Origin of the sequence: Spirosoma endbachense (assembly GCF_010233585.1) — a bacterium.
Classification (GTDB): domain Bacteria; phylum Bacteroidota; class Bacteroidia; order Cytophagales; family Spirosomataceae; genus Spirosoma; species Spirosoma endbachense.
This window is the reverse complement of the sequence record NZ_CP045997.1, coordinates 7,110,585-7,225,927: the sequence shown is the minus strand read 5'-3', so window position 1 is coordinate 7,225,927 and position 115,343 is coordinate 7,110,585. Positions and strand designations below refer to the sequence as shown.

The following is a 115,343-nucleotide window of genomic DNA, read 5'->3' as shown; positions in this document are numbered from 1 at the left end:
ACGTTAGCCGATCACGGGTAACTTTGCCCTTGTCGGGAGCGTATAACAATCCGATGATGGCACCCGCTGAAATTCCGGTTAGCAAAAAGGTTAAATCACGGCCAATTCTGCTCATTTCTAGAAAAGTTTGTGGTTTGTTGTTTGAGGTTTAAAGTTAAGGTTCAACCGAACACTCAAACTACAAACCACAAACAATAAACTCAATTATTTATTGTCCAGCAACCCACGTCCACTCTTACGAAGACGCCCTGAAGCTTGCAGCTTTTCGGAAAGGTTGTCCAGAATTCCGTTGACAAATTTACCGCTTTTAGGCGTACTGTATGCTTTTGCCAGTTCGATATATTCATTAATCGTAACTTTGACCGGAATGTTTGGAAAGTTAAGTAATTCGCAAACAGCCAGTTTCAGAATAATTTTATCCAGCATGGCAACACGCTCTACATCCCAATTTTGTAGCTGATCAGCTAATAATTGCTCATAATCGGCATCATTTTCCAGCGACTTTTGAAACAGGGTGTTCAAAAAGAGCTCATCTTCTTCCCAATCATCGGTCAGGGGTTCGAGTTGTAAACCTGCCGGACTTTGCACTGATTTGAGCGTTCTGATGGCTAAACCGCGAACAACTTCACTATTCTCAGCCCAACTCAGGTCAATTTCGGCCAATTGGTCGCGAATGCCTTCGTGCTTGAATATAAGTGTTCGTAGCACGTATTGTGCCAATGCCTGATCTTCGTCGGCCGTATGCGTTTTCTGTTCACAATAAGCACGATAGGTTTCATCGGTTTTTAGAACTTCCCGCAGCGCTTTACGGACGAAACCCAGTTCTTCTGACCATGAAACAGCTTGCCTGAGCGCTTCGTTCTGGAGGGCTTTATGTGCCGCCAGTGCCTGAACAACCGTATTATCGTTCAGATCAGACTCGAATGGGAAAGGTGTTTCATCGACATTACGATACTGGCGCTCACGGTCAGTGCGGGCCGCATGACCAAGCTCAACAAGCAGTAACAGCACCCGCAAATAATCTTCATAAATGCCATTTACCTGCTTGAGCATCATCTGAGCGAAATGCTGGCGGTCTTTTTTTGTGCGACTTTGGTAGAACACTAAACCGTCGTTGGCTGCTTTCAATACTTTTTGAGGAGCGTCGTCATCCTGAGCAGGCAGATTATTTTTGATGGCTTCATCAAAGAGAAGACCAGCAAGTTGTCGGTAGCCTTCCAACTGCCGTTTGTCCTGTGTCTGCATCGAGTTCAGGTCGGGCTGAAAGAGGTCTGCGATGCCGTCGAGGGCTAATTGTTGATTTGAGAATTCGGCCTGCCGAAGGGCGTAAAGCGCCTGCATGACCTTTATTCGGAGTAGTCGCCTGTTGAGCATCCCGGATAAAACTAGTGTATCTACCGATAAAAAAAAGAACTGCCTGTATGGATTGCAAAAATACGCCTTTATTCGTAGTTTTCCCAATTGAAACCGTATGACTTAACCTATACTCACTTCTACATGTCCTCTTTTTGCCAGCGATCAGTCAGCCCTGGGGCTTTCATCGCGATCTGCATCTTGACCCTGCTATCGAGTTGTGGCCCAACTCATCCCGCCTATTTTCAGTCGCAGCGCAATGCGATTCAACGAACAAACCTGACTACGTTTCCTGTCACGACAGCGACTGATACAGTGCCGATCCACCAGGAGGTTAGCGGTTCTTCGAGCGAAACGATGGTAGCCACATTACCGACTGCAACCACATCGCCAACTGGTTCGCTGATGAAGGCGGCAGCTTCGGAACATACACCGGCTGTGGTCAATGTATCCCGTCATCGCAATCCCGATAGTTACCATAATCAGCGTTTTAGTCGGTGGTTTCATTCGCTTCCAATAGCCCATGTAGCACCACGTACACATGCGATAGACCGAAACAGTACGAGCCGAAAAACCTATAAGCTGGCTCTTGTTGCCTTAGGATTGGCTGTTTTGTCTTTTAGTTCGCTATTTGTGGCAGGCGGAACGCTGATGTGGGTACTGGGCGTAACGCTTCCATTGACGGCCACGCTTTTGGGGGTAGCCAGTCTGACAACGATCAGGCGTAATCGGGATCGTTATCGGGGAAAAGGCTGGGCTATGGCGGCTATTATGCTCGGAACGGGTGTGTTGGGATTAGCTCTTGTGGCCCTGGCTGCGCTGTCGGTATCGGAGACGATAAATCGTTAGTACCCGAGTGGGATAGCAGCCTCTGACCGACTGGAACACAACGTACCGCTTAGCAAAACGTGCAACTTTTCCCGGTTTCGGAGGGTTACGAAAATAAAGCTGTTGGGTCGCACTGTGAAAGCACTTTCCTATCTGAATAAATATCTCCTCAAGTATAAATGGTATTTGATTTGGGGAACAGTATTCACCATTATATCGAACCTTTTTGGCATTTTTCCTGCCCAGTTAGTTCGCTACGCACTGGATCTGGTGCGCGAAACACTCGATATTTATTACCTCTACGATAAGTCGCCATTACAATCATCGCTGTATGATGTATTCGCCTTTAGTCTACTGCTGTTCGGTGTCCTTACGCTTGTGATGGCCTTGCTCAAGGGGTTTTTCCTGTTCCTGGTTCGGCAAACGCTCATTGTCATGTCGCGGCATGTCGAGTATGATCTGAAGAACGAGATCTATGATCATTACCAGACACTGCCAATTAGTTTCTATCGGCAGCACAGTACCGGCGATTTAATGGCCCGGATTTCGGAAGATGTCAGCAAAGTGCGGATGTATGTTGGGCCAAGCATTATGTATGGACTGAACCTGATTGTCCTGTTTATTCTGGTCATTACCTACATGGTTAGCATCAACGCCCGATTGTCGCTTTATGTATTGCTGCCGTTACCGGTTTTGTCGATTGCCATTTATCTGGTCAATAACATTATCATCCGGCGGTCGGAAGAGATTCAGCGGAGCTTATCGCGACTTTCGACCTATGTGCAGGAAGCTTTTTCGGGAATTCGTGTTCTGAAGGCGTTTGTTCAGGAAAATAATTCGGCAGCCCGGTTTGAACTGGAGAGCGACGAATACCGGAATAAGTCGCTTAGCCTGACCCGGGTTGATTCACTATTCTTTCCTATTGTAGCCATTCTGGTTGGACTGAGTAATGTGCTGGTTGTGTATGTTGGCGGACAGGAGATTCTGGCCGGACGGCTGACACCGGGCAATATTACCGAATTCATTCTGTACGTAAATATGCTGACCTGGCCGGTCATGGCCCTCGGCTGGACTACAAGTCAGACGCAACGGGCGGCCGCATCGCAGGAACGTATCAATGAGTTCCTGAAAATCAAAACCGATATTGTTTCGCAAAAAAATATCCGCCGATCAATCAATGGCGAGATTGAGTTCAAAAATGTTCGTTTTGTCTATCCGGATTCGGGCATTGTAGCCATTAAAAACTTCTCGATGCACGTTCGGGCGGGCGAAACGGTGGCTATTCTGGGTACAACGGGTTCGGGGAAAACAACACTCGCCAACCTGCTGACGCGGATGTATGACGTGTCTGCTGGAGAGATTCGGATAGACGATATGCCCCTTAAGGATTATAACTTAACGTCGGTACGGGAACAGATGGGTTACGTTCCGCAGGATGTGTTTCTGTTTTCCGAAACGATCAGTAATAATGTCCGTTTTGGCAAACCCGATCTGTCACAAGAACGTGTCGATCAGGCTGTTCGGGATGCAGACCTGTACCAGAATGTAATTGATTTTCCGGAGCAGTTCGAGACGCGGGTTGGCGAACGGGGTGTTACGCTTTCGGGTGGTCAGAAGCAACGGCTAAGCATTGCCCGTGCTATTGTTCGCGATCCTAAAATCCTGATTCTGGACGACTGTCTGTCAGCCGTGGATACGAACACCGAAAACATTATTCTCAACAATTTGAAGCGTATCATGGCCGACCGTACGTCGGTTATTATTTCGCACCGGGTTTCTTCGGCAAAGCTGGCCGATAGTATCATCATGCTCGACGATGGTGAGATCGTTGAACAGGGTACGCACGAAGATTTGCTGGCTAAAAACGGTGCCTATCGGGAACTGTATGAGAAACAGTTACAAACCGAGGAGGTATAAGATAATAAAAACGAAAACAGCCCGGAAGTTCAGAACTTCCGGGCTGTTTTCGTTTTAGCCAACAATCAACTTCTGCCCTGGCCGCAACGAGCTGCTTCGCATATGATTTAGCTTTTTAAGCTGATCGATCGTCAGTCCATCGTAACGTTGGGCGATATTCCAGAGGGTATCTCCTTCCTGAACGCGGTGGTATTTAGGCTTATACCGTTTCGTTTTAGCAACCGCTTCGGCCTTTTTGCGGCCTTTCGCCGTTCCCTGATCGGCTAGTCTCTCGGAGCGTGTTTCGGCTACCTCCTTCAGAATAACCAGTTTTTGGCCTCGCTGGATTCGGGTCGACCGTAAATGATTCCAGCGTTTAAGGTCATATAGTTCGATATTAAACCGGTCGGCAATGTCGCCAAGATTATCACCCCGTTTCACGACGTATGTGTGCTTTTTAGGCTTCCGTAAAACAACCGTTTCCATATCCTCTTCCGGCTCATCGGCCGATTCGGCTGTTGCCAGCTGGATGGCCAGTTTCGCCGGTTTTACACCTGTTTTCCCCGATGGCGTAGTATCGATGGCAGGTGTTTCGTCCAGTGTAATCCGGGCCAGAGGATTGCTTCCCACAGTTGACCAGATTCCCATTGAGTCGGTTCCATACCGAACGTCTTCTGCACTGGCTAATAAAACGTGAGCCATTGCCGCAGGTATCTGACTTGACGAATCCATGATGGCCTGCCGACGAGACGCAAAATAGTCATACTGCTGGCGCGGAACCCGAAGCGGATATCGTTTGGTGGTTTCGGGCAAAATACTCGTTGTAATGGCCGGATTCATTTTTTGTAAATCGGCTAACGGCATCATGCTCTGCCTGGCAAACGTTTCGAGGTTGAAATAACCCGTCACCTGAATCGTATCGTGCGGGATAGGGTATTCGTAGTTCTCAGCGAAAATGCCGTGATCGTTGGCGTAGTGCATCAGGTAGGTAAACGCCACAAATTGCGGAACGTAGCCCCGTGTCTCTTTCGGTAAGGCATCAAAAATGGTGTAAAAAGAATCACCACCCGACCGGCGCATAGCCCGTTTAACGGCACCTGGCCCACAGTTATAAGCCGCCATTGCCAGTTCCCAATCGCCAAAAATATTATGGAGGTCCCGGAGGTATTTACAGGCAGCTTCGGTTGCTTTAACGGGGTCCATACGCTCGTCTACGTAGTCGTCCTGGGAGAGTCGGAGGTCGCGGCCAGTTCCAGGCATAATCTGCCAGAGGCCACCGGCGCCGGCTCGTGAAATAGCCCTTGGGTTCAGCGCAGACTCAACGATAGACAGAAATTTTAATTCATCAGGAAGCTCATAATCAGCGAGCATGCGCTCATAGAGCGGGAAGAAAAGCGGCATCCGTTCGAGCATTAATTTGGTAGCGCTCGCTTTCCGGAAGGTAAAGTAATCGACATAAGCCTGAACCGACTTATGGTAATTCAAGGGAATTATTTTTTGAAGTTTAGTCAGGCGTTCACGGAGTAAACTGTCGGGCACCGTCGGAACAACAGCGACAGTGTCTTTTTTGACAATTGTACTATCGGATGATTGTTGACCAGACACGCCTTGCCCGGATTGAATCGTAGTCTCGGCACGGGCAATTGTCATCACGCCCAGCACCGCACTCAACAGCCCCATTCGTAACAGGCTACGGTTCAAGTGGTTCATGCAGTTTTATCGGTTAGGTAATCGTTACGCTTTTACTGAGATGTATGCATATAGGATGCATCGATGAGATTTCTACTGCATCACACATCCACAATCATCCATCAACGACACATTTCTCTGGCCAAGGCAACCATGGCGCCTTCTGCAAAAGGCGGAGCCATCAATTGTATGCCAATTGGCAGACCGGCATCTGTACCATTCGGAATTGAAATGGCCGGGTAACCCACTACGTTAGCCTGGACCGTAAAAATATCGGCAAGGTACATCTGTAGCGGATCTCCGGTTTTTTCGCCCAATTTGAACGCTGGTGTTGGTGTGGTGGGCGATAACAAAAAATCATATTGCTCAAAAACACGTTCGGTTTCTTGTCGGATCAACCGTCTAACCTGCTGTGCTTTTGTATAATAAGCATCGTAATAGCTGGCACTTAACGCAAACGTGCCAAGTAATATCCGACGACGAACCTCTGCGCCAAAGCCTTCTGTGCGACTTTTTTTGTACAACGACAAAAGATCCATTGTTGATGTATCCGATGCCGAATTGTCGGACTTGCTTCGATAGCCATAGCGGACTCCATCGAAGCGGGACAAATTTGAGGATGCTTCGGCGGTAGTAAGAATATAGTAGGTTGGTAGTAAGTATTTCAGCAGCGATAAATCGACGGGCTCGACCGTATGGCCTGCTTCCCGAAGGGCGTCCAGTTTGCGTTGGGTGGCGTCCCGGATACTGGCGTCGATACCTGTACTTTCAACGCCATCGCGTAGATAAGCAATGCGTAAAGGGCGATTTGGGAGCTGAGCCTGTGAATAAGCCTGAACGGGCTGACTTGATACGGTGCTGTCGAAATCGTCGGGACCCGCCATGATTTCGAGTAAAAGGGCAGCGTCTTCTACTGTATTCGCAATCGGGCCGATGCAATCGAACGAGGATGCATAAGCAATTAAGCCCCAGCGACTGACACGTCCGTAGGTTGGTTTCAGGCCGACCACACCGCAGAAAGCAGCTGGCTGACGTACGGAACCACCCGTGTCGGAACCAATACTAGCCAAACATAGTCCAGCCTGAACAGCTACCGCCGAACCGCCACTTGATCCGCCCGGCACCCGGTCAGTGTCGGCCGCATTGCGAACGGGACCGAAAGCTGAGTTCTCATTGGAGGAACCCATCGCAAATTCGTCGCAGTTTTGCCGCCCGATAATAATCACATCTTCATCGAGCAGGCGCTGAACGGCAGTTGCGGTAAATTGTGCGGTGAAGTTGTCCAGGATTCGACTGCCCGCCCGAACGTTATGCCCGGTATAACTTAGAACATCTTTAATGCCAATGACCATTCCAGCCAACCGCCCGGCTGTATCCGATGCTAATTTCTGGTCAATTTTATCGGCTTGCGCTAAAGATTCATCGGCATACACTTCCGTGAAAGCGTTGAGATGGCGATTCTCTTCAATGCGAACGAGGTATTGCTCCACTAACTGGCGGCAGGTAACAGCACCAGATTGAAGATCGGATTGAACGGTAGTAAAGTTGCGGTAGTGAGCCAAAAGACAAAAAATTAGGGCATCGAATTCAGGACAACAGGTATGTATTCACAGACATCTATTGTTCTGAATTCGATGTTAAGAGCCTCTGATATGGAAACAGAGAATCAGACGGCTCCAGATCGGGACCGCCTGATTCTCTGTGTATGATAAAATCAATTACTTCTCCGACTCTTTCAGACCTTCTTCGATATTATCGCGAACGTCTTTCGTGGCGTCTTTGAACTCCTTGATACCTTTTCCAAGGCCGCGTGCGAGTTCGGGAATTTTCTTAGCGCCGAACAACAGGAGCAGTGCTAAGAAAATGAACACCATTTCCTGACCGCCCAAACCCATAAATGCCAAAACACTTGCCAAAATCATGATTCCTGGGATTTGAATGTATGCAAAATTAAAAAAACTCTCTCGTACAATCTATTAAAACAGCATGAAACTTATTTGTTTCCAGACAAAAGTGAAAGGAACAGGGCAAAAGATTCTAACGTATTCCGTTTAACCTTTGTTATTCTATCTACCTGTTCGCTGATCTGGTCACTAACCAATTTTGATCGTCGCGGTTCTACGCGGAGCATCGTCGCCAGTGGTTGAGGCCGAAATTTCCCATTGCCTGAATTTCTCAATATCGTCTTTAATGCCGCTAAATAGCCATAACATCAATGCAATATCATCGGTCAGTCCCACAATTGGCAGAAAATCGGGTAGTATATCAATCGGTGAAACAAAGTAGATCAGGACCGCAATCATCCGGATCAGTGTTTTCCAGGGCAATTGGCGATAATCGCCAGATGCGTATGCTTTTAACAGCCGGGTAACAACACCCAATTGTTCACGGAAAGCCGCAATGTTAGCACCAGAAAGCCCACCGCTCTTATCCAGCGCTTCACGAATCAGCGTGTATAAACTGCGCGTGTTACGGGCATAGCGGACAGCACCAATATTAGCCCTCTTGAAGAAGATAGAGCTTAAAATGCGTGATAAGAGACTCTTATTTGCCATTCGTTTAATTAGGTGGAATGTTAGACGTTAGATAGTTACTACTCAACAACTGGATATTGGATAGCCCGACAACCGATTGGTTTAAATTCTGGAATCCAGGCACAGGTGTTATTCATATAACGTCAGATTATTTAACAAAAAAAATCTCTAAATAGTCCATAAACTGAGCAACAGGCCCCGAAGTTTATTCTAAACGCGTTGGTTTGTCAGGAGTCGGGTCCGTACTTTTGCGTCGCTTGTTAACCCTTTAATTCCGCATACTGTATGAAAGTTACCGTAGTAGGTGCCGGGGCCGTTGGGGCCACCTGCGCTGACAACATTGCCCGCCGGGAACTCGCCCACGAAGTCGTGCTTTTAGACATCAAAGAAGGCATTAGCGAAGGAAAATCCCTCGATATGCTCCAGGCATCCACATTACTCGACTGTGACGTGAAGCTGACGGGCTCTACTAATGATTACGAAAAAACAGCCGGTTCGGATGTTGTCGTGATCACATCTGGTTTACCTCGCAAGCCAGGTATGACCCGTGAAGACCTTATCGGTATCAATGCGGGCATTGTGAAAGGGGTAACCGAAAATATCCTGAAGTACTCGCCAGATACGATTTTTATCATTATCTCGAACCCAATGGATACCATGACGTACCTCGCACTGAAGTCGTCGGGGTTACCCAAAAATCGGGTCATTGGTTTGGGCGGTGCTCTGGATTCAGCTCGTTTTAAAACCTATCTGTCTCTGGCTATGAACTGTTCACCGAACGATTTACAGGCTTCGGTGATCGGTGGGCATGGCGATACAACCATGATTCCGCTGACTCGTCTGGCAACCAAAGCCGGTGTTCCGGTAAGCCAGTTTCTGGATGACGAAACGCTGAAGAAAGTGGCTGCCGATACCATGGTGGGCGGTGCTACGCTGACGGGTTTGATCGGGACATCGGCCTGGTATGCGCCGGGTGCTGCGGGGGCCTATATGGTTGAGAGTATCCTGCGCGACCAGAAGCGGGTAATTCCATCCTGCGTATTGCTGGAAGGCGAGTATGGTCAGTCAGACATTTGCCTCGGCGTTCCGGTCGTTCTGGGTCGGAATGGTTGGGAAGAAATCATTGACTATAAATTGAATGACGATGAACAGGCCGCTTTCAATAAATCGGCTGATGCTGTCCGGAACATGAACAATGTACTCAGCACCCTCAATATTGGTGTGTAGAAGGTGTCAGTATACCTGTACTAAAAAAGGCTTCGTTAGTGGAGCCTTTTTTAGTACCGTTTCCTAAGCAATCTGTAAACTGAAAGCTCATCATACGTTAATTTCGGCTCTATAAACCTATATGTACCACTTGATTGATTTTACGATGAAGAAACTTTCTCTGCTTCTATTGCTTTGCCTAATTGTAATGGTGTCCGCTTTTCGGAGCGATAGAAAAAGTATGGATCGGGTCGATGATTTTGCTACGGTATATGTGTACCGGGGTGGGCAGTTTTTTGGTTCTACATTGAATTACAGTATTTATGTCAATGGAACAAAAATCTGCAAACTGAGCAACAACAAATACATTGAATACAAAGCAAAGCCAGGGAAACTGTCTATAACGGCCCAGCGCGGAGGGATCGAGGTATTCAAACGGGAAACCGAACTGGAGCTGGACGCTGAAGCTGGCAAAAAATACTACGTTAAAGGCGATGTGAAATCGAGCATAACCCGAACACGTCTGGAAATGTCAGAAGTGACCGAAAACACGGCCAAGCGTGATATGAAAGATATGACGGTTGATAATTGCCAGGAAGCGTTAAATAAGTGAAGAAAGGCTTTCGTTATCAGTTTTCAGCTTATCAGGGCTTTCACTCAGCAGCGTGCCACGGTTCAAAACCGTGGCACGCTGCTGAGTGAAAGCCCTGATGTAGTTTCTCAAGATCTATTATGAAAAAGACCCGCCAGTATTTGGGCGGGCCTTTTTCATAGGGTAAGTAGTGGCTCCCGTTAGTATTTATTCAGGATCGAATCCGGTAAAAATTTCACGTCTAAGCCACTCGCTTTCATGAGGTTCGCGCGGTTATTCTGACCATCTACATAAGCTGGATTGACGACCATAGACCGATTGTAGTAATAAGAGGCCAGCTCCAGTTTCTGCCGGTTGTTTTGCGCAAAGCCTTCACCCTGATAAATTACGCCCAGATTGTTATAGGCCGGTGCATAGGCGTTGGCTGCCCGAATGGTCTGCTTGTAATAATATTTGGCCGAATCGACGTTAGGCGTGATTTTCTGGAATACATAAGCCATCGAAAAATACGCTTCGCCGAAATTCGGGTAAATTCGGGTTGACTCCTGCAAGTGATCCAGCGCCCAGCGGCCGTGTTTATTGGCGTGAGCAATATTCGTATCAATTAAGGTCTGCGCTTTTTTGATTTGATCGGGCGACGGTTTGGGCTTAATCGCGTTTGTCGCATTGGCAACAGAATCAGCCTTGTTACGGTCTTTAAGCCCTTTTTCAATCCATTCATTGGCAACGTGGCGCTGTACCTGACAACTGTTGGGCGCGTAGGGAAGAGCTGAGTTAAAAAGAATGAAGTTATTCTCCCAATCGCGGTTTCGTTCTACAGTCTTGAACGAATAAAGCCCGGCTACTACGGCCATTAAGCCCAGCAAGGGAGCATAGCGGGCATAAACGGGTTTAGGTGCCAGCTCATCGCTGCCCGTTGCTGGCGTTTTGACCAACAGTTTTTGTAAGCCCCAGATCAGAATAAATCCAAATCCCATCACGGCTGCATAGGCAAAACGTTCGGCAAAAATACCGCCCCGAAGCCAGATGAAGCCGAGTCCGGGGGCCATCGTAACGAAAAACCAGAATAGACCGAAGCCCCATAGTGTCCGCTTGATAAATCCTTTCCAGGTTAGCCAGATCATACCCACAAAGGCAATAAAGCCTGCCCATGTTAGCAAATCTCCTTTGCCACCCGACGGGATCACGTTATACGAATAATCGTAAACAAGCGGATGAGGCAGAACCAGCAAGCGGAGATAGTAGATCAGAAACTTGAAAGTGGTTGATTTCTGGGTTTTTTCAATAGCGTATGGATAGTTGGCCCAGTCGACTGGTGGCGTACCGCTCAGGGTTCCAATCATTTTTTGTTTCTGATAGAAGAACAGCGCTGCTACGATCAGGAACGGCCACAGGCTGATCAATGATTGCCATACGTTCCGGCGGGCGAACCAATATTGCATCGCTGGAATAAGTCCCAAGCTGACAATTGACGATTCTTTGGATAGAAATGCCAGGTAAAGTGACACACAAGCCCCTATAATCCAGCCCCATTGCTTTGTTTCCAGATACCGCCAGTACGAGAGCAGCATGAGCGAAATAAACAGAAAGCTCAGAATCTCGTCACGGCCTTTGATGTTGGCAACGATCTCAGTATGAATCGGGTGCGCAATAAAGACGAGACCGATCAGGAAAGAAGTAATGGTTTGACCAGGCAACCACTTCTGCAATAAAGCGCCAATCACAAGGCCAGTGAGCGCATACAGCCCTGCATTGATCATGTGGCTGATAGTTGGATCATCTTTGAAATATTCCTGCTCGATGGCAAATGTAATCAGCGATAAGGGTCGGTAGTAGCCAAGCGAAATATTGCTGAAATGCCAGAATTCTGTTCGCAGCAGGTCCGGAATACCAGCGAGGCCTTTCTTAACGAACAAATTCTGACCTACGGCCGCAATGTCATCGAGTGCGTATTGATGCCCAAATGTGTTCACATAGAGTAAAAAACCAAGCAAGGCCAGAACGGCAAGCGGCCACCAAACGATCTGGCGTGCTTCAATCGGTAAATCAGGCGTTGATGGTGGGTCTACAGATTTAGATGCGGTCGGGCGGATTGGCGGACGCATGGTAGCCTCGGCCGACCGGCCAGGAATGGGGCGATTATTGGCAGGAGTAAGAGCAGGTTTGGGTGCCACCGGGCGATTTGGCCGATCTGGGCCGGGTCGATCCGGGCCTGGTCCTGAAGGTTGTTTTTTTTTAGCCATGACAGCAGATAACTCGTCTATTTTATGGGCAAATTGTAGTTACTTCGTTAACTATGGAGACTAAGTAGTTTTCAAGTTACTTTTTCTCAGTGGTAAAGTTCCATAAGAATGACAGTAAAATCAATTCAAGTGTACGATCAACTCAAAAGTATTCTTATTGGGCTCAGCCTGATTACGCTACTCAACGGTTGCCTGCCAACCGCAACGCCGAAATCTACCGGTCAGGGTTCGACTGAACCAACTCGCGATGACAACCTGGCGTTAGGTAATCCAAGTGAAGCGTCGATTAGCGACCCCAATAATTACTTACTCGTAAAATCGGCTTACGTGCTCTCCTACAGCCGCAGCCGAGGTATTGCAAACTGGGTTAGCTGGCACCTCAGCTCAGCCTGGAAAGGTGATAGCCGTCGAACAAACGATTTTCGACCCGATCCAACGCTTCCAACGGATTGGTTTACGGTCCGCACATCGGATTATACCAATACCGGTTTCGACCGAGGGCACCTGTGCCCTTCCGACGATCGGGATAGTTCGCCTGAAGATAACGCAGCCACGTTTCTCCTATCCAACATCGTGCCACAAGCTCCACGACATAACCGTGAGGTCTGGAAAAGTTTGGAAGACTATGAACGTCAACTCACGACCACGGGCAATGAAGTCTATGTTGTTGCCGGAACCTATGGCGCTGGAGGCACTGGTCAGAACGGCTATGCGACCAAGCTTGCTAACGGGAATCTGACCGTTCCGGCAACACTCTGGAAAATAATCATCGTGCTGCCAACGGGGTCTAATGATGCCGAACGAGTCTCTACCGATACCCGTATTATAGCCGTCAACATTCCAAATAACCAGACCGCTGCGGATAAACCCTGGCGAGCCTACATGACCAGTATTGACGCGCTGGAAGATCTAACGGGTTATAATTTCCTGTCGAACGTGCCAACTGGAATTCAGCGTATCATTGAAGCCAGAATCGATGGCGGAAACAGCTAATAAGGAAACGGTTTTAAAAACGAAAAAGCGGACAAACGTCCGCTTTTTCGTTAGGCTACAGATACTTCAAGCGGCATCGTCGCCTGAATGCGCTGCGTCCGTCGACGCAATAAGGCAATTGCTTCGTCTTCATCGGCAAAAGCACCGTTCACATTGACCATATGGCGGGCCAATACATCATATCGTTTACGCATCAGCAAGAAGAAGACTTGCAAGAAATCCAATCCATCAAAAATAATAGCCTGATTTTGAGCGTATTTGTCAATAGTTTTCTGGAAAAAGCCTGGATGTTCGGTCCAGTGCATACCCGGACGGATGTGATGGCTTATGTGGTAGCCATCGTTCCAACATTTTTTATTGTACTTCACATTGATGCAGGTAATACTATTTTTATAAGCATTCCCTGGATCATCAAAATCCACAAACGCGTGTTGAGTCCAGTTGCCCATCATCGCAATCATGCGGTAAATAAATAGTGGCAGCAGGAATACGAGTACAGTTGCTGGCCAGTTTACAAAGCATAACAGGGTACAAAGTACACCGAACACGATTTCGCCAGTCATGGCCCGGCTCGCTAATTTGTTTCGGTTTTTTCGGCGGAGGTATCCTAGTAAATTATGGACGCCTAAGACAAAAAATTGGCCAAAGTAACTTAGGAAGCTACGAAGACTATCGCGCTGGAACTCCATTGTGCTACTGTCGTCATCTTCCAGATTGTTCTCTGGATGGTGCATACCAATATGATGGCTATAGTAGGTTTCGGGTGTATGCCCGAAAAAAGGAGCCAGTATCCACGGCAAATAATTATTCAATCGAGGGTATTCGGCCTTGAAAAATGGGCGATGACTCGTGCAGTGAAGCATGAGCCCGAATGGACCTTTAAAAATGAAATTGCTAACGTAAAAATGAATAGCAGCTACGGTCCACCACAACCAGCCGGTTATAAACGGCATAAATAACAAAGCCGCCAGCGGAATCAGAATAAAACTTATGCGGATTGTAAGGTATACGAACGGTAGGTCACGTTCGTCTTTAATGTAGGGGAGGAAAAGTTGGTCAAGCCGATTATAAGTCCGGCCCGTAAATGTAGGGTCGTGTATGGTGCCAAGCACTTTCATAGACGGATACGGTGGTTAAAGGGTTAAGACAATAAAAAACAGGCAGTTTCGATTGTTGTATGTACGACAATCGAAACTGCCTGGACTATACTTATAACGAAAAAAAAGAATTCAAATTGAATAATCCAGCATTAGAAACACTATTGATTTTATAGACAAAAGAACTAAGAAGAAACGATAAAGACAACTGCTTGATAAATAAAGCCTTATCTTTTTTCTTGGTTTCGTCTATTTATTTCACTTTTTTTCAACAGCATGACCCCCAAACTCATTACGAAGAGCCGCTACCACTTTACCTGTAAAGGTGTCGTCCTGTAACGAACGATAGCGCATAATGAGCGAAAGCGCCATGACGGGTGTTGGAACACCCAGGTCAAGAGCCGTTTCAAGGGTCCACTTCCCTTCACCCGATGAAAACATTTTTCCCTTGATCGCATCGAGTCTTGCATCTTTTTGGAAGGCATTTTCGGTCAGTTCCATCAGCCAGCCGCGGATCACCGAACCATTGCTCCACATGCGTGCAACGGCTTCAAAATCAAATGGAAACGGGCTCTTTTCCAATACTTCAAAACCTTCGGCAATGGATTGCATCATGCCATATTCAATGCCATTATGCACCATTTTTGTGAAGTGACCGCTACCCGCCGGGCCTGTGTAGAGGTAGCCGTTCTCGACAGAAATATCACTAAATATACCATGTAATGGCTCAATTACATCCGGATCGCCACCAACCATCGTGCAGGCACCATTCAGTGCGCCACTGATTCCGCCACTGGTTCCACAATCGAGGAAACCGATGCCTTTTTCTAGCAGATAAGCGTGCCTGCGGATAGAATCCTGATAACGCGAGTTACCACCATCAATAACCACATCACCCGGTTGCATAAAGGCAAGTAGTTGGTCAATAACCTTATCGACGAGCGGACCCGCTGGAATCATCAGCCACAAAACGCGTTTTTCGGGTAACGCGTTATACAAGTCCTGAAGCGTTGTAACCCCCTGTGCACCTTCTGCTTTAACGGCTTCAACCAGCGTTTCATTGATGTCATAACCGACAACCGTATGGCCATGACGGACCAGGTTAGCAACGAGGTTGAACCCCATCTTACCTAAGCCAATAAATCCAATGTGCATAATGATCGATGATTTGAGTAGTCAAATTGGTAAATTTTTCTGAGACGCCACTTGCTTAACGGCTAGAATTTAAAAACGATGATTGGGGTATAGTCTCGACCAGATAAGGGCCAGACCTACACCAACAATTGTTCCGGCAAAGTCGGCAGCCAGGTCGGCCCAGTCTGCACTGCGATTAATGGGCAACAGATATTGAAGAGCTTCTATTAAACCTCCTAAAATCAGTCCAGACAGGATGACAACAGTTAGCCGGGTACCAGCCTCCATCCAGAGCAATCCAAAGAGCGCAAATATGGCAATGTGCAGCAGTTTATCACTCCATGTTATCAAAACACCGGGTACCTGATCATGTGGCGTCAGACAGCCAATAAGCATGATAATTGTCCAGCCAATAGCCAGCCAACGGGTTATGGTTAAATAATTCATTCTACTGTGTTCAATTCTATACGGTTGTTTTCAGCCTATTTACTGTTATCAGCAAAAAGAAGGCCATTAAACTTATCAGATAAACGACATTACGCGAGTCTATTAAGCCACGCCCCAGGGCTCGGTATTGCTCATCTAATGCAAAATAGGCCAAATAGTATGATAAACTGCCAAGTATTGACAATCCGGCCAGTGCGCTCAAACCACTATAAAGCAGAAAAGAAAAAAAAACGCCCAGAACAAAAGCGACTACCTGATTCTCATTGAGCGACGACGCCCAAAGGCCAATGGCAACAAAAACACCCGCCAATAAAACAAGGCCAATGTATGATCCGAATACACCGGCTGAGTCGATATTCCCAATCGGTGAACCGAGTTGATATAAGGAGATATAATACAGAAGAGTTGGCAGCAACGTCACGAAAACCAGTAACCAGCTCGCCAGAAATTTTCCACCTACTACTCCCCACCGACTGACCGGCTTGGTCAGCAGCCATTCAAGCGTGCCGGAACGCACTTCGTCGGCAATGGAGCGCATGGTAATGGCCGGTACAAGAAACAGCATGACATAGGGAGTCAGGTTGAAAAAAGTACCCATATCTGCATAACCATTTTCGAGCAGGCTGGTGTCAGGAAATACCCATAGCAATAATCCTGTCACCGTCAGGAACACAGCCATGATGATATAGGCGATAGGCGACGAGAAAAACTGATTGACTTCTTTGCGGAAAATGGCAAGCACAGGGTTTTTAATTATGTAAACAGTGATTAGGTAATTATACAGTATATACGAAAAGACTATACTTGAATTACCAAGTTACCTAATTACCTGTTTATTCAAACGGATTGGTTTTATTCCGGCGTATAAAAGCGGCAATAATTAATGACAAAAGAGCCCCGAAGATGAGCGTACCAAAAACACCGGCAATGAAGGTAAAGCCCGGTGATTGAAATTTTTGTGAAAATTCGAGGGCCTGATCAATCTGCTCATCGGATAATTTTCCCTGCTCTTCCAGCTTTTCGCGTGCCTGTTCAAAAGCCCGTTGCTGAATAGTAGGATCAATAACGACGTTGTAGAAGGTAATGAACGCAGCCGATAATAATCCTCCGACGGCCGATAAGAGTGCGCCAATACCGAATCCTTCGCCATAGCTCATGTAGCCACCCGTACTTGTCCTGTAATCTCGCATGGCTAGAATTAAAAAAGCAACCATGACAACAAGAGTCAATAGATTAAACCAGCCATTACCTGCCTGATCGGTGAGGTACATCACCAGCGTGATGGCGATCAAGGCTAAACCGAGAAAGAGCCCCCATTTCAACGCAATGCGGGTGGAGGACGGTTGTTCGTTCATATTTGTATCGGGCTAGGCTAACAGAACAGTGTGAGAATGTTTTTTGTGGTCAGAACTACTGTAAAACGTTGTAATCCTGCTTACGAAAAATAAGCGAAATAATAAGGACTGGCAGTACTGCCAGTGCCGTTTTTTTCGTCAGCTCATCAGGAAGCAGTACACCGGGTGTCATATTGGAAACCTTTGACCACTGGTCGTTGAATGTATCGGGCCCAAACTGATCAACCAATTGTTTCTTGCCTTCGAGTAATAATTTTTTAGAATTAACGACATACTCAGCAAAGACATCCGGATTGACCTGGGTCACAAAGAAATAGATAAGCCAGGCGGTCACCAGTGCTGCAATAGTGTTCAGCACGTAGCAAATCGTTATGCCTTCCCAAAGATGCAGCATGCCGTGGCCGATGTATTTTCGATAATACCAAACGGCGGCTATCATCATGATGATGTGAATGCCAAAATCCAATACCCGAATATTGCCGAGTGGCGCTATCCCCAGTGCGTAAAGCGCCAGAAAATAGAGAAAACATAAAACACCCGTAGCCAGTCCGCTAAGAAGCGGAATCTTTAACAACGGATGATTGAAATAAGCGAGGATAGCTTTCATGCATTATGGTTAAATTGACCCTGATGCACAGTCCCGATAACACGTCCGGTAAGCGTCTGACCTAAAAAGGGCGAATTTTTTGATTTAGAGAATGTTTGGTCATAAACCCAGGTTCCGGCTGGATCAAAAAGCGTAAGGCTGGCGGGTTGACCTTCCGCAATCGTCACGGACGGTAATCGCAGAATATGCCGCGGACGAATCGTCAGCTTGTCGATTAACTGAGACAGCGAAAGATTTCGATTGTGCGTTGCTGCGAGCGCGAAAACAGTTTCCAGGCCGATGATCCCGAACTCCGCCTGATCAAACTCCAGATTTTTGCTTTCCGCATCCTGCGGAGTATGATCCGATACGATAGCATCGATTGTTCCATCGGCCAGGCCCGCCCAAAGTGCGTCTACATCCTTTACTGACCGGAAGGGTGGATTTACTTTGAGATTGGTGTCAAATCCGGCCAGCGCTGAATCATCGAATACAAGCTGATGAGCTGCAACATCGCAACTGACGGGCGTACCGTTGGCCTTTGCCTGACGAATCAGTTCCACCGAACGAGCCGATGAAATGGTCGAGAAATGAAGAACAGGGCGGACATAAGTATGATCCGCTCCCAGCACATAATCCAGTAGTCGTAAATCCCGCTCAACCATTAATTCTTCGGCTAGAGCAGGGATTCCCTTCAGGCCAAGCAACGTACTCTGGATGCCTTCGTGCATTTGCCCGAAAAGCGTTAGTAACGTTTCTTCAGGCCGATTCATCAACAAGCCATCAATGGGTTGCAGATACTGTAATGTCTTGAGTAACAGGTCTGGATTTTGAAGCGTATGAGTTCCGTCAGTAAATGCTACGGCCCCGGCGTGGTGGAGGTCGAGCATTTCGGTGAAGTCTTCTCCGGCGGCTTTCTTTGTTACGGCCGCCGTAACATGAACGCTTACAGGCTGCCCTTCGGCCATACGCCGGACATAGCCCAGTGGCCCTTTCGAATCAATGACAGGCAGCGTGTTGGGCAAAACCACAATATCCGTAAAACCACCGGCTTTTGCGGCCTGACATACGCTTGTAATGTCTTCTTTATGCTCGAAACCAGGGTCCTGCGCCGATACGCGCATGTCTACCCAGCCTGGGGACACATGTAAATGGTCGACTTCTACAATACGAACGCCCTCATCGACCTGTAGGTTGGTGCCGATTTGCCGGATCAGGCCGTTTATAATGAACAGATCAACTAGCTGTCCGTCGAACAACGAAGCGGGGTCTACAATACGGGCAGAACGGAGTAAGAGTTGCATAACCTTCACCCTTCTTTATTTTCATGAAGAGGGGGATATGGGGTAAAATATAGTTATAAAAAAGGCTCCACGGGCGGTCAGCCTGTCGGAGCCTTCTCATGTTTTGTGAAAGAGTGAATCAGGCACCAACCAATTCCTGATAGGCATCCGCCTTTAGCAATCCGTCATTCTGATTGATGTCGACTGGTTTCACACGAATGATCCAGCCTTCGCCATAAGGGTCGCTGTTCAGTAATTCGGGTGAATTTTCGATCGCTGGGTTTAGCTCCAATACTTCACCTTCAATTGGCAAAAAGAGGTCAGATACGGTTTTAACCGCTTCAACCGAACCGAAAACGTCACCTTTAGCGAGCGATTGCCCAACGGTAGTAACGTCTACATAGACGATATCGCCCAGTTCATGCTGTGCGAAGTCCGTAATGCCGATTAAGGCTGTGCCATCAGCTTCTATCCGAATCCACTCGTGATCCTCCGTATAACTCAGTTCTGCAGGAAAATTCATTGCGGGGTGATTGATTTATACGCACAAAATACGGTAGACTAGCTCGGATTTGCAAATAGCAATGCAGGGGGTTCACCCCAATGTATCAGCCTTTCTTCACTTGACCATCGTCGACTGGGTAGGCGAAAAACTAGCTGGAGCCAGCCTGTCGCGGCCCTGACGCTCAATCATCCATTGAGGATATGGCTTGGGCCGGGCACTAACTTCATCGAGTTGTTCCAGTTGCTCGGTGGTCAGACTGAGATCAGCCGCTTTAATATTGTCGATTAATTGAGCCGTATTTTTAGCACCAATAATCACACTGGTTACGCCCGGTTTAGCCAGAACCCAGGCCAGGGCAATACGCGCTACCGATACACCATGATCTTCGCCAATGCGTTGCATGACTTCGATAATATCGTACGCTTTTTCCTGATCGATGGGCGGGAAATCGAAGCTCAGGCGACGCGACCCATCGGTGGGTTTGTTATCGCGCGTGTATTTGCCTGATAGAAAACCACCGGCCAATGGACTCCAGGGCAAGATGGCCATCTGTTGATCCTGTACCAGCGGCACGATTTCGTTTTCGAGATCGCGACCGGCAATGGAGTAATAATTCTGGGTTGAAACAAATTTACTCCAGCCATACTTATCGGCAATACCATTCGCTTTCATGATTTGCCAGGCTGCCAGATTTGAACAGCCAATGTAGCGAACTTTACCACTACGCACCACATCCTCCAGCCCACGCATGGTCTCTTCCAATGGTGTTGAGGAATCGAAACCATGAATCTGGTACAAATCGACATAGTCTGTCTGTAACCGCTTCAGGCTGTCGTCCAGTTGCTGGATGATTTGTAAACGGCCCAGCCCAACCTGGTTTTTGCCCTCGCCCATTCGCCCCCGAACTTTGGTTGCAATAACAAGTTCACTCCGCGATAATCCCAGGCTTTTGATAGACTCGCCTAAAAGCGACTCTGACTTTCCGAATGAATAAACGTTGGCGGTATCGATGAAATTAATGCCTTCATCGACAGCGGTTTTAATAAGCTCATTGACACTATCCTGCTGGAGTTCACCAATTGCCTGCCAATGACCATCACCACCAAAGGTCATGGTACCCAGACAGATTTCGGACACCTGGACTCCGGTGTTACCGAGAAAATTGTAGTTCATGGTCTCTTTTGTTAATGTACAATAAAGTCAACCAGCAAACGGTCAACTTTGTTGACTGAATTAGGAAGCAAATTTTCGGTAGGGAGATGTGTTTACCAGGAGGGTTGGCAGTATGTCAATTACTGCCAACGCCCATGTTGATTCGCAAAAAATAGTGTATCGATTCTGCTCTGTACAAGCGATGATCTGTAACCGTTGAGCATACATACTCATCCGCCAGATACTTTGCCGTCTGTTGTCGCTTCATAAGCAGGATTGGCTATTTATAGAGCCCGGAACGATAAGTGCCCGACTCTACAAATAGCCAATCCTGCTTATGAAGCTTATTCGGCCAGATTGAACTTCACCTGAATGCCCCCCGCCGTTGTTGCTCGCCGGAACGAGTTCGACACCAGCGGATCATTAAACGTCCGGTCGAAATAGAAATTGAAATTTAACCGGCGATTAACGATGTAACTGATTTGCGGACGTAACTGGAAGTTTACATTTCCAGCTGTAATAATCTGCTCGGCGTCCAGCTTCCGCTGGATGGAGCGCGTATCCCGGAACGTTACATTGCAGGAAAAAGTCAGATCGTTTTTGAGCCGTTTGTAGGCACCATTGATGCGGAACGGAATTCGCACATTCTGACGAGTAAAGCCAATTGATGCCGTCAGGTCTTTATTGCTCAATTCGGCTACCTGCGAGTTCGACAGACTCAGCGCAATATCACGACTTTGGTTGTATTCCAGCCGGCCAGTAACGCGGCTTTTCGTCTGGAATTGAACGCCCAGCATTGGCGCAAACTTCTCCGACATGGTGATCGTACTCATGGCCACCACAGGCACATACTGATTCAACTGGTTTACGATAGCCGCCGGTGAAAAGTTCTGGACAGCCAGGTTTACGTAAGCAGCTCCATATTCGAGATTGGATATGAAATTACCGACGCTGTAGTTCGATGAATAGCTGTGGGTAATCGTAAACGCGCTGAATTTCTTGCGAATAAAATCGAGCCCTGAAAGGCCATTATAATCGATTCGCCAGTTGGGCAGCGGGAAACTATAGAAAGGCGACAGTTGTGCTTTCTCTTTCGGTTGTCCGCTATAGGCAGCAAAGAAAGCCGGGATCAAAACATCCTGCGAGGTTTTGGTATACTGGCCAACCCCTTCTTTATTGAGGTTCGTCAGGCGGTCGAGAAAATATTGGCGATATTCTTCAAAACGATCGAAAATCGGCGACGTATTATCTTTCCGCAGACCGATAAAAGCGGTTCGGAATGACCAGAACGACATACTGAACTGACCGTTCCGAACGGGTGACTGCGTCTCAAATGGCCCACCCTGCGTGGCTGGCCGGTAATATTCCTGATAGGCATCGGAGCGCGTTAGCCGCCATTCGACCTGCATCCTGAAATCTTTAAACGGTTCCAGGGTGGTTCGGGCGCTGAAATTTTTGGCAATCGTCTGCTGGAAAGCCGTATTCTGCACCGTACTCGGCGATAGCCAGCCTTTCTGAGCCGCTTTGTAAGCAATGTTGTAATCCTGACCACCCAATACGAACCCGAGGCCAGGGGCATTTTCCCGACTTAAACCAAAGAACCTGGGCGTAGGCAGGAAGCCCGGCAGAATCGTAGACTCCTGAATGGTATAGGAGAAATTGATGCCCCGCACGGTTAAAAGTGCCCGTGTGAAGTTTTTCAGGATCTTGCTTTCACTTCGCTCAATATCTTCAATATCGCCGGGGTTACGGGCGAAGTTTTTGCGGATAGGGGAGGGCGTATTGGCAAAACGCAGATAACGGATTTTGTTGTAAAGCCGAATCAAGTCGACACGGCCCGTAACACCCCGTTCGCGGTTGTTACGCAGGATATTGCCAAACGGCACGCCCGACGAGTCGGCAACACCAAATGAGTTAGCCTGAAACTGGTAACCAACCCCATAAATTGCATCGGCAGACATCCAGTCGAGTAGCGGAATCTTGTCGAGCGGTAAACGATAGGTAGCCCGGATGTCCTGCACAAAGTTCTTCATCCGGCCCAGATGTTTGATGCTATTAATAATCGAATCGCGTTTGGCCTGCGTGTTTATGTCGCCCGCCGGTTCGTCAATAATAGCATTGGCCTGCGCTTTATACGTTAATACCAGGCTCCGTGTCAGGTTCCAGGTCAGGTCATAATACCGATTGAACAGGAAATATTTTTCGTATTGTGGTGCTATGCCGTTGGTTGTCAGGTCCGAAGAGCGAAGTTGTGTTTTAATGAAACTCCGATCCATGTCCGTGCGAATGGACACGAGCGTTGGCAGTGGGGTCAGGTTAAAATCTTTCAGCCAGCGCAGGTAAGGCGCGTCGAAAGAGGCTTTATTCCGGAATGGCTCGAACGTTTTAGGCTGACCACTGTATGTATACGCAATACCACCACGCGTCTGCTGTTGCAGATACTCCTGCGTCAGGATGTTGGTCCGCTTCATGTCGTTATAAGCATAGGTAAAAGCCAGGTTCTCGAAATCGTAGAAATGTGATTTCGCATTTGGACTGGTCTTTACCTTTCGGACGTTTGAGAAGTTATAGCCCCGGCGTGTGGTATTATCCTGCACCAACTGCCGATAACTAGTACGCTCGGCTCCTTCGGCTTTTGTCGACAGCGACGTTTCCAGGGGCGTATCAGGGTCAAGCGGATCAAAATGAGGATCTACATTCCGGTGATCGTAATTGACATACAACGGAATCCGGAATCCCCAGTTTTGCGGCAGGAATTTGTCCAGTGAGATCGCCGATGAAACACCAAATTCGGATGTTGTTTCGCGGGCACGATCACCGATACGGGTCTGGACACCACCAAAGCCAAAGGTTGTTATTCGGCCGGAAGCCGTTACGGTTGCCACATCGGCCAGTTTCATGTTTACAAACCCAATGGCAGCCATCCCGGCATGCTGGTCGTAGCCATAGGCTCGTAGCTCATCGACCCAAATGGTAAATGACTTCGGACGTTCGCCATCGCCAAGTATTTTTGGGTTTCGCATCCCGATCATAACTGACTGTACTGCGCTCAAATCCGGATTTCCAACTACGGTGAGTCTATAATGCCCGTCGGCCGACATCAGACTATAGGGCAGTGATGTTCGGCGGGTAAGCTCGCGGTTGCGACTCGCTTTCAAATTGATCAGTTCTTCCAGCGCCAGATCCAGGTTGTTGGCTTCGGGCCAGACCTGTAAGCGTAACGCTTCATCATTGGCCGCATCACCCGTGAGGTTAGGCGGAGTATGGATGAGATTCGGAATTTCGATTTCGTAATAGTTGTCCGTATAATCGGTTCCTAACCGAACGAAAGCGGATACCTGGCCATCTTCTTTATCGGGATTGTGCATGTGAAGGAACATCTTGATCCGTTCGCGGAACAACAAGTCCATGTTCGTATTGCGGAAGGCACCGCGTGAATCGCCATCGCGCAGGTTGGTTACACTCATACGCATCGACTGCTCATTGAGTTCGACCGTACTGACCTGCGTATAATCGCGGTCACGAACGTAACCCGGCGGAACGGTGTAGATGTATTTTTCTCCTCCCTGCTGAGCTGCCTGGGTGCTGCTGTTTTCCTCGATGTTAACCGTCGAAACAGTAAACTGGGCATCGTAGGGTTCAGGAACTTCCTGTAAACCACGCTGATTCAGGTCTCCAGTATACTTACGGTATTGGTTGGCTTCCATTTGTAATTCGGCAAACCGCATCACAACCGGCTCTTCGAAATCCGTCATGTACATCCGGATGAATCGCATGGATTTAAAGCCATTGATACCTCCTACTTTACGTGTTGGCTCCCGAATCGGAATCCGGAACTGATACCAGGTAACAACCCCTCCCGGCGCTCCTTCTGACGGCACGGTTACCTGGTCAACAATATATTTATTCTGGCCAACGGCCAGTTTGCCCGGACGCAGATCAAGTTCATATTCATAATAAGCCTCGGTATCGTTGATCGTATTGTCGATGTTGAGGTCTTCAATGTCGGGTAACGTCGACGACGCGGGGGTTAAAAACTGATTCGTGGATGTGTTTTCGGGCGAGTTGTTTTCCATGCCCATGTAATTTTTATACCGGGCTACGATGTATTTCTGCTGGTCGGCCTCTTCGCCCAGATAGAACTTGAAGTCATCACCAGCCGGATCCTGTTCAATGGCAGAAAGCGCCATTGGATTAGAAACCCTGGTTCGGATCGTATTTAAATAACTCTGGAAGCGCGTTTTTTCGGCTGTATTCCCTAAACCGTCCAGACCGATATCCTGCCTTTCGCGACCTCCACTCTGGAAGGCGTTTGTGACAAACTGTTGATTCGGTGCGCGGCCCCAGGCAGTTTGCTCCGTTCCTGGGTTGCGTGAATTAACCGTCGAATCGATTGGGAAACCGTTCTCAAACTCATACCGACTGTCTTTAATGACATCTTCCGAAACGTCGCCGATGTTGAAGAAGAGTTTGCCCCCCTTGGTGTTACTCGTATTCTGAACGGTAGGGTCGCTACTACCCCGAACTACCCCGGCAGTGCCCTGAACAAACGGGTCCATGAGCCAGAACGTTAGGTTTTCAATGTTGGCGTTATCGAAGTCGATATCCGATGCAATAGCTCGTGTAACGGCCCCAAAATTTTGCCTTGGATTGGGTAATCGGCCGTTCGGGTCAAGGTTGGGGTTGTAATTGTACATACCCCGTTCTGCCGGAAAAAACGATACATCCAGAATACTTTCGGGTAACTGGACGGGACGAACCGATCGGCCGGGGAATAAATCCTGCGGCAGGAAATACCGTTCATAGACGTTTTTCTTGACCTCATCCGGATCGACATTCGATACGACACCCTGCGAGCCGGGCGTATAGAGAGTCGGGTCGACGGAGTAGACCGACATCCGGGCCCGGTTATAGGCTGATTCCAGCGGAGTCTGGAATGAACCTTGAGGAAACTGTTGGGGAGTTGCCCCCAGCCGCCAGCGTGTTGGCTGACGTGTCAAATCAAAAATGGTCCGGGCAGCCTCAAAATCGTCCAGATAACTTTCGTTTCGGGCGCGGGGGTTGGTGCCGGGCAGCAGCTGAGCGACTTCTCCGCTGACCTGAATGGTCGACAATTCTTTCGTTTGCACCATCGGTAGCTTATCCAGCAGCCGGGTTAAACCCGGTACATCTTTCCGAATATTGGCACTTAGTCCAAGAATGGTGTTGTTGACGGGTTCATTACCAAGCGCGACCCGAGTCAGATAACCTGCGGGGGTTTCTTTCATGTGCATGGCCGTAAAGCCAAGGCTTATGTCACGGTTGATGGTATAGTCCAGGTGAGTACCGATCAACGACCGGATCTGATTCTGGAACAGGTCAGGTTGTTCGTAGCTGATCCGGATTTCGCGACCCGAATTGCTGACACTTTCGTTGACGATACGCAAGCGGCCGGTCTGGGCCTCGAAAACGTAGTCGGCACCCGGTGAGAGTGGTACACCACCGGCCGTTACGGTGATCGACTGTTCATTGACACCGTACGGTAATTGAACTTCGGCACCGCTGCCTGACTGGAAAGATCCCTTCAGGAAAAATTTATTCCGATCGGCCTGTTGTTGCGCGTCGGCCAGGGTTGTTTTGTAGAGTTGATTGAAAACGTACTTCGCTTTTAGTGCATCCTCATCAGCCCCAAACTGTCGTTCCAGGTAGGAGCCGAAGGGTTCCAGCACAGGAAAGATAACCTTCCCGTATCGACTATCGACCGTAATGTTTTCGACAAAATCAAAGTTGCCGTCGGGTTGTGCGTCTAGTTGCTGGTTTAGTCGGTCCATACCGAATACCTGCACCAGCGGTCGGTTCTGCGTCAGGCGACCTTCCTGAAGATTGGGGTTATCGATACCGGTCAGATCATCTTTGTAAATAATCCGTAACTGAAATCCCTGCCGAACAATCTGTGCCGTATTGAGCGAGTAAATGTTCTTCATCATCAGGTTCCACATGGGCAACTGGAGGTTGTTGCGTATGGTCGATGATTTCAACAATTTCAGCACCAACACTTCATCATCCTTACGGGACTGATAGTCTTCGGTCAGTTCACCAACTTTGTAGCGACGGCCCTGATAGGTGTATTCGTAAGCAACCGCCAGAATTTCGTCGTTGCGCAACGGGGTCACCAGCGAAATATAACCCAGATCGGCCTGAAGCTTGTATTCACGGTCAGTCAGGCGCTTCGAGCCTCTCAGGAAATCATAATCCGTTCCTTTGGCCAAACCATACGAAGTGGTCAGCTGGTCGGACGTTTGGTCGACCTGTCTGAACGGTGCATTTGCATTTCCCGTCAGTTTGGTAAATAATCCGTTGGCTGCATTATCGGCAGGAGTTCGGGCATTGCGTGAAAATGGCTGGAGATTGGCGTTCGTTTGATTGTATGGATTACCTTCCCCTAAATCCTGGAACCCAACAATATTGCGCAGCGATTCGGTTGTGTTGGTACGGTTAGTGACGTAGACTTCAATCCGGGTAACGTTTACACCAGACGTTACCTGTGGTAATGACTTGAGTGATTGCTCATAAATATTCCGGAAAAACTGCGACAGGAAGAAGTGTCGGTTTTCATCATATTGGTCCGCCCGAATTTCAAAGGGCCGGTTCGAAGTACCACCCCTCAACACGATTTCGGCCTTGCGTGATCGTTGCTGGGATAACACCACCGTTGCGTTCAGTTTGCCGAAACGCAGTTGCGATTTAACCCCAAATAGGTTCTGCACCCCCGGAATCAGCTGACTGTTAACGGCCCAGCTAATATTACCAACTTCCAGCCCCTGCAAAATGCTTTCGTTCTGGGGCGTAAAACCGGGTAAACTTCCATTCGCTCCCGGAACGCCCGGCAGGTTGGGCGTAGTTGGTAAATTGGGTAGATTAGGTAGCCCCTGACCTGTACCGAAGGCTGGTAATCCACCGCCAGGTTTATAGTTTACTTTTAACGCGTTTTCAAAATTGAAACTCGCTTTTGTGTCGAAATTGGCTAATACGCCCAGTTTTTCGCCGATTTTACCGTTGAAATTGATACTGATCTGCTCATTAAAGAGAAAATTGCCGTTCCGTCGCTGGCGTATGGGTAGTACCGGGTTATCGATAAATTGATAGAGGTAGCCAAAATCGAGGGTAACGAAACCATTGGGTTTAAAATCGATATTGCTGCCACCAAATAATCGATCAATAACAGGCGGGAGTTCTAATTTTGGAATTAACCCCCGGCCAGTTACCGCGCTTTGCCCTTCGCTGCGGGCGCTATACTCACGCAACACGTTTTGCCCGACGCGCTGGTTCTGAAGCTGGTTATAGGTCGATAGGGGAACTGACTCAGAGGGTCGGTATGGCATGCCAAACTGCGACGGCGGGAGTGCCAGGCCCGGTACAGGAATACCGGGTGAAATAGTGCCTGGTGTCGTAGTACCCGGTGCGGCTGCATCCGGAGATACAGCCGTCGAACTGCCCGGTGTAGCGATATTCGTTCGTCCCTGTACGCTGTTTGGGGTAGGAGGGCCCGACAGTGATACGCCCGAACGAACACGTTCTGCAATATTGACTTTGCCCTCGGGGTCAAAATGAAAGTCGGTCGAAACACCCTTTGGATCACGCAGGATAAACGGTGATCGGGATGGTCGTTCTGAAAAACGCGTGGCACGCCGGTCTGGCCAGTTGACGGTTGGCCGTCGATTGGCACTACGAACAGCCCTGATGCTATCCGTTCGGTCTTTTATGGCCTGTTTGATCGAGTCGGCCCGCATCGTGGCACGTCGCCGGGCTTCGGCACGGGCAGAATCCTGAGCGGCCTGTTGACGACGGCCAGCTGCCCCCCGCCGAGTAGGGGTAGCTGGCTGGTTTTGAGCTATAGCCAGACTAGTACCCAGTACAATCCATAGTATGGGTATTAGCGTCCTGTTTCGTGTAAACACAATTCTCCCTACGGCTGGGAAACAGGTATTCATTAAGTATTTGTGAACAAGGTAAGGGTTCACCATTGACGATACTTTCAGGTTCGGTAGTGGTAGTGCGTTCAGACGCCTTACCTTAAACGGCCAAAATCGAGCCAATCGTCTAATCGATTGATAGATTTTTTAAAAGAAGAGCAAACAATCGTTCATGAGTTGTTGTTTCCGTTCGACCGATCGTAAAATTAGGCGAATTTCATCGGATTTTAATTCAGATGTTTCCTTAGTTTCGATATAGTGTTTACTAAAGAGCCTGTGAAAGGTGTAACCACTTCGATAGTAAGGGTCATAATTAAGCCCAAAAAGTCAGTTAAATTGCTGGCTGGCAAGGAGAAGATACAGCCTGACCTATTGCGGTAAGCCAGCAAAAGTCTACCGCAATGCTCGCCGGATAACATCCTCTACGCTCAGATTTGGGTCGGCTTTCAGGGCATCGTCTACACTCTTCTCGGCTGTTGGTTTCGGAAAGCCCAGTGCGACCAAGGCCGCCAGGGCTTCCTCGCGAACAGGGTTGCCTGCTGGTTGCTGACGATATGTCGGACCGTCGGGAACAACGCCCGATTTTTTCATTTTATCGCGTAGCTCGAGAATGATGCGCTGGGCCGTTTTGGCACCAATACCTTTGATGGCCTGTACCGCCCGAACGTTCTCTCCCAGAATGGCCAGCCGCAGGTCGGCTGGTTGCATCGCCGATAGCATACCCAGCGCTGTGTTCGGACCAACGCCCGAAACGCCAATCAGATCCAGAAACAGTGCTTTTTCGTCGGCGATGGCAAATCCGTATAGTATCTGGGCGTCTTCGCGGAAAAGGTGGTGCGTAAATAATTTAACGCGTTCGCCACCGCCGGGCAGTGTCGAATAAGTTTGGAGGGAGATATGGACTGCGTATCCTACACCATGTACATCGATAATGACGTACGTCGTTTCTTTGTAGGTCAGCACTCCGTCTAAGTAAGCAATCATTCAGACGTTAAAAAGGCTTGTAATCGAAGCTAATACAATTGAGTAAATATACGAAAAAAGTGCGACTTTTGATAGGAATGGATCGGAGAAAAGCTGGGTGTGGGTTACCGAAACCGGCCTGATATATTAGCTCTTACTGTTTTATCGAAATATGGCTACTGAAAATCCTCGCGTTTGGTTCAAGAGTATCTCACTGGAAAATGTTCGTTCATTTGGCACGAAGCAGAAGATCAACTTTACCGATAAAGCCGGTAATGTCGCCCGCTGGAATGTGATTTTGGGTGATAATGGAACGGGAAAGACGACGGTGTTGAAGGGATTGGTAATACTGGCTCAAAACCAGCAAACTGTCCTTGAAACGGGCGTTGATTTTACGGAATTGTGGCGTTTTAATGAAGAATCTATAGGGGTAAAAATAGACGGAGTACTTTCTAAAAAGAACGAAGATATCCAAACCGGATTCATCGTCAACAGTGGTATGAAGTGGGGGAATGGCGTAAAATATGATACAGGATCTACTTTTAGATTTACGCGCAAGTATGAGATAGAAATGGATATTTTCGCTTATAACGCTGCTCGTAGAATAAGTTCGTCGGCTATAACCGAGAAGAAACCGAATTATATAACGAATTTTTTTTCTGAGAATAACGATCTCATCAATGCGGAAGAATGGCTAGTTCAGGCAGACTATATTTCTCTTAAAGAACCTAAATTTAAACATCGTTTTGACACTGTACTTAATGTTTTAAAGGAGTTGTTTAGTCAGGAGGCTTCGGATATTTATATAAGCACCGAAACCGGTACGCCCAAGGTCTTCTTTAAAACTAACTACGGAGATGTCCGCCTTCATGAGCTAAGTCTAGGTTATAAAACCCTCATTGCCTGGATGGTTGATTTTGCCAAAGGCTTGCTTGACCGGTATCCGGATAGTGAAAATCCACTTGCCGAACCGGCTGTTTGTTTAGTGGATGAAATCGATCTGCACCTGCACCCGAAGTTTCAGCGAAACATCATCAAGTTTTTGACCGAGACGTTTCCCAATACGCAGTTTATCGTTACGGCCCATAGCCCCTTGATTGTCGTAGCTGCTGAAGAACAGCCACAAGACACGAATATCATTCTGCTCAAACGCGAAGGCGATCAAACAGTAGTTGTCAACGATTCTGTGGATGTCAGTAAATGGAGTGTTGACCAGATTTTGAATAGTGATCTGTTTGGTCATGTATCAAGTCGGTCGGAACCACTAACTGAGCTGCGAACGGAGCGCGACACACTGCTGTCGAAACAGGCACTGACGGCAACACAAAAAGCCCGGTTAGACGAATTAGACACAAGAATTGGCTTTGTTCCGGTTGGGCGTGATCAGGCTGAAATACAGGCAGAAACAATTATTCAGCAATTAGCCGACATCTTGCGTAGTAAGCAGCAGAGCCAATGATTCAAGTCGCTAAATCCGATACTATTCCGGCTGTACTGATCGATAAAGGTATTCCAGAAAAAACAGAGAACTGCCGATTATACGATGCTAGCCCAAACGATTACAACAGCGGAGCGTCTACGTTTACGATTTTATCGTCTATTTATGGTCATGAGTCTGTAAAGCAAAAACTCATTGACGATCAGCATGGAAAATGCTGCTTTTGTGAAGCTGATTTTACGGCTAATGGTTACGGCGATGTTGAGCATTTTCGACCAAAGGCAGGCTTTACAAAAACACGCAGTGGCAAGCTTATTCGTCCGGGTTATTATTGGCTGGCTTATGAGTGGACTAATCTGTTCTTTTCATGTCAGATTTGCAACCAGCGGTTTAAGAAAAACTATTTTCCACTCGAAGACGAAGCGAATCGAGCTCAAAACCACACGTTCGATTATAAGAGCGAATCCTCAACACTTCTACACCCTTCGGTAGATAACCCCGAAAATCACATAACATTCAATCGTCATGTTCCCGTAGGGCAAAGCAATCGCGGAAAATTATCCATCGCAGGATTTGGGATAGATCGCAGTGAATTGAATAGAATACGGGAAGCTTATTTGCAAAACGTAAGAAATAATATCTTTTTGGCTGGGTTTGACCCGGTAGTAATGACCGCAAACGAGCGTTTACTATTATCACAGCAAAGTGGACAGCCCTGGGAAGTTATAGAAAGCCTTATCCAGATCGCCAAACTATTTAAGGCTAAAGCTGCTAAGGACACCCAGCCATTTGCCGCTATGGTGCGAGCCAATTTTCCCGATCTCATTTGATTAACCTGAGCCAGTAACAAATCGGGTTCTGTTTCGAGTTTCATCACGGATAGCGAAACAAAACCCAATCGGTTTACTTTCGGTAGATGGTTGTAGCTGCGGCCTGTGCACCAGCCAGAATGGTCATGTCGGCAATGGTAACGTTGGCGGGTGCCGTTACAGCATAGACAATAGCGTCGGCAATATCGTCGGGCGTGAGGGGAGCAAAGCCTTCGTAAACCTTGGATGCCCGTTCGCTATCGCCTTTGAAGCGGACGACTGAAAACTCGGTTTCTACAGCGCCGGGGGCAATATTAGTAACCTTGATTCCATGCTGAATCAAGTCTAATCGCATACCGGTACTGATGGCTTCAACAGCAGCTTTACTGGCACAATAAACAGCTCCGTTCGCATACGTTTCTTTGCCCGCAACCGAGCTGATATTGACAATATGGCCCCGTTTCCGTTCGACCATACCCGGCATTACGGCTTTCGAGACATAGAGCAGTCCCTGCACATTGCCGTCGATCATCTGGTCCCAGTCGGCAGGGTCGCCGTCCTGAATCGGTGACATACCGTGTGCATTGCCAGCACTATTAATCAAAATGTCGATGGCTTTCCACTCGTCGGGTAAGGTGCGGATAGCGTGCTCAACTTCGTCCCAGGTGCGTACATCGAAATTCAGGGTCACGACAGCCGTTTGTGCGCCGAGGTATTCCTGCAATTCGTCCAGACGTTCCTGACGACGTCCACACAGAATAAGGCGATAGTCGAGATCCGCAAAAGCTTCGGCAGTGGCGCGGCCAATACCCGAGGTAGCGCCGGTGATGAGTGCAATCATAGAAATCAGGTTGTGTAGGTATCTTACAAAACTAATAGAATCCTTGCTGATCAGTTACTCCGTAAACCTATAGACGATAAAATAAGGGTTATTGTTATGAATAAACGGAATTGTAAGCGTACATCGGCGCGGAATTTGCTACAAGCTAAATAAGCTGACGTTTGTGTTCTGTTTGTAGAGGAAATGTCACTGAATATTGAATTTGAGGCACCTATTATAACCGCTTAATCAGTTCGGCGAAATAGGGCAAACGTCTTTATCCGTATATTCGTTATGCGCTGAAAACCAGCTATTCACATTTATTTAGTTACACAATTCGTGCTAGTGTAAGCGGGTCGAAATCATGTAACCAAATAACATAAATAACCTTAACTATGATACCCGACTTTTCGGTAGTGATACCAACGTATCAGCAACCGGCTCTGCTTCTAAAATGCCTCGATGCACTGGGTAAGCAACGGCTTTCCCGCGATCAGTATGAGATCATTGTTGTCGACGATGGAAACTCGCCCGAAACGGCAGCAGCTGTCGCTCTTTTTACGAAGCAGATCGCCAAGTCGGGTGGGTCACTTGAGGTTCGTTATTTGGGGCAACCCCAGTCGCGGGGTCCCGCAGCCGCCCGAAATCGGGGATGGCGAGCCGCGCGAGGGCGTGTTGTTGCCTTCACTGATGAGGATTGTCTACCCAGTGCTGAATGGCTTTCTTCAGCACTGACGGGTTTTCAGCGGGGGGCACAGGTCATGACGGGCCAGTTACGGTTGACGTTGCCGGATACGACTACACAGTATAATCCCAGAACGCCCTATCTGGAAATGAGTGAGTTTATTTCAGCCAACTGTTTTTGTCGAAAATCGGCGCTTGAGCGCGTAGGCGGCTTTGAAGAAGCATTTGATTTTGCCTGGCGTGAAGACAATGACCTCCAGTTTAAGTTCATTCAGTCGGGCATACCGATCAGCAAATGCCCGGAAGCGGTTGTTATTCACCCCATGCGCGAAACGCCCTGGTATGCTTCGTTAACGAATGAGCGAAAGAATCGGTACGATGCACTATTATATAAACGACATCCGGAGTTGTTCCGGCAGCGTATTGAAACTGACCGGAGCCTGATTCTTGAGTATTATGCGTCTGTATTGGGGATGACCGTTGGTGTTATTGGCGCTTTGTCGGGTAGTGTGATTACGTCAACCGTTGGCTTTGGGGTTTGGGGTATATTATCGGCTAGTATGATCTGGCGCGATTTGCCTGATGACGTAACTGGGGCTAACCTGAAACAAACGGTATTAACAACACTGGCTACGCCGTTCCTGTCGGTCTATTGGCGACTGTATGGAGCTGTAAAATATAAAGTCATGTACTGGTAATCGACGCGTTTTAACAACGCACAAACGGGTATTGCGCAGAGGTCAGGTTTATTGGCGTGAGGTCAGGTTGAAGAACCTGACCTCTGCGGTTTCTCAAAACCACATTTGGCATGAACGACGAGGTTTTGAGAATCAAAACTGCAAACTGGCCTCCCAAGTCGGTTTTAAGAAGCCGACACCACATCACAAGAAATCGATACCACGTCACCACATCGACTTATTTCCGGCAGTCTCTCCAGGAAGTCAGTCGAATCTGGATCAAACTACTTGCGGAACAGGTAACCTTTTTTCAGGCCATAAAGCCTCCTCGAAAAGGCGAACCGACTAAGTAAGGCTGGTTGAAACACGGCAACGATAGTAAAATCTAACTATCCTACGGATTACCTCTAAGCTGGAATTTATAGCTGAGAGCCGTTTAATAAACGGTTTCGGAAACACCATGGGCAACTGCCAACTGAGTTTCGAAGACAATTGAACGAGAGGTAATGGACTTTTTTGAGCAATACTGTTGTTTATTGGGTAATTTTGAGTTTTTCCAGACAGGGTGAATTTATAATGAGATGAGCCATTTGCAGCAGTCCTTCACGGTTCGATTCGCGTACAACGTTTTCTTTACCGAAAAACTTTTCAGCACAACCAATTCATTACTTGCCGATTTTCTTACTCAACAGGCCAACGAAACGCGAAAAAAGATTCTGTTCGTGATTGATTCGGGTGTTACGGCTACACATCCTAACCTGTTATCCGACATTAAAACGTATTTTAAACAGCATACCGACGTTGTTGAACCTGTAACTGATCTGCTCGTAATTCCGGGTGGTGAAGTAGCGAAAAACGACCCCGCTCTGGTTGAACAGATCGTCGATGCTGTCGATCGTTACGGTATTGACCGGCATTCGTATGTGGTGGCCATTGGGGGCGGATCGGTTCTCGATATGGTAGGCTATGCCGCGGCCATATCGCACCGGGGTATTCGCCATATTCGCATTCCGACAACGGTTCTGTCGCAGAACGATTCAGGAGTTGGTGTAAAAAACAGCGTCAATTATCGGGGTAAAAAAAATTTCCTCGGCACGTTTGTACCGCCCGTAGCCGTTTTCAACGATAGCCAATTTCTGACGACACTCGACGATCGCGACTGGCGTGCGGGTATCTCCGAAGCAATTAAAGTAGCCCTCATTAAAGACACTTCGTTTTTTGACTGGATTGAAGCCAATGCCGAAGCCCTTGCCGCACGGGAAATGGCACCGATGGACTATTTAATCCATCGATGTGCCGAGATGCACCTGCAGCATATTGCCGGTGGTGATCCATTCGAGATGGGGTCATCGCGGCCGCTGGACTTTGGTCACTGGAGCGCGCACAAACTGGAGCAATTGACTAATTTTGAGTTACGACATGGCGAAGCGGTGGCCATTGGCATTGCGCTCGATAGCCTTTACTCGCAGCAGCTCGGCTGGCTCACAGATGCGGACACCGCCCGAATTCTGAAAACGTTGCGGACACTGGGCTTTTCGCTCTACCAGCCAATGCTCGACGCCGACAACAGTGCCGGTGTCCTGAAAGGGCTTGCCGAATTCCGGGAGCATCTTGGTGGTCGACTTACCATCATGTTGTTGCAGAGAATCGGAAAAGGTGTTGAAGTCCACGAGATTGACGCCGAAAGAGTTCGCCAGTCCATCGCTATCCTGAAAGAGCAGGAGCAATATGTTCAGCTAGCATGAAAACACCGCTTGGGCACCTCGGTTACTGCACAAACATCCATCCGGGTGAAACGTGGACCGACCACTTTGCCGCTCTACAGCAGGCGATTCCAGAACTGAAAAAACGATTGTCGCCCGATGCACCCTTTGGTATTGGTCTGCGCCTATCCAATATAGCCAGTGAAGAACTGGAGATTCCTGAAAATCTAGTGGCGTTTCAACACTGGCTGGCCAGCAACGACTGCTACGTTTTTACGATGAACGGGTTTCCGTTCGGCGGTTTTCATGATACAGTCGTTAAAGACCAGGTCCATGCGCCCGACTGGACTACCGAAGCGCGGGTTGAGTATACCAAACGACTATTCCGGATTCTGTCGGTACTATTGCCCATCGATGAACTGGGCAATGCCATTCAGGGTGGCGTTTCGACATCGCCTCTGTCGTATCGGCACTGGTTTGAATGGGAGCAACCAGCCGCCCGTGATTATATTTTCTCGCAAACGACCCAGAACGTACTCGAAGTTGTCGCGGAATTAATTCAACTACGAAAGCAAACGGATCGGTTAATGCATCTTGATCTGGAGCCTGAACCCGATGGCGTTATTGAAACCGCTGACGAGTTTATCGCCTGGTTCACCGATTATTTGCTGCCAATGGGGATTGAACAACTGACCGGGCAGTTTGGCCTGACCGACGACGAAGCCGAAGCCCGCATTTGCGAACACGTACGTCTGTGCTATGACGTTTGCCACTTTGCCGTTGGCTACGAACGTCCGGCCGATGTACTGGATAAATTAAAAGAATACGGCCTTCGTGTTGGCAAAATCCAGATCAGTGCAGCGTTAAAAGCGGAATTCCCCGAAGCGCCTGAAGCTCGCGAGGCTGTGCGAAAGGCATTCGAGGAATTTAACGAACCAACCTATCTGCATCAGGTTGTGGCCCGAAGCGGATTCGGACATTCCAGTTCGGGAGCGTTACTACGATTCCGGGATTTGCCGGATGCCCTGGCAGCCCTCAGCGATGATCATGCTGAGTGGCGGGCGCACTTTCATGTACCGCTTTTTGTCAATAATTATGGCGTTCTGCAATCGACGCAGGATGACATTCTGGAGGTATTGAAACTACAGGCCGAACGGCGATTTACGAATCAGCTTGAGGTCGAAACCTATACGTGGGGTGTATTGCCCGATGAGCTGAAAAAAGAGCTGGTTGACTCGATCGAGCGAGAGATTCAGTGGGTTGTTGAGAATACGAAATGAAGTTCGGTTAACGGATGTCTCTGATCTAAAACAAACCTGAAAACAGGACTTTCGCAAAAAGCCGTGCCACGGTTACCTATCGGGGTAAATCAAACCGTGGCACGGCTTTTTGCGAAAGTCCTGGTACAAAAAAACTCAGCCAACTGGTCGGCTGAGTTTTTTTGTAAGGCTATGTGGCAATAAAATCAGAACAGATTCGGATAATCGGAAATGATCCCATCTACGCCGAGCTTGGCAAGGCTCTCGATCTCGGCTTTTGTATTCACCGTCCAGGGAATAATCACCATTTTCTGCTCATGACAGGCTTTGACGGTTTCACCCGTTACCGTTTTGTAATACGGGCTATAAGCGTATGGAATGAAGCCTAATACAGCCATATTATCCGCCAGTGATTTTGTGTTTGCCGTCAGATAAGACAGGTTAATCGCTGGATATTGCTTGTGAATCAGCTGCAAAGGCCGAACATCAAAAGACTGTATGGTTAACCGTTTGCCTAGGTTCCAGCTTTTGCAGACGCCGAGAACAAGATCGACAAACTCCTGCGGGGCAGGATGGTACACACCATCGGTGGCTGGCATTGATTTAATCTCGATGTTGAACATGGGCAGGGGCAATCCCTTTGCTTTCGCATACGCATCGACCGAGTCGATCAACACAGAAAGCAGCGGTTTATAAACCGCCAGCTTCTGTTGCTGACTAAATTCAGGATGCGGTTTACTGCCAACATCAAATTTCTTGATCTCAGCATAGGTTAGCTGGTATAAATTAATCGTCTTCTCTTCAGCAGCGGTAACCGGCGTTCCATCTGGTTTTAGCGCAATATGCGAAGACATGTAGGTGTCGTGCGATACCACGACCTGCTTGTCTTTTGAGATGACAGCATCCAGTTCCAGCGTCTGAACGCCCAGGTCAAGCGCTTTTTTCATCGCTGGAATTGTGTTCTCCGGCATCAACCCCCGGCATCCCCGATGGCCCTGCCGATCAAAGTTGCCCTGAGCTACCAGAATCTGGGAGCACAGGAGCAGACTGAAGAGCCCAATCGCTTTGATAACCACTATTTTTGCCATTAGAAGCTGTAGCGTAAGCCAATCTGAAGTTGGAATGGATCACCCGATGGCGTAGGAACACCCGCTGTGTTGACCCGATAGACAAACTGTTTGTTGACGCTGTCAAATCCGGCAACAGCGGGTGTTGTAGAGGTTGCCGGAATACCTAATGCATAGAGGGCCTGGCTTCCCAACGACTGGTTTACACCCCAGGCTTTCTTGAGCAGGTTGGTGAAATTGAAGATATCGACCGACAAATCGAAGCTGTGGGTTTTGTATAACCGGAACCGTTTACTAGCCCTGACGTCAAATATGCCATAGAAGCTATTGATACCACCGTTTCGTTGCGCTATTTTTCCGGAATACTGATTGATATAATCTTTTATGCTCTGACTTGCATTCGGATTGTCCATAAGAGCCTGTAATCCGGTCTTTATGTTCGTTGGAACACTCTCGTTATTCTTGTCGAAAATAAAGGCGAGATCGTTGTTACCGGCAACGAAGTCGGCATTGCTGTTGGCTCCTGACAGGAGTGAGTATCGGGTTCCACCAATACCCGAATACCGAACGCCGACCGTGATGCCATAGAACGAAGGAAACGTTCCGTAAACGACTACTTTATGCCGGAATTGGTTGTCGGAATACGTGATCTGGCTCAGGTTCCGCGGATCATCCTTCACCGGCAACGACAGGGTAGCCGTATTGGCTACGTTCCCGTTAAACGACGTATTGTCTTTGGTGTCGTTCCAGGTATAGCTGGCCGAAATTTCACCATCCTTGAGGTACTGATAAGTGGCATCGACAACAACGGCAAACTGATTGACCTTTCCCTGGCTGTTCAACTCCAGTACACGGCCTAATTTCTGACTGACGCGGCCCTGTAACCAGTCACCGGCGCCGTTGGCAGGCATACTACTGAGTGGTACATAGACCCCACGATTATCTTCGTTGGCTAACCGGAAATAGGGATCAGTTGCCATGTTCCGATCGACGTACATGTAGTTATGACGACCCAGGGTTGCAAAACCAGCAATACCAACTTTTAACTTATCGGTTAAGTAGCGGCTATAAGACAGGTTTGCCTTGTAGAGGACCGGCACCCGTGCATCCGGGCCATTCATATTGATAGTTGGCAATTGAAAAGCCGCCAGACTGGGGATGCTGCTGTAATTCTGGCGGTAGGCCAGAAAATCGGGTGTTGGAAGATTCGGGCCCCGCACATCGACCGTGGCCAGGTGTTTCCCGTCAAACGTGAGGTTATTAATCAACACATAGTTGTTGATGTCTGACGCAAAAACACCGGCACCAAAGCGCACAAAGTCGGTATGCTGCTCATTCACATCCCAGGTTAGTTGCAAGCGGGGCTGTACCACAAATGACTTGATTCTGTTATCGGTGCGTAGTTTAAGTTCATCATAAACCAGCTGATTCAGCGGAGAGGTTGGGTAATGAGAGTAGTCAACGCGCAGGCCAGCAGTCATTTCCAGGCCCATCGCTAATTTGGTACTCATTTGACCGTAAATTCCCGCGTTCAGAATATTGCCAACTACGGTCGGGTCATCGACCAGCGGCACTTCCCGGTAATAGCGATAAGGTTGCAGCTTTTCAAATTTATCCAGTGCCGTCAGGCCAGCCGCAGCATCGACTGTATAATGGAAACGCCCATTTACTTCGCTACCATAAAGCGATTTGGCGTGGGTATACATCAGGTCGAGGCCAAACGTGTACTGAACCTTATCGGTGTTGTAGTACAAATTATCGACCAGTTGTAACACATTATTTGTAAAACCCTCCTGAGCAAACCGGTGGCCGCCCATTTGGATATTGGTCGATTTTGTGGAGCCGTCAATGGTCGACGTCACGTTTTCTACAATAGCCCTTGGAATATTGGCCGCCGGTAACTGATCGCCAGGGCTACTTTTCTGGTAGGTATACAGGTGTTGAACCTTTAACTCATTGGTGAGCCGGGGACTGATGGATGTACGCAAACTGGCGAGTAAGCTATTGTCCATGTTGTAATCATTTCCGTACGACTCATAGATATTGATCGCTGTATTGTCCTGCAGGCCCAGCTTATTGCGATCGCTGGTGAAGTTATTCCGAACCGTCAGCAGATTTCGGTCATTGATCTGCCAGTCGATACGGGCAAATGCAGCATCAGAACCCCGTTTCTTGTCGAACGTGCCATACTGAGGAGTGTTGGCAACACCATATTTACTGCGGGCTATATCAACGAATTTATCAAGAGTAGCTTTCGTAATATTAAACCGGCTTTCGTCGGCAGGCGATTGTACATCCGCAATAATCAGCGGTCGTGAATCCTGCTGGTGATCCCATACAACGAAAAAGTGCAGTTTGTCTTTGATGATCGGGCCACCCAGCGAAAATCCGTACTGATTTGTGGCAAATTTATTGACCCGATTATTACCCCGGATGTCATAAGGACTCGCTAACCAGTCGGCACGCGTGTAATTAAAGGCGCTACCACTTAGTTTGTTGGTACCAGCCTTGGTTACCGCACTCACAGTTCCACCCCCGCTACGGCCGTAGGTGACGTCATACTGGTTGGTTACGACTTTAAACTCACGAACAGCTTCGATAGAAATCGAATAAGGAGCCCCGCTTCGGCTGGTCGTCGAACCCGCCGAGGTTGGGTTTTTGGCATTCATACCGTCGATCGTATAGTTGGTCGATGAACCGAGCTGGCCTGAAATATTTCCCCCTCTGCTTAAAGGTGAGAGATCCATCAAGTTCGTGAAATTACGGCCATTGACCGGAAGAGCGGCAATCGACTTGGCCGAAATAGCCGTAGCGGCTCCCAGGTTTTCTGTTTTGTTCTTAAGCCCCGAAGCAACAACCTGTACCACCTCAAGCGTTTGGTTGTCTTCCTGCATGGCCAGGTTTACCCGAACGGCATCACCCTGGTTAAGTGCATAGCCGGTTCGCTTTTGCTGACCGTAGCCGACAAACGTAGCGAGTATGGTATAGGGCCCGCCCAAAGGAAGCTCTTTAAACGAGTATTCCCCCTTGGCATTGGTTACCGTTCCCGTCGTAAAGCCGGTCGATTCGTTGCGAACCTGTACGGTAGCGCCGGGAAGCGCCGAGTTCTGCTTTTCGGAGATAATACCCGAAATAGACGCCTGAGTAGTTTGTGCTAGTGTTTTGCCGATGAGGAAACAACTCAAAAGTAGGAGTAAAGCACTAGAAAGTAGGTATTTTTTCATTTAACAACAGAAGTATTTTCTGTTGCAAAGTGAGTGCAACTCTTTTAATTTAATTTTAATATCCTTTTACTTAATTGTTACTATTTCATAAGCCTCATCGTCATTTTTTTAACATTGACCCTGCCATATTGTTACCAATGGAGTAGAATATACGTTCTGTATTGTTATGCAGAAACAGTGATAAATCTGCCTTTAAAATCGACTGGAATCCTCGATTTAACGAAAGAACCGATAATTTTACAGTTGATTCTTCACTTTTCAGTAAGCCATGCAAAAGACCGTAGTACTCGACGTTGTGGGTTTGTCTTATTCGCTGATTGGCGAACACACACCCTTTCTGAAACAGTGGTTTGCCAGCAAGCATCAGGCAACAATTGATCCCATGCTCCCGGCGCTGACAACGTCGGTGCAGTCTACGTACGTAACGGGCAAATGGCCAAGTGAAACGGGTATTGTTGGCAACGGTTGGTACGACCGGACCGATTCGGAGGTGAAATTCTGGAAGCAGTCGAATAAACTGGTTGCGGGTGAAAAAATCTGGGAACGGGCGCGAAAAGTTGACCCGACCTTTACCGTTTCGAAAATGTTCTGGTGGTACAACATGTATTCTACCGCCGATTTTTCGGCTACGCCCCGCCCACAATATCCATCCGACGGTCTGAAAATACCCGATTGCTACACGCATCCCGGCGACCTTCGTGATAAACTACAGAAAGAATTAGGTACGTTTCCGTTGTTTCAGTTTTGGGGCCCGGCAACAACCATTAAATGTACGCGCTGGATTGCCGATGCATCCATGCTTGTCGATCAGTGGCACAACCCGACGCTTACCCTGATTTATTTGCCGCATCTGGATTATTGTCTGCAGAAATTTGGGCAGGATTTTGCGAAAATTGCCAATGATCTTCGCGAAATCGATGACGTTTGCCGTGACCTGATTCACTATTATGAGAAGCAGAACGCTGAGGTGATTGTGCTTTCGGAATATGGAATTACCAATGTCAGTAAGCCGATTCACATCAATCGAATTCTACGCGAAGCAGGCATGATTCGTTATCGGGAAGAGCGGGGTCTGGAGATGTTCGATGCCGGAGCGTCGCCCGCCTTTGCTACACCTGATCACCAGATTGCTCATGTCTATATCAATGACCCATCGGTAGTTGGCAAAGTCCGGTCATTGCTGGAAAACACGCCGGGTATCCAGCTGGTATTGGATAAAGAACAGCAAAAGGAATACCATATTGATCACGAACGCTCCGGCGACCTTGTGGTTATGGCTGATGCGGATAGCTGGTTTACCTATTATTACTGGCTCGACGATGCCCGAGCACCCGATTATGCCCGATTGGTAGCCATTCACCAGAAACCGGGTTATGACCCGGTTGAGATGTTTATGGACCAGACAAACCCATTGATAAAACTTAAAGCGGGCTATAAACTGGGCCGTAAATTACTCGGCTTCCGATACCTGATGAACGTTATTTCACTCGATGCGACGCTTATCAAAGGGTCGCATGGACGAGTAGGGACAGCGCGTGAACACCATCCCGTATATGTGAGCAGCCGGAACGTTGGAAATTCATTGGTGGCAACGGATGTATACGATCAGATATGGAATACGATCTCAGCAGGAGTGCTTGAAAAACAGACGAATTAACTTCTTGGTTATTCAGACGAAAGGACGTAATTTAACATCTATGAAAGCCCTCGTCGCTCTTGCCCTGCTCGTCTCCGCCTGTACGTCGAACCGACTGCCGAAGGTGAATGCCCCGGCCGACGGTGCCGAATATTATTTGCCGAGCCAGCCGACTTATGCGCTCCAGTCGCGTATTTTGCCTGACCCTCACGGTGGGCTTGGGCATTCGCAGGACCCGGATATTAAGGTGACGGATATTCGGCTGACGGCAACTTATACGGTCCTGTATCTTACGTATGGTAAGGATAAGAATGACCGTAATTTCAGTTATGTGGGGTCAAGTAGCATTTCATTTAATCCCAAGGCCGTTCTGGCGTCATCAGACGGCAAACGAACGTATGCACTTCTAAAAACTGAAGGCATTCCAACGTCACCACAAACGGCAGAGATAAAGAATGACGAAAAATTGCAATTTATTCTCTATTTCGAGCGATTAGATAAGGGCGTTGAGTCTTTTGATCTGTTTGAATGCAAAAGTGATAATGAAAATTCCTGCTTCAATGTAGCCGGAATGACGATTCAGAACCCAGTCGAATCTGGGGCGCAACTGCCTAAATAATCACTCTTTTAATAGCCCATAGCATACTGACCTTTCGTGATCAGACGTTAGAAGTATATTGCTGTAGTATAGTTAAATGAGTAATATGTCGTTTTTTGCCTCTTTTCAACGTCGTTTACGCGTACCATTTCTTTCCACTTTTTTTGTTGCCTGCTTATTCCTGATAAGCTTAGTGGCACTTGCCCAGGTTACCTTAAAATACCGAATGCTGAATGGGTATTTTCTGAGTAATGATGCACCCGTCAACAAAGGCAAACCTACACTGTTTGTGTTCGAACAGGCCGAAACATTTGAGAAAGTGTTTAAACCGGCAACAACGATGAGCAAGCGCCCTGATGTGCCGAATTTTAACAAAGAAATGGTTGTCGGTATTGCATTACCTGCTACAAATAAACCTCCCAAATTATCGATCAGCCGAGTATTTGTCCAGGATTCGGTAATGACTATTCGGTATATACGAATGGCAGATACTACGCTTAACAAGACTCCGCTATCGTTTACCACCCAACCCATGTTGCTCGTTGCCTTACCAACACAGTCAGTATTGAGTACCCGGCTTATTGAGAATGGAAAAGTGGTTTTGACGCTTAAAAAACAGGATGATTAGCCCCCTCCTGGCTAACGGGCGCTTCTATAAGCGAGGCACGATCGACTGGAAGCGCTTACCCTTCGTTTAAAACTTTATCATTTTCAGCTTGTTATACACTTGTTGAACCTAAACTGTTATATAAGATTCCCGACAACCAGCCCCCTTTATGGGAGTTGGTTGTTTTGTTAACCGGCCTGCTCCAAAGTCGTATTTATTAGTGTTTAATGGAAGCGACGGGATAGTTTTTGGCCTATTGTTCAGAGCTATACTACGGTTACTCCGTCAATTTAATGACCGGGGCGCGGCTCTGAACAATAGGCCAAATTTGTAACTTTTATTTTATAGGAAATAACTGAAGGCTACTGATTAAGTATGGCTAGCTGCTGTCAGCCTGATAAAGCGTTGAGTAATTGGTATTAATCTAAATTAATCGGCCAGTTTGTCGAGAGGTTACTCAACAAAACAGAGATAATGCCCAGAACGCGATTCATTGGCGTATGTTAATTAATGGAGGTATTTGATAAATAGTGAAACAGTTTTTCAATTGCCAGGAGATATAGTACAATTGTCCAAATTGTAGCGGGTGCTATTTACCCCTGTTGGCTTCCGCATTAATATAGGCGTATTGATAGCAACAGCCCGTGTATAATTAAAGCAGTGTTATTGTGCGTGTTATTTTTCGCGGTTTTCTGGTCTTGATCTTGAATTCCCGAACCTCAGCCTCCAGACCATTCGATACTTTAAGCGTGTAATCACCCTCAATCAATTCCATCAGGTTCAGACTAAGCCGGACGGTTGTATCGACTGGAGCCATTGTTTTTTCAAATAACACATTGCCTCTCAGATCAAGAAGGTGAACATAAACCTGGCCGCCCAGCTCCTTATTGACGTTAACCCGCAACTTGGTGCTATCGGCCGATATATACGATGCCATCTGATAGCGGGCCAGTTTAGTAGGGCGGGGACTTTGCGCTGTTGTTTTTTGGATAGGGGCAGCGACCAGGACAAGGCTCATATTGAAAGCGAATACCATGGAACTCATGAATGATTTCATAGTAGTAGAGTGAGAAAAGAGGTTGGGAGCTTGCTTTCTTATAGTGATGCCTTAAAGACGAATCAGCAATACAATAGCTTGGTTTATTGGTTTGAGTGGTTTCTTTTGTCCATGAATGGTAATGACCTGTAGACGATGACCCTCATGGGCAGTAAAAAAAAGAGCGGTCAGCCTAAAACAGCTGACCGCCTTCAATAGATGATTATTAACCAGGTATTGGGCGTACTTCTAGATGGCCGCCCGGAATGGATTACTTAATTTAAGCGAAGGCTGCTACAGGATCATTTTGATGGTGCCGGGTATAGTCGATCTTCGTAGTCGTGCAAAAGCCGCGCAACCCGATCCATGTGTATTATTTCTTCCTGGGTCAATTCGGCGTAGGGCCGTTCAAGGAGCTCAGTTAGCACATCCCATAACTCCAGATAAACTAATTTTTCATTCTTTCTACGAGCCTCTTCTGCTTTTACTAGCAGGGTTTGGTTTACTAGTGCATTTGTGTTCATAGTTTGAAAGCATAGCTTTTGGTTTTGTCTTATACTAATATCAAAAACAATGCTATATTCTTCAGATAGACAAAAAAGACTTATTATTTCTTTGATAATTGTACCAATAGAGGGATGTACGCTTACTTGTTCGGTAATTGGTTACTTTTTTCATGTCAACAGGGGTTTCGCTTGGTATGTATAACTAGCTCTGACCGGCCTTGCTTTCTGACCAGCCGATTGGATACGATTCCGCTGAATCACAGTTGTTTACGAGAGTTTCTGAATTGCCGTTGCCGAAGACAAAAGCTCCCTTTTATCTCTGGCTTTTGATGGTGAACAGTGTCTGTTATTTTCTTGATGACTTGCCGCCTGGCGAAAGGTTGAGATTGTTAAATGAAGATTGGTAGTTTCTCAAATTTTCTGCTTTTAAGTAAACCAGGCTTCTCATGTCAACCGCTCACTAAGCAGTGATGATGGTTACCAAAAAAGGCCGGGCGAATACGATAATACAGTCTATAAAACCTGGCGATAGCCGCCTGAAACCCTCAACTTGCATGCATAGTTTCAACATCAATCGTCGCCGTTTTCTTCAGGGGACTACGGCTTCACTTGCCCTTAGTACGTTTGGAGCCAGAGGTTTGGATCTGATTAATCCCGCAAAAACGCTCCGTGTGGGTTTAATCGGAACAGGGTGGTATGGTAAAAGTGATTTATTTCGACTGATTCAGGTAGCGCCCGTTGAGGTTCTGGCGCTCTGTGATGTCGATAAAAACATGATGGCTGGGGCGGCAAAGCTCGTAAGCCAGCGCCAGAAGTCAGGCAAGACCCCTCGCCTTTATGGTGATTATCGGAAAATGCTGGCCGAAAATGAATTTGATATTGTGCTGATTGGTACGCCTGATCACTGGCATGCACTACAAACGATCGATACCATAAAAGCAGGAGCAAATGTTTATGTACAAAAGCCAATTAGTGTAGACGTCATGGAAGGCGAAGCGATGGTAGCGGCTGCCCGTAAATACAATAAGGTAGTGCAGGTCGGTACTCAACGCAAGAGCACTCCTCACCTGATTGAAGCGAAAAAGAATATCGTAGACGCTGGATTATTGGGTAAAATTTCGCACGTAGAGATGTGCTGTTATATCCACATGCGTAACAATTCTAATCCTCCTTTACAGCAGGTCCCCGATTTTCTGGATTACGAGATGTGGACTGGCCCTGCTCCTTTGCGCCCATATGATGGCCTGCCGCACGTACGCTGGTGGCGTACCTTTATGGAGTATGGCAATGGGATCACGGGCGATATGTGCGTCCATATGTTCGATACCGTACGCTGGATGCTAAAGCTGGGATGGCCCAAACGTATCAGCTCTACGGGTGGTATTTATGTGCAGAAAGAAGGGAAATCAAATATTTCTGACACACAGTCGGCCTTATTTGAATACGATGGCCTGAACTGTGTCTGGCAGCATCGGACATGGGGAACGCCCAATAATCCGAATTATCCCTGGTCGTTTACGCTTTATGGCGATAAAGGAACGTTATGGGCCAGCACAATGGCCTACGATTTTATTCCTGAAGGAAAAGATGGGGAAAAGATTCATAAAGACGTTGTCTATGAAAAAGAGAAATATCCGGAGGATGTGACTGAGCCTACCGAGCCTAAAATTGAATTGAATGCAGCTCCTGCTACACGCCTGCACATGCTCAATTTCCTGGATGCGATCGACAAAGGCACCCGCCCGGTAGCAGACATTGAAGAAGGGCATATATCGACTGCCAGTTGTATTCTGGCCAATCTGTCCATGAAAACCGGACGGCCAATTGTCTATGATCCTCAGAAGCGCGAAATCGTTGGCGATCGCGAAGCGAACAGTCTTCTTGTTCGGCCTTACCGTCAGCCCTGGGTACATCCAGACCCTACCAAAGTGTAATCGATAGTAATTGGGGTAACTGAATACTAGTGTCAGTTACCCCAATTACTATTTTTACCCGTTGCCATTCGACAAATTCAAGTCTCATTTATGCTGTTGAAGTAACCAGTCGTAAATGGATTTGTCTTCGTAGAGATACTGAATACCGTGGCCTTCATTTTCTAATCGGGTAAATTTCACGCGCCCACCACACTGCTCCAGCCGCTTAACCAACTGCTCTGTTTCGTTGATTGGAATCACGTTGTCGGCTGTTCCGTGAAACGTCCAGATCGGGACGTGTTTAATGGTACAAACCTGAGTTGAATCGTCGCAACCACCGCACAACGGCACAATGGCCGCAAATTTATCCGGATAAGCTACCGCAGTTTGCCAGGTTCCGTAACCACCGATACTTATGCCTGTTAAATAAATTCGTTTGGGATCAACTCTATATTTTGTTGTCAGTTCATCATAGAGTGGTTCAAACCAATTGTCTGTCGACCAGAATTTACCATCCGGACATTGGGGCGATGCAATGATAAACTGAAAATCCTTGCCTTTATCGACTTGCTGGGGTAGGCCGTATGTCTTGAGTTTCGTTAAGTCATTGCCCCGTTGAGATCCACCGTGAAGATAAATTATCAGCGGATAACTGGCTTTGGTTGCTGAATAGTCTTTGGGCAAATAAAGCAGGTAGTTGTATTTCTCTTTAGGCTTGGCTTTCGACGCTGGCTGTGAATAACCAGCATAGCTGAGGAAAAGAAGTATAAAACAGCAAATAGGCAGGAGTGTGCGTGAAGACATGATTGCAGCGATCAGGCTGCAAAGATTAGCAATTTCTTCAACCAGTTTTTTGCCCTGATCCAGAATTGACCAGTAAAATTTGAACGATAAACATACTTAAGGCTTTCGCGGAGAAGCGTGCCACGGTTTCTGATGATGCTCTTAATAACCGTGGCACGCTTCTCCGCGAAAGTCTTACTACCATTTGATCGGTCAATTAGCCGTCAGTTGATTACTGATACGGACAAACTCGGCCGGAAAGACTAATCGGAATGTTGTTCCCTGGCTTAGTTCACTATCGACCTCAATTGTTGCGCCCAATTTTTCGGTAAGTGCTTTAACGATGGATAAGCCTAAACCCGACGAACCTTCATTATTGGTAGGCTGAGCCGATAGGCGTTGAAAACGCTTGAATAATTTCATACGATCGTCGGGCGAGAGACCCGGCCCTTCATCTTTCACTGCAATCGTTAGCTGGTTATCTCGTAAGGCGAGCTGAATATAGATGCTACGCCCGAATGGCGAGAATTTTACGGCATTGCTGATGAGGTTGTCAAGAATACGAACCAGCGATTCGGGGTCAGAGTGCAGTAATACCGACTGGTCTGTGTGTTCGGTATGTAGTGTAATTTCTTTTTGATAAGCCTGTGCCGAGAATCCGGATACGATGACATCGATCAGGTCATTAAGCTCGATATCTTCCATTTGCACGGGCAGATTCGAAGTGATGAGCTTGTTGAAATAAACGATACTATCGATGAGGTTGAGGCCACGCTTAATGGTTTTTTGGCCATATTCGATGTTTTCGTTCTGTTCTTCGTTCAGTGGCCCATTCATGGGCAGGAAATTAAAAATAAAGCTAAGTGTGGCCAGTGGCGATTTTAGATCATGTGCAATGACGCTAATCAGGTTTTCGATTTCGCGATTGGCGTCTGAGAGTTGCTGGTTTTTATGGTATAATTCGGTTACGTCATTGAATAACCAGATTCGTCCTTTGAAATAGGGGGAGAAAATGGGCCTGGTCAGAACCGACAGAATCCGATCAGAAAATATCCAGAGCCATTCTTTGATGCTAAAGTTCGGATTATGAATAAACTCGGCAGCCGTATGGTTAATGGCATCCAGATTAAGGGCCTGGTTGCGGAGTTTCAGCATCCCCAGCGACAGGTTGGCTGGCGGTGGGCGAAGGTCACCCTGTTCCAGGTCAAGCAGTTCGATAGCGGCCTGATTAACCCAGCTTGTTTCGTCTTCTTCGTTAACAAGCACAACCGCCTGCGGAACAATGCCGAACAAAAACCGATACTGTTGTTCTAAGGCAATCCGCTGGAGCGATAAGCTACTAATCAACACTTTATCGCCAAACCGATAGAGGATATCCTCAGCCTCGTCGGGTTGAATATCCGTTGACATTTTCCAGCCGACTAGTATCCAGCCTTTAAACGTATAATTGCTTAGTCGAAGGCCTGCTACCTGCCGATAGGAGCCGAGTAATCCTTTCAGGGCTCGCCTTGGCGTAAAGTCAGGATCGAAAAAAAAAGAGTGTTCCTGCGTAAGATCGTTTAACTGTGCTGGATTGAGCGGTAATGAAGCTGATTTTGCTAAACTGGAAAATTGTATAGTGGCTGTCCACTCATCACGTTCCTGCAAAACGTAACAGCCATCCGCATTCAGGAACGAAAGAACTTCGGCTATATAAGCTTCCTGTAGTTTCGGACCGATTTCGGTGGCTTCAATAGTGCGGAAACGTTTTTCCAGTGTTTTAAAATCAATCATAATTGATGGGCTGCCAATCGAGTCTACTAGTAAGTTCGGTGTAGACGTAATATGAAATCGGTAACGTATCGAGTGGTCTGAAAATGATTAATTTACAAAAGGCCTGATTGCCTGTATAACCTCCTGGGCACCACTTATATGCGGCAAATGGCCTTCTGTATTGATAAAAGTCAGTATCGCATTTGGCATATGTTTCTCCATATAATAGCTTACATCAACCGGAACGGCAATGTCTACTTTGCCCTGAACCAATAACGTTTGGTGCGGTAAACGGGTAATATCGCTTCGGTGATCGGAGTAAAAAATAACTTTTGCAATTGCCAGTGCTACATCGGGGCGCATTGCTGACAGGGTTTTGGCAAACGCTGAGGCAAACTGAGGGCGGTCTGGATTAGCCATGACCATTGGGGCAAAACCGCTGGCCCAGGCGTGAAAATTGCTTTCCATCTGGGCGAAAAGATCGTCAAGTGACTCTGTACTAAAACCACCTGTATAATTCTCTTCGTTGACGTAACAGGGCGAAGCATTTAATAAAACGAGCCGTGAAAACCAGGTTGGCTCCTGAAGAGCAGCCAGCGTTCCACTCATACCACCAGCCGAGTGACCAACAAAGATGACATCTTTTAAGTCAAGCTCTTCAAATATGTCCAGAATATCGTCAGCGTATGAGTATAGCTGCCTGTATTTTTTTGGGTTAAAGAATGGGACAGTTTTTTCGTTGGCACCTACATAATCGAATAAAACAACCCGGCAATCGTCAAAAAAAGCAGGGGCCACTTCACTCCAGGCCGTTTGATCTGTGCCAAACCCATGAGCAAATACTAATGTTTTGTCAGCTTGCTGATTGCCAAGCAGTCGTACATTATTTCTGGTGAGTATAGACATGATCAGATTATGAAATTTGTTACTAAAATTATATTTTAATTATTTTGTAGTTTACGTTATTGGGTTTATAGTCGAAATTTATGAAAAACAACCTAATTCTACACCACAATATTCGTTAAGCTTACATGAAAAGTTTTTTACCGATACTTAAATTGACTGGAAGGTAGGTTGGTGTTAAAACAAAAAAGCAAAATGTAGCTACATTTTGCTGAAACGATCAGTAGTTAGGGTAGCAGAAACGCTATGAGGCCGTAACAAGCTCGGTTAGAACATCTGGATTTACCTGATGACCGCCATTAAAGGGGGTTATTTTCAGCCCTGGAGCATCGATCTGGAGCTGGTATAAATACTGGTCAACATTGTCTAATTGAGCAATGTATTGATCTTGTCGGCCATAAACGTAGTGTGCATCAACGTTTGCGAGTTTAGCGGGGTCAATCAACTCGCGCAAGCCATTAGGAAAATACCCAGCCCAGAGAATTAACCGATTGGCCTGGATGTGGCCATCATTTAGCCACCGGCAGGCAGTGGCTGCGCCCTGTGAAAAACCAAGCAGCGTGACGTGCAGATCGTCATCGGAATGGCCGTCTAGAATAAGGTCATACAACGAATTCAGATAGGCCAAAAAGTCACTGATCTCACATTCCCGATCCTCACGAGTTAGCCATGAAGCCCCAATGCGTTGATAATCATTGTCTAAGTACAATCGGGATAGCCCCTCAGGTACAATTATAAACGTCTGGTCGTCTGGCAGGCCCGTAAACTTTCGGCCAAAATACTGGGCTAATTGCCCGAATCCGTGAAGGCAGAACCAGACATTTTTTGTGCGGTCGGTTAATGCGCCAATCGTGTAATAGCGGGCCGTACGCTTGACACTGAGGTGATGCTCGATCATGAGTAGAGGTGCTGAACGTCGTGTTGACAGGAGTCTGAAGCTGGTTATTTCCAGGGAAATAGCATACAGGTTGTGGTGGCGTGTGCGTAAAGTTTGCCATGCTCATCCACAATTTTACCTTCGGCAGTGGCTATCGTCCGACCTGCGTGTATAAGCGTACCGATTGCCAGCACTTTGCCGGTATTAACCGTTAATGGCCGAACCAGATTAACCTTCAATTCGAGTGTCGTATAACCCATACCGGCCGGTAAGGTCGAATGAATCGCACAGGCTAAAGCCGAGTCGAGCATAGTACAGAAAACACCACCATGAACCGCTCCGATTGGGTTATAATGAAACTCCTGCGGCACGATTGAGAAGATGACTTTGCCCTCTTCGACCGATTCAATACCCATATCGAGCGTATGGGCAATGGCGGGGGCTGGGTATTTTCCCGCCATCATGCCCAGCAGATAATCCATTCCCGATAATGTAGCACCTACTTTCGCGCCAATCGATTGGTCTTCCCATGAATAGGTACGAGTGCGTTCTGTCTGCTCAAGTTCATTCGGTACCATAAATGCCGTTGTTATAATTGATGAGTTAAGCTTAATGAGGTTGTACAGGTACTCGACCGCCTATCAAAGGACAAATTCTTTCCCTTTTTTCATTGCCTGCACGATTTGTCCGATGTGGTGTGAATTATGATGCATTAGCCTGACTAAACCCTGTTGACGGGTTAGTTCACCAAATGGCGACTGGAGAACTTCATCCCATTGCTCATCGGTTAATCCTGAAAAACCATTAGTCAGGGTAGCCATTGCCCGCTGCATCAGGTTGTTTATCTGGTTTAGTTCAATATCGTGGCCTTCGTCGGTCATGCGTAGGGTCAATGGTCTGAAATCTACCAGCGACTTGAACAGGAAGCCCGAAAAAAATAGCATTGTTTCGGCCATATGCAGGGCGATAAATCCTACAGAGGCCGTTTCAGCGATGAGTCGATTTTTACGATTTTCGTCGTTTAGCTTGCTAAGTGCAGCCTGAATAATCTGCTGGTGCTGGCTCCAGAGTTGGGTAAGCAGTTCGGTTTTCATGGCTTTGAGTGTACGAGTCAGCCTATGGCCTGACGATGGTTCTTATGATTTAGCAATTAATTTTTCGGAAAGTATCGTCAGACCGCCTATCGCGTCCTGGCCAAGCTCATCGCGAACCGCCTGATTCATAACCTTCCAGATTTTGTGGCATTGTTTGGCTAGTGTGGTTCCTTCGCTAGTCAGGTAAAGGCCATTCCGTAGATTGTCAGTCAGCCAGCCGTTTTTTTGCAGTAGTTGCACATCCCGGTTCATCGCCGACTTTTCGATCTGCAACAATTTTCCCAGTTCGGCCTGCTTTACACCCGGTCGGGCGAAGATATTCATCAATAAACCCGCCTGCGCGAATGTTACGCCGAGTGGTGCAAAAGCTTCGTTATACCGACTCGTTACGATTCGGGCCAGCATTCTGAGCCGCCCGGCTATGCAATAATTGTCAGCATCCATCGGGTAAAGATTATAAAGAAAAGTTGTATATGCAACTTGTGGTTTATCAAAAATAGCAATTCACTGGTGCTGTAATCCTAGACTTTGCTTTCGGGGTAGACTTTCTTGTGCTGAGCGACCAATATAGCGTATTGGTCTGGTGTCAGTATGGTCTTATACTGGTGTACTTTTTCGGTTTCTACCGCAACGGCCAGCACTCTCAGTTTTTGATTATTGAGTCCCGACTTTTTTAATTGTTTTACGCCCTCATTATACTTTACAGTAGCATCGGTAATAATCTGTTTGGCTTTGGGCAGTTGCTGGTCGGTAAGCTTAAGTCGTTGTTTATCGGCTTTTAGAACCGATTTAACAATCATTCCGATCGTAGCGCCATTATTCAGGAAAACGAATTTTTCGTTTTCAACGGATTTAGTCTGAGCGGATGTAAGGGTTGATAGGCCCAATAGAAACGCAAATAGTATAGTGATAATTTTCATTGTAGTAGCCTGGAAGAGTGCCCAATTTCAAGTGTTATAGCCTTGCTAATATAGAGGTTTTTAAAACGAAGGAATATAAAATTTATCCTGGGTTTTTGCCCCGCAATTGCCTGTATTGTCGTGTTCTGAGCGTCGGAGTGGGCCCTGCCACGGTTTATTAATCGTCACCAGGAATCGTGGCAGGGCCCACCCCGACATTCAGAACACGATAATTGAGTTCGGAAAAGATAGAGATTACCCGACTCATCAAAACCGGATGCAATAATGCCTTGACAAGTCAACTGCAAACCTATTAAGCGTCCTGAGCTTTCATCGACTGGGGAGATGTATTGTCAAGCGCTATTTCTTTCGGTGGATGCTGACTCCAGTATGTGGCTAGTAGCGAGCCGGTTGTGTTCATGATTGGACCGAACAGAGCAGGAGCCAGTCCTACGGTAGCAACCTTACCCATCTGCACCGCAATGCCAGATGCCAGCCCGCCGTTTTGTAACCCCACTTCAATAGCAACCGTACGGCAACTTTGCTCATCCATGCCGAAGAGTCGGGCAGCCCAATAGCCCAGTGTGAAGCCCGTCAGGTTATGAATCAGTACGCAGAGAGCCAGCGTCCAGCCAACAGTAAGCAGGCTGTCGCGCCCGGCTGCTGTGATAATCGCAACGATAAGAACGATGCCCGCCATCGAAAGCAGGGGCATAACGCGGTTAATCATGACGGCTGACTTATGGAAAATACGGTTCAGAATCAGTCCCACTACCACCGGCACAATCACAATCTGCGTAATATGGATCATCATATCCCAAAGCGAAATTTCGATAAACTGACCGGCCAGCAATTTCATCAGGGCAGGCATCAGGAAGGGAGCCAGCAAGGTTGCCAGTGTGGTTATTGTGATCGAAAGCGGCACATTGGCTTTCGCTATAAAGCACATTACATTCGAGGCCAGCCCGCTCGGCGAGCAACCGATCAGTACAACACCCGCAGCAATTTCTGGCGGGAAACTAAATACATTGGCTAATGTAAAACCCAGCAGCGGCATAATGAGGAAGTGGCAGGACACACCAATAAATACGGCTCGTGGTTGCTGAATGACGCCTTCGAAGTCTTTGATTGACATGGTCGTACCCATGCCCAGCATAATGATCTGCAGCAACGGGACAATCAGTTTTTTTAGCGAAAAACCATTGATCTCTGTAAATGGCCCCGGAAACGTGAGCGCCACGACTACAGCCACAATGATTAATGCAGTATAAATCAAATTACGATACGACGAGCGTTCATTGGTTTCGGCTTTCATTTTATAAAATGACTGATGGAGAATGTATAATGAACGATAGAATAATGGATGACGACGTTAAAAGCTTTAGTTGCTCAAAACTTACCTGTTATACGCTGTAAAGCAGTATACATTTCCCATTAACCATCTTTCATTTACTGTTAGGTAATTAACTCCGTCAAGTTGCTTAGCTGGCTTCCCTCTTCGCTGTGTCGGTTTCTCAAAACCGACACAGCATCTTTACGAACCCGACACCACCTAACACCATCGACTTCTTTGCTGATATCAATAATGAAGCGATGCTAAAACGCCTTCTTTCAATGAATAGGTAGACGTTTGGATTTGCGAAATACCATAGGTTTTTAGTACATAATCAATCAGGCAAACCGCCACAACGATCATATCGACTCGTAGTTCGATCATGCCAGGAATCTGCATACGATCGGCATGATTGCGGGTAACGAGTAATTCATAGGCACGGTAAAACTCGGCAACTGGCAATGTAAACGTGCTTTGTTCTGGATCGGGTAAGTGACCGTGTTCGTGCATAAACCACATATCGATCAGCGTATCGAACGAACCCGATGAGCCAACTAATACCGCCGGATGATACTGGTGAACGGCATTTGCCAGCGGTAGTAATTGTTCCTGGAAATAGTCGTGTAGTCGGCGGATGCTACCGGCTGCAATGGGGTCGCTCGTCATAAACCGTTCCCGTAAACGTTGCCCCCCAATCTCAAAACTCTGTTTCCAGAAAACCCGGCTCTGGTTGCTCAGAATAAACTCGACACTACCACCGCCGATGTCCATCACCAGTGCTGTTGAATCGGTTAGCGCTCCGGCAAATCGTACACCTTTGTAGATGTATTCAGCCTCCGACTCACCCGAGATAACCTGAATCGAAATGCCGGTTGCCTCTTGGACACGGTCAATAAACTCACGCTGATTACGGGCGACGCGAATGGCGCTTGTCCCCATTGCTACGACCTGCTCTGGCACTACACTATACTGATCGAGCACTTGCCGGAAATACGTCAACACATCCAGCGCACGACCGATACCTTCTTCGGTGATAATGCCCTGATTAATTCCTGCCTGCCCGATTTTAGCCGGGCGGCTTTCGCGGAACAGGAGCTTATACCCTGAGTCGGATTTTTCGACGATAAGCAGGTGAAATGTATTGGTTCCTAAGTCAATAATAGCTTGTTTCATAGTAGCAAATCTATTATCTTTGCCGTCCGGTTTTAGCTAAAATACAATATTTAAAACATGCTTATCATTAACGTAAAAGACAACGAGTCGATTGACAAGGCCCTCAAACGCTTCAAAAAGAAGTTCGAGAAAACGGGCGTGTTGCGGCAGTTGCGGTCGCGGACGGCTTTCCAAAAACCGTCGGTAAAGCGTCGCACAGAGATCATCAAGGCTGCGTACAAAGAAAGAATGTACGGCAACCATACCGAGCAATAGGGCAATTTAGCCTTCTGATTTGCCGGTGATGCACAGTTGGACATAGTTCGTTGATTGCGCAGTCAGCAAATTCATGCGCCAACCAGGACTCAGGAGCAGCAAGCAGGGATGTTTGCTGCTTTTTTGTTTGTCCTTTTTAGTCATTCCCACAAAGAACCGATTAGATTTGGTAGTGCAAAGCCAGAGAAGTTATACAAATCGGCTATTTTCTGTCGTTCAGGGTAGTTCAGACGTCATCGTAATCAATAAAATCAAATGAATCCTGGTCCAGAAAACTTCCTCCAGTATATCCGCTACGAAAAACGGCTGAGCCATCATACATTGACGGCTTATGCGAATGATCTGGAGCAGTTCAGTAAGTTTCTGGTTGCAGAGTGTAATATCGACCAGCCCGAACAGGCTGATTTTCGGCACATTCGGTCATGGATTGTGAGCCTGGTCGAAGCTGGGCTGGATAAAACGTCGGTAAACCGTAAAATCGCGACACTTCGGTGTTATTACGGTTTTTTACTGCGTCGGAAAGTCATTACGATTGACCCGATGACGAAAGTACAGGCGCTGAAAACCAGCAAAAAACTGCCGATGTATGTAGAGGAGAAGCCGATGGAAATGCTATTAAACGACATCGATTTCCCGGATACGTTTGAGGGTATTCGCGACAAATTAGTGCTTGAATTGCTCTATGGCACAGGCATCCGGCTGAGTGAGCTGACGGGCCTGAAAACGGTCGACGTAAACCTGTACGAAAAAACCATCATGGTGCTCGGCAAGCGGAATAAACACCGGATTATACCGCTTACTCAGCCACTATATGAGCTTATTCTCCAGTATAATCATGTGAAAAATGAAGCCTTTTCCGGGCAGGCCGATGCTGTTTATTTGGTGGTCAGTGATAAGGGTGTTCCGGCTTATCCGGTTCTCATCCAGCGGATTGTAAAGCGGCATCTGAATCTGGTCACTACGCTTGAAAAGAAAAGTCCACACATACTTCGGCATTCATTTGCCACGCACCTGCTCAATCGTGGGGCTGATCTGAACGCCATTAAAGATTTGCTGGGGCACAGTAGTTTAGCGGCTACTCAGATTTATACACATACGAGCCTGGAGCAACTGAAAAAGACGTATGATCAGGCGCATCCGAAGGCGAAAAAATAACGCGGGCTTCCCGTTCGCTTTTACATTCAGGCGGATTAGACGTCCGCGTTACAAGGCAGTATGAATATCCTCCAGATGAGTCAGACGCTGTTCTATTTGATCGAGCAGCAACCTAATTCCGAACAGGCAGTCAGTTATCTGCGGCAACAGGCCGATTCGTTCCAGAGTAACCCGCAGGTTCCGATTTTTTATCGTGTCTTCACCGCTTTGCCCCGCTTTGTGGGCAAACAACCGGTTGATGTACCTGCTGACATTACGTTTGCGCTGGAGCGGGTACGTCCCGGTTTTGCCGTTCTGGGCTGGACACTTGATCGATTAGCGAGGGTATGGTGGCTATTGCAGTTTCCTGTCGACGACGAATCGGTATACGTCAAAACAATCGGACAGCTCTTCAAAGCCGGTGAGTTGAATGAACTGGTTGCGTTATATAGTGCGTTGCCCGTACTGGCTTTCCCGGAGGCATGGCGGTTTCAGGCAACGGAAGGAATTCGAAACAACATTGCCGATGTGCAGTCAGCCATAATGCTTCACAATCCCTATCCGGCTGATTATTTTGACGAAGCAGCCTGGAATCAGATGATTCTGAAAGCGTTTTTTACCGACAAAGACGTTACGCAGATCATTAAACTCTATGAGCGAAAAAACGCCCGGCTCGCTCACACGCTGGCAGACTATGTTGCCGAACGCCGGGCTGCCGGGCGTAGTTTGCCACCTGCTATTGAAACGCTTCTGTAAAAAAACAGTATACGGGTAGATGGGGTTAACCCACCGTAAACCGTATGCTAATACCAGCGATACGAAATTCCTAGCGATAGCATTAGTGATGGACTACTGTTTTTCAACTGGTCGTAATTGAAGAACACATTTTGATACTGAGCCTGAATTTCGGCCCCCAGACCCTGTTCGCGTTTGCCGTAATATTTCAGCCCGATAGCGGGGGCAATGGCTCCTTTAAAGCCCGATTTCTGATCGGCCAGCGTACCGAAATAGTTCGTATAATCCACAAAAGCGCCACCTCCGGCAAACTGAACATACGGCCTGATCGCAGCGGTGTTATCGGCAAAGTAATAAGAAAGCGAAGCCATTGCCGGAATGATCGATAAGGTTCGGGTTTGAACCGCCGAGATATCCTGCCCACTATTGTCGGACGAATAACTGATAACCTGGCGACCCAGTCGTTGCTGCGTGTACTGATAGCCGGTTTTTATACCCAGCGAAAACCGCTGAGGGAACAGCCATTCGCCCTCAAGGGCAAAATTGGTGGGAGACGTCCGGTCGATATACCCTTTTTGCCCGCCCATCGGAAGCGAGACACCGTAACGTGCCGAAATATTGAACGTTACATACTCCTGAAAAGGCGACGGAAATGCGTTTGCGTATTCATCGCGATTATCCTGTGCCCAGGCGGCTGTAGTCAGCGCCATGAGGGCAATTAATGCTAGGATCGGTTTCATGATTTCTTAGTTGGCTGCCTGTAAATAAGGCGATTGGTTAAAAATGGCCTTGGTGGCCGTATCGACGGCTTGCTGATCCGGAATGTCGGCCCCACGTACGGTCGCGTCATAAATAACGGTCAGTTGGGGTTCGGTGCCGGGGCTGGTTGCTGGCCGGTTTTTGAGGTCAACAATCTGAATTTCCCAGTATTGATCGGCTACCTGATACGTATAATAGCTAGGGTAATACGGATAGTAACCACCAAACCCACCCAGACCGCCAAATCCACTTCCCCAATAGCCGCCATAATAGCCATAAGGATCAACGCCAACACCCGTGTAGAGGTTATTGACCCGAATAACAGCTACCCCCAGATCGGCACTTTCGCCCTTCGTGACCCGCTGAAATCCCTTGCCTGTTAGGGCATTGGCTACATTCGATACAAAGCGGCTTTCAAGCGGCCCCAGAGAAGGCTGATAGCCTGAATTTGATTCAATGACTACCGAGTCGGGCAGGCTGAACGTTTTGTATTGACTAAAATTAACCGAGCGATCGTAGTTTGTGATGTAAACCGGGCTGTCGGCCGGACTTAAATCATTCACCGCATTTTCTTTGCAGGCAGTCAGGCCACCGGCAATGGTCAGGAGCAGAACGGTGTAAATGCCCCATTTCCCTTTTCTTAGCTGTTGAAGCGTTACCATAATTGTATTTGTTGATTAGGCCGATTTTCGAACGAATCAGGATTCATGGATGATCGAGATTTGTGCGAGAATTCGGTAACTCTCTATAAAACGAATGGACTAATTAAGGGTTTGCAAAAAAAGGATTAAAATGTGGATAAAAATTCGTGCGTGATCAAGCCGGATTTTTACGGAACTTTGCCCGTCAATCAGGGTTTTACTAAAATACCCTTACTACCGATTTACTCATGAGTTTTATGGATTCCATTCGTGGCATGTCATTCTTCGATATGCACGTTCACATGACCTCCCGTACCACCGATGATTATCAGGCTATGGCCGATGCAGGTGTGGTAGCAATGATTGAGCCTGCTTTCTGGCTGGGTCAGCCCCGTACGGGTGTCGACTCGTTCCGGGATTATTTCGCGAGTCTGGTTGGGTGGGAGCGTTTTCGGGCATCGCAGTTCGGAATTCGCCATTATTGCACGATCGGCCTGAATTCGAAAGAAGCCAATCAGGAAGAATTGGCTGAACAGGTTATGGAAATTCTGCCATTATTCATCTATAAGGAAGGCGTAGTGGGTGTGGGCGAAATCGGCTTTGATGATCAGACCGCTGCGGAGGATAAATACTATCGTGCGCAACTGGATCTGGCGAAAGAAGCAGGGTTGCCTGTTCAGATTCACACCCCGCATCGCGACAAAAAACAGGGAACCAGCCGAAGCATGGATATTGCCATCGAACATGGCCTGGAACCTGGAATGGTGATTGTGGACCATAACAATGAAGAAACCGTTCGTGAAGTACTGGACCGGGGGTTCTGGGCGGGATTCACCATTTACCCATTCACCAAAATGGGGAATGAGCGCATGGTCGAAATTGTGAAGCAATATGGTCCGGAACGAATTATGATTAACTCGGCTGCTGATTGGGGTATCAGCGATCCATTGGCAGTACCCAAAACGGCCGCTTTGATGAAACAAAGTGGTATTTCGGACGAGGCAATCAAGCTTGTGACGTTTACGAATGCTGTGACCGCCTTCGCACAAAGTGGCCAGCTTAGCCTCGATGAACTGATGCAACCGAAGGGTATCGACCAGAGCCAGCGTTATAACGGCAGTTCGGTGCTGCGTGGCGGTCAGGCACCGCGAGTAGATAAAGAATCAACGATCATTAAATAGTGAATGAACGAATGGGTGAATGAGCGAATAAGATCGTTAAAATTCACTCTTTCGCTCGTTCATTCTTTCACTATGTTAAAAGCACTACTATCCCTCACTCGTCCTGCCAATCTCGTTACGGCCATTGCCGACGTGCTGGCTGGTATGGCCATTGCGGGTTATTTTCTCGTTCAGAATCCGGCTCCGGCTCCAGTCGGCTGGCTCGCTTTAGCCACCGTTTGTTTGTATGGCGGTGGGGTTGTTTTTAACGATGTGTTCGACGCCGAATTAGATGCTATCGAGCGACCCGAGCGCGCAATTCCGAGTGGGGTAGTCAGCAAGAGTACCGCTACTTTATTAGGTGCAGTTCTGTTGATAGTCGGGATCGCTGCCTCATTTTTAGTGAATCAAACGGCCGGATTACTGGCCATTGGCATTGCCGTTGCCTCGCTTGTTTATGACCGGTTCGGTAAGCATCATGATTGGCTGGGGCCGGTCAATATGGGCCTTTGTCGGGGAATGAATCTACTTTTGGGTGTGAGCATTATTCCTGAGCAGGTTTTGCCTTGGGCCTGGATTGGTTTAGTGCCGATTGCTTATATAGCCGCTATTACCATGATTAGTCGGGGCGAGGTTCATGGCGGTAGTGTAACAACGCTGCGGGTAGCAGGTCTGCTATATGCGCTGGTGATTGGCTGTGTAGCGGCACTCGCCCAGCAGCAGCAGCAGCTGGGGACAGCGCTTCCCTTTCTGATTTTATTCGGGTATTATATTTTCCCACCACTCTGGCGGGCCGTTCGGGAGCCGGTAGGGCAGAATATTGGTATGGCTGTGCGGGCCGGGGTGCTTTCGCTGATTGTCATGAACGCGGCCTGGGTCGCAGCTTTTGCCTCATTCCCATTGGCGATGCTGGTATTTTGCTTATTGCCCCTGTCGCGGCTGCTGGCAAAGATTTTTGCGGTAACCTGATTTTAGGACTTTCGCAGGGAGTGTAATGCCGTCTATAACGCGCAACAGTGCACATCCAGCTATCTTCTTGAAGGTCAAACCCGAACCATTTCAGATTAAAAACGAGTCTGTTCTGGCATCTGGTCATTACAAATCTGTTGTGTATCCAAATTTTCGGGTAGCCTACTGAGCAGTTTAGAGATTGAGTAACTACGTACATTGCGTATCTTTAGGGACAATAAACCCTATGCAACGCAAACGCATCTTTTTCTGGCTTCAACGGCTGTTTTATATGCTGATGGCGCTCCACGTGATCAACCTAAGTGTAGATGCGCCTGATCAGCATATCTATGTTTCGGCGACGGGAGTAATCCAGGAAGATTTGACGTTCAATGAAATAGAAAGTATCAGTGAGTGGGTCCTCGAACATGTATTAGGTATCGATGATGCCGTTCCTGAGCACGATGAGCCGGATACAGGCGATGCTGTCTCTAAAATACACATTAAGCTCTCCCTGCCGCAGCGACTTCTGTTTATGGTGTTGCCATCTAAATCTGTAGCGCAGGCTGATTCGGTTAAATTTCTCTTTCTTTCGCTGCCATACCTATCTTGTGCTCAGGAAATTAATGCTCCTCCACCCCGTTTAGGATAAGCGTCAACTCGCCTTGTGTTTATAGCGGCTCAGCCGCAACGTGAAGGCCACCCGGCTTGTCACCCGCGCATTTCTTGTATTCTATTATCCTATTGTTTCTCCTATGACTAATTATATAGTCTGGGCGGTGGTGTTGTTAGGCACCACCGCCCAGGCTCAGGACACGTTGTCTGTTAGCCTACGCCAGGCCGACAGCGTGTTTTTGCAGCGAAATTTATTAGCGCTGGCCGGTCGCTATCAGATTGAGGCAACTCAGGCACAGGTTATTCAGGCCCGGCTGCTGGATAATCCGACGGTCAATGTTGAGTTAAATGCCTACAACCCAGCCCTGCATCGACCGCTAGATGTGGGTGGCCAGGGGCAGAAGGCATTTTCCATTCAGCAAACAATTCTGCTGGCGGGTAAGCGGAATAAACGGGTTGCCGTTGCTACCGAACAGGCCCGGCTCACGGAACTACAATTCACCGATCTGCTCCGAACACTTCGATTTGAGCTGCGAAGCCGGTTTTACGATGTCTATTTTACGCAGAATACACTTCGGGAATACATCAATCAGCGAGCACGATTGACGGAAACAATTCGGGCGTTTGAACGGCAGTATAACCGCAATAATGTAGCCCTGAGGGAATTAGTCAGGCTTAAAGCGCTCCTGTTGCAGCTTAATAATGATCAGTTGGATCTGCAAAATCAGTTAACGGAGCATCAGCGGGATTTACGAACGTTGTTGCAAACAACAGCCGTAATCCGACCTCTAACATCGGAGGCCGACCTGAATCGGTACAAAACGGCGTTACCGCCATTGGATCAGGCTGTTAACGCGGCTTTCGATAACCGACCCGATCTGCGTGGGGCCGAAACGCTGGTGCGGCAGGCCGATGCAAACATCGCTTTGCAGAAGGCACTGGCCACGCCCGATATCCGGGTAGGGGGCCTATACGATCAAAACGCCAGCTATACGCCCAATTACACCGCTGTAACGGTAAGCATGGACTTGCCCGTTCTGAATAAGAACCAGGGCAACATTCGTTCAGCGCGGGCACAGGCCGACTACCAGCGTCTGGTTCAGCGCAACGCGCGCGTGGCGGTTGAAAATGAAGTGCAGGCCGCTTTGCAGCGAATTCGGCAAACCGAAGCTGCTTATCAGGCAATCGATCCCAGTTTTTCGGCGCAATTCGATGATTTAAACCTGGGGGTATTGCGCAACTTCGAACGGGGCAATCTGTCGCTCATCGAGTTTGTGGATCTTTTTGAAACCTACCTGGAAAACGTGCAGCAACTCAATCGGCTGAATGCTGATCGGATTAACGCCTACGAACAACTCAACTTCACAGTCGGTATTGACCTGTTTAAGTAAAAAATCAGCATGAATCTCATCAAGTTAATTGGTTGCGCCGGGCTATTGGCCCTGATGGCTGCCTGCTCGAAGGAAGCGAAAACCGCCGACGAAGTCGAGGGAAAGAAAGACGCCTTTGCCCTGACCGACACTATGTTAAGTCGGGTTAGTACCGAGGTCGTGGTGGTGCAGCCCGTCCGTAGTCAACTCCGACTGATTGGCCGGATTGTGCCCGACGAGAATCGCGTCATTAAAGTGTTTCCGTTGGTTGGTGGTAATGTCCGCGATGTTCGTGTCGAACTGGGCGATTATGTTCAGAAAGGTCAGACGCTGGCCGTCATTCAGTCGAGCGAGGTAGCTGGCTACAATAGCCAGTTAGTGCAGGCTCAGGCTGAGCTGCGGTTGGCGGAGAAAAATCTTCAAGTCGCTAAAGAGATGTATGCCGACAAATTGAGCTCGGAGCGGGATGTGTTAGCGGCCCGCCGGGAGGTTGAACGGGAAGAAGCAGAATTGACCCGCCTGAAAGAAGTACTCCAGATTTATGGCGCTGATCAGCAATCGGTTGCCCTGGTAAAAGCACCGATTTCGGGCTATGTGCTCGAAAAAAATATAAACCAGGGTACGCAGCTTCGCTCCGACGATGCGAATGCTGTGTTCACCATTTCGCAACTGAATGAGATCTGGGTGTTGGCCAACGTAAATGAATCCGACATTGGCCGGGTGAAGATCGGTTTACCCGCTCAGATTCAGACGCTTTCTTACCCCGATCGTATATTTCACGGAACGGTCAATAAAGTGTATAACGTACTGGATCAAACCACTAAAACCATGCAGGTACGCATCCGGCTCGCCAACGAAAAGATGTTGCTCAAACCCGGTATGAATGCCAGCGTTGTTCTGGCATTTGACGATGGCGGCAGCATGCCTACCATTCCGGCCAAAGCGCTGATTTTTGACAAGAGCAAACAGTTCGTGATGGTTTTCCACGACCGACAGCATATCGATACCCGCGAAGTGCAGGTTCACCGTTCACTGGGCGATGTTGCCTATATCCGCAGTGGACTAAAGCCCGGTGAAAAGGTAATAACTCAATCGCAGTTACTCATTTATGACGCCCTTAACGACTGATGAATAATCTCATAAAATCCATTCTCAGTTTTTCGCTGAAAAACCGCTTTTTTGTGTTTTTCATGGTGGCCGCTTTGACCGCAGCGGGGGTATACAGCTACCTTAATACACCCATCGAAGCCTTTCCGGATGTTACAAATACGCAAATCATTGTTGTAACGGAATGGAACGGGCGAAGCGCCGAAGAAGTGGAGCGATTTGTGACGGTACCGATCGAGGTAGCCATGAATTCGGTACAGCGTAAGACCAATGTGAGGTCCATAACCATGTTTGGCCTGTCGGTCATGAAAATCATCTTCGAAGATAACGTCGACGATTTTTTTGCCCGCCAGCAGGTCAATAATCAACTTCGTACTATATCGCTCCCCGATAATGTAGAGCCTGATATTCAGCCACCTTATGGACCCACAGGCGAGATTTTTCGCTATACATTGAAATCCAAAAGCCGCGACACGCGCGAACTACTGACGATTCAAAACTGGGTTATTGACCGCCAGCTCCGGGCTGTGCCGGGTGTAGCCGATATTGTTGCGTTTGGCGGCCGGGAAAAGACCTACGAGATTATGGTTAACCCGATGCAATTGCAGAAATATGGCATAACGCCATCGGAGGTCTATAATTCCGTTACTCAGAACAACCTCAACGTAGGGGGCGATGTCATCGAGAAAAATGGGCAGGCATACGTCGTACGGGGCATTGGGCTGTTAACTAACATTGCCGACATCGAAAATATTATTGTTGACGAACAGGGCGAACTACCCGTTCTCGTACGTGATGTGGCGCAGGTGGTCGAGTCGAATCAGCCGCGTGTGGGGCAGGTGGGCCTGGACACAAACGACGATGTGGTCGAAGGCATTATTGTGCAGCGGAAGGGCGAAAATCCGTCGGAGGTGCTCAAACGGGTAAAGGATAAAATTGCGGAGTTGAACGAAAAGGTGTTGCCATCTGACGTGAAGATGGTCACCTTCTACGACCGTGACAACCTAATGGCCTACTGCACCGAAACCGTATTGCACAACCTGGCCGAAGGCATTCTGTTCGTAACGGTTATCGTCTTTCTGTTTATGGCCGACTGGCGTACTACCCTCATTGTCAGTATTATTATTCCGCTGGCACTGCTGTTTGCTTTTGTCTGTTTACGCCTGCGGGGTATGTCGGCCAATCTGCTGTCGATGGGTGCTGTCGATTTCGGTATCATCATCGATGGGGCCGTGGTTATGGTCGAGGGTATTTTCGTTGTGCTCGATCATAAGGCGCATAAAGTTGGGATGCCGAAATTTAACGGGCTTGCCAAACTGGGGCTGATCCGGAAAACGGGTACGGAGTTGGGCAAGGCTGTTTTCTTTTCTAAACTGATTATTATCACGGCGTTACTGCCCATTTTCTCGTTCGAGAAAGTTGAAGGCAAAATGTTTAGCCCACTGGCCTGGACCTTAGGTTTTGCTTTAGTTGGCGCACTCCTGTTTACCCTGACGCTGGTGCCCGTTCTCTGTTCAATTCTGCTCAACAAAAATGTGCGGGAAAAGAACAACCCCATTGTTAATTTCTTCAACCGTGTTGTGATGCGAGGGTTCACCTGGACCTATGGCCATCCCAGGCTGAGTATGCTGATGGCGCTGGTGTTTATGGGCCTTACGTTTGCGTCGGCTTCGCTGCTGGGCACTGAGTTTCTGCCTCAGTTGAACGAAGGGGCGTTGTGGGTAGAAGCTAAATTGCCCATGAGCTCATCACTGGCCGAGACAACTAAAATGGTTCGGACGTTACGGAGTAAGCTAATGGCTTTTCCGGAAGTAAACGGCGTTCTGTCGCAGACGGGCCGCTCCAATGATGGCACTGATCCATCGGGTTTTTACTATGTACAGATGCAGGTCAACCTCAAGCCCAAGAAAGAATGGCCTGAACGGGAGACCGGCCATCAGTTGACAACCGATCAGCTCATCGAAGAAATGGATGCTAAACTGAAGGTTTTTCAGGGGATAAATTACAACTATTCGCAACCGATTATCGACAATGTCGCTGAAGCGGTGGCGGGTATGAACGCCAGTAATGCGGTTAAAATTTTCGGAAACGATCTGGCTGAACTGGACAAGTATGCGAATCAGGTCATTGCGGCCATCCGCGATGTGCCCGGTGTCAAGGATGTTGGCATTCTGCGAAACGTTGGTCAGCCTGAAATGAGCATTTATGTCGATAAGCAAAAAATGGCATTCTATGGTGTTCGGGTTGGCGATGCCGAAGCGGTTATTGAAATGGCGATCGGAGGAAAAACCGCGAGTCAGCTCTACGAAGGCGAACGAAAATTCGATATTCGGGTGCGTTACCAACCCGATTTTCGTAAGAATGAAGAGGACATTGGGCGGTTGATGGTGCCCACAATCCGGGGAAACAAGATTCCGTTGAAGGAGATTGCCGACATCCGCACGCTCACGGGTCCGGCCTTTGTTTATCGTGACAAAAATAAGCGGTTTATTGGCGTGAAATTCTCAGTGCGGGAGCGGGATCTGGGTAGTACCATTGCCGAGGCACAACGCAAAGTACGTCAGGCCGTCAAATTTGACCGTGGTTACGAGGCCGAGTGGACCGGCGAATTCGAGAACCAGGTTCGTGCCTCCAAACGACTCGGTCAGGTAGTGCCGATTAGTCTGCTGGCAATTTTTGTCATTCTGTTCGTTCTGTTCGGTAACGTCAAAGATGCGGCACTGGTCCTCTTGAATGTACCCTTCGCTCTGATTGGTGGTATTCTGGCCTTGCACATAACAGGAACTATTTTCGGGATCTCGGCGGGCGTCGGCTTCATTGCCCTATTTGGCATCTGCGTTCAGAATGGCGTTATACTGATATCGGTTTTCAATCAGAACCTCATGGCGGGTCTGAGTTTAGATGAAGCAGTTGCCGAAGGTGTTCGATCACGTATCCGACCCGTAGTGATGACGGCCATGATGGCTGCTATCGGCTTATTACCGGCCGCGGTCAGTACCGGAATTGGTTCTGAAACACAGAAGCCGCTGGCTATTGTTGTAATCGGTGGGCTGATCACGGCAACCATATTGACATTGCTGATTTTCCCAATTATCTATCGCTTCTTCAATCGGCATCGGGCGCATACCATCTCTCGGAGAGGGCAGCGGAGTGTTATGGAAAAAGTAGATGTGTAATATGTTGATAATGAGGTGAATAATTATGGTAAAAGCGTCCGTTTAAAATAACCAAAACAGGGGTATCTGGCGGGATAGGAATTTATCGTCTACGCAAAACAATGACCTGGTTGCGTAGCGTTTGGTTTCGACGGAAGTTATCGTCGGCCATTAACACAAGCGTCTGTTTTTGGTCATCTGCCCAAGCCATTGCTTCGAGGTTGCAGACTGCATCCGGAAATTGCCTGTTGAAATCGAACGCTAACTCCTTCGTTAATGTATGCGTAGTTGCGTTCTGAGTAGCCAGATACAGATTCGCCATTACGCGTTTCTGACTGGCATCATAACACCGTTCGAGTATGAGTAATCGTTGGTTATCAACGGCCAGAATTTCTGAAATACCGCCCAATCGCTCTTCGCCCTGTGCGAAGGGGCAGCGGTTGATGGGGTAGCGGTATCGCTCAACAACTGGATCAGGTAATAGCGGATTGGGGTAGTAAAAAAACGTGATTGTATCCTGATTCATACGGGTTTCGCCTTCCCATCCGGCTTCGGGCGCTACCCACAGTGCTCCCGATGGGGTAACGGCTATACCCTCAAGTCCCTTGTTCGGTCCCGGAAGCGGTAATCTCAGCAATATGTGTTTCGCGCTATCGCTGGGCGATTTGCCGTAGAACAGTGAGGTGACATTTTCGTACTCATCGGTCCAGAAATAAGTGCCGGTGCTGCCAGCATACCGAATACCCTCGAACCAGAACGGTGTTTTTTCCTGACGTGCCAGCCGGGAGACGTCGCCCAGGTCCCGAATGCTGTGAATATTGTGGAAAACAAAATGCCAGCCCCGATCGCTAACCAGATGCCAGTCGCCGGTAGCGGGCACAATGTCAAGGCCAGAAATGCCGCGCAGGCTGTCGCGAACGAGCGGAATTGTTGTCGAGTCTCCTTCAAAGGTAAATTGTAGGTTCTGACTATGGGTAACTTTTCCAGTTACCAGAAAAAAGACAAGGAGAAGTAGCGTTCTCATAGTAAGTGAAGAAATGCTAAAGTAGGTCAAATTAATCGAGGTTGAGCCTATCTGGATCCGGATACGGTTAATCCGAAGTTTCTGTCATTGGCCTCTTCTAGTACATGGACAGCGAGTTTCTCTAAGATAGTTTCTATTTCCTCAGCTCTGGCCTATCTATTTAACAACTACTTCTGGATCATACAATACTCATCCTGCTCAAACGTTTATTCTGGTTTTCGGTTGAGAGAAACAGGTGCTTTTAATTTGTGAAATATTTAATGTATATAAATAATAAAATAATATACTAAATGTGGATCTGGCGATCCCCTTAATGGTATGATTTTTGTAGTATAATTTTATTGATAGGTATATAAACGATGACTAAAAACCATACTTGCTATATATGTTAATAGAATATTTTTTTTATGGATAATATCTAAAATTAACTAAACGGTAGTTGGAGTATATCAAGAAGGTAAAATAGCCCTCATAATCAGCTATGTATGGATATCTGTAAATTTACAATTTTAGTGTATATTATCAATAAGTAGAATTATAATTAAGTGACTAAATTTTGTATTTGGCTTTATTTTTGTTCGATTTATTCCTGTATATGGCACACTTGTATGTAGCCTACATTACACCAATGATGCTACTAAAACGTGTGAGACAATCAGCTATTCAAGAACATTCTGCCATTTCTTTATGAAAAAACCTGTACTTGTATTTCTTGCTTTTTTCGTTAGTCTCTTTTCGCTTGCAAAAGCGATTGATGGCAGTGGACTCAAGTATCGCCCTCCCGTTACGGTCAAATTACCTGTTCGCCCCCCAGTTGGCCGATCCATTTCCAAACCTACACCCCGAAAGATTTATATACCAAAAGGTTACAATTCTGTTTTGATGGGCACCGATAAGCCACGCAGCTTATTGGCAATTGCGACTTTACGTCCAAAGCCACTACCCGTCATAAAACCTTTTGGCCCCGACCCCATCCGGTTTGTTATGCAGACAAACAAGCCTAGTGTGGCCGTTGGAGAAGAGTTTGAGATTTCCATTACCGCTGAGTTGCTTCCAATTCTGCCTAGTCAAATGTTCTTTTTTGAAACACAGAGAGCTTTTAGCATAAAGATCCTTATGCCTGAAGGATTTGAGCAGACAGGAGGAGATTATTTTGATTATGTAGGTACTGAACTTCGCCATACGGGTCCACAAGTAGCTACTTATATCCTACGAGGAAAATTTATTAAACCATCAATTACAGGTACATTTACATTGATACGCGGACCTAAAGACGGTTCATCTAACAGTTATTTCGAAAGAAAACAAAAAATAAAAATAAATATAAACAAAGAAAATCAAAGCACTCGCCAAGGTCTGAACAATGTATTACTTGATTTAAATTGCCCAATTAATATTACTTCATCTTCTTCTCATATATGCTCTAATGAGACTAATTCGGTTACGCTTTATACTTATTTTTGTGATTCAGCCGTGGGTTGGTACGATGAGAACGATACATATTTAGGATCATCAAATCCACTTTACGATGACATGGCTATATTTACGGTTACACGAAGTGGAACCTATTATGCAAAGTGTCATCCACTTGGGTGTGATTATCAAACTACTGTTAAAAGTCAGCTAATAGAGATTAGTGAAGATTGTCCTATTTCTTGTCAGCCTAACTGGATGAATGATGGGGCTGCTTATTGTGGTCAGAACGGGCGTCGTTATCAGCCCCAGCGGGATGCCAATGACTGTTCGCCCACTCACAACCAGACCCGGGAAGAGGATCTGGGCACCTGTGGCTGTGAGGCTGCCAGCTGGGAAAGTACAGGGGCTGCTTATTGTGGTCAGAACGGGCGTCGTTATCAGCCCCAGCGGGATGCCAATGACTGTTCGCCCACTCACAACCAGACCCGGGAGGAGGATCTGGGCTTCACTTGTGACTGTAAAGCTATTCCTGTTACTCCCCTGGTGCGGGTAGCACCCAATTCATTCAGTGCGCTCACCAGTTACACCATCTGCGAAGATTCCTATGTCGCCTTTGGGATGGACCGAAATCCAGCCGGTTATACCCTTCAGTGGACAGGACCTACTAACGCACAGGGGCCAGCCAATGACAACTGGGAAATCAATAGCCTTCTCTCCTCGCAGCAAGGCATTTATACCTACACTGTTACGGACCAAAACACCGGTTGTTCCAACTCGGCTCAGGTGACTATCGCTGTCAATCCGGCCAATTACCTGGGAACTATCGATGAAACCAGTTGTAAGCTGATTTCGGGTTGGCTCGTCGATATGAATTGTCAGGATCGTTCGAATCAGGTTCGTATTCTCATCGATGATCAACTAGTAGCCACCGTTATGGCGGATGGGGTACGGGATGATGTTAGACGGGACATTCTGGGGCGTACGACGGGCTATAACCAGTATGGCTATCGCTGGACGGTGCCGGAGTATCTACGGCAAGGGGTACACAGCGTAGTAGTTACCGACATAAAAGGGAATCCGCTTAATAACGCACAGGGCCGTAGTTATGGCGTAGCTCCTCCAATTACCTATGTGGCCGCCAATGATAGCTCGTATGCGTATCGCTCCTCAGTAAGCGTCTGTGCTGGCAGCTTCGTCGCTCTGGGACGGGATCGCTTTCCTCCCGATTACAGCATGCGTTGGCAAGGGCCCAACGGGCAGCAGGGACCAGCCAATCAGGACTGGTATCTCTATCACATCAGTCCTACCCAGGCTGGTTCGTATACCTATACCTATACCGTTACCGATGCCTATGGCTGTACCAACGCCAGCACCGTCAACATGACAGTCAACCCAGCCAACTACGCCAAAAGTCTGGATGAGTTAAACTGTACCCGAGCAGCCGGCTGGATCGTTAATACAAACTGTTCGGATAAAGCCACCCAGTTGTTGGTCTATATCAATAATACACTGGTCGATAGCCTGGTCACTGACGTGGCTCGCCCCGATGCCCGACAGGCGGTGCTGGGAAACACCAATGGCTTCAACCTCTACGGATTCCAATGGACGATTCCAGAGAACTGGCGTATAGGTGCCTACTCCATGACCGTCAAGGACAATCAGGGCAATATCCTGTTCGGACCCGCTACCTATAGCATCCCTGCTTCACCTACGGTGCATGTCACAGACAGTGGCCTGACCAGTCTGTCCATCTGCCCCAACAGTAGTTTCAGCCTCACAGCCGAAGGGTGTCCTACCCCGATCAACTGGTACACCAAGGATGCAGCAGGTGGGCTGACTTACCTGACTACGGTTACTCCCGGTAGTCCGGCTAGTTTCTCCACAGCCACCACGACCAGTTATGTAGCTCGCTGTCATGGCTATTCGGCTGGCTGCCCCGACAGTGATGACTCTCAGACCATCACCGTCTACATACAGTCCAACATACCAACTGACCCGACTTTCAATGGGAGTTCCACTCCATCCATTTGCCAGGGTACATCAGTGACCTTTGCGAGTTCCTGCCCATCCGGACAGGTCAAATGGGTACGCTATGATACACCCGGCGGGAGTCAAATCGGTTATGCCATTCAGGATGAGCTCCCCCTGGGTGGCGAAAACCCGGCCGGGGAGTACTACATGAGCGTCGAGTGCGTGGGCACCAGTTGTGCTGGTCCAGCCAGAACGTTTACCTTCACGGTTATCCCCAAACCGGTCTTTGGTTTTGCCGCAGCGGGTAGCAGTCCGGCCTCTTACTCGGCCAACACAACAGGGCCTGTTACCAATCAGGTGACAATCTGTTCGGGTGGTATGCTCACGTTTAGCGGCCTGACGCTGTCCCAATCCAATATCGGTCTAATTGAGAAGTCGTTTAGTAGTGGGAACGTGACTCTTGGCGGGGTGTTGCTCCCAGCAGATCGACCACAAAACAGGATTAGTTCTGGCCAGATGGCGCAAGGCTTTAATCAAAACTATGGTCCCTATGCAACCACTGATGCAAATGCGGGCACGATCGAACAGTGGTATACCCCCTACGTGGATGCCAATGACAATGGGCAATATGACGAAGGCGAGTGTCTGGGCGATCGAATTACATTGCAGTATCGGATTCTGCCACTCGCCAAACCGACTTCGGTGTCAGCCAGCCCGGCGTCTATTTCATCACCCCGCAGTGTGACCCTGAATGCCAGCGGTTGTGCCAACAATACCCGATGGGAATGGCCTACTGGCACCTACACCGGAGCCACCCTGGTAACAACCGTCAATCAGACCACCACCTTTGGAGTACGTTGTGTGACTGAAGCGGGCTGCCAAAGCGACACGGTGGCTATAACGGTGAAGCTTCTGAACCTCGCTACTCCGATTATCAGTGCCTCGAAACTAGCCGTTTGTGGTAGCGATACGGTCAAACTGCGGGCAACCGGTTGCGATAACGGGGCAACGGTGCTGTGGTCGAACGGGATGACTGGTTCGCCGATCGTGTTTACTCCCACCGATACAGCTACTTATTATGCTGTCTGCCAGATCGATGGAGCCCAAAGCGAGCATTCGAACACGCTGCTCATCAATGTTCGGCCGGTGCCAACGATAACGGGCGCCCGGAGTTACACGACCGGACAGACGGTATCACTAACTGCTACAGCGGCTGAAGCTTCCAGTTATACCTGGCAAGGGCCGAACGGCTACACCTCGACGGGAGCTGAACTACGCATGCTGGGAGCCAATACCAGTGGTTCCTATACCGTGACGGCCAATTATACCGGTGGTGGCTGTGCACCTTATGCGGACGTGATTGTCACCGTCAATGGGCCAGCCCTGCAAACGGGCGAAGTGAATCAGGCATCGGCTTGCCAGGTTCCGTATTGAGTGTACCCTTCTCAACAACGGGGAGTTTTGGGGGCAGCAATAGCTTCACCATTCAGTTGTCGGATATGGGGGGCAACTTTACCAATCCGGTTATCGTCGGTAGCGGAAGCGTTAGCCCGATTAACATAACGATACCGGCCCATACGATCCCTGGCTCCGGCTACCGGATGCGCGTGGTGAGTAGCGATCCATTGGCCGAAGGAACGGTAAGCCCGACTATTCTAACTGTAACGGTACCTCCTTCCCTCTCGGCCAGCAGCAACAGCCCGGCCGGACAAGCCAGCGTTGGCGATACGCTCCGGCTGACCACGACCGGCCAGAACCTGACGGGGGCTACTTACCAGTGGAGCGGTCCCAGCCTGGAGGGCCCCAATGGGTATACCAGCACAGCTTCGAATCCGATTATTCCCAACAGTACAACGGCTAATAATGGTACGTATACCGTAACGGCCACAACACCGAGTGGTTGTACGGCTTCAGCTCAAACCAGCGTTTCGCTGATTACGGCCTGCCGGATGGTTTACGATGGTGATCCGGTAGCCAATTGCGACTCGACAACTGCCGACAGTACGCACCTGGGTTTAATTGTGGTCAAGCTGTTGAATATACCTGAGGGTAGCGGACTCCACATCACGCTTTACCAGCAAACAACGGCTATTGCCACTGCGAGTAGCGCGCCCGCCAGCTTTACGGGCCTAATCGATGGCAGCTACCGCGTGGAGGCTTATGCGGTAACCGGTACGGACACCTGCCGGGCAGGTAGCCGTACGGTAACGGTAGACTGTGACAACCGTGAATTGAACATCCGAATCAAATCCGTCGATGCTACGCCAACGGAAACGGATCTGATTCCACGAGTAGGTGGTGGTCTGGGCACGCTCAACCTCTCGGTTGAGGAACTCGATGGGCAGGATCTGAGCGGTTATACCTATCTCTGGACCGAGCCTACCAGCACGAGCGTTACCACCAGCACGGCTATCTCCACGACCTTAACCGCTGGGCGAATTGGAGAGTATAAGGTAACGCTGGTGAAAGGCGCGGATACACTGGTGGCCTATACGACACTTCGGGCTAAACCCTGTAAGCAGGTGGCTCATACCTATGATTGTGGCCACCCCGCTACGCCAGTTGGCAATCTGGACGATACAGGTATTAGTAATCTGGCTCCTGGCGACACCATCCGTACGGGCGATTTCGATGTAATTGTAACGGAGATTCTGAGCGGGGGTTCCAGCGGCTGGACGGGTAGAGGTTATACGCAGATTCCCTACTTAGGCGACACCCAGATCGCGGTTGACTTTACGAACGCTACAGTAAACGATTGTTATGAGTATACCGGTGGCGGTACGATACAGTCAGCATTTGATGCGAGTTGGAGGAATGTAGTTAACGTGGATACTGCCCTTAATGCATTCACTAATATAAAAGACTTGTTGGCTGTCTATACTGCTAAGGATAAGGCTAAATTGCAAGAGTATATAAGCAGTCTGAATACAGTCAAGCAGATATACCAGTCCAACGACGGTATTTCAACAGAAATTAAACAGACTCTGATTGAGAACACGAATTTGATTGAACAGAAGCTAATCGAGCTTGCCACTTGTGATTCCTCTTCAAATGTGCCAGGGGGTAGAAAAGCCGCATCCATCTGCACAAGCCCTCAAGAAATTATAGACCTAATGAATCAAGGTCTACCTGCGCCCGTCATTAACAAACAAACCAAAACGATTGAATTTGGACAGTTTCAATGGGAATTAAATCACAATGACATATCCAATCAAATGCATACTCAAGCGAATCGGGTTGAAATAGGACAGTTAATAGATCAGGGAGCAGGAATACGTACTTATTGGAATGAATACCAAAACTATAGTGAAGCCCGTATTCGTGATATCTATGAAAATGGCTTTATTCATGATCGTCTTTTGGGAGTACGTGATGTTCTTTCATCTGATTCAGAGAATAGAATCATTGATAATTTTTACACCGGAAGACAACAAGAAGTTGTTTTTGGCATTGGGGATCCTATTTCTAATAAACTAGTGGAGTATTATAAGGATTCTTTCTCCCATCCTTATATTTCCGAATTTATTAATCGCGTCAGCCCTCGAATAAAAGAAGGGCATTTCGATGAGTTGACAGGAGTATTTGTCTTTGATAATATACAACCTGCTAATGGTATTGGTCGTCCTAATTTTAGTAATATTACAGAAATACCTTTTTATGATTTTTATGGGATAATGGGTGGAACACAAAAAATAAAAGTTGAAATGGAACTCAAAACAATTACTCAAAAAGGAATGAATTTAGTTAATTCACAGTCTTATGAGTACACGTATCAAAAATTGAATGCTACTTTTCATATTATTGATTGGTATGGTGCTGATGAAAATGATATTAACGGGACATCAACGCCCAAGTCTTTGAGTGAAAGCTTAAAAGCATTCTTTATGTTGCAACACTTTTGGGGGGTTGGGCACCCATTCCAAACTAGAATTTCTGCCAAACTGATAAACGAACTGACAATTAAATGAGAATCAAGCAAATTGCGATTTTTACGTTTCTTGTTATAATAATCTGTATCTACTATAACAAGAATCAATCGACTTGCCCGAGTTGTAAAAATGAACGAATGCATGTAGCGAACGTGTGTATGTCCGTTTCTTCCTACCCTGTTGTTTACAGAAAGCTAAATTGCTTTTGTGATATGCCAGCCGATTGGAAAAAACTTAGCTCGATAATTCAACAACTAAACTATTATAAAGACATCTACAACTTGAGATACCCAAAAAACAAATTGGGGACGAAAGATATAGCCTGTAGTGACGATGACGTACAAAGTGACGAGTTTAACGACAAAAATATCTTATTATATATTGAACAGGATACTTTAAGTACTGATTATGATGGAGCTTTAAAAACGCTATTTATTAATAATGGGACTGGTATTAACTATAAGACTGGAATATTAGACGTTGGTAATGATAGAAGACGAGTTATCCATAATCCCAATCGTGTTACTGTTAAATACTTAATGGAGTATGATGAGCTAAACGGTCAGACATTGATATCTTTTCAGCAGGCTATTCATTTTGATTCAGCCTATCAAAAGCAGTTTAAAGTAGTAGAATATCAATTAATTAGAAATGAAAACAACAAACATGAGGCTAGTATTCGCTATGAAAACTCAGGGACTAGATTCTATTTTGATGTTTTCTAAAGACCTGGAAGCGGAAGTAAATCATCTGTGATTCATTGTTTCCATTCTACACAAAATGATGATGACTAAAATAAAGATTGTTGTAGGTGTGCAACTAGGTGAACAGACTTAGACTACAAACGAAATTCTTTAATAGAACCAATCTGTTGTATCGAATAGCGTCATTTTTCTGAATGCTTGTGCAACGCACTAAACAATCTAAAAGGTTTAAAACTCAAAGTACCCATGCGTAACCATTACCCCACCCGCTTAACTTGTACTCTGCTGCTAACCGGCATTCTGACGATATCCGCCCACGGCCAAAAGCCAGGCATGGTCAGAATGATGGTAGCCGTACCTGCCAGCAGTTCGCCGATTAACCTATCCGATTTCAGCCTCCCCCCATATCCGGTAGAGCTGATTAACCTCGGCCTCAATCCTGAGGGAGCCCTGCGCTACCAGACCCTGATGCCCATTGCCGGGCGCATGGCGGCAACTACCGACGAGGCCAAACTAAAAGGATCTTTAGCACCACCCGCGGGCATATATCTCTATACGGGTGCCATTGATACACAAGGTCAGGTCACACCTGTACAGGCTGCGGTCTTCGCCCAGCCTGATACCCGTGTAAAGGTTTCTGACGATACTCCGATTGATTGGGCAGTTTGGGGGACTAAAGCCACCGATGGACCGTTACGATTACCCTATGGGGGCGGCTACGACCTGCTTCCATCAGTAGCCCGGCCTGGTCGACAGGTCAAACAGGTGTCATTGACAACCAGCGGTTCGGGCTTAAATTACGCCAACTATAGTCTTTACCCGACTTATCGGATCATCAATCGCTTTATCGATCCGGTGAGTATCCGGTTGGTGAGCCGACTGGAGGATGTGCCCCTGCAACAGGCAGCCAATCAGGAAAAACTACTACGGTACATTCCCGTCGAAGGTGATACGCCTGAAGATCGCGGTCGGGTTATTGCCGTATCCGCTTCGGCGAACCGGCCAACCCGTTTCGAAGGCGTTGCCACCCGCTTTGTCAAGGGCGACAAAAATGCATCGGCCAGGCAGGTAAGCCTGCTCACCTTCGACGATGCGGGCAACCTGCTGGGTGAGCAGGCGATCAACTTTCCGTATAGCCGGAAACTCGCTATGCGCCTGCCCGTTCACGATCCGGCGGGCAAGGTAGTGGGTACCTTCAGCGTGTTTGCTGATGGGGGCGGCAAAAAAGACGCCCGCGATCCCCAGGAAAATCGGTTTTCGGTTGTCGTCACCGACGAGCAGGGAAGCATCTGGAGTCAGTTTGAGTGGACTAATGGCGAAGGTAGTATCCGGGCCGTCATTCCTGCTTATGCGCTACGACGGGGAGACAACCTGCTGGTTTACAACAACAACGCTCAGAAGCTCCTCAAATCTGTCGAAGAAACATGGTTGTTCGACAAATCGGGTAAAGCTACTTTAGTGGGTAGTATGCCTTATGGCGAGGTGGCTGACCATTCCAGCCTGGTGGTCGACTCGCCCACCAACGTGCTGAGTGGAGCGCAACGGGCCGAGGCATCTAAACCCGGCTGGTTCAATTTTTCGGCGGGGCGCTATCTGGATTCTTTCACCGATGCTACCGGCGATATTTGGGTACTGTTCCAACGGCAGGACGACGCGCCTGGTGGTAGAGCAGTAGTAGCGGAATCCCCGGCTTCTTCACCCACCTCCAAACTGATGGGCTTTGCCAATAAACTCAACCAGATAGCCGGGCAGCCAAGCCGGGCACTAACACCTGTCACGGTAACGAGTGAATCGGGCAAAACCTACACCGATCTGTTTGTGCTGCATTTCGATGCAGACCTAAAGCTCAAGGAGCAAACCGTTGTTGAGCTCCCCTCAACTCCTGAACCTGTTCGATTCCAACGCTCGATTCGCTCAGAGGGATCAGCCGATTATGTACTGAGCAACTCGGCTACAACTTGGCTTCGGCTTCGGAAGGGGCCAACTGATCGGTTGTCGGTAAAGCGACTCAGTCCGTACGAAAGTGTTTCGATAACGATACCTGATCGGGATAATTTTTTACTTGATGCAGCCTCTGGCAAGATTTATGTACTGTGTGGAATACCCAGAAAGCCCGGTCTGGGACAATTGCTGACGTATAATCTCGATTAAGTTGATCCACTAACCGCTTCCTTAAACAACTCCACTTTTCGGCAACTCCATCATCGACCAAACCAGGTCGACAGGGCCGTTACTGTGCTTACTGTATGAACGCTATGGCTACTTCTCTAAGACGCCTGCTCGGAGTTCTTTGTCTCTGGGCTACCCTTCTGCCCGTCACGCGGGCAGCAATTGCCCCTGTTGATGACGGCCTGCCTATGCCCGCCAAACCGGCCTGGGGAGTGGGGCAGAGCACATTGGCTCCGGCTCTGGTGATCACCATGGCGGAAACCAAAGCCCGTTTAGCGGTTCGTACGGCCTACCTGCAAACCGAAGCTCAACAGTATGGAGCCATCGTGGGTGCAGCTGCTCAGGCCGAACGCGACACCGCAGCTGGCCTGTTCAGTTTTCTCGACAGCCGGGGTGGCTTTGTCGATAGCCTGCGGGGTAGCGATCTGACGGTACTGCCAGTTGGCATTCGAAAAACTATAGCGAGTGGTAATGGCACGTTGGATATTGGTATTCTGAAAGTCCGTTTCCTGGCCGACCGGGCCTTACTGACGGTTTATGTCCGGCTGAAAATTCCTTCTCCCGACCCTAACTCCAGCATCAAAGAGCGGGAGTTGTTCTTTGGGGCCGATGATGTGGTCTTTAGCCGGGCTGGCGGGCTGGCAGGGGATTTCAAACTAGTGCTATTAGGTGATTTTATCCAACCCCTGGGGAACATGACCTTACGCTTCAAAGGAGGCTTGAATCGTTATACCGGTGCCACCGATGATCTGACCTATGCCAATGTCAGTTGCCAGGAGTTGACGGGGTTACGTGTATCGGGTGATGTGCTCTTTTCCCGGTCGATGCTGATTCCCATCAATCCCCAAACCGGTGATGAATTGCCTGGTCAGATCAATGCTTCCTTTAGCATCGATGCCCCCGACTTCAATGATATGCTGGCTAGCCTTAGTTTTAGCCAACCGTTCGCGATTGCCAAATACCCCAAGTTTGGCTTCTCATTAACCGGTGCTTTTTTGGACCTGAGCGATAAACGAAATTGGCCGCAGATCGAGAATAATTTTCCGCCCGGCTATTTCGATAATCCGCAGAACCAGTTAGCGGATGACTCCCCCAGTCATATCAACTGGCGGGGCGTTTATGTCCAGGAGTTCAGCTTAATCCTCCCCAAAGAGTTCAAACCGGCGGACAGTTCAGGGAGACTCGCGATTACGGCGAACAATTTATTGATTGATCGGCAGGGCGTTAGCGGCCAGATTGGAATGCACCGGCCCACCAACCCGTATGCCATGACGGCTTCTGGCTGGGCCATGTCGCTGAGCGATTTTGAGTTAAGTTTTGAGAAGAGCCGCTTGATTGGTGGGGCCTTTGGTGGGTTCCTGAAACTGCCCATTGCCCCTGATTCACCCATCCGTTACGATGGCTACATCGATGATACAGACAGCTATGGCCTACGGCTGGCAAACGTCAGCACGCTCGCCATCTCCATGTGGCGAGCCCAGGCAGATCTGCTCCCTAATTCCAGTGTTGAGCTGAAAGTTGTCAATGGTGAGTTTAAACCCAGGGCCATACTGCACGGAAAATTAGGCGTCTACACCAACCTGAGTGGTGACCAGAAAAGCCAAAGCGATGCCTCCTTTAAGTTCGAAGGCATTAACTTCTCGGGTCTGGTTCTGCAAACCGAACGTCCGTATATTCAGGCTACTTCCTTTGGCTACGAAGGGGATGTCAAACTAGCGGGCTTCCCTGTCACCATCCATGGCATCAACGCCCTGTTTCAGGGCGACTCGGTAGGTCTGGGTATCAACATGGAAATCAACCTGATGGAAGGCTCGTTTGGTGCTCAAACCGCCTTCACGGTTCTTGGCCAGATAGAAACAGGCGCCATTCACCGCTGGTCGTTCAAACGGGTTAAATTATCAGAGGTCTGCGTGGGCGGTACCGCCAGTACCTTTAGCCTCTATGGCTGCGTCGAGATCTTTGAGAATGATGCGATTTATGGGACTGGATTCCGGGGCGGAATCAGCTTTGGCATGGCCAAACCAACCAAAATTCAGATCGATGCCGTAGCCACATTCGGTTCAAAATCCGGTTCAGAAGATTTTCGCTACTGGTATGTAAGTGGTGGAGCTTCTGTACCCAACATCCCGCTAGCGGGTCCCCTTCAGATTAATTATGTCTACGCCGGGGCTTATCATCGCATGCGTCCCTCATCGCATACACGCCAATTGACCGTGAGGAGTTTCAAAGGATTATCAATCCCCATCGTTCTCCCTACCTACGAACCCGACAATACGATGGGATTTGGCTTCAAAGGCGGGATTGGCGTAGTGGCTGTCTCCAACGATTTATTTGAAGGCTCGGCAGGATTTGAAATGTTGTTCAATCGGAATGGTGGCTTAAACAGCGTCGGGCTATATGGCGACTGCGCCTTAACAGCAGGGCGAACGGATAAAACCGACAATGCCAGTTTCTTTGCTACCAAACAGAGCATTCTCTATAGTAAGCCCTATAAAGTAGCAGAGACGTTTGATAATGCGGAACTGGATCGCAAAGCCAGAGAAGAATACATGGCAGCCAGTAATGCCAGCGTAGCTCCCCTCTATGCACGACTGGTTTTACTCTATGATAATCAGAATAGCATTTTCAAGGGTACTTCCGACGCTTATGTCAACATCAAAAATATTGTGTACGGCGGAGGACCCGGCAACCGGTTGGGCCTGATCGATCTGTATTTTGCTCCTGATCAATGGCATATCTATCTGGGTACCATTGCTCAGCCCTTCGATTTAACCATTGATTTTGGTGTCAAGGCATCGACCCGTGCCTACATGATGGCGGGCTATGGTATTCCTGAAATGCCGCTGCCCCCGGCTGAAGTCCGGAATGTAATTGGTCGTGAGCTTCGGCAAACCCGCACGGCTGACGAAAAACGAAGCTTACTCTTGGTCAGGGGTTTGCTTTTGGAGCCAGCATGAACCTGAAGATAGGCGGTTGCGCCTGGGTTGGGTGTCTGGAAGCGCAGGCGCTGGCGGGTTTTGACATCATGTTAAAAGACTATCAGGGGGCTTATTGTGGGCGTAATCCAGTTGGTGTCAATGGGTGGTATGGCCGCGGCCAGATCTATGCCCTGGCCAATGCCGGGTTGAGCGTATTCGGCTTTAAGCTCATCAGTGCTTCAGCGGCTGTTCTGCTGGATGGGGGCATTCCCAATCCCAGCTGGTTTCGGGGTACGCTGGCCGCCCAGGTTAAGTTGCTCTTCGTCAAACCACGAATTTCCTTCAGCATTCAAGCTGGGGATGCCTGCGAAATATAGCTGTACTACTCGATTGACTCGCTGATGCTTTTGGCAGAACTATGATGCTCAAATATATACACACCTTATTGATTGCCTTCGTGCTATGGCCATTAACCGGCTTACAAGCCCAATCAGAAACACAGGCGCAGGCGGTTCAAACATTAGCCCGCGCTCAGGCCAACCAGATTTTACTTCGTTGGGAACCCTCTACTGAACCCTTGTGGACGGCCGGCATCCGACAGGGTTATTATGTGGAACGAAAGGTCGTATTTCGTAATAATGCCGCTGTAACCGAATCCTTTATCCGGTTAACGGCACAACCCGTTGTGCCAGCTAGTACATCCACATGGACCCCGTATCTCCTGCCAGACAGTGCCCAGCATCAGACACTCTACCGGCTGGTTACTGGCCAGGATACGGTAGCTACGGGTGCCGATAGTGCCAATCTGATCAGACCCCCAGGCGAGCCTGACTCGTTCCGACGCTTTTTCTTTGGTTTGCTGGCGGCCAGCCAGAGCTATTCAGCGGCTCGTCTGGCGGCACTGGGCTACATTGACACAACTGTGCAATCGAATGAGCGCTATATATACCGGGTCGTTCTGGTTAGTCCGCCAGCTGGACTGGCCATTGATTATGCAGAAACTGCACCGATTGGCCTCGCGGATTATACACCATTACCGCCACCCATGAAACCCAAGCTGACGTTTGAACGCTATTACGCCAGTTTGAAATGGCTCCATGATTCCCTGCAATCACCGCCCTACATCAGCTACTGGATCGAACGGTCGCTGGATGGAACCCAGTTTACGCGGGCCAATGATCGCCCCTTCGTGCTGCTCGACGACTCCACGAATCTGTACACCTATAAAGACCCAGTACCCAAAGGGCGCAAAACGTACTATTACCGAATTATTGGAAAAACACCCTTTGATGAGCTACAGAGCTCACCCATAGCGATCGGGCAATCGAAGGATACACTAGTCTTTGCGCCCCGCATCAAAACCTTACGCCTACAGCCCAATAACCAGGTCTATATGAGCTGGCAATTCCCCGGCGATACGGCGCTTAGCCTGCCTAGTCAGGCTGGTGCTGATTCACTCCTGAAAAGCTTCTTTATCAGTGTAGCGGCCAAACCTGCGGATAAACCGGTTACCGTTCAATACAATATTGATCCAAAAGATACGCTGGCCTACATAAACAATTATATGGGTAAAGTACCCGGCGGCTCTACGCTTTATTTTACGATTGGGGCCGTTCGGCAGGATGGCGATACGCTCTTGTCGGCATCCATATTTGTTGAACCCCTGGACACCATTGCTCCCGCGAAGCCAGTTGGCTTACAAGGGCGTATTGATACCAATGGGCAGGTCTATTTAAGCTGGCATCCCAATGAAGAGTCTGATTTACTGGGCTATAAAGTATTTAGAAGTCAACGAAAAGGAGAAGAAGCATCAGCTATCTCCGATACAACCCTGTTGACGCATGCTGAGTTTACGGACCATGTTGTGCTCAATAGCCTAAATCCTACGCTTCTCTATCAGGTCAAAGCCCTTGATAAACACTATAATATGTCCGTCATATCCGATCCGATTGAGTTGCTTAAACCCGATATCATTCGGCCAACGGCTCCACTTTTTGTCTCGGATACGTTGCAAAATGGCCAGTTGACCCTGTCCTGGGCCCTTAGTTCTTCTTCTGATGTCGTGCGTCAACTACTACTCAGGCGGGAGACAGCCACAGCTCCCTGGCAATTGCTAGCCACGCTGGCGACTACGCAAGCAAGTTATGCCGATGCCCGTATCCAGCCGTCCAGGAGTTATCAATACCTGTTACTAGCCCAGGATGCAGCCGGAATGAATTCAGACTCGACGAGTATCCGTCGTATTGAAATACCGGCTTCACAAGGTGCAGGCCACCCCCTCTTAACGGCATTCAATGCGCAACCCGATGCGAATCTGCCAGGTATTCGACTGAGCTGGAGCTATACCGGAACGGAGGTTAGTGAATTTCAACTGTATCGGGCGACTGGTACCAAATCATTTGGCTTATGGAAAATGGTCGCTGGATCAGCATCATCAACGGATGACGGAGAAGCAACGACTGGCGGTACTTATCGCTATAAAATTCAGGCCGTTTTTAAAGAGGGTAGTGTTTCCAATTGGCAATCGGCCTCTGTTTCGTTGGGGAGCTCCAGTACCCTGACGCCTGGGCCTTCTCCCTATGTGCAGCGTACGCCGATGGCTCAACAGGCATCAGTAGGTAAACCATTCACCTACACCCTTCTCGATTCAGTCTTTGCCGATCCCGATCAAAGCGGCCTTGTTGTCAGTATTTTACAGCAGGGGCTTCCTGCTGGGTTAGCCGTATCGGGTACGACACTTGCGGGGATTCCCCTTCAGGCCGGTAATTATACCGTTACGTTACAAGGCATAAAACCTACCGGGTATAAAGTGGCGACTTCGTTCCCGCTAACAGTCAGTGAATTACCTGTAGCCGTTAGCGGAATCCCCAATCTGACAGTAACCATTGGGCAGTCCTTCAGTTATACCGTACCCGATTGGGTATTTGCCAGTGTCGAAGGCCAAACTCCTCAACGATCTATTTTACCGATTGGGCTACCCAGCGGAGTAACGGCTAATGGGTTGAGCCTACAGGGGACCGTGAGTAGTCCGGGGCCCTACACGATCACCGCTCAGGCTCAAAACACGCAGGGAGGCACCTCGACCGTTAGCTGGCTGTTGGTCGGTAACCAGCCTCCCCAAGTACAAACACCCGTAAGTTCATTGAGTGTTTTGTGGGGACAAGTCGTTTCCTGGACACTACCAGCCACCACGTTCCAGGATGTGGATGGTCTGCTGGTGGATATCCGGATTCGGGCAACGGGATTACCGGCGGGTTTATCGATACGCCAAAATCAATTAATTGGTGTCCCAACGACTACGGGAACCTACACCTTAACCGCCATCGCAACCGATAACGGTTCAGCGACTACAGAAACAACATTCCAGCTACAAATTGCCCAGGCGGTCAATCAACCACCGATAAGTACGATGGCTCCTCCTCAACCTGAGGGCTTAGTGGGCGACAGTTTAACGTATTCCCTGCCCGAAGGTCTATTTTTTGATCCCGATGGGCGAATTACTACGCTAACGCTGACGGGGCCATTACCAACGGGCGTAACGCGTTCGGGGCTTACGTTGAGAGGTATACCTACCCAAAGTGGCTCCTTTTCCCTGACCGCTACGGCTACCGATGATCGAGGAGGCACGATCAGTAGCCCGGTTATTCTAACGATTAGCGGGTTAACTGCTCCTTCGACTACGATTGTCTTAGCTGGGTCAACGACCGTATGTAGCGGTAGCTCAGGATTATTGTCGGCAACAGACTGCACGGGTATACTGACCTGGAGTAATGGATCTACGGGTGCGAACATACTCGTCACTCCCGTGATCACGACTACGTATAGCGCCACTTGCTCGAGTGCGGGGCAAACAATTGCCGCGGCCAATACGGTTACCATAACGGTGACACCTCAGCCCGCTTCTCCGCTGATTACAAGTACCACGATTTGTAGTGGTGGCTCGGCGACCTTATCAGCCATCAATTGCACTGGTTCGCTGGTTTGGAACACCGGTACTGTTTCTGCCAGCCTGGTCGTAAGTCCAGTGACAACTACTGTTTACAGCGCTACTTGTCAGGCAGGAGCCTGTTCTAGTGAACCAGGGAACGGAACGGTAGTCGTTGATGCTCAGCCTACCGCCAGTATTACCGGAAATCTGACTAGTTGTTCAGGTCAAAGTACCACATTAACGGCAAGCGGTGGCAGTATCTATCGTTGGAACACTGGCGCGACCACAACTGTTATTGAGGCCAGTACTGAGGGGACTTATAGTGTGACAGTTAGCAACGGGACAGGTTGTTCAGCAATAACCAGTTCTAATGTTAGCATGTTTACGCCTACTTCACCTAATATAGCAGCCTCCTCAACAGCTATAACGGTCGGGCAAAGTGTAACCTTAACGGCTAGTGGGTGTAATGGAACGGTTAACTGGTCAACGGGTTCATCGGGTACTCGATTGGTTGTTAGTCCATCCGTTTCGACCACCTATTCAGCAAACTGTCGACTTGATTCCTGTTCCAGTGCATCCTTGCCAGTATTGATTACGGTAAACCATGCCCCAATCGTACAAACTGCTCTTTCGCACCAAACCGTGGTAGCCAGTCAGTCGTATAGTTATACGATTGACCCCACTACATTTAGCGATCCTGATGGGCAGGCGTTGACCATAATGGTGTCGGGACTTCCTCCGGGATTAAGTTTCAATGGGAGTACACGCGTCATCAGTGGTGTTCCGACGACAGCAGGTTCAACCACCATAACCGTGACGGCTACGGATGCAGGGAACCTGTCGGTCAGTACGGCTTTTGTGCTAACGGTGAACCCAGCCTCGTTTGCGATCACAGGTGTAACGCTGGTGAACTGTCAGACCCTTTCCGCAGGACAACGCTCGATTACCTTCTCGCCACAATATGTTGGACTAACCGGGCAACCCGTATCCTTTTCTGTTGTGAATGAAATGGCCCCTACGACCAACTCTGGCCCCTACACGTTAAACCTGTATACCGATAATGCCAGTATTACCTTGCAAGCGGTTCAGAATGGCGTATCCAGTTCCTATGTCTACAATTGGCTGGCAGCCTGTAATGGGACACTAGCGCCTAATCAGGCTCCGACTGTCGCTAATACCATTCCGTCTCAAAGCGGAGCCGTCGGACAATCCTTTAGCTTTGGCATTCCTGATAATATCTTTGCCGATGATGATAACGTGAATAACCTAACCTTATCGGTAAGTGGACTGCCATCTGGGCTCACCTTTACGAGCGGCACAGGCAACATCAGTGGTGTTCCGACGACAGCAGGTTCAACCACCATAACCGTGACGGCTACGGATGCAGGGAACCTGTCAATTAGCACTCCGTTTGTTTTAACGATCAATACAAGCTCGGCCTCGTTTGCGATCACAGGTGTAACGCTGGTGAATTGCCAGACCCTTTCTGTAGGGCAACGATCGATTAGCTTCACGCCACAATATGTTGGCTTGAATGGGCAACCCGTATCCTTTTCTGTTGTGAATGAAATGACCCCTACGACCAACTCTGGCCCCTACACGTTAAACCTGTATACCGATAATGCCAGCATTACTTTACAAGCGGTACAAAGTGGTATCACTAGTAGTTTTGTGTATAACTGGCGGTCAGCATGCCCCTAGACATAAGCTTGTAATCGATTCCTATAGATTTAGGAAGATCAAGTCGTTATAAGCAACTAAACAAATTAGGCTAAACTGTTTTATTATGCAGCCTGGGCCTTAAATGATGTAGGTAACTTGCTAATCATGAATAATTGAGTTTGCGTAAATTACTCAGATGCCATCCCAATCACGAATTCCGATACTGCTGCCTGACCTTCAGTATGGAGGCAAAAAGGCTGTGTAGTCAAATCCATTGTCACCCAGCGGAAGGTCTTTCGGTACATGATCAGCTACTGACTAACAGTTTTTGAAAAGGACTAACTGGTGGGCTTTATATGTCAGAATAGAAAAAGTTAAAGGCCCAATGACCATCACTTACACTATTTATTAGCAAGCTTTACGAAGGTCATTGCTGCCTATTTCTGGGTGTGGGGCGTAAAGGTCGTCTGCAGGTGGTATTGGGCCACTTATTGGCCGCGATTCTGCTACGCAGTTTTTCTCTCCATCGCTTCTTCCATCGAAGCGCCAGACTTGATTGACCTGCTGGCCGGGGAAACAAAAAAATCTGCGGGTCGAATAACTTACTTCGTCATTCAACCCGCAGATTTTTAATACACTATACTGTTTAAGATTTTCGCTTAGAGGTGTGCCAGGGTTTCTAATCTTGCAAATAATAACCGTGGCACACCTCTAAGCGAAAATCTTAATGTTTTATTTCGTTAGCTTTTCGGTTACAACCCGTTCCAGATATTCCCGGATTGGCTGAATTTTGATCTGACTTAATACATCCTGAGAGAACGCATAAAGCAACAAGGTCCGGGCTTCATCTTTTGGAATACCCCGCGACCGCATGTAAAACAACGCTTCATCGTTGAGCTGGCCAGTTGTGGTTCCGTGCGAACATTTCACATCGTCGGCAAAAATTTCCAGCTGTGGTTTCGTGTTCATCGACGCACCCAACGACAGCACTACGTTCTTGCAGGATTGATACGCATTGGTTTTCTGCGCATCCGGACGAACGTAAATCTTACCATTGAACACACCTGTGCTGTTGTCATCCAGAATGCCTTTGTAGAGTTCATTGCTGTAGGAGTTCGGCATTGCATGATCAACAAGCGTATGATTATCTACGTGCTGGCGGCCATTGGGCATGTACAGGCCATACATGAATGCTTCAGCATGTTGACCGTTCAGAACAATATTCAGGTTGTTTCGAACAAAGTTGCCATTGAGCGTTACCGTAGCCGAATAAAAATGACTGTTATCGGCCTGATTTACCTGCGTAGTGCCAATGTGGTAGGCTTGCTGAGTTTCATCCTGCACTTTATAATACTGCATCCGGGCTTCGCGATCCAGTACGATTTCAGTCACTACGTTAACAAAACTGGAACGATCGCCCAGCGTACGGAATGATTCGGCCACCATTACCTCCGCATTTTTCCCTAAAATAATAAGGTTACGCGGCTGAGAAGCCACATTTTGATCACGTGCGTCAGTAATGAACCGCAAAATAATGGGTTGCTCAACCGTCTTGTTGTCAGGAACACGGATCACTACGCCATCGTTGGCCAAGGCCGTATTCAAGGCAGTAAACGCATTATCCTTATAGTCGGCATAACGGGCAAAGTGAGTACCTATCAGACCCGGATCGGCCTTGATCGCTTCGGCAAAGCTCGTAATCTGTACCTGTTCGGATGGGCTGACAATGCGCGAAAGTTTGGACTGATAGCGACCATTGATGAAGTACAGAATATTCCCGTCAAGATTCGGAATTTCGAGCGGAGCCAGATCATCTGCCGTCAGTGTCGTTGTACTATCAAGATCAAAAGCCTCTTTAAACAACCCACTGACATTAGAATATTTCCATTCTTCGTGGCGAATAGTCGGAAACCCCAGCAGATCGAACTGGTTCAAAGCCGCCCGACGAAGCTGATGCAACGGGGTTTTACTTTCCCCGTTCATGCGCTCTTCATTGGTTCGGAAAGCCGCCAGGAGCTGGTTCTTAAAATCGTTATATGATGCGTAAGAAGGATTCATCTTTTTAATTATAAATGATGACCGGGTTGCCGGTCATCATTGAATTTATACGGCTTCGGCTTTAATCCAGTCGTAACCTTTTTCTTCCAGTTCGAGTGCCAGTTCTTTCGGGCCCGATTTAACAATGCGGCCTTTATACAATACGTGCACATAATCTGGAACGATGTAATCCAGTAAGCGTTGGTAGTGCGTTACAACGATCGTTGCCCGTTCCGGCGATCGAAGCTTATTGACACCGTCGGCTACGATACGCAAAGCATCAATATCCAGACCCGAATCGGTTTCGTCCAGAATCGCTAATTTGGGTTCGAGCATAGCCATCTGGAAGATTTCGTTCCGCTTCTTTTCTCCGCCCGAAAAACCCTCGTTCAGCGATCGGCTTAACAGGGACTGATCGATATTGACGAGCTTCATTTTCTCTTTCATCAGTTTCAGAAACTGTACGGCGTCGAGCGGTTCCTGTCCGCGATATTTACGGATCTCATTCATGGCCGTCTTCAGGAAGTTCGTTGTACTGACTCCCGGAATCTCGACCGGATACTGAAACGCCAGGAAAATTCCTTCAGCTGCCCGATCTTCGGGGGCCATCTCAAGAAGGTCTTTACCGTCGAATAATACGCTGCCACCTGTTACTTCATAATCTTCACGACCGGCCAATACGGATGCTAACGTACTCTTGCCTGCGCCGTTTGGACCCATAATCGCATGAACTTCACCGGCATTGACTTCAAGGTCGAGGCCTTTTAATATTTGTTTGTCGCCAATGGAGGCCTGTAAATTGCTGATCGATAACATAATAGAATATAGCGTGACGGCTAAATGAAGCCGCAAAGATAGCAGATGAAACAGTATCTGCTTTGTGGTGATAACAAAATCGGGTGCTTAAAAGTTGAGGGAGGTCAGGTTTATTGTAAACAGCCCATTTTCTTCGCAGAAGGCTAATCGTGTTACTTCAGATATTTCTCCGCTGGCGCTAAAATAGTATGTCGCGGAAAATCAATACCCTGGTAGCTGGCAGGGGCGTTTGGATCGCCACTGATGTATTTAGGAAGCTTGGGATAAGGATAGATCGGGCGTTGAAATCGTATGCCATTTGCCGGAACTCCGCCGGTAAAAGCGGTTGCCGTAAATTTATCCGGAGCGATGCCTTGCTCAACCCACTGGATCAGTGCCGTCAGGACGTCATGGTCGCTGTCCTGGGGAACATTGAGGGCCAGATTTTGCCCGCAATCGTTTAAGCCTGGCCCTCCGCTACAGTGCGCCATTCCCGGTATCAAAAAGAAACGGAAAAAGTCGCCGGTTGGCTTCGTTCCACCCTGTGCCTTAATCACTCGTTCGTAGTAGTTAACTGCGTCCTGAAACGGAACCAATGGATCGGCGGTCCCTGCATACATTAAAATTTTTCCACCCCGCTTTTTCAGTAACTCCAGGTCAGGATTGTTCGCGTTGAGGATTGGTGCCAGTAAGGAATCCATTTTGGCCTGATCCTGATCAAAATCGAACCGGGTATAATCGAAATTAGCCCCAAATGTCCATTTATATTGGTAAAAAAGAGAGGGCGGTGCCTGATTTGGATTCTGTTGGTATTCGATACCCGACGCTATATTCTCGCTCCCGAGAGGTAGCGGTGTGTAAATCCGTTCGCCCGTTCTGGGATTGGTCGGCCCGGCATAGATTTTTTTCAGTGCGGTCAGTTGAGCACTGGTAAGACAAGTGCCATCATCGGTGCCCTCCGGACATTTAGGGAGCGTTTCCGGATCGAACTTGCAGAGCCTGGGGTCGGTCAGAAAATTATCGCCGGGTGCTCCACCATCTTTACCAGCACAGGCTTTGACGACAGCGTTGGTGATTAACGCTATTTTCTCTTTTGGAAGGAATCCACTACCGGGTATCTGGTTGGTTACCTTGTAGTTCCAGACAAAGCCTGTGTGGAGGTGAGTTCGATTGTTGGCAGGAGCACCGGCAAGTATTCCGTTATAATCGTCCGGATACCGCTGCGCTTCCATTAATGCTTGCTGGCCACCCGTCGAGCAGCCCGCGAAGTAAGCATGATGAAACGGTTTTTTATAGTAAGCCTGTGTGATCGCCTTGGCCGTCGTTGTCATCTCGTGCGTGGCCCGGTGACCAAAATCTGTCCATCGTTCGGGGTGGCCAACGGCATCGTTGGCGTTGGGCGAAGTCCCCATATCGGTGTTGGTTGTGGCAAATCCGCGTTTTAACCCATTGGCCAGTGATCCATAGGCAATAGCGCCTGCTCCTCCACCCGTACCTGTACCCAGAAAACGGCCATTCCAGTTGGTTTGTGGCAGCCACACTTCGATCCGAATCATTGATTCCGGAGTAGGTTTTAAGGTGGCGGCAACCCGGCAAAAAGCGGGGAGGTTCGTGAGTGCCTGCGTACTCCCTGGTGGCGTGAACGCTCCCGCATCGACACATTCCGTTGTTGTGATGGTTGCTCCTGGAAACGCTATGTTTGCCAGCTGTTGACAAGGACAATCAACGACCGACCCTTTACTCGTCGAATTATTTTGGCCATTTAGATGGCTAATACAGAGCAGTAAAAAGAGCGCTACGACGAAGAGAGAGGTTTTATAAATCATGTTAGTGACTAGTTTTCAACATAGTACAATCCAGGACTTTGGCTTGGAGCCATGCCACCATTGCCGTGCCACGGTTACTGATGATGGGCAAACAAACCGTGGCACGGCAACGGTGGCATGCAAAGTCCTGACAATCGTTTCGCAATGTCGTCTTTAGCGTTTCCAATACCGTTCCCGCAATTCGTTTTTGAGAATTTTTCCTGCTATGTTCTTCGGTAATTCATCGACCAGCATTACCGCAGCGATCTTCTGATATCGGGCTTCTATGTTTTTATTCGCCCAGTCGGTTAGTTCGGTAACAGAAACTGTTGCCGTCAGCCGGATGGCCGCAACGGGCGTTTCGCCCCAATCGTCGTGCGGGATACCAAAAACAGCAACCTCAGCTACGGCCGGATGACGAATGATAATTTCTTCAATATCTTTCGGGTAAACGTTTACCCCACCCGAAATAATCAGGTCTTTCTTACGACCCGCCAGGAAAAGGTATCCGTCCTGGTCTACATAGCCCAGATCGCCGGTGTAAAGCCAGCCATTCCGAAGCGCATCGTCGGTTAAAGCTGGCTTTTTATAATAACCCGACATCAGAAAAGGTGCCCGACCAATGATTTCGCCTACTTCACCTATTGGGCGTTCATGCCCATCGTCGTCCACAATTTTCATCTCCGAAAACCAGATAGGTCGCCCGACCGAGCCGGTTTTTTCGGCCGAAACGGTTTTATCCAGCACCGTAATGAAACCTTCTGTTAGCCCATATAACTCGTAAAATGTATCCGGAAACCGACGGATCAATACTTCTTTCTGTTCATTCAGCAAAGGTGCCCCCACCGACAGAATGTATTCGATTGTGGGCAATGTATCGATGGTAAATTCTGGATAATGCAGGCACGATGCGATCTGTGTAGGAACTAGTATCGTGTGCGTTACGCCCTCGCTGGCTATAGTCCTGATCACTGACTGGGTTGTAAATTCCCTGAGCAATATGTACGTGCAGCCAATGAACATGGCAGGCATAAACGTGAGCATAGCCCCGTTGAATACGATAGCCCCCGAGTGCATAATGACACTTTCGGGACGAATGCGGAAGGCGTTCGCAAAAAGAGACCCATACATGGAGCGGACGAAGTGGGAATGCATAATGCCCTTGGGCGATCCGGTTGTGCCACTGCTATACATGATATTGTACAGATCATGACCAAGGAGGTCAGGCGAAGGTGGATCGTTAGCCGGAGCGGTTCTCCACAAATCAGCATACGACTGCCAGCCGGTTTGTGCTCCGTCGGTCAGCCAGTAATTTTTAGCGGGAATCGTTAATTCGCTCCGAACTTCGTCGAGAAATGGCGCATGGGCAGTATCGGTCAGGACGATAGATGAATCGGCATCGTTAAGCAGGTTGACCAATCCATTCCCTCGTACCAACGGGCTCATGGGTACGAGCACTGCACCCAGCTTGGATACGGCCCAGAACGCTTCATACAGTTCGCGACTGTTCGGTAATACGGTCGCTACCTTGTCACCTTTACCAATACCTGCCATCAGCAACGCATTAGCCATCCGGTTAACACTCTGGTTCAGGTCGGCAAACGTAAGGCGTACATCGCCAAAGACGAACGCCAGGTGGTTGGGCCGGAACTGAGCGTGCTGTGTCAGCCAATGATTAATGGTAAGCGGATACATGCAAATGTGTTTGACAACTGCTTTAGGATTTTACTCGCACATCAATTTTCTGTGCGCTGCCAATGGCTGCGAAGCGCCCAGAAAATTGATGTGCGACTAGTTTTCCTCGAAAGAGGCATTGTTAAAAGGATGTCGGACGATAGTACGTAAAGCAGAGTACACCTGCTTATCTCCTGATTTAACAGCTAATTTCCCTCTTTCCACCGGTAATAGTCATCTGCTTTGCCTACCAACTGAAACTAGTGTGGTTGGTGCAGGCTACAGGTTCATGCCACCCGTTAGCTCAATGCGCTGCCCATTGACCCATTTGGCCTCTTCGCTGCACAGGAATGCCACTACGCCACCAATATCGTCGGGCAGACCGACCCGCCCCAGAGCCGTGATGCCAGCTACATACTCGCGTATGGCTGGGGTATCTTCCATAGCTCCTCCGCCAAAAACAGCACCGGGCGCTACCACATTGGCCGAAATACCTCGCCCGCCCAACTCAAGAGCCAGATACCGGGTAAATACGTCCACCGCTCCTTTCATGATCCCGTAAGCCGAGGCACCAGCGTAGGAATACCGCGTTACGCCAGACGAGATATTGATGATCCGGCCGCCGTCGTGTAGAAAAGGCAATGCCTTTTGAGTCAGAAAATAGACGCCTTTAAGATGAATATTCATCATCTCGTCAAACTGGGCCTCCGTAGTGTCTGTAATAAGGGCCGAAAGGCTCGTACCGGCATTGTTAATGAGATAATCGAAACGATCTGTTCCAAACCTGGTTTGCAACGTTGAGACGACTTGTTGGAAAAAAGTGTCGAAAGTGCTGGTGTCGGCCGTGTTGAGGGGTAAAGCCACGGCTTTACGGCCAAGAGATTCTATTTCTGTTACAGTGGTTTGCGCTTCGGCCTGATTGCTGCGGTAGGTCAGTAGTACATCAATTCCTTTTTGGGCCAGGCTCAGGGCAATATTTTTGCCGATACCCCGGCTTCCACCGGTTACCAGTGCGATTTTGTCAGTTGTCATTTGGTTTCTCTTTTGCTTAAACTAAACAGTGCAAAAGTCCGCCAATCGAAGAGTTAGGTGTTTGTCTCAGTCAATCTGTTTTATGTATAATTCAAACTATTGACCTGCGTACGGAACGCACCTGGTGCAAAGGAGGTCTCCCGTTTGAAGAATTTGGCAAAGTGCGCAACATCAGCAAAACCAAGGCTGTCGGCAATGTTGGCGATGGTCCAGTCGGTTTGGGTCAACAAGCCCTTCGCTTCCTGCACGATGCGCCCGGCTATAAGATCGGTGGTCGTGAGTCCGGTTGTTTCCTTGAGTACCTTGTTTAGGTGATTGACATGAACTGCCAGGTGATCGGCATAGTCTATGGCTGTACGTAGGCGTACTTGCTGTTGCGGATTTTCGATTGGGAACTGACGCTCCAATAGCTCAATAAACAATGATGTTAACCGGGCCGATGCATTGTGGTTAGGGTGCAAAACAGTGCCAGACTGTAACTTCTGGCCAATGTGAATCAATTGCAGCACGTAGGTGCGTATCAGATCATATTTATAGGCGTAATCGGAAGCCATTTCGGCCTGAATCTGTTCGAAAATAGCCTGTACGCGTAGGAAATCCGTTTCGGACAGGCTGTAGATCGGGTAACCCGGTGCCTTGAAAACGGGCAGTTCGTCCAGCAAGACCCCGCTTTTGGTTGGCTGAAGAAACTCGGCCGTAAAGACACAGAACTGCCCGGTTTGCCGCCCTTCCGGTAACCAGTAAAAAGGAATTTTTGGCGTTGAGAAAATCAGCGTAGGCCGCGCGATTTCGATGGTGTCGTTAACATACTGAGCCTGGCTTCGACCAGTCAGAAGGCTGATTTTGTAGAACGCCCGGCAAGCATATGGCAGCGCAGGTTTCTCAGGCGCCGTTTGGGCGAGATCGGTCAGGCTGAACACGTTAAAGTGCCCTACTTCCTGCTGGATATCGCGCGGCAGTAGGGCACTTAAATCAGTCGATAAGCCGGTCGACAGCCGGAAACAAAGCTCTTCAAATGAGGTCGTATCCATGAATCCTGATCTTGTATAAATCAAAGATACGAAGAAATGCCTCGTTTAGGAAAGCACATGGTTTAACACCGATCGGTTTTCAGATGTCCACTCATTATTTGCTGACGCGCCCCGGTTCGCGAACATTGGCACCCGTTCGTTTTTGTAAATCATCGCCCAGATCCGCTCTGGCTTCTTCGGCCAGTTTCTCGAGTTTGGCGACCAGCTCAGGATGTTGTTCCCGAACATCATAGCGCTCGCCGGGATCGCGACGAAGATCATACAGACCTGCCGGAAATTCATGAGTCTCCGTACTTGGACCTGGCTTACCTCCCTGGCCCGGCAAAAATCCTTCATACGTTCGGCCGGGATGAGGGAACACTAGTTTCCAATCACCTTGTCGAACCGCTTCGAGGCTGTTTTTTCGGTAATAATAGTAGAAGTGATCACGGGGTGTTACGGTGTTGTCACCTTTTAATAACGTAATCCAGTCGACACCGTCAATTTGTTGTTTCGGTAAGCGTGCTCCACAGAGTTTTACCACCGTTGGCAGAATATCCATCGTTGTCAGTAACTTGTTACATACCCGACCGGCAGGCACAACACCTGGCCAGCGAACCAGACAGGGAACCCGGTGGCCACCTTCAAATGACGTTCCTTTCCCTTCCCGGAAACCACCCGACGAGCCTGCATGATCACCATAGTTCAGCCAGGGGCCGTTGTCGCTGATAAAAATAACGAGGGTGTTTTTATCCAGCCCCTGTTGCTTCAGTTCACCTAAAATCTGCCCGACCGACCAATCCAGTTCCGTCAATACATCCCCGAAAATACCCCGTGCGCTCTTTCCCTTAAATTTGGGAGAAGCAGCCAGTGGTACGTGCGGTAAGGGATGCGGAACGTATAGGAAGAATGGTTTTTTCTTATGATTCCGAATGAACGAAACCGCGCGTTCGGTGATGGTGCCTGTAATCTGGGAGGCATCGTCTAGATTTTTGATTTCCTGCTTAGGCTCATTGCCGTCTATCCAGCGTAAAGCGGGGTAGTTAGCCTGAGCCTGAGCGGGATGAAGCGGCCACATATCGTGCGAATAGGGGACACCATAATACTCATCGAAGCCCTGTTGCAGCGGCAGAAACTGCTTATTGTCACCCAGATGCCATTTGCCGAACATACCTGTAGCATAGCCTTTTTCTTTAAGTAAATCGGCAAGGGTTTCCTCGTTTGGGTTGAGGCCAATGGGCGAATTGGGCCCGAGAGCCCCTGAAATACCCAGGCGATTGGGATAGCAACCCGTTAGCAAAGCCGCCCGCGACGCGCTGCAAACGGCCTGAGCTGCCAGAAAGTTTGTAAAGCGAGTGCCTTCGGCTGCCATCCGATCAAGGTTCGGCGTTGTGTAATCAAGCGCTCCTGTGCAGGACAAATCACCATACCCCAAATCATCCATGAAAAACAGGACAATGTTTGGTGGGGGCGTTGGAGCCGGTTTCATGATCCAGGCGCTGATTGACAGGCCGAAGCCAATGGCCGTAAAGACACTCAAAAGAAGGCGGGACGAACGTTTCGAGATAAATACCATAGGAACTGTTAGTGAATAAATGCATTGTTTTAATTCAGGACTTTAGCGGTAGGAAGGCTCTTTGCAAAAGTCTAGTATGGCTGTAAATCAATTGGTTGCTGTCATTGCAGTTTTCGGATTAACTATTTCCCATTCGTTGATGTGGGTTGGCACATGCTCACGGGCAACGATGGCATCAAACTGCCGGATCAAATCGGGGTGCTGAGTGGCTATATTGATGCTTTCACTGACGTCTTTGCTCAAATCATACAATTCCCAGGGGCCAGTCCGGTCTTTGCGTACATTGGTTTTTACGGCTTTCCAATTTCCCATCCGGATGGCCAGTTGACCTCCTTTTTCGGGATATTCCCAGTAAAGAAACGGGTGTTGTTTCTGAGCACTGGATTGACTCATTAACGTTGGCAGAAATGAAATGCCATCGGTTACCAGCGGTAGCTTATAGCCAATCAGTTCGGCCAGCGTAGCCATCAGGTCGTATTGGACCGAAACGTGGTCGGTAACCTGACCCGCTTTTATTTTTCCGGGCCAGCGGGCCAGCATAGGCTCCCGAATACCACCTTCGTAGACATCCATTTTCAGGCCGCGCAGGCCACCTACGCTGTTGAAATAGGCTGCTTCAACCCCGCCGTTGAAGGTAGCTCCGTTGTCGCTCGAAAAGAGTACGATTGTATTCTCATCAAGTTTTAACTCGTGCAGCAACTGCATCAACTGGCCGATTTGCTTATCCATATACGTAATCATGGCTGCATAAGTCGCGCGTGGATAAGGCGTAGAGGCATATCCCTGCTGACCCAGATAGGGCTTATCATCAAACTTGCCAACGTATTCGTTGACCGCTGCTTCGGGTGCCTGCAGGGATACGTGTGGCGCAGTAAACGGCAGATAAAGAAAAAATGGCCCGTTTTTATTCTGTCGGACAAATGCCTGAGCTTTCTGGGCCATTTTATCGATGGCGTAGTCATTGCCGCGATAATAGGCGAACGCTTCTGGCGTAGCCGTTTCGGGCGTCAACCGACGGTGTACATTGATGACCGGGTTGTTTAATCGGTCGGGCTTACCATTTTCCCACAGATGTGTCGGGTAAAAATTATGTGCCTGTTTCTGATCCAGATAGCCGTAGAAATAATCGAACCCCTGTTCGTTCGGATTTCCTGTGGTGTTCGCCATGCCCATGCCCCACTTACCGATGCAAGCCGTTTTGTAGCCCGACCGCTGCAACATTCGCCCAATTGTGAATGCTCCCGGATAAAGCGGCATCTGACCTCCTTCCAGCGAATCCGGAAAGCCACCCATTTCGTAGTTACCCCGAATGTAGGAATGACCGCTATGTTTGCCGGTCAGGAGCATACAGCGGGCGGGCGCACAAACGGGCATGCTTGTATAGTGCTGCGTAAACCGGATTCCCTCACGAGCGATCTGATCCAGATTGGGCGTTCGGATTTTCTGCTGGCCGTAGCACCCCAATTCCGCATAGCCCATGTCATCGGCGTAAATGTAAATGATGTTAGGTCGGGATGGAGGAGCCTGACGGGATGTGAAGGCCACTAATAACCATCCTGAAAGTGACAGAAACGACACACCTAACCAAATCAAACCGGGTCTTATCATGCCATAAGTCGTTTTAGAAAACTTCCCGAAAGGCCAACGCTTCCGGGAAGCTGGCTTATTACCAGCCGGGATTCTGTGAAAGTGTCGGGGTCAGGTTCCGTTCCTTCTGCGGAATTGGCCATAGGTAATGCCGCGATTTGTCGAAGGTTCGATTGACGGCCACAACCTCTACGGTTGTTAAAGCCCCATTGGCCGCTTTGTAGGTAATGCCATAAACGGGCCCTGGGATAACAGTTTCGGCGATTTTCCACCGGCGGATATCAAAAAGCCGGACCCCTTCAAAAGCCAGTTCAACGGCTCGCTCCCGACGGACAATTGTACGCAACTCCGCCTGAGTAGCGGTACTGCTGATGGACGGTTGCTTTACATCGGTCCGGCCATTTCGAACGGTATTGATCGCTGTTAGTACGCTGGCATCCAGTTGATTCAATTCAATTTTAGCTTCGGCATAGATCAGCAGAATCTCGGCATACCGAAGTAAAATAATGTTGATACCGTTGTTGGCAGGGTTTGCATAATCCTCTGCATTGACGTATTTCTTAATGTTAAACCCTGTCGTCGATGCAATGTAGGTATTCCCGACTGCATCGGCGGTGCCACTGTTGGGTTCAGGGCGAAAGGTAATGCCGCTCGGTAAGGGATCGCCTGTCAGAAAGTTGGAAAACCGGAGCCGGGGATCACGGTTGGCGTATGGATTGGCAGGATCGTAGCCGCTGGATGGATCGGTTATTAGCTTCCCCGCTGTTGTTTCGTACATATCGGCCAGCGCTTTGGTCGGAACATAGGTACTTTGCGCGCTTTTCTGACTATAGGGCCCTAACAGGTTAAAGGTATTGACCGGGTAGGTGTCTTTAATGAATTGCCGATCCAGGAGCACTTCCTTATTGTTTTCGGCCGCGTAGGAAAACAGCTTTTCATAACTATCGTTCAGACCATAGATCCCCAGTTTCATGACCTGATCGGCGGCATCGGCTGCCTGCTGATAGCGTCCCGCCAGCAGATTGGCCCGCGCCCGAAGGCCAATGGCTGCTCCTTTGGTAATCCGGCCTTTGTCGGCAGCCGCGTAAGTTGTTGGCAGGAGACCGGCGGCATCGCTAAGTTCTTTATCAACAAAATCCCAGACCTGAGCAATGGGCGTGCGAGTCAGCGCGCGACTATCGTCCAGCGAAATGGCGGTGGTGACTAACGGAACATCCCCAAAAAGACTGGCCAGTTTAAGGTATTGATAGGCCCGCAATGCTTTCGCTTCTCCTTTAAATTGATTGATGAGCGCGCTATTTGTGGTGACAACCTTATCGACGTTCTCCAGAAAATAATTGCAGGCCCGAACGCCTTTGTATGCTTTTGCCCATTCGCCGAAAACCTTCGAGCTGGTTGCATCATACTGACCTAACTCAACATAAGCCTGTACGTCGAAAGGCTGATTGGTGTGCGCAATATCGGTCATGGCATCCCAGCTGATCAGATTGGTGCTGTCGAGATCGGTGTACAGCGAATTTGCCGCCAGTCGGGCATCGTTCTCGGTTTTCCAGAACAGGCTTTCCGACAAACGATCGTTCGGAATGGTTTCTAATAGTTCCCGGTCGCAGGCGGTAAGGAGCAGGCCTGAGGCAACCAATAAGAAAGAGAGCAGAATATGTGTTCGTTTCATGACTTTCGATGTGAGATGAGGTGGGTGAGGTTAGAATTGTAGATTAAGCCCGAGTGTATACAGCGCTGTTTGCGGATAATAAACCGCCCGGCCAGATCCGGCTTCCGGGTCCAGATTCCACTCATTCAACTTCGAAATAGTGAACACGTTCGTGGCCGACACGTAGGTTCGGATTCGGTTTAACCGCACCTTATTGGCAATGGCGGCTGGAAGCGAATAGGCCAATTGAATATTCTTTAGCCGTACATACGATCCGTCTATAATTAACCGATCGGAAGTGGCTACGTTCCGTAAATCAAACTTCAGCGGCCTTGGGAAACGGGCATCTGTATGATCGGGTGTCCAGTAATTATTGGTGTAAAGCGAATGGGTGAATCCTTCCTGATTGCCCATTTCTGCTAAGGCCCCTGCCAGGCGGGTGTCTACTTTGGCCGCACCCTGGAATAACAGATTCAGCTCAAAGTTCCGGAATGAGAAATTTGAGTTCAGGCCAAATGTGAATTTGGGAAATGTATTACCAATGTTGGTCATATCATTTGCATCGATCTTGCCATCGCCATTGGCATCGATATACTTCACGTCGCCGGGTTTGGTGTTGGCGGCATAGGTGGCCTTGTATTCGGTGATCTGCTGTTGCGTCTGAAACAATCCATCTGTTCGGTAGCCCCACAGTGTGTTAATGGGTAGCCCAACGGCAATGATGTAGCGCGGATCAATATCTGAGCCTATAATGTATGGGCCGGTTCCTTTCAGGTCGATGACTTTGTTCTCGTTTATGCTGAAATTGCCGCCCAGATTATACTGAAAACCCGATGCATTTTTAGCCCCCCGGTAGTTCAGGCTAAATTCCCATCCTTTGTTTTCAACAGAACCGGCGTTTTGAGGAGGGGCAATTAGCCCAACCGTGGCCGGAATATCCAGATTCAGTAGAATATCGTTCGTGGTTTTTTTGTAGTAGTCGACGGTTAAGTTCACGCGCCCTCGCAGAAAAGAGGCATCTAAGCCTAAATCAAGCTGAGTTGTCGACTCCCAGCCGAGGTTTGTGTTGGCCAGCGTTGTCTGGCGATAGCCCTGTACGGCGGCTCCGTTAAAGTCATACCCGCTGGCTGCTAGCGATGCATAATAACTATACAAATTCACCGACTGGTTGCCCGTTATGCCCCAGGAACCTCTCACTTTCAGGTCATTCACTGTTTTTTGCAGACCCTGCCAGAAATTCTCTTTTGAGAGACGCCAGCCTGCCGAGAACGAAGGGAAGAAACTATACTGTTTTTCGCCGGTAAACTTGGAAGAACCATCGTAGCGACCATTGACTTCAACCAGGTATTTTCCGTTGTAATCGTAGTTTAGCCGCCCGAAATAAGACCGTAAGCCATAAAGCGCATCGTTTCCTGAGTTGCTCTTGGTTCCGTCGTTCGCTCCCTGGCCAATCGATTGAATATCGTTGTTATAAAACCGTTCGCGGTAGGCAGTCAAAAAAGTCTGCGTATTGCCAATCTGCGAATAGCCCAGAAGCGCCTTTACATTGTGGTCGCCAAATCTTCGCTCGTAGGTAAGCAAATTGATCAGGGTATACTCCCGCAATGTATTCCGCACTTCGTTCAGGGTATTATTCGCTACGGTTTTTGTTACGTTGGCATTCCTGTCGAAGTTGACATACGAATTGCCAAAGTTCTTTTCCTGGGTAAAAAAGCCCCGTCCCGCTAGCTGAGTCGAGAAGGTCAAGCCATCCATGATCTCCCACTCACCCTTGACATAACCCGCCAGATAATCAGTCGATCGCTTTGAATCACCGCCAATTTCGGCATACATCAAGGGGTTATTCCCCTGGGTGCTTAATCCATAGGTGCCATCGGCATATTTCGGTACGGCCCAGAGCGAGCCATGCAGAAAGAAATTGACTGGGTCAACGGTAGGCGCCTGTGAATAGTTATAGCGGTAGTTAATATCCCCGCTGACGCGCAGTTTTGGCGAAATCGTATAATCTGTATTTAAGCGAATTTCCCCGATTTTGCTACCGTAATGCGTGATAATACCCGCCTGATCCTGATACCGCAGGCTCAACCGGGTCCGTATCGCTTCGTTGCCACCCGATACGGCCAGTGTATGATTTTGCTGCGGAGCGGAATGGAGAACGGTTTGGAACCAGGTATTGGGCAGTGGATATTTCTCGCGATCGGTAGCCGTGATGTACGCCTGAATAGACTGCTCCGTAAAACGCGCCGGCAGTGGTGATCCCGCATTCGTATAGGCCGCTACCTGCATCCGCATATAATCTTCAATACCCATCATATGCGGTTTATTAATGGAATTCTGGCTGGCGTAATAGCCATTGTACTCAACCTGCACTTTGCTGCCTTTAGCCCGTTTGGTCGTAACCAGCACAACGCCGTTGGTAGCCCGTGATCCGTAAATGGCGGTGGAGGCAGCATCTTTTAAAATCGTAACCGTCTCAATATCATCTGGATTAATATCAGCCAATCGCTGTTCGATGCCGTCGACGATCACCAAAGCATCATTCTTACTCATATCATAACCACCGGTGCCGTTATTGGTGCCGGCCGTGTTGCTGATGCCGTTTATATTGAAAGTGGTTATGCCGCGAACGCGAATGGCGGTATTGGAGCGCCCAGGCGAACCTCCCTGATCCAGTACGGTAACGCCCGGCAATTGCCCCTGTAATGACTGCTGGATATTGGAAACCGGCCGGCGGGCAATTTCTTCGGCCCCAATTTGAGCCACTGAGTTGGTCAGGCTGTTGCGTTTCTGAGTGCCATAGCCAACAACAACCACTTCGTCGAGCTGCTTATTATCAGATACCAGAGAAATGTCCAGTCGACTGCGGCCATTGACGGGTACTTCCTGAGTGGCGAAACCAATACCCGAAAAAACCAGTATGGCATTGGCGGGTGCCTCAATCGTATATTTTCCGTTGGCGTCGGTACTGGTCCCTTTGGATGTATTCTTAATGACAACGTTAATACCCGGTAATGTTTCGCCCGTTTGACTCTTCACGGTACCGGTAATGGGGTCTGCCGCAATTTCCGTTTTGACTACCGCCAGAGCCGTAGTCGCTGATGTTTTGACAGGGGCATCAGCCAACGGGTTCTGTTCCTGATTAGGTGCCGACTCTGGAAGCTGACTATCGAAAAAAGCCACTTTTTTAGCTTTCTTTTCACCCAGTACCAGATACGAATTGCTGTTTACTTTTTTGTAGTGTAAACCCAGCGGACGCAATAGGTTTTCCAGGTTTTTTTCGAGCGTTGCTTTCGAACTGAGGTTTTCCGGTGAAACAGAAATTCCTTCTACCGTCCGTAGTTCAAACATAATATTGACGCCATACTGCGTTTTTAAGTCATTGAGCACGTCTTTTAGCTGACGGCTGGCGACTTTGGTATCGTCAGGTTGCTTCTGCTGAACATGACTGGCCAGTGCGATCGACTGCGACCAGCCCGGTTGAAGCCCGACAAGCAATAACATTGACAGTAGGCTTACATTGGAGACTTTTCGTAAAAGATTTGTCATCAGAGTAAAAGTAGAAAATGGATTAGTGGTCCATAAACTGGACATGATCGGGTGGGTAACTGATTGCTCATAAATTGAGCTGATCCTGGCAATGGGCTACCCTATTCGCTAAAGAGGAACATCGTAGAGAACGCAACGAAATTGGCGACAGCACAGTGTTACTATTAATTGGTGGGCAAAGTTTTGTACGCGATTTTTCTTTTCCAAGAAAAAGTTAAAAAATTGACAATCAGGAGTTTGTCTAATAGTCTATCGAGAATGACTGTTATTCGCAGGCTGGTTGGAACAGTCAAAATGCATCTCGATGAGCCTAAAGGCTTTACACGGATTTCGCTATTTGTCCCTGATTTGAACATGATTACCCTGCCGGATAACATTGATGTCTAACAGTTCGGAAATAGACAGTAAAAGCTGATCGACATTGTCGGCGCGAAACGAACCCATCAGCACACGCCCGGCCAGTTCCTTATCGGTAATGTCGACCTGCAATCCGTAATTTTCTTCGAGCAGATAGGCTACTTCTTCTAAAGTGGCTTCCTCAAATACAAATCGCTTCTCCTCGCTGGCAGGATTGACCCAGGCCGGATGCAATTGAGATTGCTTAAGGGTTTTCAGGGCAAGGTGGTTCTGCGGATCGAGTGTCACCAGATCGCCCGGCTTCATCGTTACCTGTTTTTCCGTTCTGCCTTCCTGATACTGAAGCTGAACTTTGCCTTTATTCAGCACCACTTTCGCTCTGCGTTTCCGCGCAAAAACAGTAAACTCGGTACCCAAAACGACTACTTCAAAGTTCTTCGCTGTTTTCACGATAAACTTCTGCGAATCGGGCGAATGCGTCACAGAGAAATTGGCCTCGCCAGTGAGGAACACTTCGCGGGTTTTGTGGCCAAAGCCCCACCGTGGTACGCGCAAAGAGGAGTTAGCGTTGAGCCTGACAACGCTTCCATCGGGCAAATTGAGCGAACGGGTTTCTCCTAAGGCCGTTTCGTAGGTTTGATACAGAATCTGATTACGAAACAGGATCAGGCCAATAGTAAGCAGGAGCAGGGTAGAGGCCGCTACCAGCCATTGCCCTCTATTCCAGCGATTGGATACTGACTGGCCAGGCGTATTAGTAGGTGTATTAGCTTCTTCTACATGTGGATTCTCTTCTAAAAAAATGGTATATCGGTGAAGGGTCAATTCTGACTGAGCCAAATATTGAGGATTCCTGTTTTCCCACTCTTCCAGCCATTCGTAGTATTGTTCTTCATTGGCTTTTTCGCGAAGCCAATGCGTAATCAGTTCGCGTTGGAGCGGAGAGGATTTTCGGGCGAAGTGATTAAATATCAGATCTTTATTGATTTCTGATTCCATGGCGTGTATCCGGTTGATGATTGATAGATAGCTTTTGGCAAACTGCCCTGTCAGAAATTAGAATGGGAGCAGACGCCAGACGGCCACTATAACCAGGAGCCAGTGGTCTTTTAGCCCTTTTCTGACAATACTGAGGGCTTTGACAATGTGGACTTCAACGGTTTTTATAGAAATGCCTAATTCGGTGGCGATGTCCTGGTATTTTCGGCCTTCAAATCGGCTCAATAAGAACACTTTGCGGCACTGGGGTGGCAGTGATTCGACCAGATCTTCGACGCGGTGAACGACTTCCTCGTACTGGAGAACCTGGTCGGGGCGCTGGCTGAACAGCCCTTCCTGTGTCTCTGCGGTTTCAATATTGTCCAGCTCCTGAAATTCTAATCGGAGGTAATTGTAGGCTTCGTTACGAACGCTGCGAAACAAGTAGTAACGGAACGACGACGTAACGCTTTCGTAGGCTTTGGTTTTCCAGAATTTACAGAATACTTCACTAACCAGATCTTCGGCCGTTTCTTTTGAATACACAAACCGCACGGCATGACTGCACAGGGCCTGATGATATCGACGAAAAAGCAGTTCGCATCCCCGTTGAGGACTTTCGGCAAAGGCTCGCCGAATAAAGAGTTCAGTATCGTTACGAACGGGTGTCGCGTCCATTGGCTCGACATTTGGGTCGGACGAATGCCGAATGGTAATGTTTGCCTGATTTTGTTGATCCAAATCGATCAGTGGACGAATTTGCATAGCCTGTGACTAATTTAACGAGTCGCCAAAAAGTCAATCGTATACTATACAAGACAACATTTTTTTAAAACCCCCTTAGTGGATTTTAAATTTTTCTAAAATAAACCCAAAAAAGTCGATAATCTGACACTGTAACCCATTTTGTTTCTTTTCCAGCATTGGCTCTTACGTGGTTTGCTGGCTATTGGGGTTATTTCGTTTAATAAGTGGGTAAGCCATTCCGGAAACCTCTCCTATAAGCAAACGGCCTATACTAATAAAGCATAGGCCGTTGATGCGTGAAGAAAGAGGATGACTTTACGGGTGCATATTGACTGTTATAAATAGCTATGATCGACTGGTAAAGAGAAGGTAACTGGCCTTATTTCAGGAAAATCTCATCGTTGTCAGTCAGAAACATTCGGGTACTTTCTGTGTATGTACCGCCCGTTGGTACTTTATACTTCAGATCGATGTAAAACGCCCGGTAACCCGATGCCGGATAGGCTTCGCTTACCGAAATGGTTCCTTTGTTCTTGATGCCCAGGCTTTTGCCTTCCCATTTTTCATCCTGGAAAATCATGTCGGTAGAATTCGCTGACCAGATCGTGACGTCTTCCAGTTTGTCGGATGTGGCAGTTAGGGTGAGATCTACACCTTTTTTTGTCGTGGACACCGCCCATTGGCAGGCCGGATAAGGTTGTTTGGTCAGGGTGTTTCCAAAAAAAGCGCTCAGAGCTTCCAGCGCCTGCCGTTTATCACCCAGATCATGCCCCACATTAGGAACGTAATGAATAAAGTTTTCCCCCGGAATCTGGCCAATATAATGCTTAACCGCATCGACAGTCCAGTACTCGTCATTCGTACCCATAAACAGCATTTTCGGCATGGTTAGCTTTTTCCGGTATGAGTAGGGATCGATCATCTCGGTAACGGCATTGCCTTCTTTACTGTGAACAGTTTGCGGAATGCCGAGCTTTACGTAATCTTCAATTTGTTCGCTGTATTTATTCCAGACTTTCATCTGATAATCGAGATTGACCGGCATATTCAGAATGTCGATCACCATAGGAGCAATGGCAACGGCCCGCTTATCGCTCGCACCTGTCAGCCAGGTGGTCCAGCCGCGCTTGGACGCTCCCGAAACCACAAAGCGATTCACGTCTTTATGAAGCGTCTCTTTGGCTAGCGCCTGCACGGCATCCATAGCCCGAACAGCGCTTTTTACCATCGGGAAAAGTAAAGGCCAGGAATAGTCACCGTCTTTTTTAAACTGATGCAGGGTGTAAGAGATCAGGGCATCTTCTTTAAGATCATCGTATAACGGCTGATTGGGCGTCTGCCGAAGTACGGCTACGATGGCATTGTTTTTTGTGGCCGCCATACTCATTGCCCGGTTGAAGGTGTCTTCCCGGCCGTTCCAGCGTGGTTCGCCATCTTTAATCGATCCGCCGGTAATGAACAGCAAGGCTCCATCGTATTTTACCTCTTTCGGAACGAGTACAGTCAATTGATGCTTCCAGGTGTATTCGCGCCATTTTTGAGAGGTTAACAATACCTCATAGGCCGTAATGTCGCCGTAACTATACGTATCTTTAACTTCCCACTTAAACGTCTTGTCGCCATTATTCAAATAGCTATCCAGGGCGGTTGACGGCGTTATTCCATCACCGGGTTTCGGAAGATCAAAGGAGAAAAGTGTACTAACGCTGATAACGGCAACAAGGGCAAGCGTTTTTAACAGGTACTTTTTCATTGATTGCTAGGGTTTACTGTGACGACAAACCAAACCAAACCTATAAGGTCTCAAAGACCTTATAGGTTTAAACAGGCTTTATAGGTTTAAAATACTATTTATACCCATCGGCTTTGGGCGACTCGGCAATTAATTTCAGGGCTTCATCCATGTAAATCTCGGCGGTGTTTTCGCCTAGACTGGTTCGGCTGATGTAATCGTATCGCTTAAAACTTTTGAAGTCTACTTTGGTCAGCATATAGCCAAAGGCATCGTTGGTCAGGCCAAATAACAAGGGCACGCTGGTGTGCATGTGTCGTTTGATATAATACCCAACGTTCGGTAAGGCTTCGCCCGGAATGGTCAGTATCTGCGCGGTGCCGATGTTGAGCAAATTGACCTGAGCCACGACTTTGTCGCCGGGAGCCACTTCATACTTCAGCGGTGAATTCTTTACGATATATTTCATCACATCCGACTCGATCGGGAAGGTGACCGGTCGGGCTGTGCAGAAAAGTGTTGGATTGGGTTGTGCTTCGGCCGTGCCAACAATGCGCAGCGCTTCATCGGCCAGTAACTCACCAATTCGAATGCATTCTTCCCACGTATTGGCTTCTTTCGCGTTTTCGCGTCGATTATCGGCCGTTACCATGCCGCCCTGAGCACTATTGACGAAGATGGCTACACCACCCTGTTTCGATTCGATCCGATCATAAAGCGGGCCACATAGATCGGGGCTGAGAATGCCCCGGCCTGAACCGATTATCTCGGGATGAATGGCGTAATTAACCAGTGTAAAAATGGGTTTGCCCACATTGGCTCCTGATGTAGCAATGGCCTGAATAACCCCGCAGCGTGGGTCATACAGATCGGGGGCGTAGTAATTATAGGCAATCTGCCCTTTGGCTTCGCCGACTGCAACTTTTAACGTGGCCGGGCTTAATTTCGTTATGGCTTCATTGACGGCATCGGCAATCGTCTGCACACATTTGTCCAGGTAAGGCAGATCAGCAAATGATTCGCCTTTCTCATTGGGAAACCCATAGGCATCAGGTCCACTATGGGTATGCGTACAACCGATCAGGATATTTTGGGGTGGAATTCCCTTGATGAGCGCTCTCGATTTATTGCCTAATACCGACGGCCAGCCAAGGTTATCGACACTGACGATGGCAATGCGAGTGCTCCCTTTTTCAATGACACAAGCTCTGACAAATAGCTCCCCTTTTTTCTCGACTGCTTTTTTAGGCGTACCGATCCCACCCGAAACAGGTAGTAGAGGATTGGGTGTAATCAGTCTGATGGCAGCGCCCACTTTAAAATCCTGGGCAATCGCAGGACTATAAAACCATAAAACGGCCAGCGCGACAAAGAGCTTTTTCATGCAGACGGAAAAAGGAGCCTGATTAGAACTTCCCGAAAGAGTAAACCGAGATCCGGACTCTATCGGGAAGTTGGTATGGGTTTGCAAAATCAACTACCAGGGTTTACCTGTTCCCTGAACAAGCCACTGTTTCGACCAGGCGCTATTTTTACCGTCGGCTTGTGAATTGGCGGTTGTTTCAAGCTTTTCAATGGCTACTCCCGAATTGGTTTTGTTCAGGTTCAACTCATCACGCATGTAGTAGAACCGCAGGGGCAGTGCTTTCCGTTTTGCCACTGGACCCGCCGTTAGCGCAGGCAGACCCGTCCGCCGATAATCGAACCACGCTTCGGTAGCGCTGGTCCAGCTGGCAATCCATTTCTGCCCGATGATCTGCGCCAGGGTGCCATCATAGGCAACACCTTTCTGAGCAATGAAGGCATTATAGCTACTGGTAACACCCCAGGCGGTGAGGGAGGCTTTAACGGCCGCTTCATACCGGGTCTTTGCATCACCAGCCGCCCAGCCTTTCTGCGCAGCCTCGGCCAGAATAAACTGGACTTCTGCCGCCGAAACCAGCCGGGCTTTTAACAACGGCCCTTTGGCCTGCGTGTAAATCTCATTCAGATAAGAAACGTGCGGATTGACCGACGTTTGGCCCGGCGTTGGATTGAAATTATAACCCGAGGGTAATTGCGACGCACTCGGGGGCAAACCGACGTAATTCGGGTCTGTGTCGATTGGGGTTGTACCAACTTTGTCCGGTGAGAGGTAGCGAATACCGTTTGTAATCTTATCTGTGCCAGCAGGAAGTTTTGCATCGACAACCAGCGGGATTTCTACTTTTTTGGCCCAGAGCGCCAGACGGGGATCGCTGGTTGCCTGCATGGGTTTGAGCAGGGTCGAACACATTTTTACCCGGCGATAGTTACTGCCGCTAATGTCAAATACAGAGTTTGATGGCCAGGCATCGCCAGAATTATTGCCAACATAGGCCATCGTTGCATCGGCAGACGCATCGTCGATGATTGGGTATTGCGCGGGAGTGGCTACGATCTTCTCGATCCCTGCTTTGGCAACATCGGGCTGTTTGGCCGAAATCCGCATCAGATACCGAAGTTTCAGTGAGTTAGCCAGCTTCTGCCATTTGGCTGGATCGCCAGCGTAGTACAGGTCAGCGCTTTCGACAATACTCGAATACGCGGCTTTCGGCTTCGACAATAAGGTATTGGCTTTATCCAGATCGGCCAGAATACCTGCATAAATCACCTCCTGGCTGTCATATTTCGGGGTAATAAAGTCAGCACCACCCTGTTCGCCTTTCAGCGCATTGATGTAAGGTGCATCGCCCCATAGATCGGTAATCAGGCCGAAAAGCATCGATTTCATCACCAGCGCCACTCCCTGTTGAAATTCCATATTCAGCGCCACGGCCCGCTGGTAGAGCAGATCATTATTCCGGAGTAAATCGTAGTAGGCCGTCCAGCTTTGGTCGCCACCCCAATCGTAGTCGTTATGGCCACTGAACCAGGCATCTTTCTGGGTGTGCTGCACGACCCCTGCAATGTCCTGAAAGCCAAGGTTGACGTACAATTTCCCTGTTTCCGATAACACGGTAGGCATGACCAGGTTCGGGTTCACCGTTTCGGGCTGAACGCCATTGGGATTCACGTTCAACTGGGTCAGGTCTTTACAGGAAAACAGGAAAGATCCAAAGAGAACCAGGCAGGCGGTGTACTTTATAAATGTAGTTTTCATGACTGAATTCGTTAGAAAATTCTTAGAACGTGAGACCAAGTTTAAACCCAACCGGAATGGTCCAGGGCGTTACGTTGTAACGCTCAATACCCTGCTTAAACTGTGTACCAGCCTGAGGGCCAGCCTGTGGCTGGAAGGCCATTTCGGGGTCGACGTTGATTTTGGCGGCCGTCCACAAAATAATGTTGCGGCTATAAACCGAGAAGGTAGCGTTTTGCAGGCCAATCGATTTGACGAATCGAGCCGGGATGTCGTAGCCGAGTGAAATTTCCCGGAGTTTAACGAACGAGGCATCAAACGTGGCCGCCCGCGTAAAATCCCACGGATAATTATCGCCGTACGGAATGATTTTGGTGCCTGCTCCGCCTAAGTTTTCAGTATATCCTGTGATGTTACCCTGTGAATCATACTGCGCGATAACGCCCGGATTGAATACACCATAGGCATACGACTTGCCTCCAAATTCAAATGGATAACCACCATAAGCTGCCGTTGGGCCGCCTACAATCGGGAAAAAGTTGCCGTGGATTTTAATGTACTGATCCTGATTCGCGACCAGCCAGTTGCGGAGCTCATCGCCAGACCGGCCACCCGGATTGATCAAATTGTCCAGAAACCGCTGCGAACGCAGGTCCGACTCCATGTACCGGTAGGTCTGTGATACGAAATCACCACCAGAACGCCAGTCGAGTGAGAAGTTGAGTGTGAATCCTTTGTAAGAGAGCGAACTCTGTGCACCCAGGATGAAATTGGGATTGAAGTTTCCGATTTTATTCTTGGATGTCGTAGCACTCTTACTCTGCCAGGAGCCATCGTTGTTTAAAATGGGATAGCCATAATAAGGTGATTTCTGGTCGGTTACCGTAATAATCTCGGCATCGTAGATATCACCGACTTTATCGCCAACATACGTCCAGGCACCTCCTTTAGCATCGGTCCATAACGTATAGTAGGGTATGCCTTCAGCCAGTTCTTTGATGCGTGTAGTGTTCTTGGTAAAATTCGTTGTCAGGTCCCAGCGCAGACCACCTTTGTCGACAAGCGTACCGCCCAGCGACAGTTCGATACCCCGGCTTTCGAGCAGACCGGCGTTGATGTTTTTGGTTGTAAAGCCAGAAGAGGATGGAATCTGCGAGGGGAGAATCTGGTTGCGGTTTTCAGACATGTAATACGTTCCCGAAAACCGGAGCCGATTCCGGAACATATTGTAGTCGATACCCACTTCATAGGAGGTTGCAATTTCAGGTTTGAGATCAGGAAGAAGAATGCCTCCCGACTTCGACAGGCGGGTTACCCCATTCCAGGCACCTGCATCGCCCAGCGTAGGATACAGACTGTATGGATTGGCATCATTCCCCACCTGAGCTATTCCAGCCCGAAGTTTGAACAGATCGACATTGTTGGAAATATGGACCATTTCGTTAAGCAACAAGCTTAACGAAGCTGACGGGTAGAAATAGGAGCGATTATTGGCCGGCAGCGTGCTGGACCAGTCGTTGCGGGCGGTCAGGTCCAGGTAAATCATGTCTTTAAAGCCCAGATTGGCAGTGGCGTAGGCGCTGTAAATAGCCTTCTTATACAGGTAGTTGTTGTACTGAAGGTTATTTGGGGCAATATTCTGAATGGTATATAAGCCCGGAATAATCAAGCCTGCACCGTTTTTGCTACTGTTGTTCAGATCCGACGATTGCGAGTAGCGATTGTTTCCCCCGGCCGACACCACGACGCTCAGTGCATTGAATCGTTTGGTATAGGTGGCCAGGAAGTCGGCATTCCGTTCGTAGCGTTTCAGATTGATCAGACCGTAGGCTCCATTCGGCTCGCCGGTGTAACTCTTGGCTATTTTGGTTTCCCGTTGTTCGGAGTAGGTATCCAGTGCATACCGGCCCATCAATTTGATTTCGGGCGTAAGCTGCCATTCGGCTCTGAGGTTGCCAAATACACGATCCCGCACGTAACTGTTGTTTACTTCATAGGCCAGGAAGTACGGGTTGTTGTAGTTACCAATGCTTTGTGATTTCTGTTGCAGACCCTCTTTGCCGGGTACCCAGTAATCGCGCAGATCATTGATGTTGATGTGCGACCCAACGGCATACGCCCACTGCAATGGGTTCGTTCCCCGTTCGCCAGCGGGCCGGTTGTTGGAGTTGTTCCGGCTGAAATCCAGGTTGGTGCTCAAGGTCAGTTTGTTACTGACCCGTACATTGGTGCTGATTGCCAGCGTATTCTTGAACAGATCCGAATTGGGAACAATGCCCCGGCTGCTCATATTGGAATACGAAAGCCGATAGGTGACTTTTTCGGAATTGTTGGATATCGATACGCCATTGGTGCTGGTAATACCCGTCCGGACGAAATCCTTAATATTGTTCGGATGCGAAACGAGTGGGGTTGGTATTGGCTTGCCATCAGAACCAATCGGGCTATTCCACTGGATCGCGTTATACCCTTTGTCGAGTTCAGGTCCTACACCACCTGCCGAACTTTCGTCGATTTGCAGAATGCCACCTGGATAGGGGTTGGCATCCGGCGTGAAGGGAAGAATGCCCGTGGCAAACTGGCTCGACATCTTCAGGTACTTGTAAGGCTGATCAAACACCGTATTCGAGGTCAGCGAAACGGTCATTTTCTGCGACTTCGAGCCGCTCTTTGTCGTAATCAGCACAACACCATTACCCGCCCGTGAGCCGTATAAAGCAGCCGCACTCGGGCCTTTCAGGATGGATATATTTTCAACATCTTCCGGGTTAATGTCGGAAATCGCATTGCCGTAATCGACGCGATTGTCGTTGCCAATCTGGCTGACGTTATTAAGTGAGTTGGCAATCGGAACGCCATCGACTACAAACAAAGGCTGGTTGTCGGTATTGAGTGATTTGGCACCCCGAATGATCATACTGACCGACGAGCCCGACGGCCCTGTCGAGCTGATTTGCACGCCCGGTACACGACCCGCCAGTGAGTTCAGAACGTTTTCCTGCGCAATCCGGCTCAGGTCTTTTCCCTGTACTTCACCAACGGAATAGCCCAGCGAACGAGCTTCCCGCTTAATGCCCAGGGCGGTAACGACGACTTCGCCCAGTACCTCGTTATTTTCGACCAGCTCAACATTGATAACCGACTGGTTGCCAACCGTAATTTCCTGCGTTTTATGCCCGATAAACGAGAAGACAAGTATGGCATTGTCACTATTGACGGAAATGGAATAGTTGCCCCGCTGGTCTGTGACCGATCCAGTCTGGGTGCCTTTGATCAGGATGTTCGCTCCCGCAATCGGCTGACTATTCGTGGCTAGTGTAACCGTCCCGGTGATGGTTTTGGGCGGTTTGTTTTTGGCAGTTCCGTTGGCCTGTGCAAAGCATACTCCTACCAGCAACGCGATGGTTAGAGAGTGCCTCAGAATCAACTGAAAGGTAGACATTGGTTTCATGCGTGTTCAGTTATGAGAGGTTCAAAAAAATCTACAGGATACTAGTCGTACATACTATTCAGGGAG

General features: G+C 48.4%; 84 protein-coding genes (2 of these 84 cut by a window edge). 30 read left to right on the top strand and 54 right to left on the bottom strand.

Annotation, left to right across the window (positions count from 1 at the left end; translation table 11 throughout):
* Both GJR95_RS29400 and nusB read right to left on the bottom strand, forming a co-directional pair.
* Positions 1-115, bottom strand: partial view of a YtxH domain-containing protein gene (locus tag GJR95_RS29400; protein ID WP_162389255.1) — the start only. It extends 188 nt beyond the left edge of the window; the window shows 115 of its 303 coding nt (coding positions 1-115); the start codon lies at positions 113-115; the stop codon falls past the left edge of the window.
* Positions 116-204: 89 nt separating this feature from the next.
* Positions 205-1,341: a transcription antitermination factor NusB gene (gene nusB / locus GJR95_RS29395; protein ID WP_162389254.1), complete on the bottom strand. Its 1,137-nt coding sequence runs from the start codon at positions 1,339-1,341 to the stop codon at positions 205-207.
* Between the two features lie 156 nt (positions 1,342-1,497).
* Here nusB and GJR95_RS29390 point away from each other — a divergent pair, with 156 nt between their 5' ends.
* The gene (locus GJR95_RS29390; RefSeq protein ID WP_162389253.1) at positions 1,498-2,202 is read left to right on the top strand and encodes a DUF4190 domain-containing protein; all 705 of its coding nucleotides are present in this window, start codon (positions 1,498-1,500) and stop codon (positions 2,200-2,202) included.
* Between the two features lie 114 nt (positions 2,203-2,316).
* Positions 2,317-4,098: an ABC transporter ATP-binding protein gene (locus GJR95_RS29385; RefSeq protein WP_162389252.1), complete on the top strand. Its 1,782-nt coding sequence runs from the start codon at positions 2,317-2,319 to the stop codon at positions 4,096-4,098.
* 54 nt (positions 4,099-4,152) lie between these two features.
* Here GJR95_RS29385 and GJR95_RS29380 read toward each other — a convergent pair whose 3' ends face one another.
* The 4 genes from GJR95_RS29380 to GJR95_RS29365 form a co-directional block, all read right to left on the bottom strand.
* Positions 4,153-5,787: a lytic transglycosylase domain-containing protein gene (locus GJR95_RS29380; RefSeq protein ID WP_162389251.1), complete on the bottom strand. Its 1,635-nt coding sequence runs from the start codon at positions 5,785-5,787 to the stop codon at positions 4,153-4,155.
* Positions 5,788-5,888: 101 nt separating this feature from the next.
* Entirely contained in the window at positions 5,889-7,328 is a 1,440-nt protein-coding gene (gene gatA, locus GJR95_RS29375) for an Asp-tRNA(Asn)/Glu-tRNA(Gln) amidotransferase subunit GatA (protein WP_162389250.1), read from the bottom strand.
* 156 nt (positions 7,329-7,484) lie between these two features.
* Entirely contained in the window at positions 7,485-7,688 is a 204-nt protein-coding gene (locus GJR95_RS29370; protein ID WP_162389249.1) for a Sec-independent protein translocase subunit TatA/TatB, read from the bottom strand.
* Between the two features lie 171 nt (positions 7,689-7,859).
* The gene (locus tag GJR95_RS29365; RefSeq protein ID WP_162389248.1) at positions 7,860-8,321 is read right to left on the bottom strand and encodes a YkvA family protein; all 462 of its coding nucleotides are present in this window, start codon (positions 8,319-8,321) and stop codon (positions 7,860-7,862) included.
* Positions 8,322-8,585: 264 nt separating this feature from the next.
* On the opposite strand from GJR95_RS29365, the gene mdh reads away from it, so the two are divergent.
* Complete coding sequence (mdh, locus tag GJR95_RS29360) at positions 8,586-9,527, top strand: malate dehydrogenase (protein WP_162389247.1); 942 nt, start codon at positions 8,586-8,588, stop codon at positions 9,525-9,527.
* 145 nt (positions 9,528-9,672) lie between these two features.
* Positions 9,673-10,119 carry a DUF2846 domain-containing protein gene (locus GJR95_RS29355; protein ID WP_162389246.1) on the top strand — a complete coding sequence of 149 codons (447 nt, stop codon included), beginning with the start codon at positions 9,673-9,675 and terminating at the stop codon, positions 10,117-10,119.
* A gap of 179 nt (positions 10,120-10,298) precedes the next feature.
* Here GJR95_RS29355 and GJR95_RS29350 read toward each other — a convergent pair whose 3' ends face one another.
* Positions 10,299-12,341: a tetratricopeptide repeat protein gene (locus GJR95_RS29350; RefSeq protein ID WP_162389245.1), complete on the bottom strand. Its 2,043-nt coding sequence runs from the start codon at positions 12,339-12,341 to the stop codon at positions 10,299-10,301.
* Between the two features lie 108 nt (positions 12,342-12,449).
* Here GJR95_RS29350 and GJR95_RS29345 point away from each other — a divergent pair, with 108 nt between their 5' ends.
* Complete coding sequence (locus GJR95_RS29345; protein WP_162389244.1) at positions 12,450-13,334, top strand: DNA/RNA non-specific endonuclease; 885 nt, start codon at positions 12,450-12,452, stop codon at positions 13,332-13,334.
* Positions 13,335-13,384: 50 nt separating this feature from the next.
* Here GJR95_RS29345 and GJR95_RS29340 read toward each other — a convergent pair whose 3' ends face one another.
* From GJR95_RS29340 to ruvA, 11 genes are all read right to left on the bottom strand, one after another.
* Positions 13,385-14,452: a fatty acid desaturase family protein gene (locus GJR95_RS29340; RefSeq protein WP_162389243.1), complete on the bottom strand. Its 1,068-nt coding sequence runs from the start codon at positions 14,450-14,452 to the stop codon at positions 13,385-13,387.
* A 237-nt stretch (positions 14,453-14,689) separates the two neighbouring features.
* Positions 14,690-15,586, bottom strand: a complete 897-nt coding sequence (gene gnd, locus GJR95_RS29335; protein ID WP_162389242.1) for a phosphogluconate dehydrogenase (NAD(+)-dependent, decarboxylating) — start codon at positions 15,584-15,586, stop codon at positions 14,690-14,692.
* Positions 15,587-15,655: 69 nt separating this feature from the next.
* Positions 15,656-16,012: a VanZ family protein gene (locus tag GJR95_RS29330; RefSeq protein WP_162389241.1), complete on the bottom strand. Its 357-nt coding sequence runs from the start codon at positions 16,010-16,012 to the stop codon at positions 15,656-15,658.
* A 16-nt stretch (positions 16,013-16,028) separates the two neighbouring features.
* Positions 16,029-16,754, bottom strand: a complete 726-nt coding sequence (gene gldF, locus GJR95_RS29325) for a gliding motility-associated ABC transporter permease subunit GldF (RefSeq protein ID WP_162389240.1) — start codon at positions 16,752-16,754, stop codon at positions 16,029-16,031.
* Positions 16,755-16,845: 91 nt separating this feature from the next.
* Positions 16,846-17,367 (bottom strand): DUF4199 domain-containing protein, encoded by a 522-nt coding sequence (locus GJR95_RS29320; RefSeq protein ID WP_162389239.1) that lies wholly within the window; start codon positions 17,365-17,367, stop codon positions 16,846-16,848.
* A 55-nt stretch (positions 17,368-17,422) separates the two neighbouring features.
* Positions 17,423-17,974 carry a DUF4199 domain-containing protein gene (locus GJR95_RS29315; RefSeq protein ID WP_162389238.1) on the bottom strand — a complete coding sequence of 184 codons (552 nt, stop codon included), beginning with the start codon at positions 17,972-17,974 and terminating at the stop codon, positions 17,423-17,425.
* The gene (locus GJR95_RS29310; RefSeq protein WP_162389237.1) at positions 17,971-19,257 is read right to left on the bottom strand and encodes a dihydroorotase; all 1,287 of its coding nucleotides are present in this window, start codon (positions 19,255-19,257) and stop codon (positions 17,971-17,973) included. Before GJR95_RS29310 ends, GJR95_RS29315 begins: the two co-directional genes overlap by 4 nt.
* A 118-nt stretch (positions 19,258-19,375) precedes the next feature.
* Positions 19,376-19,759, bottom strand: a complete 384-nt coding sequence (gene gcvH / locus GJR95_RS29305) for a glycine cleavage system protein GcvH (protein WP_162389236.1) — start codon at positions 19,757-19,759, stop codon at positions 19,376-19,378.
* 96 nt (positions 19,760-19,855) lie between these two features.
* The gene (locus GJR95_RS29300; RefSeq protein ID WP_162389235.1) at positions 19,856-20,914 is read right to left on the bottom strand and encodes an aldo/keto reductase; all 1,059 of its coding nucleotides are present in this window, start codon (positions 20,912-20,914) and stop codon (positions 19,856-19,858) included.
* A 323-nt stretch (positions 20,915-21,237) separates the two neighbouring features.
* A complete protein-coding gene (gene sov, locus GJR95_RS29295; protein WP_394369968.1) occupies positions 21,238-28,863 on the bottom strand; it encodes a T9SS outer membrane translocon Sov/SprA in 7,626 nt (2,541 codons plus the stop codon).
* A 375-nt stretch (positions 28,864-29,238) separates the two neighbouring features.
* On the bottom strand, positions 29,239-29,829 hold the full coding sequence (gene ruvA, locus GJR95_RS29290; RefSeq protein WP_162389234.1) for a Holliday junction branch migration protein RuvA: 591 nt from the start codon (positions 29,827-29,829) through the stop codon (positions 29,239-29,241).
* 151 nt (positions 29,830-29,980) lie between these two features.
* On the opposite strand from ruvA, the gene GJR95_RS29285 reads away from it, so the two are divergent.
* Together GJR95_RS29285 and GJR95_RS29280 are read left to right on the top strand one after the other, a co-directional pair.
* Positions 29,981-31,267, top strand: a complete 1,287-nt coding sequence (locus tag GJR95_RS29285; protein ID WP_162389233.1) for an AAA family ATPase — start codon at positions 29,981-29,983, stop codon at positions 31,265-31,267.
* Positions 31,264-32,076, top strand: a complete 813-nt coding sequence (locus tag GJR95_RS29280) for an HNH endonuclease family protein (RefSeq protein WP_162389232.1) — start codon at positions 31,264-31,266, stop codon at positions 32,074-32,076. Before GJR95_RS29285 ends, GJR95_RS29280 begins: the two co-directional genes overlap by 4 nt.
* Before the next feature lie 73 nt (positions 32,077-32,149).
* Here the strand turns inward: GJR95_RS29280 and GJR95_RS29275 are convergent, their stop codons facing one another.
* A complete protein-coding gene (locus tag GJR95_RS29275; RefSeq protein ID WP_162391906.1) occupies positions 32,150-32,902 on the bottom strand; it encodes an SDR family NAD(P)-dependent oxidoreductase in 753 nt (250 codons plus the stop codon).
* Positions 32,903-33,270: 368 nt separating this feature from the next.
* On the opposite strand from GJR95_RS29275, the gene GJR95_RS29270 reads away from it, so the two are divergent.
* The 3 genes from GJR95_RS29270 (at position 33,271) to eboE (ending at position 37,219) form a co-directional block, all read left to right on the top strand.
* Complete coding sequence (locus GJR95_RS29270; protein WP_162389231.1) at positions 33,271-34,257, top strand: glycosyltransferase family 2 protein; 987 nt, start codon at positions 33,271-33,273, stop codon at positions 34,255-34,257.
* A gap of 560 nt (positions 34,258-34,817) precedes the next feature.
* Complete coding sequence (locus GJR95_RS29265; protein ID WP_162389230.1) at positions 34,818-35,981, top strand: 3-dehydroquinate synthase; 1,164 nt, start codon at positions 34,818-34,820, stop codon at positions 35,979-35,981.
* Positions 35,978-37,219: a metabolite traffic protein EboE gene (gene eboE / locus GJR95_RS29260; protein WP_162389229.1), complete on the top strand. Its 1,242-nt coding sequence runs from the start codon at positions 35,978-35,980 to the stop codon at positions 37,217-37,219. Before GJR95_RS29265 ends, eboE begins: the two co-directional genes overlap by 4 nt.
* A 185-nt stretch (positions 37,220-37,404) precedes the next feature.
* Here eboE and GJR95_RS29255 read toward each other — a convergent pair whose 3' ends face one another.
* Positions 37,405-38,286, bottom strand: a complete 882-nt coding sequence (locus tag GJR95_RS29255; RefSeq protein ID WP_174260243.1) for a glycerophosphodiester phosphodiesterase family protein — start codon at positions 38,284-38,286, stop codon at positions 37,405-37,407.
* Positions 38,286-41,489: a TonB-dependent receptor gene (locus tag GJR95_RS29250; protein WP_162389228.1), complete on the bottom strand. Its 3,204-nt coding sequence runs from the start codon at positions 41,487-41,489 to the stop codon at positions 38,286-38,288. The genes GJR95_RS29255 and GJR95_RS29250 overlap by 1 nt, the downstream gene beginning before the upstream one ends.
* A 268-nt stretch (positions 41,490-41,757) precedes the next feature.
* On the opposite strand from GJR95_RS29250, the gene GJR95_RS29245 reads away from it, so the two are divergent.
* The 3 genes from GJR95_RS29245 to GJR95_RS29235 all read left to right on the top strand — a co-directional run bounded on the left by GJR95_RS29245 (position 41,758) and on the right by GJR95_RS29235 (position 44,351).
* Positions 41,758-43,146: an alkaline phosphatase family protein gene (locus tag GJR95_RS29245; RefSeq protein WP_162389227.1), complete on the top strand. Its 1,389-nt coding sequence runs from the start codon at positions 41,758-41,760 to the stop codon at positions 43,144-43,146.
* Between the two features lie 40 nt (positions 43,147-43,186).
* Positions 43,187-43,744, top strand: a complete 558-nt coding sequence (locus tag GJR95_RS29240; RefSeq protein ID WP_162389226.1) for a hypothetical protein — start codon at positions 43,187-43,189, stop codon at positions 43,742-43,744.
* Between the two features lie 172 nt (positions 43,745-43,916).
* Complete coding sequence (locus tag GJR95_RS29235; RefSeq protein WP_232540894.1) at positions 43,917-44,351, top strand: hypothetical protein; 435 nt, start codon at positions 43,917-43,919, stop codon at positions 44,349-44,351.
* A 631-nt stretch (positions 44,352-44,982) separates the two neighbouring features.
* Here the strand turns inward: GJR95_RS29235 and GJR95_RS29230 are convergent.
* The gene (locus GJR95_RS29230; RefSeq protein WP_162389224.1) at positions 44,983-45,387 is read right to left on the bottom strand and encodes a hypothetical protein; all 405 of its coding nucleotides are present in this window, start codon (positions 45,385-45,387) and stop codon (positions 44,983-44,985) included.
* A 281-nt stretch (positions 45,388-45,668) separates the two neighbouring features.
* A complete protein-coding gene (locus GJR95_RS29225; RefSeq protein ID WP_162389223.1) occupies positions 45,669-45,890 on the bottom strand; it encodes a hypothetical protein in 222 nt (73 codons plus the stop codon).
* A 536-nt stretch (positions 45,891-46,426) separates the two neighbouring features.
* On the opposite strand from GJR95_RS29225, the gene GJR95_RS29220 reads away from it, so the two are divergent.
* Positions 46,427-47,806, top strand: coding sequence for a Gfo/Idh/MocA family protein (locus GJR95_RS29220; RefSeq protein ID WP_162389222.1), 1,380 nt, complete (start codon positions 46,427-46,429; stop codon positions 47,804-47,806).
* A gap of 84 nt (positions 47,807-47,890) precedes the next feature.
* On the opposite strand, the gene GJR95_RS29215 is transcribed toward GJR95_RS29220, so the two are convergent.
* The 10 genes from GJR95_RS29215 to GJR95_RS29170 form a co-directional block, all read right to left on the bottom strand.
* The gene (locus tag GJR95_RS29215; protein ID WP_162389221.1) at positions 47,891-48,589 is read right to left on the bottom strand and encodes a carboxylesterase family protein; all 699 of its coding nucleotides are present in this window, start codon (positions 48,587-48,589) and stop codon (positions 47,891-47,893) included.
* Between the two features lie 192 nt (positions 48,590-48,781).
* Positions 48,782-50,341, bottom strand: a complete 1,560-nt coding sequence (locus GJR95_RS29210; protein WP_162389220.1) for a sensor histidine kinase — start codon at positions 50,339-50,341, stop codon at positions 48,782-48,784.
* 87 nt (positions 50,342-50,428) lie between these two features.
* Entirely contained in the window at positions 50,429-51,226 is a 798-nt protein-coding gene (locus GJR95_RS29205; protein ID WP_198424751.1) for an alpha/beta fold hydrolase, read from the bottom strand.
* A 241-nt stretch (positions 51,227-51,467) separates the two neighbouring features.
* Positions 51,468-52,121, bottom strand: a complete 654-nt coding sequence (locus tag GJR95_RS29200; protein ID WP_162389219.1) for an alpha/beta hydrolase — start codon at positions 52,119-52,121, stop codon at positions 51,468-51,470.
* A 44-nt stretch (positions 52,122-52,165) separates the two neighbouring features.
* Positions 52,166-52,678 (bottom strand): PaaI family thioesterase, encoded by a 513-nt coding sequence (locus tag GJR95_RS29195; RefSeq protein WP_162389218.1) that lies wholly within the window; start codon positions 52,676-52,678, stop codon positions 52,166-52,168.
* Positions 52,679-52,741: 63 nt separating this feature from the next.
* Positions 52,742-53,194 (bottom strand): DinB family protein, encoded by a 453-nt coding sequence (locus GJR95_RS29190; protein WP_162389217.1) that lies wholly within the window; start codon positions 53,192-53,194, stop codon positions 52,742-52,744.
* A gap of 42 nt (positions 53,195-53,236) precedes the next feature.
* The gene (locus GJR95_RS29185) at positions 53,237-53,638 is read right to left on the bottom strand and encodes a MarR family winged helix-turn-helix transcriptional regulator (protein ID WP_162389216.1); all 402 of its coding nucleotides are present in this window, start codon (positions 53,636-53,638) and stop codon (positions 53,237-53,239) included.
* Positions 53,639-53,715: 77 nt separating this feature from the next.
* Positions 53,716-54,114, bottom strand: a complete 399-nt coding sequence (locus tag GJR95_RS29180) for a hypothetical protein (RefSeq protein ID WP_162389215.1) — start codon at positions 54,112-54,114, stop codon at positions 53,716-53,718.
* Between the two features lie 292 nt (positions 54,115-54,406).
* Complete coding sequence (locus GJR95_RS29175) at positions 54,407-55,408, bottom strand: bile acid:sodium symporter family protein (RefSeq protein WP_162389214.1); 1,002 nt, start codon at positions 55,406-55,408, stop codon at positions 54,407-54,409.
* A 264-nt stretch (positions 55,409-55,672) separates the two neighbouring features.
* Positions 55,673-56,599 carry a Ppx/GppA phosphatase family protein gene (locus GJR95_RS29170; protein WP_162389213.1) on the bottom strand — a complete coding sequence of 309 codons (927 nt, stop codon included), beginning with the start codon at positions 56,597-56,599 and terminating at the stop codon, positions 55,673-55,675.
* A 57-nt stretch (positions 56,600-56,656) separates the two neighbouring features.
* On the opposite strand from GJR95_RS29170, the gene rpsU reads away from it, so the two are divergent.
* From rpsU to GJR95_RS29155, 3 genes are all read left to right on the top strand, one after another.
* Positions 56,657-56,854: a 30S ribosomal protein S21 gene (gene rpsU, locus GJR95_RS29165; protein ID WP_012924721.1), complete on the top strand. Its 198-nt coding sequence runs from the start codon at positions 56,657-56,659 to the stop codon at positions 56,852-56,854.
* A 255-nt stretch (positions 56,855-57,109) separates the two neighbouring features.
* Positions 57,110-58,009 (top strand): tyrosine-type recombinase/integrase, encoded by a 900-nt coding sequence (locus GJR95_RS29160; RefSeq protein ID WP_162389212.1) that lies wholly within the window; start codon positions 57,110-57,112, stop codon positions 58,007-58,009.
* Positions 58,010-58,069: 60 nt separating this feature from the next.
* A complete protein-coding gene (locus GJR95_RS29155) occupies positions 58,070-58,744 on the top strand; it encodes an EboA domain-containing protein (protein ID WP_162389211.1) in 675 nt (224 codons plus the stop codon).
* Positions 58,745-58,791: 47 nt separating this feature from the next.
* On the opposite strand, the gene GJR95_RS29150 is transcribed toward GJR95_RS29155, so the two are convergent.
* Positions 58,792-59,463 carry a hypothetical protein gene (locus GJR95_RS29150; protein ID WP_162389210.1) on the bottom strand — a complete coding sequence of 224 codons (672 nt, stop codon included), beginning with the start codon at positions 59,461-59,463 and terminating at the stop codon, positions 58,792-58,794.
* A gap of 6 nt (positions 59,464-59,469) precedes the next feature.
* The gene (locus GJR95_RS29145; RefSeq protein ID WP_162389209.1) at positions 59,470-60,144 is read right to left on the bottom strand and encodes a DUF4136 domain-containing protein; all 675 of its coding nucleotides are present in this window, start codon (positions 60,142-60,144) and stop codon (positions 59,470-59,472) included.
* A 227-nt stretch (positions 60,145-60,371) separates the two neighbouring features.
* Here GJR95_RS29145 and GJR95_RS29140 point away from each other — a divergent pair, with 227 nt between their 5' ends.
* The 6 genes from GJR95_RS29140 (at position 60,372) to GJR95_RS29115 (ending at position 68,499) form a co-directional block, all read left to right on the top strand.
* On the top strand, positions 60,372-61,304 hold the full coding sequence (locus tag GJR95_RS29140; RefSeq protein WP_162389208.1) for a TatD family hydrolase: 933 nt from the start codon (positions 60,372-60,374) through the stop codon (positions 61,302-61,304).
* A gap of 72 nt (positions 61,305-61,376) precedes the next feature.
* The gene (gene eboC / locus GJR95_RS29135; RefSeq protein ID WP_162389207.1) at positions 61,377-62,252 is read left to right on the top strand and encodes a UbiA-like protein EboC; all 876 of its coding nucleotides are present in this window, start codon (positions 61,377-61,379) and stop codon (positions 62,250-62,252) included.
* A 226-nt stretch (positions 62,253-62,478) separates the two neighbouring features.
* Positions 62,479-62,883, top strand: coding sequence for a hypothetical protein (locus GJR95_RS29130; protein ID WP_162389206.1), 405 nt, complete (start codon positions 62,479-62,481; stop codon positions 62,881-62,883).
* Between the two features lie 103 nt (positions 62,884-62,986).
* On the top strand, positions 62,987-64,237 hold the full coding sequence (locus tag GJR95_RS29125; protein WP_162389205.1) for a TolC family protein: 1,251 nt from the start codon (positions 62,987-62,989) through the stop codon (positions 64,235-64,237).
* A gap of 9 nt (positions 64,238-64,246) precedes the next feature.
* Positions 64,247-65,344, top strand: coding sequence for an efflux RND transporter periplasmic adaptor subunit (locus tag GJR95_RS29120; protein WP_174260242.1), 1,098 nt, complete (start codon positions 64,247-64,249; stop codon positions 65,342-65,344).
* Positions 65,344-68,499, top strand: a complete 3,156-nt coding sequence (locus GJR95_RS29115) for an efflux RND transporter permease subunit (RefSeq protein WP_162389204.1) — start codon at positions 65,344-65,346, stop codon at positions 68,497-68,499. Before GJR95_RS29120 ends, GJR95_RS29115 begins: the two co-directional genes overlap by 1 nt.
* 82 nt (positions 68,500-68,581) lie before the next feature.
* On the opposite strand, the gene GJR95_RS29110 is transcribed toward GJR95_RS29115, so the two are convergent.
* Together GJR95_RS29110 and GJR95_RS29105 are read right to left on the bottom strand one after the other, a co-directional pair.
* Positions 68,582-69,502: an esterase-like activity of phytase family protein gene (locus GJR95_RS29110; RefSeq protein ID WP_162389203.1), complete on the bottom strand. Its 921-nt coding sequence runs from the start codon at positions 69,500-69,502 to the stop codon at positions 68,582-68,584.
* A gap of 866 nt (positions 69,503-70,368) precedes the next feature.
* Positions 70,369-70,539: a hypothetical protein gene (locus tag GJR95_RS29105; RefSeq protein WP_162389202.1), complete on the bottom strand. Its 171-nt coding sequence runs from the start codon at positions 70,537-70,539 to the stop codon at positions 70,369-70,371.
* A 634-nt stretch (positions 70,540-71,173) separates the two neighbouring features.
* Here GJR95_RS29105 and GJR95_RS29100 point away from each other — a divergent pair.
* From GJR95_RS29100 to GJR95_RS42320, 7 genes are all read left to right on the top strand, one after another.
* The gene (locus GJR95_RS29100; protein ID WP_162389201.1) at positions 71,174-74,323 is read left to right on the top strand and encodes a hypothetical protein; all 3,150 of its coding nucleotides are present in this window, start codon (positions 71,174-71,176) and stop codon (positions 74,321-74,323) included.
* Entirely contained in the window at positions 74,305-76,857 is a 2,553-nt protein-coding gene (locus tag GJR95_RS29095; RefSeq protein ID WP_232540893.1) for a hypothetical protein, read from the top strand. Before GJR95_RS29100 ends, GJR95_RS29095 begins: the two co-directional genes overlap by 19 nt.
* A 173-nt stretch (positions 76,858-77,030) precedes the next feature.
* Entirely contained in the window at positions 77,031-77,543 is a 513-nt protein-coding gene (locus GJR95_RS29090; RefSeq protein ID WP_162389199.1) for a hypothetical protein, read from the top strand.
* Positions 77,544-77,768: 225 nt separating this feature from the next.
* Positions 77,769-79,673, top strand: a complete 1,905-nt coding sequence (locus GJR95_RS29085) for a hypothetical protein (protein WP_162389198.1) — start codon at positions 77,769-77,771, stop codon at positions 79,671-79,673.
* Positions 79,674-79,777: 104 nt separating this feature from the next.
* The gene (locus tag GJR95_RS29080; protein WP_162389197.1) at positions 79,778-82,648 is read left to right on the top strand and encodes a hypothetical protein; all 2,871 of its coding nucleotides are present in this window, start codon (positions 79,778-79,780) and stop codon (positions 82,646-82,648) included.
* Entirely contained in the window at positions 82,645-82,986 is a 342-nt protein-coding gene (locus GJR95_RS29075; RefSeq protein WP_162389196.1) for a hypothetical protein, read from the top strand. Before GJR95_RS29080 ends, GJR95_RS29075 begins: the two co-directional genes overlap by 4 nt.
* A gap of 41 nt (positions 82,987-83,027) precedes the next feature.
* Complete coding sequence (locus GJR95_RS42320) at positions 83,028-88,238, top strand: putative Ig domain-containing protein (protein WP_232540892.1); 5,211 nt, start codon at positions 83,028-83,030, stop codon at positions 88,236-88,238.
* Between the two features lie 693 nt (positions 88,239-88,931).
* Here the strand turns inward: GJR95_RS42320 and sufD are convergent.
* From sufD to GJR95_RS42315, 17 genes are all read right to left on the bottom strand, one after another.
* Positions 88,932-90,257, bottom strand: coding sequence for a Fe-S cluster assembly protein SufD (sufD, locus tag GJR95_RS29065; protein ID WP_162389195.1), 1,326 nt, complete (start codon positions 90,255-90,257; stop codon positions 88,932-88,934).
* A 45-nt stretch (positions 90,258-90,302) separates the two neighbouring features.
* Complete coding sequence (gene sufC, locus GJR95_RS29060) at positions 90,303-91,052, bottom strand: Fe-S cluster assembly ATPase SufC (RefSeq protein WP_162389194.1); 750 nt, start codon at positions 91,050-91,052, stop codon at positions 90,303-90,305.
* Between the two features lie 152 nt (positions 91,053-91,204).
* Positions 91,205-92,857, bottom strand: a complete 1,653-nt coding sequence (locus GJR95_RS29055) for a tannase/feruloyl esterase family alpha/beta hydrolase (RefSeq protein WP_162389193.1) — start codon at positions 92,855-92,857, stop codon at positions 91,205-91,207.
* 153 nt (positions 92,858-93,010) lie between these two features.
* Positions 93,011-94,531 carry a class I adenylate-forming enzyme family protein gene (locus GJR95_RS29050; protein WP_162389192.1) on the bottom strand — a complete coding sequence of 507 codons (1,521 nt, stop codon included), beginning with the start codon at positions 94,529-94,531 and terminating at the stop codon, positions 93,011-93,013.
* A 258-nt stretch (positions 94,532-94,789) separates the two neighbouring features.
* Positions 94,790-95,542, bottom strand: coding sequence for an SDR family NAD(P)-dependent oxidoreductase (locus GJR95_RS29045; protein ID WP_162389191.1), 753 nt, complete (start codon positions 95,540-95,542; stop codon positions 94,790-94,792).
* 80 nt (positions 95,543-95,622) lie between these two features.
* Positions 95,623-96,573, bottom strand: a complete 951-nt coding sequence (locus tag GJR95_RS29040; protein ID WP_162389190.1) for a helix-turn-helix domain-containing protein — start codon at positions 96,571-96,573, stop codon at positions 95,623-95,625.
* Positions 96,574-96,667: 94 nt separating this feature from the next.
* Positions 96,668-98,128 carry a sulfatase family protein gene (locus tag GJR95_RS29035; RefSeq protein ID WP_162389189.1) on the bottom strand — a complete coding sequence of 487 codons (1,461 nt, stop codon included), beginning with the start codon at positions 98,126-98,128 and terminating at the stop codon, positions 96,668-96,670.
* 87 nt (positions 98,129-98,215) lie between these two features.
* Entirely contained in the window at positions 98,216-99,736 is a 1,521-nt protein-coding gene (locus GJR95_RS29030) for an arylsulfatase (RefSeq protein WP_162389188.1), read from the bottom strand.
* A 58-nt stretch (positions 99,737-99,794) separates the two neighbouring features.
* A complete protein-coding gene (locus tag GJR95_RS29025) occupies positions 99,795-101,387 on the bottom strand; it encodes a RagB/SusD family nutrient uptake outer membrane protein (protein ID WP_162389187.1) in 1,593 nt (530 codons plus the stop codon).
* 30 nt (positions 101,388-101,417) lie between these two features.
* Positions 101,418-104,912 (bottom strand): SusC/RagA family TonB-linked outer membrane protein, encoded by a 3,495-nt coding sequence (locus GJR95_RS29020; RefSeq protein ID WP_162389186.1) that lies wholly within the window; start codon positions 104,910-104,912, stop codon positions 101,418-101,420.
* 333 nt (positions 104,913-105,245) lie between these two features.
* Entirely contained in the window at positions 105,246-106,268 is a 1,023-nt protein-coding gene (locus tag GJR95_RS29015) for a FecR family protein (RefSeq protein WP_162389185.1), read from the bottom strand.
* Positions 106,269-106,325: 57 nt separating this feature from the next.
* Positions 106,326-107,012, bottom strand: coding sequence for an RNA polymerase sigma-70 factor (locus tag GJR95_RS29010; RefSeq protein ID WP_162389184.1), 687 nt, complete (start codon positions 107,010-107,012; stop codon positions 106,326-106,328).
* A gap of 361 nt (positions 107,013-107,373) precedes the next feature.
* Entirely contained in the window at positions 107,374-108,747 is a 1,374-nt protein-coding gene (locus tag GJR95_RS29005) for a PhoPQ-activated pathogenicity-related family protein (protein WP_162389183.1), read from the bottom strand.
* 94 nt (positions 108,748-108,841) lie between these two features.
* The gene (locus GJR95_RS29000) at positions 108,842-110,110 is read right to left on the bottom strand and encodes a hypothetical protein (protein ID WP_162389182.1); all 1,269 of its coding nucleotides are present in this window, start codon (positions 110,108-110,110) and stop codon (positions 108,842-108,844) included.
* 93 nt (positions 110,111-110,203) lie between these two features.
* Positions 110,204-111,847: a SusD/RagB family nutrient-binding outer membrane lipoprotein gene (locus GJR95_RS28995; protein ID WP_162389181.1), complete on the bottom strand. Its 1,644-nt coding sequence runs from the start codon at positions 111,845-111,847 to the stop codon at positions 110,204-110,206.
* A gap of 22 nt (positions 111,848-111,869) precedes the next feature.
* Positions 111,870-115,277, bottom strand: coding sequence for a SusC/RagA family TonB-linked outer membrane protein (locus tag GJR95_RS28990; RefSeq protein ID WP_162389180.1), 3,408 nt, complete (start codon positions 115,275-115,277; stop codon positions 111,870-111,872).
* Between the two features lie 41 nt (positions 115,278-115,318).
* Positions 115,319-115,343 carry the 3' portion of a hypothetical protein gene (locus GJR95_RS42315; protein ID WP_232540891.1) on the bottom strand. It continues 350 nt past the right edge of the window, so 25 of the gene's 375 nt are visible here — the last part of the coding sequence; the start codon falls outside the window, past its right edge; the stop codon is at positions 115,319-115,321.

Coding starts and splice junctions, on each gene's coding strand:
- nusB (WP_162389254.1), bottom strand. CDS start 1,341: ATGCAGGCGCTTTACGCCCTTCGGCAGGCCGAATTCTCAAATCAACAA.
- GJR95_RS29390 (WP_162389253.1), top strand. CDS start 1,498: ATGTCCTCTTTTTGCCAGCGATCAGTCAGCCCTGGGGCTTTCATCGCG.
- GJR95_RS29380 (WP_162389251.1), bottom strand. CDS start 5,787: ATGAACCACTTGAACCGTAGCCTGTTACGAATGGGGCTGTTGAGTGCG.
- GJR95_RS29370 (WP_162389249.1), bottom strand. CDS start 7,688: ATGATTTTGGCAAGTGTTTTGGCATTTATGGGTTTGGGCGGTCAGGAA.
- GJR95_RS29365 (WP_162389248.1), bottom strand. CDS start 8,321: ATGGCAAATAAGAGTCTCTTATCACGCATTTTAAGCTCTATCTTCTTC.
- mdh (WP_162389247.1), top strand. CDS start 8,586: ATGAAAGTTACCGTAGTAGGTGCCGGGGCCGTTGGGGCCACCTGCGCT.
- GJR95_RS29355 (WP_162389246.1), top strand. CDS start 9,673: ATGAAGAAACTTTCTCTGCTTCTATTGCTTTGCCTAATTGTAATGGTG.
- GJR95_RS29350 (WP_162389245.1), bottom strand. CDS start 12,341: ATGGCTAAAAAAAAACAACCTTCAGGACCAGGCCCGGATCGACCCGGC.
- GJR95_RS29345 (WP_162389244.1), top strand. CDS start 12,450: ATGACAGTAAAATCAATTCAAGTGTACGATCAACTCAAAAGTATTCTT.
- GJR95_RS29340 (WP_162389243.1), bottom strand. CDS start 14,452: ATGAAAGTGCTTGGCACCATACACGACCCTACATTTACGGGCCGGACT.
- gnd (WP_162389242.1), bottom strand. CDS start 15,586: ATGCACATTGGATTTATTGGCTTAGGTAAGATGGGGTTCAACCTCGTT.
- GJR95_RS29330 (WP_162389241.1), bottom strand. CDS start 16,012: ATGAATTATTTAACCATAACCCGTTGGCTGGCTATTGGCTGGACAATT.
- GJR95_RS29320 (WP_162389239.1), bottom strand. CDS start 17,367: ATGAACGAACAACCGTCCTCCACCCGCATTGCGTTGAAATGGGGGCTC.
- GJR95_RS29315 (WP_162389238.1), bottom strand. CDS start 17,974: ATGAAAGCTATCCTCGCTTATTTCAATCATCCGTTGTTAAAGATTCCG.
- GJR95_RS29310 (WP_162389237.1), bottom strand. CDS start 19,257: ATGCAACTCTTACTCCGTTCTGCCCGTATTGTAGACCCCGCTTCGTTG.
- gcvH (WP_162389236.1), bottom strand. CDS start 19,759: ATGAATTTTCCTGCAGAACTGAGTTATACGGAGGATCACGAGTGGATT.
- GJR95_RS29300 (WP_162389235.1), bottom strand. CDS start 20,914: ATGAACTACAATTTTCTCGGTAACACCGGAGTCCAGGTGTCCGAAATC.
- sov (WP_394369968.1), bottom strand. CDS start 28,863: ATGAATACCTGTTTCCCAGCCGTAGGGAGAATTGTGTTTACACGAAAC.
- ruvA (WP_162389234.1), bottom strand. CDS start 29,829: ATGATTGCTTACTTAGACGGAGTGCTGACCTACAAAGAAACGACGTAC.
- GJR95_RS29285 (WP_162389233.1), top strand. CDS start 29,981: ATGGCTACTGAAAATCCTCGCGTTTGGTTCAAGAGTATCTCACTGGAA.
- GJR95_RS29280 (WP_162389232.1), top strand. CDS start 31,264: ATGATTCAAGTCGCTAAATCCGATACTATTCCGGCTGTACTGATCGAT.
- GJR95_RS29270 (WP_162389231.1), top strand. CDS start 33,271: ATGATACCCGACTTTTCGGTAGTGATACCAACGTATCAGCAACCGGCT.
- GJR95_RS29265 (WP_162389230.1), top strand. CDS start 34,818: ATGAGCCATTTGCAGCAGTCCTTCACGGTTCGATTCGCGTACAACGTT.
- eboE (WP_162389229.1), top strand. CDS start 35,978: ATGAAAACACCGCTTGGGCACCTCGGTTACTGCACAAACATCCATCCG.
- GJR95_RS29255 (WP_174260243.1), bottom strand. CDS start 38,286: ATGGCAAAAATAGTGGTTATCAAAGCGATTGGGCTCTTCAGTCTGCTC.
- GJR95_RS29250 (WP_162389228.1), bottom strand. CDS start 41,489: ATGAAAAAATACCTACTTTCTAGTGCTTTACTCCTACTTTTGAGTTGT.
- GJR95_RS29245 (WP_162389227.1), top strand. CDS start 41,758: ATGCAAAAGACCGTAGTACTCGACGTTGTGGGTTTGTCTTATTCGCTG.
- GJR95_RS29240 (WP_162389226.1), top strand. CDS start 43,187: ATGAAAGCCCTCGTCGCTCTTGCCCTGCTCGTCTCCGCCTGTACGTCG.
- GJR95_RS29230 (WP_162389224.1), bottom strand. CDS start 45,387: ATGAAATCATTCATGAGTTCCATGGTATTCGCTTTCAATATGAGCCTT.
- GJR95_RS29225 (WP_162389223.1), bottom strand. CDS start 45,890: ATGAACACAAATGCACTAGTAAACCAAACCCTGCTAGTAAAAGCAGAA.
- GJR95_RS29220 (WP_162389222.1), top strand. CDS start 46,427: ATGCATAGTTTCAACATCAATCGTCGCCGTTTTCTTCAGGGGACTACG.
- GJR95_RS29215 (WP_162389221.1), bottom strand. CDS start 48,589: ATGTCTTCACGCACACTCCTGCCTATTTGCTGTTTTATACTTCTTTTC.
- GJR95_RS29210 (WP_162389220.1), bottom strand. CDS start 50,341: ATGATTGATTTTAAAACACTGGAAAAACGTTTCCGCACTATTGAAGCC.
- GJR95_RS29205 (WP_198424751.1), bottom strand. CDS start 51,226: ATGTCTATACTCACCAGAAATAATGTACGACTGCTTGGCAATCAGCAA.
- GJR95_RS29200 (WP_162389219.1), bottom strand. CDS start 52,121: ATGATCGAGCATCACCTCAGTGTCAAGCGTACGGCCCGCTATTACACG.
- GJR95_RS29195 (WP_162389218.1), bottom strand. CDS start 52,678: ATGGTACCGAATGAACTTGAGCAGACAGAACGCACTCGTACCTATTCA.
- GJR95_RS29190 (WP_162389217.1), bottom strand. CDS start 53,194: ATGAAAACCGAACTGCTTACCCAACTCTGGAGCCAGCACCAGCAGATT.
- GJR95_RS29185 (WP_162389216.1), bottom strand. CDS start 53,638: ATGGATGCTGACAATTATTGCATAGCCGGGCGGCTCAGAATGCTGGCC.
- GJR95_RS29180 (WP_162389215.1), bottom strand. CDS start 54,114: ATGAAAATTATCACTATACTATTTGCGTTTCTATTGGGCCTATCAACC.
- GJR95_RS29175 (WP_162389214.1), bottom strand. CDS start 55,408: ATGAAAGCCGAAACCAATGAACGCTCGTCGTATCGTAATTTGATTTAT.
- GJR95_RS29170 (WP_162389213.1), bottom strand. CDS start 56,599: ATGAAACAAGCTATTATTGACTTAGGAACCAATACATTTCACCTGCTT.
- rpsU (WP_012924721.1), top strand. CDS start 56,657: ATGCTTATCATTAACGTAAAAGACAACGAGTCGATTGACAAGGCCCTC.
- GJR95_RS29160 (WP_162389212.1), top strand. CDS start 57,110: ATGAATCCTGGTCCAGAAAACTTCCTCCAGTATATCCGCTACGAAAAA.
- GJR95_RS29155 (WP_162389211.1), top strand. CDS start 58,070: ATGAATATCCTCCAGATGAGTCAGACGCTGTTCTATTTGATCGAGCAG.
- GJR95_RS29150 (WP_162389210.1), bottom strand. CDS start 59,463: ATGAAACCGATCCTAGCATTAATTGCCCTCATGGCGCTGACTACAGCC.
- GJR95_RS29145 (WP_162389209.1), bottom strand. CDS start 60,144: ATGGTAACGCTTCAACAGCTAAGAAAAGGGAAATGGGGCATTTACACC.
- GJR95_RS29140 (WP_162389208.1), top strand. CDS start 60,372: ATGAGTTTTATGGATTCCATTCGTGGCATGTCATTCTTCGATATGCAC.
- eboC (WP_162389207.1), top strand. CDS start 61,377: ATGTTAAAAGCACTACTATCCCTCACTCGTCCTGCCAATCTCGTTACG.
- GJR95_RS29130 (WP_162389206.1), top strand. CDS start 62,479: ATGCAACGCAAACGCATCTTTTTCTGGCTTCAACGGCTGTTTTATATG.
- GJR95_RS29125 (WP_162389205.1), top strand. CDS start 62,987: ATGACTAATTATATAGTCTGGGCGGTGGTGTTGTTAGGCACCACCGCC.
- GJR95_RS29120 (WP_174260242.1), top strand. CDS start 64,247: ATGAATCTCATCAAGTTAATTGGTTGCGCCGGGCTATTGGCCCTGATG.
- GJR95_RS29115 (WP_162389204.1), top strand. CDS start 65,344: ATGAATAATCTCATAAAATCCATTCTCAGTTTTTCGCTGAAAAACCGC.
- GJR95_RS29110 (WP_162389203.1), bottom strand. CDS start 69,502: ATGAGAACGCTACTTCTCCTTGTCTTTTTTCTGGTAACTGGAAAAGTT.
- GJR95_RS29105 (WP_162389202.1), bottom strand. CDS start 70,539: ATGGAAATCTCAAACTCTTCTCCAACGGCCACACTAGGCTTGTTTGTC.
- GJR95_RS29100 (WP_162389201.1), top strand. CDS start 71,174: ATGAATGATGGGGCTGCTTATTGTGGTCAGAACGGGCGTCGTTATCAG.
- GJR95_RS29090 (WP_162389199.1), top strand. CDS start 77,031: ATGCCAGCCGATTGGAAAAAACTTAGCTCGATAATTCAACAACTAAAC.
- GJR95_RS29085 (WP_162389198.1), top strand. CDS start 77,769: ATGCGTAACCATTACCCCACCCGCTTAACTTGTACTCTGCTGCTAACC.
- GJR95_RS29080 (WP_162389197.1), top strand. CDS start 79,778: ATGGCTACTTCTCTAAGACGCCTGCTCGGAGTTCTTTGTCTCTGGGCT.
- GJR95_RS29075 (WP_162389196.1), top strand. CDS start 82,645: ATGAACCTGAAGATAGGCGGTTGCGCCTGGGTTGGGTGTCTGGAAGCG.
- GJR95_RS42320 (WP_232540892.1), top strand. CDS start 83,028: ATGATGCTCAAATATATACACACCTTATTGATTGCCTTCGTGCTATGG.
- sufD (WP_162389195.1), bottom strand. CDS start 90,257: ATGAATCCTTCTTACGCATCATATAACGATTTTAAGAACCAGCTCCTG.
- sufC (WP_162389194.1), bottom strand. CDS start 91,052: ATGTTATCGATCAGCAATTTACAGGCCTCCATTGGCGACAAACAAATA.
- GJR95_RS29055 (WP_162389193.1), bottom strand. CDS start 92,857: ATGATTTATAAAACCTCTCTCTTCGTCGTAGCGCTCTTTTTACTGCTC.
- GJR95_RS29050 (WP_162389192.1), bottom strand. CDS start 94,531: ATGTATCCGCTTACCATTAATCATTGGCTGACACAGCACGCTCAGTTC.
- GJR95_RS29045 (WP_162389191.1), bottom strand. CDS start 95,542: ATGACAACTGACAAAATCGCACTGGTAACCGGTGGAAGCCGGGGTATC.
- GJR95_RS29040 (WP_162389190.1), bottom strand. CDS start 96,573: ATGGATACGACCTCATTTGAAGAGCTTTGTTTCCGGCTGTCGACCGGC.
- GJR95_RS29035 (WP_162389189.1), bottom strand. CDS start 98,128: ATGGTATTTATCTCGAAACGTTCGTCCCGCCTTCTTTTGAGTGTCTTT.
- GJR95_RS29030 (WP_162389188.1), bottom strand. CDS start 99,736: ATGATAAGACCCGGTTTGATTTGGTTAGGTGTGTCGTTTCTGTCACTT.
- GJR95_RS29025 (WP_162389187.1), bottom strand. CDS start 101,387: ATGAAACGAACACATATTCTGCTCTCTTTCTTATTGGTTGCCTCAGGC.
- GJR95_RS29020 (WP_162389186.1), bottom strand. CDS start 104,912: ATGACAAATCTTTTACGAAAAGTCTCCAATGTAAGCCTACTGTCAATG.
- GJR95_RS29015 (WP_162389185.1), bottom strand. CDS start 106,268: ATGGAATCAGAAATCAATAAAGATCTGATATTTAATCACTTCGCCCGA.
- GJR95_RS29010 (WP_162389184.1), bottom strand. CDS start 107,012: ATGCAAATTCGTCCACTGATCGATTTGGATCAACAAAATCAGGCAAAC.
- GJR95_RS29005 (WP_162389183.1), bottom strand. CDS start 108,747: ATGAAAAAGTACCTGTTAAAAACGCTTGCCCTTGTTGCCGTTATCAGC.
- GJR95_RS29000 (WP_162389182.1), bottom strand. CDS start 110,110: ATGAAAAAGCTCTTTGTCGCGCTGGCCGTTTTATGGTTTTATAGTCCT.
- GJR95_RS28995 (WP_162389181.1), bottom strand. CDS start 111,847: ATGAAAACTACATTTATAAAGTACACCGCCTGCCTGGTTCTCTTTGGA.
- GJR95_RS28990 (WP_162389180.1), bottom strand. CDS start 115,277: ATGAAACCAATGTCTACCTTTCAGTTGATTCTGAGGCACTCTCTAACC.